The sequence below is a fragment of the Microbulbifer mixtoriginis (SeqCode) genome (assembly GCF_052466715.1).
On sequence record NZ_CP174288.1, the window covers coordinates 4248358 to 4363700 of the forward strand.

General features: G+C 52.8%; 106 protein-coding genes, 1 tRNA gene and 1 riboswitch (1 of these 108 running past the window's edge). Of the genes, 36 read left to right on the plus strand and 71 right to left on the minus strand.

Features of this window, described 5'->3' with window-relative positions:
• The 4 genes in view from mutL to ACJJH9_RS18805 are tightly spaced (at most 56 nt apart) and all read right to left on the minus strand, a layout consistent with a single transcriptional unit that may run on beyond the window.
• Window positions 1-715, minus strand: the start of a protein-coding gene (mutL, locus tag ACJJH9_RS18790; protein ID WP_444923662.1) for a DNA mismatch repair endonuclease MutL. Its footprint begins 1181 nt before the window's first position; the window shows 715 of its 1896 coding nt (coding positions 1-715); it begins with the start codon at window positions 713-715; the stop codon falls past the left edge of the window.
• A gap of 54 nt (window positions 716-769) precedes the next feature.
• Window positions 770-2080 (minus strand): N-acetylmuramoyl-L-alanine amidase, encoded by a 1311-nt coding sequence (locus tag ACJJH9_RS18795; protein ID WP_444923663.1) that lies wholly within the window; start codon window positions 2078-2080, stop codon window positions 770-772.
• 56 nt (window positions 2081-2136) lie between these two features.
• Window positions 2137-2625, minus strand: a complete 489-nt coding sequence (tsaE, locus tag ACJJH9_RS18800; protein WP_444903657.1) for a tRNA (adenosine(37)-N6)-threonylcarbamoyltransferase complex ATPase subunit type 1 TsaE — start codon at window positions 2623-2625, stop codon at window positions 2137-2139.
• Window positions 2626-2627: 2 nt separating this feature from the next.
• Window positions 2628-4109 carry an NAD(P)H-hydrate dehydratase gene (locus tag ACJJH9_RS18805; protein WP_444923664.1) on the minus strand — a complete coding sequence of 494 codons (1482 nt, stop codon included), beginning with the start codon at window positions 4107-4109 and terminating at the stop codon, window positions 2628-2630.
• Window positions 4110-4243: 134 nt separating this feature from the next.
• On the opposite strand from ACJJH9_RS18805, the gene queG reads away from it, so the two are divergent.
• Window positions 4244-5347, plus strand: a complete 1104-nt coding sequence (gene queG, locus ACJJH9_RS18810) for a tRNA epoxyqueuosine(34) reductase QueG (RefSeq protein ID WP_252084201.1) — start codon at window positions 4244-4246, stop codon at window positions 5345-5347.
• An 81-nt stretch (window positions 5348-5428) separates the two neighbouring features.
• Here the strand turns inward: queG and orn are convergent, their stop codons facing one another.
• Window positions 5429-5971: an oligoribonuclease gene (gene orn / locus ACJJH9_RS18815; protein WP_444883459.1), complete on the minus strand. Its 543-nt coding sequence runs from the start codon at window positions 5969-5971 to the stop codon at window positions 5429-5431.
• An 86-nt stretch (window positions 5972-6057) separates the two neighbouring features.
• Here orn and rsgA point away from each other — a divergent pair, with 86 nt between their 5' ends.
• From rsgA to asd, 3 genes are read left to right on the plus strand one after another with little or no spacing between them, the layout of a single operon-like run.
• The gene (rsgA, locus tag ACJJH9_RS18820; RefSeq protein WP_444908516.1) at window positions 6058-7098 is read left to right on the plus strand and encodes a small ribosomal subunit biogenesis GTPase RsgA; all 1041 of its coding nucleotides are present in this window, start codon (window positions 6058-6060) and stop codon (window positions 7096-7098) included.
• Complete coding sequence (locus ACJJH9_RS18825; protein ID WP_444923665.1) at window positions 7095-7889, plus strand: sulfurtransferase; 795 nt, start codon at window positions 7095-7097, stop codon at window positions 7887-7889. Before rsgA ends, ACJJH9_RS18825 begins: the two co-directional genes overlap by 4 nt.
• A 26-nt stretch (window positions 7890-7915) precedes the next feature.
• Window positions 7916-8779, plus strand: coding sequence for an archaetidylserine decarboxylase (gene asd / locus ACJJH9_RS18830; RefSeq protein WP_444923666.1), 864 nt, complete (start codon window positions 7916-7918; stop codon window positions 8777-8779).
• Window positions 8780-8833: 54 nt separating this feature from the next.
• Here the strand turns inward: asd and ACJJH9_RS18835 are convergent, their stop codons facing one another.
• The 11 genes from ACJJH9_RS18835 to ACJJH9_RS18885 all read right to left on the minus strand — a co-directional run bounded on the left by ACJJH9_RS18835 (window position 8834) and on the right by ACJJH9_RS18885 (window position 24536).
• Complete coding sequence (locus tag ACJJH9_RS18835; RefSeq protein WP_444923667.1) at window positions 8834-10189, minus strand: cyclic di-GMP phosphodiesterase; 1356 nt, start codon at window positions 10187-10189, stop codon at window positions 8834-8836.
• A gap of 172 nt (window positions 10190-10361) precedes the next feature.
• Window positions 10362-11441 (minus strand): uroporphyrinogen decarboxylase, encoded by a 1080-nt coding sequence (hemE, locus tag ACJJH9_RS18840; RefSeq protein ID WP_444923668.1) that lies wholly within the window; start codon window positions 11439-11441, stop codon window positions 10362-10364.
• Between the two features lie 159 nt (window positions 11442-11600).
• Complete coding sequence (locus ACJJH9_RS18845) at window positions 11601-13019, minus strand: glutamate synthase small subunit GltD family protein (RefSeq protein ID WP_444903651.1); 1419 nt, start codon at window positions 13017-13019, stop codon at window positions 11601-11603.
• Window positions 13020-13039: 20 nt separating this feature from the next.
• Window positions 13040-17488, minus strand: coding sequence for a glutamate synthase large subunit (gltB, locus tag ACJJH9_RS18850; protein WP_444923669.1), 4449 nt, complete (start codon window positions 17486-17488; stop codon window positions 13040-13042).
• Window positions 17489-17832: 344 nt separating this feature from the next.
• A complete protein-coding gene (gene aroB / locus ACJJH9_RS18855; RefSeq protein WP_444923670.1) occupies window positions 17833-18918 on the minus strand; it encodes a 3-dehydroquinate synthase in 1086 nt (361 codons plus the stop codon).
• Window positions 18919-18997: 79 nt separating this feature from the next.
• The gene (gene aroK, locus ACJJH9_RS18860; protein ID WP_252085944.1) at window positions 18998-19519 is read right to left on the minus strand and encodes a shikimate kinase AroK; all 522 of its coding nucleotides are present in this window, start codon (window positions 19517-19519) and stop codon (window positions 18998-19000) included.
• Entirely contained in the window at window positions 19519-21708 is a 2190-nt protein-coding gene (locus ACJJH9_RS18865) for a type IV pilus secretin PilQ (protein WP_444923671.1), read from the minus strand. The genes aroK and ACJJH9_RS18865 overlap by 1 nt, the downstream gene beginning before the upstream one ends.
• Window positions 21708-22238, minus strand: a complete 531-nt coding sequence (locus ACJJH9_RS18870) for a pilus assembly protein PilP (RefSeq protein WP_444899275.1) — start codon at window positions 22236-22238, stop codon at window positions 21708-21710. The genes ACJJH9_RS18865 and ACJJH9_RS18870 overlap by 1 nt, the downstream gene beginning before the upstream one ends.
• Complete coding sequence (locus tag ACJJH9_RS18875) at window positions 22235-22855, minus strand: type IV pilus inner membrane component PilO (protein ID WP_444899276.1); 621 nt, start codon at window positions 22853-22855, stop codon at window positions 22235-22237. Before ACJJH9_RS18875 ends, ACJJH9_RS18870 begins: the two co-directional genes overlap by 4 nt.
• A 12-nt stretch (window positions 22856-22867) precedes the next feature.
• Window positions 22868-23458: a PilN domain-containing protein gene (locus ACJJH9_RS18880; RefSeq protein ID WP_444923672.1), complete on the minus strand. Its 591-nt coding sequence runs from the start codon at window positions 23456-23458 to the stop codon at window positions 22868-22870.
• Between the two features lies 1 nt (window position 23459).
• Window positions 23460-24536, minus strand: a complete 1077-nt coding sequence (locus tag ACJJH9_RS18885; protein ID WP_444923673.1) for a pilus assembly protein PilM — start codon at window positions 24534-24536, stop codon at window positions 23460-23462.
• A 147-nt stretch (window positions 24537-24683) separates the two neighbouring features.
• Here ACJJH9_RS18885 and ACJJH9_RS18890 point away from each other — a divergent pair, with 147 nt between their 5' ends.
• Window positions 24684-27368 carry a penicillin-binding protein 1A gene (locus ACJJH9_RS18890; RefSeq protein ID WP_444923674.1) on the plus strand — a complete coding sequence of 895 codons (2685 nt, stop codon included), beginning with the start codon at window positions 24684-24686 and terminating at the stop codon, window positions 27366-27368.
• A 142-nt stretch (window positions 27369-27510) separates the two neighbouring features.
• Here the strand turns inward: ACJJH9_RS18890 and ACJJH9_RS18895 are convergent, their stop codons facing one another.
• From ACJJH9_RS18895 to pilG, 6 genes are all read right to left on the minus strand, one after another.
• Complete coding sequence (locus ACJJH9_RS18895) at window positions 27511-27993, minus strand: chemotaxis protein CheW (RefSeq protein WP_444923675.1); 483 nt, start codon at window positions 27991-27993, stop codon at window positions 27511-27513.
• A gap of 42 nt (window positions 27994-28035) precedes the next feature.
• A complete protein-coding gene (locus tag ACJJH9_RS18900; RefSeq protein ID WP_444923676.1) occupies window positions 28036-34476 on the minus strand; it encodes a hybrid sensor histidine kinase/response regulator in 6441 nt (2146 codons plus the stop codon).
• Window positions 34477-34611: 135 nt separating this feature from the next.
• The gene (locus ACJJH9_RS18905) at window positions 34612-36753 is read right to left on the minus strand and encodes a methyl-accepting chemotaxis protein (RefSeq protein ID WP_252084184.1); all 2142 of its coding nucleotides are present in this window, start codon (window positions 36751-36753) and stop codon (window positions 34612-34614) included.
• A gap of 160 nt (window positions 36754-36913) precedes the next feature.
• Window positions 36914-37453 (minus strand): chemotaxis protein CheW, encoded by a 540-nt coding sequence (locus tag ACJJH9_RS18910; RefSeq protein WP_444883443.1) that lies wholly within the window; start codon window positions 37451-37453, stop codon window positions 36914-36916.
• A 16-nt stretch (window positions 37454-37469) separates the two neighbouring features.
• Window positions 37470-37832: a twitching motility response regulator PilH gene (gene pilH, locus ACJJH9_RS18915; protein ID WP_252084182.1), complete on the minus strand. Its 363-nt coding sequence runs from the start codon at window positions 37830-37832 to the stop codon at window positions 37470-37472.
• A 236-nt stretch (window positions 37833-38068) separates the two neighbouring features.
• Window positions 38069-38464, minus strand: a complete 396-nt coding sequence (pilG, locus tag ACJJH9_RS18920) for a twitching motility response regulator PilG (RefSeq protein WP_020413651.1) — start codon at window positions 38462-38464, stop codon at window positions 38069-38071.
• Window positions 38465-38818: 354 nt separating this feature from the next.
• Between pilG and gshB the strand changes: the two genes are divergently transcribed.
• The 9 genes from gshB to ACJJH9_RS18965 all read left to right on the plus strand — a co-directional run bounded on the left by gshB (window position 38819) and on the right by ACJJH9_RS18965 (window position 47543).
• Window positions 38819-39775, plus strand: coding sequence for a glutathione synthase (gene gshB, locus ACJJH9_RS18925; protein ID WP_444925237.1), 957 nt, complete (start codon window positions 38819-38821; stop codon window positions 39773-39775).
• Between the two features lie 100 nt (window positions 39776-39875).
• Window positions 39876-40784 carry an energy transducer TonB gene (locus ACJJH9_RS18930; protein ID WP_444883442.1) on the plus strand — a complete coding sequence of 303 codons (909 nt, stop codon included), beginning with the start codon at window positions 39876-39878 and terminating at the stop codon, window positions 40782-40784.
• A 35-nt stretch (window positions 40785-40819) separates the two neighbouring features.
• Window positions 40820-41404 carry a YqgE/AlgH family protein gene (locus ACJJH9_RS18935; protein ID WP_252084180.1) on the plus strand — a complete coding sequence of 195 codons (585 nt, stop codon included), beginning with the start codon at window positions 40820-40822 and terminating at the stop codon, window positions 41402-41404.
• Between the two features lie 59 nt (window positions 41405-41463).
• Entirely contained in the window at window positions 41464-41886 is a 423-nt protein-coding gene (gene ruvX / locus ACJJH9_RS18940; RefSeq protein ID WP_444887786.1) for a Holliday junction resolvase RuvX, read from the plus strand.
• An 89-nt stretch (window positions 41887-41975) separates the two neighbouring features.
• Window positions 41976-42893: a hydroxymethylbilane synthase gene (hemC, locus tag ACJJH9_RS18945; protein ID WP_444923677.1), complete on the plus strand. Its 918-nt coding sequence runs from the start codon at window positions 41976-41978 to the stop codon at window positions 42891-42893.
• Between the two features lie 17 nt (window positions 42894-42910).
• Complete coding sequence (locus ACJJH9_RS18950; RefSeq protein WP_444923678.1) at window positions 42911-43681, plus strand: uroporphyrinogen-III synthase; 771 nt, start codon at window positions 42911-42913, stop codon at window positions 43679-43681.
• 119 nt (window positions 43682-43800) lie between these two features.
• Window positions 43801-45159, plus strand: coding sequence for a uroporphyrinogen-III C-methyltransferase (locus ACJJH9_RS18955; protein WP_444923679.1), 1359 nt, complete (start codon window positions 43801-43803; stop codon window positions 45157-45159).
• A complete protein-coding gene (locus ACJJH9_RS18960; RefSeq protein WP_444883436.1) occupies window positions 45156-46406 on the plus strand; it encodes a heme biosynthesis HemY N-terminal domain-containing protein in 1251 nt (416 codons plus the stop codon). The genes ACJJH9_RS18955 and ACJJH9_RS18960 overlap by 4 nt, the downstream gene beginning before the upstream one ends.
• Before the next feature lie 96 nt (window positions 46407-46502).
• Entirely contained in the window at window positions 46503-47543 is a 1041-nt protein-coding gene (locus ACJJH9_RS18965; RefSeq protein WP_252084174.1) for an alpha/beta fold hydrolase, read from the plus strand.
• A gap of 288 nt (window positions 47544-47831) precedes the next feature.
• On the opposite strand, the gene ACJJH9_RS18970 is transcribed toward ACJJH9_RS18965, so the two are convergent.
• From ACJJH9_RS18970 to proC, 15 genes are all read right to left on the minus strand, one after another.
• Window positions 47832-48161, minus strand: a complete 330-nt coding sequence (locus tag ACJJH9_RS18970) for a hypothetical protein (protein WP_252084173.1) — start codon at window positions 48159-48161, stop codon at window positions 47832-47834.
• A gap of 287 nt (window positions 48162-48448) precedes the next feature.
• Window positions 48449-48961, minus strand: a complete 513-nt coding sequence (locus ACJJH9_RS18975) for a hypothetical protein (protein ID WP_444923680.1) — start codon at window positions 48959-48961, stop codon at window positions 48449-48451.
• Window positions 48962-49101: 140 nt separating this feature from the next.
• Complete coding sequence (locus tag ACJJH9_RS18980; protein WP_444923681.1) at window positions 49102-50322, minus strand: serine hydrolase domain-containing protein; 1221 nt, start codon at window positions 50320-50322, stop codon at window positions 49102-49104.
• A 179-nt stretch (window positions 50323-50501) separates the two neighbouring features.
• Entirely contained in the window at window positions 50502-51968 is a 1467-nt protein-coding gene (gene ubiD, locus ACJJH9_RS18985; RefSeq protein WP_444923682.1) for a 4-hydroxy-3-polyprenylbenzoate decarboxylase, read from the minus strand.
• A gap of 155 nt (window positions 51969-52123) precedes the next feature.
• Entirely contained in the window at window positions 52124-52393 is a 270-nt protein-coding gene (gene rbp / locus ACJJH9_RS18990; protein WP_020413665.1) for an RNA-binding regulator, read from the minus strand.
• Window positions 52394-52662: 269 nt separating this feature from the next.
• Window positions 52663-53922 carry a transcription termination factor Rho gene (gene rho, locus ACJJH9_RS18995; protein WP_108731406.1) on the minus strand — a complete coding sequence of 420 codons (1260 nt, stop codon included), beginning with the start codon at window positions 53920-53922 and terminating at the stop codon, window positions 52663-52665.
• Between the two features lie 372 nt (window positions 53923-54294).
• Window positions 54295-54624: a thioredoxin TrxA gene (gene trxA / locus ACJJH9_RS19000; RefSeq protein WP_252084169.1), complete on the minus strand. Its 330-nt coding sequence runs from the start codon at window positions 54622-54624 to the stop codon at window positions 54295-54297.
• Window positions 54625-54768: 144 nt separating this feature from the next.
• Window positions 54769-55983, minus strand: a complete 1215-nt coding sequence (gene hemW / locus ACJJH9_RS19005; RefSeq protein WP_444923683.1) for a radical SAM family heme chaperone HemW — start codon at window positions 55981-55983, stop codon at window positions 54769-54771.
• Entirely contained in the window at window positions 55973-56593 is a 621-nt protein-coding gene (gene rdgB, locus ACJJH9_RS19010; protein WP_444899289.1) for an RdgB/HAM1 family non-canonical purine NTP pyrophosphatase, read from the minus strand. Before rdgB ends, hemW begins: the two co-directional genes overlap by 11 nt.
• Window positions 56594-56724: 131 nt before the next feature.
• Window positions 56725-57168 carry a DUF4426 domain-containing protein gene (locus ACJJH9_RS19015; RefSeq protein WP_444883429.1) on the minus strand — a complete coding sequence of 148 codons (444 nt, stop codon included), beginning with the start codon at window positions 57166-57168 and terminating at the stop codon, window positions 56725-56727.
• A gap of 136 nt (window positions 57169-57304) precedes the next feature.
• Window positions 57305-57895, minus strand: coding sequence for a methionine biosynthesis protein MetW (gene metW / locus ACJJH9_RS19020; protein ID WP_444903639.1), 591 nt, complete (start codon window positions 57893-57895; stop codon window positions 57305-57307).
• The gene (metX, locus tag ACJJH9_RS19025) at window positions 57886-59091 is read right to left on the minus strand and encodes a homoserine O-succinyltransferase MetX (RefSeq protein ID WP_444923684.1); all 1206 of its coding nucleotides are present in this window, start codon (window positions 59089-59091) and stop codon (window positions 57886-57888) included. The genes metW and metX overlap by 10 nt, the downstream gene beginning before the upstream one ends.
• A 103-nt stretch (window positions 59092-59194) precedes the next feature.
• Window positions 59195-61162, minus strand: a complete 1968-nt coding sequence (locus ACJJH9_RS19030) for a dynamin family protein (protein WP_444923685.1) — start codon at window positions 61160-61162, stop codon at window positions 59195-59197.
• Window positions 61163-61312: 150 nt separating this feature from the next.
• Window positions 61313-61921: a YggT family protein gene (locus ACJJH9_RS19035; protein WP_252084163.1), complete on the minus strand. Its 609-nt coding sequence runs from the start codon at window positions 61919-61921 to the stop codon at window positions 61313-61315.
• 63 nt (window positions 61922-61984) lie between these two features.
• A complete protein-coding gene (proC, locus tag ACJJH9_RS19040; RefSeq protein ID WP_444923686.1) occupies window positions 61985-62839 on the minus strand; it encodes a pyrroline-5-carboxylate reductase in 855 nt (284 codons plus the stop codon).
• 121 nt (window positions 62840-62960) lie between these two features.
• Here proC and ACJJH9_RS19045 point away from each other — a divergent pair, with 121 nt between their 5' ends.
• Window positions 62961-64964, plus strand: coding sequence for a S9 family peptidase (locus tag ACJJH9_RS19045; RefSeq protein ID WP_444923687.1), 2004 nt, complete (start codon window positions 62961-62963; stop codon window positions 64962-64964).
• Between the two features lie 59 nt (window positions 64965-65023).
• On the opposite strand, the gene ACJJH9_RS19050 is transcribed toward ACJJH9_RS19045, so the two are convergent.
• Together ACJJH9_RS19050 and ACJJH9_RS19055 are read right to left on the minus strand one after the other, a co-directional pair.
• Window positions 65024-65308, minus strand: a complete 285-nt coding sequence (locus ACJJH9_RS19050) for a hypothetical protein (RefSeq protein ID WP_252084160.1) — start codon at window positions 65306-65308, stop codon at window positions 65024-65026.
• A gap of 72 nt (window positions 65309-65380) precedes the next feature.
• On the minus strand, window positions 65381-66085 hold the full coding sequence (locus tag ACJJH9_RS19055) for a YggS family pyridoxal phosphate-dependent enzyme (protein ID WP_444923688.1): 705 nt from the start codon (window positions 66083-66085) through the stop codon (window positions 65381-65383).
• A gap of 69 nt (window positions 66086-66154) precedes the next feature.
• Between ACJJH9_RS19055 and ACJJH9_RS19060 the strand changes: the two genes are divergently transcribed.
• From ACJJH9_RS19060 to ACJJH9_RS19075, 4 genes are all read left to right on the plus strand, one after another.
• A complete protein-coding gene (locus ACJJH9_RS19060; protein WP_252084158.1) occupies window positions 66155-67189 on the plus strand; it encodes a type IV pilus twitching motility protein PilT in 1035 nt (344 codons plus the stop codon).
• Between the two features lie 47 nt (window positions 67190-67236).
• The gene (locus ACJJH9_RS19065; protein ID WP_152450611.1) at window positions 67237-68388 is read left to right on the plus strand and encodes a PilT/PilU family type 4a pilus ATPase; all 1152 of its coding nucleotides are present in this window, start codon (window positions 67237-67239) and stop codon (window positions 68386-68388) included.
• A 247-nt stretch (window positions 68389-68635) separates the two neighbouring features.
• Entirely contained in the window at window positions 68636-69385 is a 750-nt protein-coding gene (locus tag ACJJH9_RS19070) for an SDR family oxidoreductase (protein WP_444923689.1), read from the plus strand.
• Between the two features lie 11 nt (window positions 69386-69396).
• Window positions 69397-70005 carry a LysE family translocator gene (locus ACJJH9_RS19075; protein ID WP_444923690.1) on the plus strand — a complete coding sequence of 203 codons (609 nt, stop codon included), beginning with the start codon at window positions 69397-69399 and terminating at the stop codon, window positions 70003-70005.
• A 3-nt stretch (window positions 70006-70008) separates the two neighbouring features.
• Here the strand turns inward: ACJJH9_RS19075 and ACJJH9_RS19080 are convergent, their stop codons facing one another.
• Together ACJJH9_RS19080 and ACJJH9_RS19085 are read right to left on the minus strand one after the other, a co-directional pair.
• Window positions 70009-70749, minus strand: coding sequence for a LytR/AlgR family response regulator transcription factor (locus ACJJH9_RS19080; RefSeq protein WP_444923691.1), 741 nt, complete (start codon window positions 70747-70749; stop codon window positions 70009-70011).
• Window positions 70746-71903: a sensor histidine kinase gene (locus tag ACJJH9_RS19085; RefSeq protein ID WP_444923692.1), complete on the minus strand. Its 1158-nt coding sequence runs from the start codon at window positions 71901-71903 to the stop codon at window positions 70746-70748. Before ACJJH9_RS19085 ends, ACJJH9_RS19080 begins: the two co-directional genes overlap by 4 nt.
• A gap of 89 nt (window positions 71904-71992) precedes the next feature.
• Between ACJJH9_RS19085 and argH the strand changes: the two genes are divergently transcribed.
• A complete protein-coding gene (gene argH / locus ACJJH9_RS19090; protein ID WP_444883419.1) occupies window positions 71993-73411 on the plus strand; it encodes an argininosuccinate lyase in 1419 nt (472 codons plus the stop codon).
• 75 nt (window positions 73412-73486) lie between these two features.
• Here argH and cyaY read toward each other — a convergent pair whose 3' ends face one another.
• Window positions 73487-73813, minus strand: coding sequence for an iron donor protein CyaY (gene cyaY, locus ACJJH9_RS19095; RefSeq protein ID WP_444923693.1), 327 nt, complete (start codon window positions 73811-73813; stop codon window positions 73487-73489).
• A gap of 105 nt (window positions 73814-73918) precedes the next feature.
• Between cyaY and lptM the strand changes: the two genes are divergently transcribed.
• The 4 genes from lptM (at window position 73919) to ACJJH9_RS19115 (ending at window position 77266) form a co-directional block, all read left to right on the plus strand.
• Entirely contained in the window at window positions 73919-74239 is a 321-nt protein-coding gene (lptM, locus tag ACJJH9_RS19100) for an LPS translocon maturation chaperone LptM (protein WP_444923694.1), read from the plus strand.
• Window positions 74236-75489 carry a diaminopimelate decarboxylase gene (gene lysA, locus ACJJH9_RS19105; RefSeq protein WP_444923695.1) on the plus strand — a complete coding sequence of 418 codons (1254 nt, stop codon included), beginning with the start codon at window positions 74236-74238 and terminating at the stop codon, window positions 75487-75489. The genes lptM and lysA overlap by 4 nt, the downstream gene beginning before the upstream one ends.
• A 125-nt stretch (window positions 75490-75614) precedes the next feature.
• Window positions 75615-76445 carry a diaminopimelate epimerase gene (dapF, locus tag ACJJH9_RS19110; RefSeq protein ID WP_444923696.1) on the plus strand — a complete coding sequence of 277 codons (831 nt, stop codon included), beginning with the start codon at window positions 75615-75617 and terminating at the stop codon, window positions 76443-76445.
• 83 nt (window positions 76446-76528) lie between these two features.
• Window positions 76529-77266, plus strand: a complete 738-nt coding sequence (locus ACJJH9_RS19115) for a DUF484 family protein (RefSeq protein ID WP_252084148.1) — start codon at window positions 76529-76531, stop codon at window positions 77264-77266.
• Between the two features lie 77 nt (window positions 77267-77343).
• On the opposite strand, the gene ACJJH9_RS19120 is transcribed toward ACJJH9_RS19115, so the two are convergent.
• From ACJJH9_RS19120 to ACJJH9_RS19140, 5 genes are all read right to left on the minus strand, one after another.
• The gene (locus ACJJH9_RS19120; protein WP_252084147.1) at window positions 77344-77568 is read right to left on the minus strand and encodes a hypothetical protein; all 225 of its coding nucleotides are present in this window, start codon (window positions 77566-77568) and stop codon (window positions 77344-77346) included.
• Between the two features lie 371 nt (window positions 77569-77939).
• Window positions 77940-78278, minus strand: a complete 339-nt coding sequence (locus ACJJH9_RS19125; protein WP_152450594.1) for a P-II family nitrogen regulator — start codon at window positions 78276-78278, stop codon at window positions 77940-77942.
• A gap of 86 nt (window positions 78279-78364) precedes the next feature.
• Window positions 78365-79624 carry an ammonium transporter AmtB gene (amtB, locus tag ACJJH9_RS19130; RefSeq protein ID WP_444923697.1) on the minus strand — a complete coding sequence of 420 codons (1260 nt, stop codon included), beginning with the start codon at window positions 79622-79624 and terminating at the stop codon, window positions 78365-78367.
• Between the two features lie 54 nt (window positions 79625-79678).
• Window positions 79679-80017 carry a P-II family nitrogen regulator gene (locus ACJJH9_RS19135; RefSeq protein WP_252084145.1) on the minus strand — a complete coding sequence of 113 codons (339 nt, stop codon included), beginning with the start codon at window positions 80015-80017 and terminating at the stop codon, window positions 79679-79681.
• 45 nt (window positions 80018-80062) lie between these two features.
• The gene (locus ACJJH9_RS19140) at window positions 80063-80818 is read right to left on the minus strand and encodes a TorF family putative porin (protein WP_444923698.1); all 756 of its coding nucleotides are present in this window, start codon (window positions 80816-80818) and stop codon (window positions 80063-80065) included.
• A 422-nt stretch (window positions 80819-81240) separates the two neighbouring features.
• On the opposite strand from ACJJH9_RS19140, the gene ACJJH9_RS19145 reads away from it, so the two are divergent.
• The 5 genes from ACJJH9_RS19145 (at window position 81241) to ACJJH9_RS21205 (ending at window position 84088) form a co-directional block, all read left to right on the plus strand.
• Entirely contained in the window at window positions 81241-81483 is a 243-nt protein-coding gene (locus ACJJH9_RS19145; RefSeq protein WP_252084143.1) for an accessory factor UbiK family protein, read from the plus strand.
• Between the two features lie 34 nt (window positions 81484-81517).
• The gene (locus tag ACJJH9_RS19150) at window positions 81518-83014 is read left to right on the plus strand and encodes a YifB family Mg chelatase-like AAA ATPase (RefSeq protein WP_444923699.1); all 1497 of its coding nucleotides are present in this window, start codon (window positions 81518-81520) and stop codon (window positions 83012-83014) included.
• A 149-nt stretch (window positions 83015-83163) separates the two neighbouring features.
• Window positions 83164-83451: a putative quinol monooxygenase gene (locus tag ACJJH9_RS19155; RefSeq protein WP_444923700.1), complete on the plus strand. Its 288-nt coding sequence runs from the start codon at window positions 83164-83166 to the stop codon at window positions 83449-83451.
• Window positions 83451-83894 carry a MarR family winged helix-turn-helix transcriptional regulator gene (locus ACJJH9_RS19160; RefSeq protein ID WP_444923701.1) on the plus strand — a complete coding sequence of 148 codons (444 nt, stop codon included), beginning with the start codon at window positions 83451-83453 and terminating at the stop codon, window positions 83892-83894. The genes ACJJH9_RS19155 and ACJJH9_RS19160 overlap by 1 nt, the downstream gene beginning before the upstream one ends.
• Complete coding sequence (locus ACJJH9_RS21205) at window positions 83891-84088, plus strand: putative antibiotic biosynthesis monooxygenase (protein ID WP_507021895.1); 198 nt, start codon at window positions 83891-83893, stop codon at window positions 84086-84088. Before ACJJH9_RS19160 ends, ACJJH9_RS21205 begins: the two co-directional genes overlap by 4 nt.
• 118 nt (window positions 84089-84206) lie before the next feature.
• On the opposite strand, the gene ACJJH9_RS19165 is transcribed toward ACJJH9_RS21205, so the two are convergent.
• The 9 genes from ACJJH9_RS19165 to ACJJH9_RS19205 all read right to left on the minus strand — a co-directional run bounded on the left by ACJJH9_RS19165 (window position 84207) and on the right by ACJJH9_RS19205 (window position 91351).
• Entirely contained in the window at window positions 84207-85490 is a 1284-nt protein-coding gene (locus ACJJH9_RS19165; RefSeq protein WP_444923702.1) for an amidohydrolase family protein, read from the minus strand.
• Between the two features lie 94 nt (window positions 85491-85584).
• On the minus strand, window positions 85585-86433 hold the full coding sequence (gene bla / locus ACJJH9_RS19170; RefSeq protein ID WP_444925238.1) for a subclass B3 metallo-beta-lactamase: 849 nt from the start codon (window positions 86431-86433) through the stop codon (window positions 85585-85587).
• A gap of 5 nt (window positions 86434-86438) precedes the next feature.
• Window positions 86439-87407, minus strand: a complete 969-nt coding sequence (locus ACJJH9_RS19175) for an alpha/beta hydrolase family protein (RefSeq protein ID WP_444923703.1) — start codon at window positions 87405-87407, stop codon at window positions 86439-86441.
• A 120-nt stretch (window positions 87408-87527) separates the two neighbouring features.
• Window positions 87528-88103 carry a GNAT family N-acetyltransferase gene (locus tag ACJJH9_RS19180; protein ID WP_444923704.1) on the minus strand — a complete coding sequence of 192 codons (576 nt, stop codon included), beginning with the start codon at window positions 88101-88103 and terminating at the stop codon, window positions 87528-87530.
• Window positions 88104-88490: 387 nt separating this feature from the next.
• Entirely contained in the window at window positions 88491-89060 is a 570-nt protein-coding gene (locus ACJJH9_RS19185) for a GNAT family N-acetyltransferase (RefSeq protein WP_444923705.1), read from the minus strand.
• Window positions 89061-89070: 10 nt separating this feature from the next.
• The gene (locus tag ACJJH9_RS19190; RefSeq protein ID WP_444923706.1) at window positions 89071-89574 is read right to left on the minus strand and encodes a GNAT family N-acetyltransferase; all 504 of its coding nucleotides are present in this window, start codon (window positions 89572-89574) and stop codon (window positions 89071-89073) included.
• A 17-nt stretch (window positions 89575-89591) separates the two neighbouring features.
• Window positions 89592-90044 (minus strand): YaiI/YqxD family protein, encoded by a 453-nt coding sequence (locus ACJJH9_RS19195; protein WP_152450565.1) that lies wholly within the window; start codon window positions 90042-90044, stop codon window positions 89592-89594.
• Between the two features lie 2 nt (window positions 90045-90046).
• Window positions 90047-90265, minus strand: coding sequence for a DUF3565 domain-containing protein (locus tag ACJJH9_RS19200; protein ID WP_152450563.1), 219 nt, complete (start codon window positions 90263-90265; stop codon window positions 90047-90049).
• 273 nt (window positions 90266-90538) lie between these two features.
• Window positions 90539-91351: a hypothetical protein gene (locus ACJJH9_RS19205; protein WP_444923707.1), complete on the minus strand. Its 813-nt coding sequence runs from the start codon at window positions 91349-91351 to the stop codon at window positions 90539-90541.
• 624 nt (window positions 91352-91975) lie between these two features.
• Here ACJJH9_RS19205 and rep point away from each other — a divergent pair.
• A complete protein-coding gene (rep, locus tag ACJJH9_RS19210) occupies window positions 91976-94009 on the plus strand; it encodes a DNA helicase Rep (RefSeq protein ID WP_444923708.1) in 2034 nt (677 codons plus the stop codon).
• Between the two features lie 106 nt (window positions 94010-94115).
• Here rep and ACJJH9_RS19215 read toward each other — a convergent pair whose 3' ends face one another.
• The gene (locus ACJJH9_RS19215) at window positions 94116-94532 is read right to left on the minus strand and encodes a c-type cytochrome (protein ID WP_252084131.1); all 417 of its coding nucleotides are present in this window, start codon (window positions 94530-94532) and stop codon (window positions 94116-94118) included.
• 187 nt (window positions 94533-94719) lie between these two features.
• On the opposite strand from ACJJH9_RS19215, the gene ACJJH9_RS19220 reads away from it, so the two are divergent.
• A tRNA-Arg gene (locus tag ACJJH9_RS19220) sits at window positions 94720-94796 on the plus strand.
• 482 nt (window positions 94797-95278) lie between these two features.
• On the opposite strand, the gene moeA is transcribed toward ACJJH9_RS19220, so the two are convergent.
• Both moeA and narL read right to left on the minus strand, forming a co-directional pair.
• Window positions 95279-96520, minus strand: a complete 1242-nt coding sequence (moeA, locus tag ACJJH9_RS19225; protein ID WP_444923709.1) for a molybdopterin molybdotransferase MoeA — start codon at window positions 96518-96520, stop codon at window positions 95279-95281.
• Between the two features lie 45 nt (window positions 96521-96565).
• Window positions 96566-97231 (minus strand): two-component system response regulator NarL, encoded by a 666-nt coding sequence (narL, locus tag ACJJH9_RS19230; RefSeq protein ID WP_252084129.1) that lies wholly within the window; start codon window positions 97229-97231, stop codon window positions 96566-96568.
• A 195-nt stretch (window positions 97232-97426) separates the two neighbouring features.
• Here narL and ACJJH9_RS19235 point away from each other — a divergent pair, with 195 nt between their 5' ends.
• Entirely contained in the window at window positions 97427-99040 is a 1614-nt protein-coding gene (locus ACJJH9_RS19235; protein ID WP_444923710.1) for an MFS transporter, read from the plus strand.
• Between the two features lie 173 nt (window positions 99041-99213).
• On the opposite strand, the gene ACJJH9_RS19240 is transcribed toward ACJJH9_RS19235, so the two are convergent.
• From ACJJH9_RS19240 to ACJJH9_RS19290, 11 genes are all read right to left on the minus strand, one after another.
• Window positions 99214-100332: an ATP-binding cassette domain-containing protein gene (locus tag ACJJH9_RS19240; RefSeq protein WP_444923711.1), complete on the minus strand. Its 1119-nt coding sequence runs from the start codon at window positions 100330-100332 to the stop codon at window positions 99214-99216.
• Entirely contained in the window at window positions 100332-101054 is a 723-nt protein-coding gene (gene modB / locus ACJJH9_RS19245) for a molybdate ABC transporter permease subunit (protein ID WP_444923712.1), read from the minus strand. Before modB ends, ACJJH9_RS19240 begins: the two co-directional genes overlap by 1 nt.
• Window positions 101051-101833 (minus strand): molybdate ABC transporter substrate-binding protein, encoded by a 783-nt coding sequence (gene modA / locus ACJJH9_RS19250; RefSeq protein WP_444923713.1) that lies wholly within the window; start codon window positions 101831-101833, stop codon window positions 101051-101053. The genes modB and modA overlap by 4 nt, the downstream gene beginning before the upstream one ends.
• A complete protein-coding gene (moaE, locus tag ACJJH9_RS19255; protein WP_444923714.1) occupies window positions 101818-102297 on the minus strand; it encodes a molybdopterin synthase catalytic subunit MoaE in 480 nt (159 codons plus the stop codon). The genes modA and moaE overlap by 16 nt, the downstream gene beginning before the upstream one ends.
• 10 nt (window positions 102298-102307) lie before the next feature.
• Complete coding sequence (gene moaD / locus ACJJH9_RS19260; RefSeq protein WP_444923715.1) at window positions 102308-102553, minus strand: molybdopterin converting factor subunit 1; 246 nt, start codon at window positions 102551-102553, stop codon at window positions 102308-102310.
• A gap of 21 nt (window positions 102554-102574) precedes the next feature.
• Window positions 102575-103066: a cyclic pyranopterin monophosphate synthase MoaC gene (gene moaC, locus ACJJH9_RS19265; RefSeq protein WP_444923716.1), complete on the minus strand. Its 492-nt coding sequence runs from the start codon at window positions 103064-103066 to the stop codon at window positions 102575-102577.
• Window positions 103067-103069: 3 nt separating this feature from the next.
• The gene (moaB, locus tag ACJJH9_RS19270; protein WP_444923717.1) at window positions 103070-103612 is read right to left on the minus strand and encodes a molybdenum cofactor biosynthesis protein B; all 543 of its coding nucleotides are present in this window, start codon (window positions 103610-103612) and stop codon (window positions 103070-103072) included.
• Between the two features lie 2 nt (window positions 103613-103614).
• On the minus strand, window positions 103615-104214 hold the full coding sequence (gene mobA / locus ACJJH9_RS19275) for a molybdenum cofactor guanylyltransferase (RefSeq protein ID WP_444923718.1): 600 nt from the start codon (window positions 104212-104214) through the stop codon (window positions 103615-103617).
• Window positions 104215-104218: 4 nt separating this feature from the next.
• On the minus strand, window positions 104219-105196 hold the full coding sequence (gene moaA, locus ACJJH9_RS19280; RefSeq protein WP_444923719.1) for a GTP 3',8-cyclase MoaA: 978 nt from the start codon (window positions 105194-105196) through the stop codon (window positions 104219-104221).
• A riboswitch (molybdenum cofactor riboswitch) is annotated at window positions 105185-105335 on the minus strand. (Overlaps the previous gene by 12 nt.)
• Before the next feature lie 217 nt (window positions 105336-105552).
• The gene (locus ACJJH9_RS19285) at window positions 105553-106776 is read right to left on the minus strand and encodes an alginate export family protein (RefSeq protein ID WP_444887741.1); all 1224 of its coding nucleotides are present in this window, start codon (window positions 106774-106776) and stop codon (window positions 105553-105555) included.
• 141 nt (window positions 106777-106917) lie between these two features.
• Window positions 106918-108219 (minus strand): MFS transporter, encoded by a 1302-nt coding sequence (locus tag ACJJH9_RS19290; RefSeq protein ID WP_444923720.1) that lies wholly within the window; start codon window positions 108217-108219, stop codon window positions 106918-106920.
• Window positions 108220-108627: 408 nt separating this feature from the next.
• On the opposite strand from ACJJH9_RS19290, the gene ACJJH9_RS19295 reads away from it, so the two are divergent.
• The 4 genes from ACJJH9_RS19295 (at window position 108628) to ACJJH9_RS19310 (ending at window position 113962) form a co-directional block, all read left to right on the plus strand.
• Window positions 108628-110103 (plus strand): NarK family nitrate/nitrite MFS transporter, encoded by a 1476-nt coding sequence (locus ACJJH9_RS19295; protein ID WP_020413728.1) that lies wholly within the window; start codon window positions 108628-108630, stop codon window positions 110101-110103.
• Between the two features lie 100 nt (window positions 110104-110203).
• A complete protein-coding gene (locus tag ACJJH9_RS19300; RefSeq protein ID WP_444923721.1) occupies window positions 110204-111976 on the plus strand; it encodes a bifunctional protein-serine/threonine kinase/phosphatase in 1773 nt (590 codons plus the stop codon).
• A 418-nt stretch (window positions 111977-112394) separates the two neighbouring features.
• Window positions 112395-112976, plus strand: a complete 582-nt coding sequence (locus ACJJH9_RS19305; protein WP_444923722.1) for a hypothetical protein — start codon at window positions 112395-112397, stop codon at window positions 112974-112976.
• A gap of 500 nt (window positions 112977-113476) precedes the next feature.
• Window positions 113477-113962, plus strand: coding sequence for a hypothetical protein (locus tag ACJJH9_RS19310; protein WP_444923723.1), 486 nt, complete (start codon window positions 113477-113479; stop codon window positions 113960-113962).
• 98 nt (window positions 113963-114060) lie between these two features.
• On the opposite strand, the gene csrA is transcribed toward ACJJH9_RS19310, so the two are convergent.
• Window positions 114061-114249, minus strand: a complete 189-nt coding sequence (gene csrA, locus ACJJH9_RS19315) for a carbon storage regulator CsrA (RefSeq protein ID WP_444923724.1) — start codon at window positions 114247-114249, stop codon at window positions 114061-114063.
• Window positions 114250-115343: the final 1094 nt, after the last annotated feature.

Consider the following 115343-nt stretch of genomic DNA (forward strand, 5'->3'; position numbering starts at 1 on the left):
ATAGGCGCAAACCACTGCGCTCCACATCAATATGCAGGGCGTTCTGCATAAACGCTGGACCGCATACCTGCGCCACGCGGCGCTCCATCTCCACACGGCCGTTGCCGGCGCGCAGATTGTGCACGCCCTTGCCGTTGTGGCGCAGAGTGATAGACACATCGAAGCGGGACAGCGCGAGGCGCTTGATGGTGTCATCGATACGGTTAAATTCAGTCTTCTCGGTGCGCAGAAACTTACGCCTCGCCGGCGTATTGAAAAATAGATCACGCACATCCACGGTGGTGCCGCGGGGGTGGGCCGCTGGGGCCAGCTGCGCCTGCATATCACGGCCCTCGGCACTCACTTGCCAGCCCTTGCCGCTCTCATCGCGGCTACTGATCAGATTCAATCGCGCGACAGAGGAAATACTGGCCAGGGCCTCACCACGGAAACCCAGGGTGGCCACCGCTTCCAGATCTTCCAGCACATGGATTTTCGATGTGGCATGACGCGCCAACGCCATGGGCAAATCCTCTTTCTCGATACCCTTACCGTTATCCCGCACTTTCATGCGCTTGATACCGCCATTATCGATATCCACTTCCAGCCGCGTGGCGCCAGCATCCAAACTGTTTTCCAGCAGCTCCTTGATTACAGAGGCGGGGCGTTCGACCACCTCACCGGCAGCGATCTGGTTGGCGAGACGCGGAGATAATTGCTGGATACGTTCGTGCATAACTCTGTCTTGTTAACGCTAATTTGAAGGGCCGATAAGGCGGTAACTTTGCGGCTAACCCGAGGGGATACTCAGAGTCTGCCCCACGCGGATCACTGAGTTTTTAATACCGTTGGCTTTCTTCAGGGAGGCCACGGAAATCCGGTAACGCGCGGCAATTCCGGACAGTGTCTCGCCGCGGCTAATCACATGGCGACGCGACTTGGCAGGCTTATTGGTTGCCAACCAGGTACCCGCCGGAGGGTTAGCGCGGAAGTAAGCCACTATACCCTCACTGAGCTTTTCTGCCATACGCTGCTGAAACTTGGGATCACTCAATCGCCGTGACTCGTAGGGGTTAGTGATAAAGCCTGTTTCCACCAAAATTGAGGGTACATCCGGGTTGCGCAACTCCGAAAAATTCGCCTGTTCCACTTTCTTTTTGTGCAAGTGTGTAAAGCTGGCCAGTGAATTCAGTACACTGGCGCCAATATCCAGGCTGGCATTCATGGTGGCGGTCATCGACAAATCCAGTAATACCCCAGCCAGGGTGTCATCCTTGTCATCCAGGCTCAAGTCACCGGCACCGCCTATCAGATCGGATTCATTTTCCCGCTGGGCCAGGAAACGTGCAGTCTCACTGGTAGCGCCACGCGAGGAAACGGCATAGACACCGGCACCACGGGCCTCCTTGCGGGTAAAGGCATCGGCGTGAATCGAAATGTACAGATCCGCGCGCATTTTGCGCCCCTTCTTCACCCTCTGGCGCAGGGGAATAAAGTAATCACCGGTTCTGACCAATTTCGCGCTGAAACCCCGCTCGCGATCGAGTTCTTTGTGTAGTTTTCGCGCAATAGCCAGCACCACATCCTTCTCGCGCAGACCTCTGGGACCCAGTGCACCCGGGTCCTCACCGCCGTGACCAGCATTCACGGCAATAACGATGTCGCGTTCAGTGCTTACCTGCTGCAGGGTCTTCTCTTGATTTTCCACTTTGTCGTAAAGATCAAGCACCAGGCGATCCGGCAGTACTTCATGACGGCGCAGGGAAAAACTGCGCGGATTGATCTGCTGCTTCAGATCGAGGACAACGCGCAGGTCTTTCTTGTTGTGGCGGGCGTGGCGCACTTGGGCGATGGGTGTACCCTTCAGGTCCAGAGTATCTAACTGCGCCTTTAACTGAGTATCGGCAATATCCACCACAACACGGTGCGGCCCGCTCAAGGTGAACAACTTGTGCTCCGCCGGGCCGCTCAAGTCGAAGACCAGGCGCGTGTGGTCCGGCGCCCGCCACAGGCGCACGCCCTCCACTTCAGCCGCCATCAGCGGCAGTGCAATTACCAGCCCAGTTACCAGGGCCACCAGCGAGCGCCACATCCTACTCATTACTTCCCAACCCTTTCACTTATTGTTTTTACACATCCCTGAATCCAGGCCAATTGCTATTTATTTAGCATCTTTGCCAGGGTATCGAGTACCGCTTCTCCCTGTTTGGAGTGGGTATTCAACAGCAGCTGGCGGCCGCTGTCCGGCACTTGCAGAGTCAATTCCAAGTCCGGTTCGGGCAAAACGCCAGCGCCGCGTTCCGGCCATTCCACCAGGCTCAGGCTATGCGTGGCGAAGTAGTCCCGCACCCCCATAAACTCCAATTCTTCGGCATCTCCCAGGCGATATAGGTCGAAGTGATATACCCGCTGGGGTCCAAGTTCGTAGGGCTCAACCAGGGTGTAAGTGGGGCTCTTCACCGCACCCTGATGCCCAAAGGCTCTAAGCACACCGCGACAAAAGGTGGTCTTGCCGGCACCCAGTTGGCCATTCAGGTACAGAGTGAGCCCCCGCTGTAGACCACTGGCCAGGCAGGCGCGGCCCAGCGCTTCGCCGCCTGCCACCGTTGCCTCTTCGTCCGCTAAATGCAATTTCAGTTCACTCACTATCAGTCCACCAACCGTCGAATCCAGGGCAATAAATCTGTGGCCAGTAAGCCGCGCTGACCACCCTCCGCGGCGCGGTTACCCGCTTCGCCATGCAGCCAAACTGCCAGGCGCGCCGCATCTACCAAAGGCAGGTGCTGACCGATCAAGGCCGCCACTATTCCGGTGAGCAGGTCCCCCATGCCTCCCGAGGCCATACCCGGATTACCGCTGTTGATCAGATCGACACCGCCTTCGTGGGCAATCAGGGTGCCGGCGCCTTTTAGTATCACCACACCACTGAATTTCTGCTGAACTGCCACCGCCGCCGCGCGGGGATCTGCCAGTACCTCAGCGGTATCGCAGCCGAGCAGGCGCGCCGCCTCGCCGACATGGGGCGTTAGCACCCAATCATCGCGTTTTACACCTGCGAGTACCCGCCCGGCGGCGAGGATATTCAGTGCATCCGCATCCACCACCAACGGCACCTGAGCGCGGCCGGCGCGGGCCAGCAGCTGTTCGCTCCAGGGAGAGCGGCCAAGACCCGGGCCCACTGCGATGACATCGGGCCCCTCTAAAAGTGGCTCCAGTTCCTGGCCAGAAATAACCGGATGGGCCATGACCTCTGGGCAGCGGGTCAAAGCGGCAGTTAAGTGTTCCGGGCGGGTTGCCAGGGAGATCAGACCGGCACCACTGCGTGCAGAGGACTGCGCCGCCATCAGCGCTGCGCCACCGAAACCGCTGTCGCCACCAACCACCAGAATATGGCCAAACATATTTTTGTAGCTGTCCGCAGCACGCGTGGGCAGGCGCCTCAGGCTGGAGCCCTCAAACCGTTGCGCCAGGGGCTCTACTGCTTGATAAACCGGTGCGGGGGCGCCGAGATCGGCAAAGATCACCTCGCCACAAAGCGCCGGGCCACGCCCACAGTAGAGGCCCAGCTTGCGACCGATAAAGGTCACGGTCATATCGGCCTGAACGGCCAGATCAGCGCTGCCACTATCGGCACTCAGGCCCGAAGGAATATCCACAGAAAAAACCGGACCGGGACTCTTGCGAATTCGCTCAATGACATGAGCAACATCCTGACGCAACTCACCGCTAAACCCTGTCCCCAGCAGTGCATCCACGACCAGGGTGTTACCATCGGCACTGTCCAGCTCGGTCAGGGAGGTCAGCACCTGAACGCCTTCGCGAACGGCGTAGGCATGGGCCTCGCGGGCATCGTCCTTCAAGAGTTCGGGGTCGCTACAGGCAAACACCGTCACCGGTATCTTCTTCTGCGCGGCCAGAGCCGCAATCACATAGCCATCACCGCCGTTGTTGCCACCGCCACAAAATACCTGGATGCGGCCGATATCCGTCCAGCGGGCGCGCAAATGGGTGAAAGCTGCGCGGGCCGCGCGCTTCATCAGCTGTATCGAAGGAATTTCCAGCGCGGCGATTGTTTGTCGGTCGAGTTCCCGTACCGATTCGGCACTGTACAAAGGTTGTGGCGTATCCATGCGGCTCCCGCAATGTGGTGAAGATGTCATCTGTGGCAAAATGGGCAATTGTATCGCTGGCACTTGCACTGACAGCAAAGTATACCGCCCCGGCCAGTCATTGTGCTTGCATGGGATATCGAGCCGCTTTATCTATGACCGAATCACTGCTCGCCGAATTAGCCGACCTTATCAAACTCTGGGGACGGGAGCTGGGCTTCCAGCAAGTTGGTATCACCGACTGCCAGCTGGAGGAGGACGGTGAGCGCCTGCGCGCTTGGATCGATAAGGGCTACCACGCGGATATGGAGTGGATGGGCGCCCACGGGGAAAAGCGCTGGCGCCCGGCACTACTGGAAGAGGGAACCGTGCGCGCCATCAGTGTGCGCCTGGACTACCTGCCACCGGATACCCAGCCGATCAAAGTGCTCAAGGATTCCAGTAAGGCCTATGTCTCCCGTTACGCCAATGGTCGCGACTACCACAAGCTGATTCGCAAGCGCCTGGCCAGCCTGGCCAAGAAGATCGATGCCTTCTGTGCCGAACAGGGTATCGATTCCAAGGGTCGCGCCTTTACCGACAGCGCACCGGTAATGGAACGCGCTCTGGCGCGCAAGGCCGGCCTCGGCTGGGTCGGCAAGAACTGCCTGCTGATCAATTCCAAAGCTGGCTCTTTTTTCTTCCTCGGCGAGATCTATACCAATCTGCCCTTGCCTGTCGATGAGGGAGATTTTGCTGACGAGTGCGGCGATTGCGTGGCCTGCCTTAAAGTCTGCCCAACCGATGCCTTTATCGGCCCGCGCACCTTAGATGCCGGGCGCTGTATCTCTTACCTAACCATCGAAAACAAGGGGCCGATTCCGGAAGAATTCCGCGAGCCAATCGGCAACCGGGTTTTCGGCTGCGACGATTGCCAGACAATCTGCCCCTGGAACAAGTTCGCCAAACCCACCGCAGAGCAGGATTTCCACCCGCGCCACGGCCTCGACAACGGCGAGCTGCTGGCGCTGTTCAACTGGAGCGAGGAGGAGTTTTTGCGCAAGACCGAGGGCTCGCCAATCCGCCGTATCGGCTATGAGCGCTGGCAGCGCAACCTGGCGGTGGCGCTCGGCAATGGCGCGGCCAGCGAGGAGGTATTCGAAAGCCTGGAACAATCGCGGCAAACGGCCACGCCTCTGGTGCTGGAGCATATCGATTGGGCCCTGGCGCGGCTACGCAGTGGACGCAAACGCAAACGCAAGATCAAACGCGTAACCTGAGCCCCTTATCGAGACGCAGAAAAGAGTCGGGACAGCAGAAAAGAGGCTCTAATCGGCCGAGTGCTCCGCTAAGTCGGAAGCTTAACTGAGGCGAAAGAAGGTCTCGCGGTAGTGACGCAACTCTTCGATGGAATCGCGAATGTCGTCTAGAGCCAAATGGCTGCTGTGTTTTTTCACCCCATCCAACACATCCGGACGCCAGCGCCTGGCCAGCTCTTTCACCGAACTCACATCCAGATTGCGGTAGTGGAAGTAAGATTCCAGCTGCGGCATATATTTGACCAAGAAGCGACGGTCCTGACCGATAGAGTTACCACACATGGGCGAGGCACCCTCCGGCACCCAGTGGCGCAGGAACTCCAGGGTCTCTCGCTCCGCTTCCCGCTCGGATATATTCGACTCCTTTACCTTTGCCACCAAACCAGAACCGCCGTGTTGCTCGGTATTCCAGTCATCCATGGCATCCAGCAGGGCTTTGCTCTGGTGAATCACCATCGCCGGGCCTTCGGCGAGCACATTCAGCCGCGAATCGGTCACAATGGTGGCGATTTCGATAATGCGCTCTTTTTCCGGATCGAGGCCGGTCATCTCCAGATCTATCCAGATCAGGTTGTTCTGATCCACAGCGGGTCTCCTCAAACTTTCCGCGCAAGTTACCGCAACTACCCGGCAATGGCTATAATCCGCCGCTAATCTCCAGGTGCCAGTGCATGAGTAAACGCAAATTAAACCGCCGCCAACAGTGGCGCGTCGCCAAGATCCAGCAGGAGCGCGAGGCCCGCGCGCGCAAGCGCGAAGAGTCCGCAGAACAAGCTCTGGACGACGGTCAACTGGGCCAGGAACAGACCGGTCTTGTCATCGCCAACTATGGCACCCAAATTTTGGTGGAAAGTGAGAGCGATGCTTCCCTGCGCCAGCGCTGCCACATGCGTGCCAATATCGATACCCTGGTAACCGGCGATCGCGTCGCCTGGCGTCCCGCCACTAGTGATAGTGATGGCGGCTATGGAGTTGTGGGTGCGCGGTTGCCGCGCAACACAGAGCTGCAGCGCCCTGATCGCTACGGCGACCTGAAAACCGTAGCAGCCAATATCGATCGCATTGTGATTGTTATAGCCCCCTACCCGGAGCCCTTCGCTAATGCCATCGACCGCTACCTGGTCGCCGCAGAGACCACCGGTATAGCGCCAATCCTGCTGCTGAACAAGATCGACCTGATCGACGATGGCAACCGCCAGGCACTGGATACCCTACTGGCCCCCTACCCCGACCTCGGCTACCCAGTACTGCGCCTTTCCACTAAAACCGGCGAGGGCCTGCCACACCTACTCGAGACCCTGGCCAAGGGCAGCAGCGTCTTTGTCGGGCAGTCCGGCGTGGGCAAATCTTCACTGGTCAACGCCCTGCTACCGAGTGCCGGCGCCCGTACCGGCGCCCTGTCCGAGGCAACCCTGAAGGGCACCCACACCACCACCGCAGCGGAACTGTTTCACCTGCCCAGCGGAGGCGATCTGATAGACTCTCCCGGCATCCGCGAGTTTGGTCTCTGGCATATGGAGGAGGCCGCGCTACTGGAAGGGTTTGTGGAATTCCGCCCCTTTATCGGCCACTGCCGCTTTCGCGACTGCAACCATCAGGGCGAACCCGGCTGTGCCATTCACGAGGCACTGGCCAACGGCGACATCAGTGAGCGCCGTATGAACAGTTTTTTACACCTGCGCAACAGCCTGGAATCGGAGAATAAATTTTGAACCTGATTATTGAGGCGGAAGAGCTCGCCGCCGAGCTGGAGCATGAAGAGCTATTGGTTGTCGACCTCAGCTCCCTGCAAAATTACTTGAACGGACACATCCCCGGCGCCCTGCACCTACCATTTCAAGCACTGATGGCGGGTACTGCCCCTGCGCCGGGTAAACTCCCCAGCTCCGAGCAGCTGACCCGAGTTTTTCGCGCTATTGGCCTGCGCCCGGAAACCCATGTAGTGGCCTGTGATGATGAAGGCGGCGGCTGGGCCGGACGCCTCCTGTGGACCCTGGAGAGTATTGGCCACCGCAATTACAGCTACTTAAACGGTGGTATGCACGCTTGGCGCGGTGCCGGGTTACCACTGACCACTGAAGAACCACAGGTTACCCCAAGCGATATCGAAGTCTCGATCGATACCGATGCTGCCATGAGTGCCCGAGAGATCCAGGAGCATCTTGGCAACCCCGACTTCCTCGTTTGGGATGCCCGTTCCCCCCAGGAGTACAGTGGAGAAAGGGTCTTGGCTACCAAGGGCGGTCATATTCCCGGCGCAATCAACTGCGAATGGACCCAGCTGATGGACCCTCAGCGCGACCTGCGTATCCGCACCGATGCGCGTGAGCTACTCGCCAAGCTTGGCATCAATGAAGCACATAAAATCGTCACCCACTGCCAAAGTCATCACCGCTCTGGTTTTACCTGGTTGGTGGGTAAGTCCCTGGGTTTTGATATTCGCGCCTACCCAGGCTCCTGGAGTGAGTGGGGCAACCTGCCCAATACGCCCGTCGAACATTAAGTATTACCGGAAAACGTTGTACCCGTATGAATCCAAAACTCTTTACCACCCTGCAATACCTGACTCCGCAACACGCTCTTTCCCGCGCTGCGGGCTGGCTGGCGAACACCGAAATCAAGTCGATCAAAGACCCTTTCACCCGCTGGTTTGTCGAAAAGTACGGTGTCGATATGCAGGAGGCCAAAGAGACCGATTGCACCGCCTATCGTACTTTCAACGACTTTTTTACCCGTGAACTCAAAGAGGGCGCACGCCCGATTGTCAGTAGCGAGGGTAGCCTGGCCTGTCCCGCAGATGGTGCCATCAGTCAGCTCGGTGCTATCCACAATGGCCGTGTGTTCCAGGCCAAGGGGCACGACTACAGCTTGCTGGAATTGGTGGGTGGTGATCCGGAATTGGCGGCCCAGTTTGACGATGGCCACTTCGCCACAGTGTACCTGTCACCCAAGGATTACCACCGGGTACATATGCCTATCGACGGCACACTGCGCAGCATGACTTATGTGCCGGGCCAGCTATTCTCGGTCAACACCGTAACCGCCGAAAACGTACCGCGCCTGTTCGCCCGCAACGAGCGCCTGGTGTGTGTATTCGATACTGAAGCCGGACCCATGGCCATGATTTTGGTTGGTGCCATGATCGTTGCCGGAATCGAGACTGTTTGGGCGGGCCAGGTGGCGCCCCATACTCGCGATGTGCGCACCACCAACTATCTTGAGAATGCACCGATTCACCTGCGAAAAGGCGAGGAGATGGGGCGCTTTAAATTGGGCTCCACAGTCATCATGTTGTTTGGGGCGGATCAAGTGCGCTGGCTGGACAGCCTTGAGGCGGAAACCCCTGTGCGTATGGGTGAGTATTTCGGCAGCATGATAGCTGACGCCGGCTGATTCTTCGGGAGAGCGGTAAGTTACGCCGCTCTCAAGGCTTCCCCCGGGAATAAACTATCTCGCCAGGCGCGAGAAAAAGCGGGACAGCTGCCCACCACTATTGAAAAGGTAATCGTCTCGCACCGCCGAGGTATTCACCTCCGGATAAGCCCCTGGCTCTATATCCCGCACTATGCTGATCTTTTCCTCCGGGCGCATCTTGCCACGCTCAATCAGCTTTTCTGCACGATCCTCGGCAGCCGCCAGGTCAAACAGGCGCGGTTTACTCAGCTGGCGCTTGTGCGCATCCAGCACAATCATCACCTTGGGCCGCAAACGCCGGTCGTAGGTCTGCTCCACCACTACACCCACTTCGCCACTGGAGAGCTCTACCTGGGTACCGGTGGGGTAGAGTCCTATCGCCTGAATAAATTCGACGACCAGCTGTTCCTGGTAGGCGATGCCACGCAGGTCATAGAGTTCGGCCACGGCCTTTGAAGGCGCTATGGGCTGGCTGGCGCCGCGGGGGTTCGTCGCTTCATCATAAAAAGTAACGATGCCGCACATGCGCGCCAATACGGGAATCTTGTCACCGCGCAAGCCACCTGGATAACCACCACCGTCGTGGCGCTCGCGATGACCGCGCACAATATCAATCACCTGGGGGTCGACCTGGGCATCTGCCGATAGCATCTGCACGCTGTGTTGCACAAATTTACGATACTCCAGCTCGCTGCGCGGGTCTCGCTTGGGCATCTGCAGCACTTCTGCGGGAATCGATAACTTGCCCACATCCTTTAACAGGGTGGCCACCCCCAGCTGCAACAACTCATGTCGCGCCAAGCCGATATGCCGGCCAAACAGCACCGCCCAAATACTGGCGCGTACCGAGTGACTGTAAGTATGTTCATCCCTGTCTCGCACTCGCGCCAACCAGGCGAAAGCATCCGGGCTGCGCAGCACACTCTCAACCAGATCCTCTACCACCCGGTTCATCTGTGGCACCGGCAGTGGTCGATTGCTCGCTACCAACCCCATAACTTCACCCATGCCGCGCAATATCTGGCCGTGCAACTTGCGCGCATTGCCTGCCTCGCGCTGGGCGGGCTGAGGGGGGGGGTAAGTCTTGTGAGAGACCGCAACGGGGCGGCAGGGAATGGTGACGCGCACGGCGGCTCGGCCATGCCCTTTAGCACTTGCACCACTAGCGCCGATCAAACGGCGCAAGGTAACACCGGCACTGCCTACGGTCTTGTGTACATCGACATAAACAAAACGGCAGTACTTCTGTAGTTGGCGAATCTCCTCCAAATCGCGGATATAAAAGCCCTGCAGGGCAAATGGAGTCTGTGTCCAGGGTTTGTCTAGCCTAGACACAAACATGCCGCGCTGGAGATCACCGACGGAAATTTTTGCCTGTTCGAGTGCCACTTGGGGAGGTACCGACCACTGTAGTAAATGCTTGGAGACCGCCCTCAGCAAGGGCCCCGTTTCTAAATCCGGGCCCCCTCGGGCAAGCGCACATTTATATCACGGACAGATATTGGCGAGCACCTATACAAAGTGAGACTGCATTCACAGACTCAGACACTAGTTGCCACAGTTAGACGTGATATTTTGCGGAAAGCTCTACCACTGCCTCGATCATGGCGCCGGCATGGGCCGGATCTACTTTCGGAGTAATACCGTGGCCAAGGTTGAAAACATGGCCACTACCCTGGCCGTAGGAATGCAGCACAGCTTCCACTTCTTGGCGGATGCGTTCAGGATTGGCGTAGAGTACGGAAGGATCCAGATTACCCTGCAGGGCAACGCGATCCCCAACACGGGCACGGGCACTGCCGATATCAGTGGTCCAATCGAGCCCGAGAGCATCAGCACCGGTATCCGCCATCGCTTCCAACCACTGACCACCCCCTTTGGTGAACAGGATAGCGGGCACCCGGCGGCCATCGGCTTCTTTGATCAGACCGCTGAGAATACGCTGCATATATTGCAGGGAGAACTCGCGGTAGGCGCCGTGACTCAAGGCGCCGCCCCAGGTATCAAAAATTTGTACCGCCTGGGCACCGGCGCGAATCTGTGCATTCAGGTAGTCGGTCACCGAATCGGCGAGTACGGTCAGCAGCTGGTGCATCAGCTCGGGGCTGTTGTAGAGCATTTCCTTGCTGCGGGCAAAGTCCTTGCTGGAGCCGCCCTCAATCATGTAAGTGGCCAGGGTCCAGGGGCTGCCGGAAAAACCGATCAACGGCACAAGACCATTTAGCTCGCGGCGAATGGTGGACACAGCGTTCATCACATAGTCCAGATCCCGTTCGCTGTTCACCACTTCCAATGCCTCAATATCAGCGGCAGTGCGCAGCGGCTTATGGAATTTGGGGCCCTCGCCCTCGGCAAAATAGAGCCCAAGGCCCATAGCATCTGGGATGGTGAGGATATCGGAGAATAAAATCGCCGCATCGAGTGGGTAGCGTTCCAACGGCTGCAGGGTGACCTCGCACGCCAATTCGGTATTACGGCATAGATCCATAAAGCTCCCAGCCTCGGCGCGGCTGGCGCGGTACTCGGGTAGGTAGCGACCCGCCTGGCGCATCATCCACACTGGTGTTCGATCCACGGGCTGGCGCAGCAGAGCGCGGAGAAAGCGGTCGTTTTTCAATTCGGACGGTTTGGTATCAGACATAGGTACACCGAGCGGGCTAAAAAAACGGCCATTGTACAGGGGGCGGGGCCACTAGATACAGCGTGGCAAAAATATCACCCAGGCAGGTTGATGGCTGGTGCCGACCTACAAAGATATAAAAATGGGAGGCTTAAAGCCTCCCGTCAGCAACCGGGGAAATCAGATGTCCAGATAATCGAGAATACCCTCACCGGCCTGGCGCCCTTCCCAAATAGCTGTTACCACCAAGTCAGAACCGCGCACCATATCGCCACCGGCAAAGACCTTCTCGTTGGAGGTCTGGAACTTGTATTTCTGTTCTTCCGGGGCAACGACCCCCCCCCAGTCTGCTACTTCGATGCTGTGCTCGGCAAACCATTCCGCCGGGCTCGGGCGGAAACCGAAGGCGACCAGCACAATATCTGCCGGGATGACTTCTTCGGAACCGGGCACCACCTGCGGACGGCGACGTCCATTTTCATCGGGCTCACCCAACTCGGTAGTGACTACTTTCACTCCAGAGACCTTGCCGTCGCCAACAATTTCTACCGGCTGGCGGTTAAACAGGAACTGCACCCCTTCTTCTCTGGCATTGACCACTTCGCGGCGGGAGCCTGGCATATTTTCCTCATCGCGACGATAGGCACAGGTCACGCTCTTGGCCCCCAGTCGAATAGAGCTGCGGTTACAGTCCATGGCGGTATCACCGCCACCCAGCACCACTACACGCTTACCTTCCACCGAGACAAATTCCGCAGGGTCCTTCTCCCAACCCATATTGCGATTGACGTTGGCCACTAAGAACGGCAAAGCATCGTGCACGCCGGGCAAGTCCTCACCAGGGAAGCCGCCCTTCATGTAGTTGTAGGTACCCATCCCCAGGAATACGGCATCATAGTCATTGAGCAACTGCTCGAAACTGATGTCCTTGCCCACCTCAGTATTGAGACAGAACTCCACCCCCATCTCAACAAACACCTCGCGGCGCTTTTCCATCACCGATTTTTCCAACTTGAATTCCGGAATACCGAAAGTGATCAGGCCGCCGATCTCCGGATGCTTGTCGAAGACCACCGGCTGTACGCCGTTGCGTATCAGGATATCGGCGCAGCCCAGTCCGGCTGGGCCCGCGCCCACAATCGCGACTTTTTTGCCTGTCTTTTCCACATGGCTGAGATCCGGACGCCAACCCAGGGCAAAGGCGGTATCAGTGATGTACTTTTCAGCATTGCCGATGGTCACAGCGCCGAAACCGTCGTTGAGGGTACAGGCGCCCTCGCACAGGCGGTCCTGGGGACAAACGCGCCCGCAAACTTCCGGCAGGGTGTTGGTCTCGTGGCAGAGTTCCGCCGCCTCGATCACATTACCCTCGCTGATTAATTTCAGCCAGTTGGGAATATAGTTGTGCACCGGGCACTTCCACTCACAGTAGGGGTTGCCGCAGTCCAGGCAGCGGTGTGCTTGGCTCGCCACCTGGTTTTCACTGGATGGCTGGTAAATCTCCACAAATTCACTGGTACGCGCGATGATATCTTTCTTCGGCGGATCTATACGGGCCACGTCGATAAACTGGAAATCGTTGTTCAGTCTGTCTTTCATACTGTCTCTCCACCCCAGCCTTATTCGCCGCGCTTGCGCACGTCAGAAAGAAGATCCGCAAGGCTGGCTGCCTTGGGTTTCACCAGCCAGAATCGGCTCAGGTAATCGTCGAAGTTATCCAGCAGCTCTTCACCCCAGGCGCTGCCGGTCTCCGCGACATAGGTTTCAATCACCTCGCGCAGGTGACTCTGGTGCGGCTCGAGAATTTCACTACTGATACGACGCAGCTCGATCAACTCATGATTGCAGCGGTCGAAGAAATCGCGCTCCAGATCCAGCACATAGGCAAAACCGCCGGTCATACCGGCACCAAAGTTGTAGCCGGTGCGCCCTAGCACCGCGACCATTCCACCGGTCATGTATTCACAGCAATGATCGCCGGCCCCTTCCACTACGGCGAAGGCGCCAGAATTGCGCACAGCAAAGCGCTCCCCGGCGCGGCCAGCGGCAAATAACTTACCGCCAGTAGCACCGTACAGGCAGGTATTACCGACGATGCTGGTGTCTTGGGAAGCAAACTCACTGCCCTCAGGCGGGCGAATAACCAACTTGCCGCCGGCCATGCCCTTACCGACATAATCGTTGGCATCCCCTTCGAGATACATCTCGAGCCCCCCGGCGTTCCATACGCCGAAAGACTGCCCGGCAACCCCATTGAGGTTGAGTTTTATTGGCGTCTCCACCATGCCCTGATTGCCATGGCGTTTGGCGATCTCGCCAGAAAGACGTGCCCCCAGAGAGCGATCGCAGTTGGTCACCTCAAAGCTGAATTCACCCCCAGTCAGGTTCTCAATGGCGGGTAGGATTTCTTCCACCATGCGTTCAGCCAACTCGCCCTTATCCCAGGGCTCGTTCTTGGCCTGCTGGCAGGTTTGCGGTTTGCTGTCGAGTAGTGCATCGGTATGTAACAGCGGCGACAGATCCAGTTTCTTCTGCTTGTTGGTTTCTCCCTCAAGGATGCGAAGTAGGTCTACACGGCCGACCAGCTCTTCCATGGTGCGCACACCAATGCTCGCCATCCATTCGCGGGTTTCCTCTGCAACAAAGCGGAAGAAGTTCATCGCCATTTCTGCGGTGCCGATATAATGCGCATCGCGCAAGTTCTTGCGCTGGGTCGCGATACCCGTGGCACAGTTATTCAGGTGACAGATGCGTAGGTATTTACAGCCAATCGCGACCATTGGCGCAGTACCAAAGCCGAAGCTCTCCGCACCGAGAATTGCCGCCTTGACTACATCCAAGCCAGTTTTAAGGCCCCCATCCGTCTGCACCCGAACTTTGCCACGCAAGTCGTTGGCTCGCAGGGTCTGGTGTGTTTCCGCCAGACCCAATTCCCAAGGTGAACCAGCATAGCGAATAGAGGTGATCGGGCTCGCTGCAGTACCGCCGTCATAGCCGGAAATGGTAATTAAATCCGCATAAGCCTTGGCCACGCCGGCGGCGATAGTGCCAACTCCTGGACGGGACACCAGCTTCACGGATACCAGTGCATCCGGGTTAACCTGTTTGAGGTCGTAGATCAGCTGGGCCAGATCCTCGATGGAGTAGATATCGTGGTGCGGTGGCGGTGAAATCAGGGTGACACCGGGCACCGAGTAGCGCAGCCGAGCAATCAGGTCATTCACCTTGCCGCCGGGCAACTGACCACCCTCACCGGGCTTAGCGCCCTGAGCCACCTTGATCTGCAGCACTTCGGCATTGACCAGATAGTGCGGCGTCACGCCGAAACGGCCGGAGGCGATCTGTTTGATTTTGGAGACTTTGTCGGTGCCAAAACGGGCCGGATCTTCACCGCCCTCTCCGCTGTTGGAGCGTCCACCCAGGCGGTTCATGGCCTGAGCCAGAGATTCGTGCGCCTCGGGAGATAGAGCGCCCAGGGACATAGCTGCGGAGTCAAAGCGACGCACAATCTGCTCGACCGGCTCCACTTCCTCCAATGGCACAGGCTCGAGGTTTTCCTTGAAGGCCAGCATATCCCGCAAGGTTGCCACTGGGCGCTGGTTGACCAGTTCCGAGTAATCACGCCAAGCAGAGTAATCCCCAGTACTGGCCGCTCGGCGCAGGGCCGTCACCACATCCGGGTTAAAAGTATGGTATTCGGTGCCATGCACATATTTGTGCAGCCCGCCGGGGGACACCGGCTTACGCGCTTTCCAGGCGATATCCGCACGCGCGGCCATATCTGCCTGCAACTCGGCAAAGCCGGCGCCTTCGATACGAGTGGGTGCACCGGGGAAACACAGGTCCACCACCTCTTTGGAAAGACCGACCAACTCAAACAACAGCGCACCGCGGTAAGAGGCTACCGTGGAGATACCCATTTTTGACAGGATCTTCAACAGGCCCTTGATAATACCGTTGCGGTAATTCTTCTGCGCTTCCGCCGCATCCAACAGCAGCTCCCCCCTGTCGATCAGGTGATTGATAATGCTGTAGGAGAAATAGGGATGTACTGCCGTCGCTCCCACACCTACCAGGCAGGCGAGCTGGTGCGCATCCCGTGCACTGGCGGTATCCACCACCACATTGGAATCACAGCGCAGGCCCGCATGCACCAAATGATGGTGCACGGCCCCGGTGGCGAGCAGCGCATCTATGGGCAGATGGCCCTGGCGAATATCGCGGTCGGACAGCACCACAATCACGGTGCCGGCACGAACAGAAGCCTCTACCTTGGCACACAGACGTTCAATTGCACTATGAAGATCCAGATTTGCCGGATCGTAGTTCAGGTCGAAAATCTCCGCGTCGAAGCCGGGGCGATCCAGCGACAGTAACGCGGTGTATTTCATATGGGAGAGCACCGGCGAGGACAGAATCACGCGGTCGGCGTGCTCTGGCGTCTCCTCAAACACGGATTTTTCACGGCCCAAGCAGGTTTCCAGGGACATCACCACCGTTTCCCGCAGCGGGTCTATAGGCGGATTGGTCACTTGGGCAAACTGCTGGCGGAAGTAATCGTAGAGCGAGCGGTTGTAGCGGGACAGCACCGCCATCGGCGTATCGTCGCCCATGGAACCCACCGCTTCCTGGCCGGCTTCCGCCATCGGACGCACTACCTTATCGCGCTCCTCCAGAGAGGAACTGAACAGTTTCTGGTAGACCTTAAACTGTTGGTGGGAAAAATTATTGTCAACCGGCGCAGTCACTAAGGTGGAGCGAATACGGCGCGCCTTCTCTTTCAGCCAGCGTTTATAAGGCTGGGCGCGCTTGAGCATATTGTCGATATCGGCAGTGTGGTACAGCTTGCCTTTCTGGGTATCCACAGAAAGCATCTGCCCGGGCCCGAGACGCCCTTTAGCTACTACATCTTCCGGTGCATAGTTATAAACACCGACTTCCGAAGCCACGGTAATAATATCGTCTTTGGTAATCACCCAGCGGGACGGGCGCAGGCCGTTGCGGTCGAGAGTACATACCGCGTGACGGCCATCGGTCATCACCAAGCCGGCGGGGCCATCCCAGGGCTCCATATGCATGGAGATGTATTCATAGAAAGCGCGCAGATCTGCATCCATGCCCTCAACATTTTGCCAGGCAGGCGGCACTAGCATGCGCACCGCACGGTGTAGCTCCATACCACCCGCCAACAACATCTCCAACATATTATCCAAACTGGAGGAGTCGGAGCCCTCGCGGTTCACCAGCGGTACCAGCGCATTCAGCTCGGGAATCAGCTCGGTAACAAATTTGTTGGTGCGTGCCACCGACCAATTGCGGTTGCCGGTAATGGTATTAATTTCACCATTGTGCGCCAGCAGGCGGAAAGGCTGGGCCAGAGGCCAGCGCGGCATGGTATTGGTAGAGAAGCGCTGGTGGAAAACACAGATAGCGGTTTCCAGGCGCGGATCCGCCAACTCGGGGAAGAATTTCGGCAGATCCGCCGGGATCATCAGCCCTTTGTAGGAGAGCACACTAGTAGAAAGGCTGGCGATATAAACATCACCACTCAGCTGCAACTCAGCCTTGCGCCGGGCCACATACAGCCGAGCATTAAAACGGGCTTCCCCCAGTGGCTCTTCGGCATCATTGATCAGCAGTTGTTCGAAGCGAGGTTGGCAGTCCCTGGCGATGGGGCCAAGACACTCGGGGTTAGTGGGCACTGTGCGCCAACCAACAATCCGCATTCCTTGCGCCTGCAGCTCAGACTCAAAGATTTGGCGAGCGCTCTGCGCCTCACCGTCATCCAGAGGCAACATCACCGAACCTACGGCATAGGCCTCAGTGAGTTCCAGACCGAACAACTTTAGCGCTTCCTCGCGCAGGAATTTATCGGGCTTCTGCAGCAGCAAACCGCAGCCATCGCCAGTTTTACCATCGGCGGCAATACCGCCGCGGTGGGTCATACAGGTGAGGGACTCAATGGCCGTCTGTACTAACTTATGGCTCGCCACACCCTGTAAATGAGCGATCAGACCAAAACCACAGTTGTCCTTAAACTCATCCAACTGATACAGACTGCTACCCATAGAATTCCTCGTCACTATCGATTGGGGGACCACAGGCACTGCCGATAGCGGCCTGATATGGGCAAAAATGGCTTAACGCTCGCGCTACGCTCTCCTGCGGTCCCTAAGTAAAAGATCCCGAGATAAAAAAAGCCCTCTAATGGGGCTTTCTTTATTGTTCTTATTGGCGGTTATTTTGCCCCGCCATTATTTCCGGGGGGCGCGCAATATTACTTGCTTACCACTACATTTTCAATAATTCACAGTTTTTTTAACTGCCAAACAAAAATAAGGCAGATTTATTTCCTGTCAACTTGGTTTTAAGTGATCGTACTCTCTAATAAGCGCAGTTCGCGAATCCCCTGTCACCTGGCACCACAGTTCCTTAGCGCATCTATAACTTTTTCCTGAGGCGTATCATCGACAACTTTTGCGTCCCCCAAAGATCTCAGCAATACCAAACGCAACTTGCCATCCAGCACTTTCTTGTCTAACTGCATAGCCTGCAGAAAATCATCGACACTCATATCCGCGGGAGACTGCTGCGGCAACTGGGCTTTTTGCAGCAGCTGACGAACACGCTGAACCAATTCACTGTCCACGTCTCCCAGTAAATGCGAGAGCTCCAGGGCCATCACCATTCCTGCGGCCACCGCCTCACCATGCAACCAACGCCCGTAGCCCTGCACAGTCTCAATTGCATGTCCAAAGGTATGACCAAAGTTTAATATGGCGCGGCGGCCTGCCTCACGCTCATCACTAGCCACAACCTCTGCCTTATCACGACAACAACGATCCACGGCATAAGCCAAAGCCTTGGGATCTCGCGATAAGAGTGCATCGATATTGGTCTCTATCCAGTGGAAAAATGGTGCATCACAGATCAGGCCATACTTGATTACTTCAGCAATACCTGCTGAGAATTCACGATCTGGCAGAGTCGTCAATGTATCCATATCGGCAAGTACTAGCCGGGGCTGGTAAAAAGCCCCAATCATGTTTTTACCTAGCGGGTGATTGACGCCAGTCTTACCTCCCACAGAGGAGTCCACCTGGGCAAGGAGTGTAGTGGGCACCTGAATAAAATCGACGCCGCGCTGATAACAGGCAGCGGCAAATCCACACATATCTCCCACAACACCACCCCCTAGGGCAATTAGCGTAGTCGTGCGGTTGTGACGCTGTTCCAATAGAGCGTCAAAAATTCGATTGACGGTATCCAAAGTCTTGAAGGCTTCCCCGTCGGGTAGTTCGACAACATCAACCTTATCAAAGTCAGAGAGCCCATCCAGTAAGCGGGACAAATACAGGGGAGCCACTGTCTCATTTGTAACCACACAGATCTGGCGCCCACGTAAATAGGGCAGTAAATATTGTGAGTCGGCTAATAACTTGGACCCAATGACAATGGGGTAACTGCGCTCCCCCAGTTCCACATTAAAACAGTGCACAATGCTCTCCTTCCCACTAGCGCCAATATGTAGCGCATTGAGTTAATGAGACGCACTTTAGCACAGAGTGAAAAAGGGGTTATTGGGAGAGGCTTTCCATAAGGCGCTCAGCAACCAGGGCTGATGCTTGCTTGGGGGTCAGGTCATCAGTGTCGCAGATAACATCCGCAACTTCGCGATAAAGAGGGGCGCGTTCTTGTAAAATTTCTTCAATACGCGCGCGTGGATTGGGCACTCGTAAAAGAGGGCGGTTACTGTTCTTGGAAGTGCGTTCCAGCAACTGCTCTACCCCGGCCTGTAAATAAATCACATGACCAAACTTTTGCAGCAACCGCCGGTTTTCCTCCAGTAGAACGATACCGCCACCGGTGCCGATAACTTGGTGGGGACCCAGACAAAGTTCTTCGAGCACTTCACTTTCGCGTCGACGAAAGCCGGCTTCGCCTTCTACATCAAATATCCAGGGGATATCTGCCCCTGTGCGTTCTTCCAGCACTTTATCGGTATCAGCAAAAGGCAGCTGCAATTGTGCCGCTAACAACCTGCCAATCGTGGATTTGCCGGCCCCCATGGGGCCGACTAAAAAGATGGAGCGGTTAATCACTTAGATAAAAAAGTCTCACTTTCGATAATGCGCGGGGTGATAAACATCAATATCTCACGTTTATCATCTGTGCGTACAGTTTTCTTAAACAAGTTACCTATGTACGGAATATCCCCAAGTAAGGGTACCTTAGTCTCCCCCTCAAGAACATTGCTCTCAAACACACCGCCTAGAACAATTGTTTCGCCATTACTGACTAGTACTTTTGTCGCTAGGGTGTTCACATTAATTGTAGGAACAGCCGTATTAGCACTAACACTAAACAAATCCCCAACACTATTCTGCTCGATATTAAGCGTCATTATTATATTGTTATCTGGGGTTATTTGAGGTGTTACATTTAACTCAAGAACGGCTTCTCGAAATGTCACAGAAGCTGCACCAGAGGAGGTAGCCTCCAAGTAAGGTATTTCCACTCCCGATTGGATATTCGCCTCTTGTTTATCACCAGTTACTACTTTGGGCTGGGATACAATCTCAAGCATGCCCACATCTTCCATCGCAGACAGCTCCAAACCCAAATAAAAATTGTCCTTTAATATCGCATAAGCTAGTTGCCCAGCAGGTGTTCCAACACCTAAGTCCACCAATAAAGGATCATGGGTGCTGTCCGGTGAAGAGACACTGGGTCCAACTCCAGATCCACCGACACTAGTGCTATTTTGCCCTCCAGAACCAATGACTACAGAGTCATCGTTAATATCATGAGTACCTGTATAGTTCCACTGGACACCGAGCTCGCGCTCGAACTCACTATTTGCAGTGACGATCCTGGCCTCAATCATCACCTGACGAATAGGTACATCTATAACTTCTATCAGTTCCCGAAACTGTGCGATTTTTTCTTCTGTATCTGTAAGGATAATTGTATTGGTTCGCTCATCTACAATTGCACTACCACGGGCTGACAAAATACTTGCTTGATTAGCGTCTTGTTTACCCCCAGCAAAATTGCCCTTTCCTTGATCATCAGTTTGCTGACCAGAAAATAATGAAAACAGCTCTCCGGCATCAGCATAGCGCACACTAATATATTCAGTTCTTAATGGAGCCAGCTCCTGCAGTTGCCTACGGCTCTCCAACTCCTGGCGCTCTCTTTCTGCAATCTCAGCAGCTGGAGCTACCATAATGACGCTACCTTCCTGGCGCTTATCCAAGCCCTTGGCCTTAAGAATCAAATTCAAAGCCTGATCCCAAGGCACCCCATCAAGCCGTAATGTGATTCGCCCCTGCACGGTATCACTTGCCACCAGATTGAGATCAGTAAAGTCAGCAATAATTTGGAGCACGGAACGAACTTCAATATCTTGGAAGTTTAACGAAAGCTTTTTCCCTGAGAATTGAAACTCCTTCTCCTTCTCGCGAATTTCCGCTGCGGACAGAGGTTTTACGCTCAACACGTACTGATTATCGGCTTGATAAGCGAGATAATCATAATCTGCATCTGTCGGATCCACAGCTATTACGGTATTGCGGCCATCAGAGTCTACCGTAATGGCATTCACAGGGGTTGCAAAGTCAGTTACGTCAAGCTTCTGGCGAAGAGATTCGGGCAATTCTGCGCCCAGAAAAGTCAAATAGATTTTGCCTTTGGTGCGTTCCACATCAATATTTACTGCCGGATCAGAAAGGCTAACAATGACTTTACCTTCGCCCTCTTCACCGCGCCGGAAGTCAACCCCGTTAACAGCAATAGCACCCAAGGCATTGAACTGCTTGTTTCCACCAAGATTAAGGCCACTGTCATGGGTGGGGGATTGTGGAGATGAAGCCGTCGCAACTACAGATTCACCAATCTCCATCACGAGCTGGCTACCATGGCGTTCACTGGTGTATACCGGCAGTTGATCCAGATTAACAATTAGGCGAGTTCTCCCCTCACTGGAAACTACCACAGCGCTGCGAGCGGCACCTATTCCCAGTGAATATTTCTTTTGTGGCAATGCACTTTCAACACCGGCAAAATCCATCACAATCCGAGCCGGTTGCTCAATTGTGTATCCAGTGGGCTCTGGAGGCTCCTCCGTGAAAGTTAAACGCAGCTGGACCCGGCCACCGGGAAGCTCTGAAAACTGTATATCGTTCAGTTGATTCACCTGCGCTTGTAACGCCGCAGGAACCATCAATACAGCGAGCAGTAAAATCTGAAACGGTGCCAAACACTTAGCAAACTGCTTATTAATCATTATCCGTTGTCCTTCTCTTCCAGCGCGAGTGCACGTGGCCTCTCAATCCAGCCCCCGGTACCATCCGGTATAATTTCCAACACATCGAGTTGCGTGGGGGTAGCGCTCACAACTCGCCCGTGATTTTTCCCCAAGTAGTTCCCCACAGTTACTCTGTGAATTCCACCATTGCCATCATCAATCAGGGCCCATAACTGGCCATCACGGGAAATTGTGCCCACCATTGCCAAAGCATCAAAGTTAATACTTTCAAGCAACTCTCTACGTCTACTTAGATCAGGTGCTATTTCAAGTCTTCTACCAACTAATCGCTGATCAGACTCCAAAACAGGGCGAGTAAATGGACTCCTTTGAGCAGCGGCACTATAAATATATGGGCTATATGGCGTAAACGTTGGGATAGGCTCAATTTGACCTTTAGGCCTCCGTTCAACCTCGGCCATTCTTTGATGTAAATCATTTTGATCTACATTCATACTGCAAGCAGAAACCGCTAAAAGTGTAGCTACGATGGCTGTTTTTTTTGTCACTCCTCATCCTCCTGATCTTTATAGCGGTAGGTTTTTGCATTGATAACCATATCAAGCAGCCCACCACTATCTCGGTTGGTTGAGATAGTAAAATCATGAAGAGTCACAATCCTAGGCATTCCAGCAATACCACTCACGAAAGAACCAAATTCATGGTACCCCCCTTGAACCTCTATACGAATTGGCAGCTCAACATAAAACTCTCCAACCAACTCACTTTCCAGAGCAACTTTTTCGATCGTTAGGCCGCTACCTCTCCCATACTCATCAATATCCTCTAACAATCCTGGAACTTCTGTATCTTTTGGTAGTTGCTTTAGCAGTGCGCCAAAGGTGCCCTCCATCTCCCTTAGTTGCTCACGATACGCATCCAGATTTGCAGCCTCAAATTGCTTGTTTTCAAACTGCAAAAACAGCTCTTTCTCTTTATTCTGCGCACGTTCCAGGCTGTTATAAAGATCACCTATCCAGAGGTAATACCCAATAAAAACCAAAACTGCTGAAACAATGATTAAGAGAGTAATACGACCAGCTATCGGCCAGACTCCAACTCTTGAAAAGTCGATGTCATTAATATCTAAATCTTGGAGTTGTTTAAGAGTTTCTGCGAATGCCATTATATAATTCCTTTACTCAACGCCAGTGGTAGTTAAATCACTATCGTTAGCATCGTCACTCTTACGACCACTCAAATTTACTGTTAACTGAAAAGCACTCGCTTGCTCCCCATACTCAGGGCTAGCAGTAACATCCGTTAAGTTTGGAGATTCATACCAGTCGGATTGGTCCAAATTGCGCATAAAAGATGATACACGGTTGTTGGATTCTGCTATTCCTGACAACTCCAATTGAGAACCTTTGCGGGTAAGTTCAAGGAGCCAAAGCCCCTCAGGAGTTGCCTGTACCAGCTCATCAAAATAACGAACAGCTAGAGGACGGTTCCCCTGGAGCTCCTGAATCACCCGCATTCGATCAATCAGTTCCTGGCGGCGCTTTTTCAGGTCCTTAATCTCACTTACCTGTTTATTTAGAGCATTAATCTTGACCTGCAGTATCTGATTGCGCTCATTCTGGGTAGCGACTTGCCGATCAACCGTTTTCATCCAAAGAAAAACCGACGCCGCAGCAGCAATAATCACCAGCACTAATACTTGCTGAAACTCTTTCTGCTTTTGTGCGCGATATTCCTGGCGCCAGGGGAGTAGATTAATCTTGGCCATCTCAGTACTCCTTCTCCCGCATGGCGAGCCCTGCCGCGATCATCAGCCCTGGAGCCTCTTTGGCTAATATCTGTTGGTTTACCCGAGAAGAGGTTGCCATTTTGTAAAAAGGATTGGCAATCACTGTGGGTTTGCCCAGTTTTTCACCGACCAAATCAGACAAACCTTCCATCGCGGCAACCCCACCACTGAGCAATATGTAATCCACATCGCTGTAGGAAGTCGAAGAGTAAAAGAACTGCAGCGCGCGGGTGACTTGCTGAATCACCGCATCCCGAAACGGCTCCAGAACCTCGGCATAATAGTCATCGGGCAATCCGCTGCCACCCTGGTGCTTCGCCAGAGAGGCCTCTTCGGCGGAGAGGCCGTAGCGCCGCTGAATCTCATCGGTGAGCTGCCGACCACCGAATAGCTGCTCCCGTGTATAAACTGTCTTGCCATCAACCAGTACAGACAGTGCACTCATAGTCGCACCGATATCCACTACCGCAACAACCAACTGCTCTTGGGGAGGAAACTGATCTTCCAGCAGAGTGTAAGTGCGCTCAATAGCGTAAGCTTCCACATCCACGACATCCGCCTCCAACTCAGCCTCACCGAGGGCGGAAACCCGCTGTTCGATATTTTCGCTGCGGCATGCTGCCAGTAACACTTCCACCTGGTCATCCCCTCTTTCGGATGGCCCCTGTACCTCAAAATCGAGACTAACTTCTTCGAGGGGATAGGGAATGTACTGATCCGCTTCCAAGGCAATACGCGCTTCCAGATCCTCATCGGAGAGATCAGCGGGCATTTCCAGGGTCTTAGTGATCACTGCGGAGCCGGATACGGCGACAGCCGCACGGCGCAGTCGGGTTTTGGAACGGCGCACTACCTTGCGGATAGCTTCCGCCGTGGCGCCAACATCATTGATGTTCTTATCCACTACCGCATTCGGCGGCAGGGGTTCCACGGCGTAGCTTTCGACCCGATATTTGTCACCATTGCGACTTAGCTCCAGCAACTTTACTGCGGTCGAGCTAATATCGAGTCCCAACATGGCCTTCGGGCCTTTATCCAGAAAAGGGAAAATCCCCATTTTTCTTATCTTTTCCGTGGGTTATGAAAGTTTGATGTTATAGCACTTTAAATTACCGCTTCAACCGGCATTTGCATAGGTAATAGCGCACAATATTCGTATAATTATTCACCGAATCACTCAAATGAAGTACACAGAAGCAGTTTCATGACAGTAAAAGCCCGAAATCGTCTACTAGCGCTGCTCTGGCTCTGTCTCGCCGGCGCAGCCGGCGCAGCCATGGTTTTCGCCAGCATTTACCTCTACCTGAAACCCGGGCTGCCCTCAGTCGAAAGCCTGCGGGATATTCGCCTACAGACCCCACTGCGCGTCTATTCACAAGACATGAAACTGATAGGCGAGTTTGGTGAGAAACGCCGCAACCCTATCACCATCGAACAAACGCCAGAACCATTTATCAAGGCAATACTGGCAGCAGAGGATGCGAGCTTCTACTCACACAGTGGGGTTTCGATTAAGGGTTTGATGCGGGCAGCCTCGCAGCTGGTGCAGACCGGCTCAATCCAGTCTGGTGGTAGTACCTTAACCATGCAGGTGGCGCGCAATTTCTTCCTGAGCCGTGAGCAGCGTTTTATCCGCAAGTTCAATGAGATCCTCTTATCACTGCAAATTGAGCGCGAACTCAGCAAAGATGAGATTCTGGAACTCTATATCAACAAAATATTCCTGGGTAACCGCGCCTATGGCTTTCAGGCTGCCGCACATGTTTACTACGGTCGCGACATCAAGGACCTGAGCATGGCACAATGGGCAATGATGGCGGGGTTGCCCAAGGCCCCCTCCACCTTCAACCCCATCGCCAACCCCACTCGGGCCCTGGTGCGCCGCAACTGGATCTTGAAGCGCATGCTCGACCTGGGATATATCGATCAGGATGAGTACAAGCACTCCATTACCGCACCGGTGACCGCCAGCTACCATAGCCGAGATCTGGATCTGGATGCCCCTTATATCGCCGAAATGGCGCGCAAAGAAGCTGTTGAGCTTTTTGGCGACAGTGCCTACACCGATGGCTATCAGGTCATCACCACGGTCAACAGCCGCCTGCAGGACCAGGCGCGCAGGGCACTGCAACACGGCCTCGAAACCTATGATTCTCGCCACGGTTATCGTGGCCCGGAGCAGCGACTGCCACCGGAACTGCTGCATGACAGTGACCAACTGATTGATCTGCTCAATGAAATCCCTGTGCTAGGTGGGCTTGAGCCTGGGGTAGTCACTGCGGTGGAGCCAAAGCTGTTGCAAGTACAGCTGCGCGACCGCCGTGTGGTCGAGGTTCCCTGGGAGAATGGGCTCGATTCCATTCGTCCCTATATTACTGAAAGTTCACGAGGGCCACGCTTACAGTCTGCTGAGAAGATGTTTGCACCTGGTGATGTGGTGCGCCTGCGCCGCATTGAGATTAAGCACACTGAGGTTATCGGCTCCCAGGGCGAACCTACCAGCGCAGGTGGGGCAGCCCAACTTGCTAGCGCCTTTGAAGACACACCCAACCCCGATCCATTTGCAGAGCCCGAAGAAGTTTCTTCCAGCCCCCTGGAGCCACAAATTACTGAGGAATGGGAGCTAACCCAAGTGCCATCGGCCCAGGGAGCCCTAGTCTCCATTGATCCCCAAGACGGCGCCATACGCGCCTTAGTCGGTGGTTATGACTTCCGCCAGAGCCACTTCAATCGCGTCACCCAGGCGGCGCGACAACCGGGCTCCAGTTTCAAGCCATTTATCTACGCTTCGGCTATCGAGCGCGGCTATACCGCCGCCAGTGTGATTAACGATGCCCCAATAATCTTCGAGGAAACCAACCTGCAGGATGTGTGGCGCCCGGAGAATGATGGTGGCACCTTCCTTGGCCCCACCCGCTTGCGTATGGCTCTGTATAAGTCACGTAACATGGTCTCCATTCGCCTGCTGCAGGCACTGGGGCTCGATTACGCCCTCGGCTTTGTCGAGGGCTTCGGCTTTGACCGCAGCAAATTGGCGCGCAACCTCACCATCGCACTGGGCAGCTCGGCCCTGACGCCCCTAGAAATGGTGCGTGGCTATGCAGCTTTCGCCAATGGTGGCTATCGAGTGGAACCCTATCTTGTTGACCGGGTTTTAGATGTAAATGGCGAAACCCTCTACCAGGCCCTACCACTCACTGTGTGCAATGACTGTCCTGAGCCTGGCAGTGAGTCCCAAGGATTCAATAATCAGGAGCCACTCGACCTAGCGGCAATTCAACCCGGTGAAGAGGGCCCGGACCAAGGCAAAGAGCCTCCGGAGCTGAAAGTACTCCCGGTTGGCCCACTGGATTCATCCAAGCCCCAGGCACGCCCCCTGGCACCGCGCGCCATGACCCCGGAGACGGCTTACATCATGGATTCCATTCTCAAGGATGTGATCAAAAAAGGCACCGGCCGACGCGCCCTCGCTATGAAGCGCGGTGATATTGCTGGCAAGACGGGAACAACCAACGGCCCGCGCGACGCATGGTTCTCAGGTTATAGCCCCTACCTAGCCACCAGTGCTTGGGTGGGTTTCGACTCTTACGGCGAACTCGGTAAAAATGAGTACGGTGGCTCTGCGGCACTGCCTATCTGGATAGATTTTATGAGTACTGCCCTGGAGGGCTTGCCCGAGCGTCACCTGCCCCAGCCAGACAGCATAACGACCGTGCGTATCAACCCCAAGAACGGCCTACGTACCTCCTATGGCGGCATGTTTGAGATCTTCCGCACCAATAGGGTACCCGGGCGCGAGGCCTACAACCCCTATCGCACCAGATACTCCGACGATGAGATGCCAGGCCGGGACCGATCGAGTGAGCCACCACCCGAAGAGCTTTTCTAAGATACGGCATCCCTGCCATAAGCCCACTTAATGAGTGGGCATACCAATAAAAGAAAAGGGGCCCATGGCCCCTTTGCTTTTATTGATTATTGTTTTCTCTCTTATCACCTGTCATACAAGAGACATCCGCGCTATTACGCCACTATTCTGACTCTCTATACCGAAGGCAGGCACGCTCTACGCTCTGCAGATCGGGAATGACGGCCTCTTCACCTAAAAGTGCCACGTGCATTAGCTCCCCTGGGCCCAGGGTTTGCTCCCGTAGCACTAGTTCTTCCTGGGTCACCCTTACTAAACGCGGTGTCCCCTGCAATATAAGAGCAAAATAGGGCAGGTCTCCATCGGGGTTTCCGCTACTCAGCACCGCGATACGGGCATTTTCTGAGGTTCCGCCCAGTGCTTCGCCACGCATCACATCAAAAGACAACAACGGCAGGCGTTGCTCACGCCAAATGAGGTCCCCCAGATACCACTCAGGCACATCGTATGCCGCCATAGGTACCTGCATAGCGATCACCTCGGAAAGGCTTTCTACAGGAACCAACATCTGGCCCTGTTGTAGCGGCAACAGCAGGCTGCTCACCTCCTGGGGAACATCTAGCGGCAGCGCTTCAACTTCACTCATTGCCTACCTCTTGCATGCAATATTTCATTTCTTGGTATTCGCTCAACTGCCAACGGCCGAAGTGCCGGCATATTCTCGAATAGCCTCCAGCAATACGTCTTCCTGGTAGGGCTTACCCAGGTAGTGATTAACTCCGAGAGACATAGCGTGATCACGGTGCTTACTACCGGTACGGGAAGTAATCATCACGATGGGGATATCTCGCAAGCGACTACTGGAGCGAATATGCCGCGCCACTTCGAAGCCATCCATACGGGGCATCTCGATATCCAGAAGTATCAGATCTGGAACCTTATCCTGCAGCTGAATCACGGCATCCTGACCATCTTTGGCGGTACTGACCAGATAACCTTCGCGCTCCAGGAAGCGTGTGGTTACCTTGCGTACCGTTACGGAATCGTCCACCACCATTACGGTCTGCTGGCGCTCTTCCCGCTCGGGCTGCTCTTCTACCTGCAACTGCAGCTGTGGGATATCCGGGCGTGCTAACTGGGTTGCCTGACGCCGCAGCAGGGCATGGGCATCGAGAATCACCACCACACTGCCATCACCAGTTACCGTTGCCCCAGAAACTCCTTGTACACCAGAAAACTGTGGACCAAGACTCTTCACAACAATCTCGCGGCTGCCGCGGATAGCATCCACTTGCAGGGCCATAGCGTGACCCTCGGAGCGCACCAGCAATACCGGTAACTGCATATCATCAACACTGAGCTTCGGTTGGGCACCAGACTTCAGTAGGGTGCCGAAGTAGTTCACTTCGTACAGCTCGCCCGCATATTCAAAGCGGGCATCGCTAGAGCGGTAGTAATGCTCCAGCTCAAAGGGGCTCAGGCGTACGATACCTTCAATAGTGTTGAGTGGCAGGGCAAACAGGTCTTCGCCAATCTTCACCATCAGTGCGCGGTTGACCGATACGGTAAACGGCAGACGCACTACAAATTCCGTGCCGGCACCCGCCTCGGAATTGATATGCACGCTGCCACCGATCTGTTTTAGTTCGGCGGAAACTACATCCATACCGACACCACGGCCGGAAATTTGGGTAACTTTTTCCGCAGTGGTAAAACCTGCCTGGAGAATAAACTGCAATATCTCGGTATTGGAGAGCTCCGCATCCGGGCGCATCAGGCCATTTTCCACAGCCTTTTCCCGCACACGGATCAAGTTCACCCCTGCTCCATCGTCGCGAATGGTCAGCACCACCTCACTGCCCTCTCGGGCCAGAGCCACATCGATGCGACCGCGTTCGGCCTTGCCTGCCGCGCGGCGTGCATCAGGCATTTCAATGCCGTGGTCTACCGCGTTGCGCAGCATATGCTCCAGAGGTGCCACCATACGTTCCAGCATGGACCTGTCCAGTTCCCCCTCGACGTTGGAGAACACCAGCTCCACCTGTTTTCCGAGCTCCGCACTCACCTGGCGCACAATACGACGCAGCCTGGGCACCAAGCGTGAGAAAGGTACCATGCGACTGCGCATCAACCCCTCTTGCAACTCGGTATTAACACGGGATTGCTGCAGCAACAGTGTCTCGGTATCGCGGGCTTTGTTATCCAGGGTGGAGCGCAGCTCCATCAAGTCAGAAGTGGACTCAAGCAGCGAGCGGGACAGCTGCTGAATAGATGAGTAGCGGTCCATCTCTAGCGGGTCAAAATCACCATCCTGCTCAGCCAGCTGCTCCTGGCGGAACAAGATTTGTGCCTCGGTCTCACGATCCAGACGACGCAGTTGCTCATTGAGACGCAACAGGGTTGAATCCATCTCATCGAGGGCCAGGCCAAACTCGCTCATCTGCTCTTCGAGACGGCCTCGGGAGATTGCGGTTTCACCAGCAAGGTTCACCAGCTCTTCCAAAAGCTCAGCGGCAACCCGAACCATTTCCTGTGGTTGGTTCCTGGTGGGAGCCGCCACCTCATTTTCCACACCCTCGGGCTTGCGGATAAATGGCAGAACATTGCCGGCATCAGAAGATTGTACTGGCTGCGGCAATGACTCAGAGGGCTCTAGCTGCTGCTCAGATTCAGGACGCTCCTCGCTTTCTGCGGACAGTGACTCCTGTTTATCGACAACGATGGACTCATCAGCGACAGTCACAAACTCAGCATCAACACTTGGAGGTACTTCCTCCGTGATATCTTGAGTGACGGGTTCAGACACATTGCTAAGCGGGTTCTGAATGTCGGCCCAATCTGTGGTGATCAGCTGAACAAAGGCCTCCAGCTGCTCACCTGCCATCCAGGCGCGAACGGTTTCTACTCCCTCGGCAATACGGTCATGTGTGAAATGCGCCTCGCTAAAGAACTGTGCAGAGGGTTTCACAATATCGCGCATGCCCTCAATCGCTGTTTCAAAGCGGTGAGCAACTTCACCAAGCCCCATAAGGCCGGCCATGCGGGCACCGCCCTTGAAGGTATGCAGAACCCGTTTGAGCGCCTCAGCCTGCTCACCACTCTCTGGTGTGTCTTCCCAAGCCTGAATCAGCTCTTCCAGCTCGTCGGTAAGATCGCCAGCCTCCTCCATAAAGACATCGACCACATCGGGATCAATATCCGCCAACAGGCGCTGTTGTTCGGCAATACTCAGCCCAGCTTGTGACTCTGATACCACTTCCACAGTAGGCGCTTGGTGAACAGGCTCCACAGCCTCAATAGCAGGCTCTACTGCACTCTGTTCAGATTCAGCTGTCTTGTCAGCGCAGATGTCTGTAGTCTCGGCCACCTCGAACAGTGCGTCATAGAGGTCATCCAAGACTGGCTCGGGTGAGCAGTCCACGGATTCCACAGTGCTCTCATCTACCATCTCCACCATTGGAGCATCGACAGTTTCAACTTCCGTTGATTGGGCGGACTCTAACTCTACCTCAGGCAAAGTCGCAGAAACGGACTCAGCGGTGGGGGCAAAAATCGGTTCCAGTACGGAGGCTTGCACCTCGTCGACAGAAATTGAGTGCTCTTCAATATTTTCAGTTTCTAGATCAGAAACCTCTGCAGCCTCTCCAACTTCAGGGTCGAGAGTTTGTGCCTCGATACCCAATTCGCTCAGGTCGTAGTCATCCTCTGGTACATCTTCGCTCACTTCGCCTTCGGCCAGATAGCGCAAGGCTTCCTCTACCGCCTCACTAACCTCAGGTAAGTCCTGGGCAGCGGCGACAGCATCCACTAGATCGAGTAACTCGTTGTGTCCCTGTTCAAGGGAAGCCCACAAGGCGGGTTCTTCCTCTAGCTGATCGGCCAATACTTTGCGATAAACCTCCAGCAGTAACTGTGCCAGCTCTGCCAGGGTCGGTAGCTGAGCGCGACTGGCGGCCTCCTGCAGGGTATTGAGCTCTTCGGCAACTTCACTCACCTGAGATTTATCGGCAGGATTTGCACGCCACTGATTGAGCATCTGATCCGCATCCAGCAGGACACGCATACCGTCTGCCATCAACACTTCAAGAAGTTGAGGATCTACTGCTCTGGGCTCATTCGCTTCGCGCTCGCGGATCAGGTGACCTACGGAACGTTCCTGCAACTCGGCAACACGGGCAAGGAATTGCTCGGCCCTCTCAACCTCAATGGGCTCTGCAGCGCGGATCTGTGCCAAAACCTGACGCACGTAATTTGCGCCATCGCCAATCAGCTCGAAGATATCCGCATCAATGGGCACCTGGTAAATACGCAGCTCTTTGGCGAAGCGCTCCAGAGGCGCCATCATTTCGGCCACCACCTTGACCTCTGCCATATGCGCAGAGCCCTTCAGGGTATGCAGGGCTCGGTGCAGGGGGTCACTAGGTACACCGTAAACCGGAGCCGCAGCACGCATGTCTGCAAGGTAGTCATCAACGACACCCAGATGGGTATCGGCCTCTTGGGCAAAGATCTCCCACAACTGTGCCCGCTCGTCACTGCATTCTTCTTCCTCAACGATTGCAGTAGCTGCGGTATTGGCATCTTCGACCAGCAGTTCCGAGGGGATATGCCCCTGGCTGAGCTGCTCCGCCCAGGCTTGTAACTGCAGGGTAAGGGATTTGTCCGGATCGCTCTTGCGGAGACGGAATGCCTCGATCATCGATGGCAGCTTCTGATATACCCGCTCAATTAACAGCACATGGGCGCGCTCAGGCTTTATGCTGTCATCGATTACCCGATTAAGCATATTTTCCACAGACCAGGCCAACTCACCGATATCCAGCGCCTCGACCATACGGCCGGAGCCTTTCAGGGTATGGAAGCCACGGCGGAACTCCACCAGGGCGTCTGAGTTGGCAAAATTAGCGGCCCATTCCGGAAAATAATTGCCGATATGCGCGAGTACTTCGCTGGCTTCTTCGAGGAAAATTTCGATGATCTCATCATCGATCAAGCTCTCGCTATCATCGACTAACTCTTGCGATTCGCTCTCAGCAGGCTCTGAGGTTGACCCAGTTTCTGCAAGCGGCTCCACTTCGTTAGGTGACGACTCATCTTCGCTGTCTGCTGCCATTGCTACAGAAATTTCTTCTTCTGCAGCTACCGCCGGGGCCTCGGAAAGAGTCTCAGGCTCGACAGTACTTTCAACTGTTGAGAACCAGTTGTCTTCTTGTTCGTTAGCTTCTTCCGCAACAGGGGCTTCCACTTGCTGCAGATCCAGTGTTTTCTCCACTGGCTGTTCAACATTAGGGACGGATTCGGTCTCAGGCTCAGCCGGTGCAGAGACAACATTGAGAAGTTGCTCTTCACGATTATCTTTGTCAGTGTCTGCGCTATCGAAAAACTCCGGTGAAAATAGCTCAAGTCCAGCGTTATCCTCTTCAATCACCGCGCTTTCGTGGACGGACTCAGCCTCCTCCGCAGATACCTCAGCATCAGTAAAGGTAATGCCGAGGTTCGCGACACTGTCTTCGGCCAGAGCCAGCAACATCTCGGTATCATCCAGGCCTTCAACTCGGCGTTCCAGATAGTATTCGACACTCGTGATCGCGTCGGCCAGGGTGTCGAGCATTCGCCATTCCGGCTGCTCTGCCCGGTCGATCAGTGCATCGCTGATAAAGCGATTACAAGCGGCAATAATTTTGCTCGCACGCTGGTAGCCCACCATTTCAAGGCCACCACATACCTCTTGCAGGCGCTGGGGTACGCGGCTTAGATAGCTGATATCCCAGTGGCTGGCCACATACTCCATGACCGCCTCTTTAACCGCCTCCAGGCCCAGGCGCGCTTCGCGCAGCACCGAATCTGTAGCATCCCCCATAATCGGCTGTTCGTTATCACCACGCTTATTACGGTCGACAGCAGCCGATAGGGCTGAGTCAAGCTGCACCAGCTCACCTGCGGCGCGCATCAGGTACTCTTCGACATCAGTGCCGCGCGAGGCATCGCGTAGATACTCATAAATGCCGCGGGCACGACCTCTTGGCGCCTCAAGCCCCAAAACGCCGAGGGTGTCTGCAATCCGCTTGGCGATAGCAGCAGTCTCACTGAGGGGAGGAAGTTCGGAGGCTGCGCCACTGGGTTCCAGCGCCTCACGCACCAGCTGCAACTCTTCACGCAGTGCAGTTATTGCGGTACCCAATGCTTCAGGCCCCATGGCCAAGACATCTTCTGTATCCGGACGAGGCGTGCCCGGCACTGCCCTATCCAGGGCAAAGCGTTGGTACAGTTCCTGGCAACGGCTACCATTTGGACCGGCCAGATAAACGTAGAAGAGTAGGTTGCTCAGGAAGTCTGCATCCAGCTCGGCATCCAGAACTCTGGCACCGCGACCCTGCAGCAGGCGGAACTCTACATCGACTCGGCGCAGCAGATGGCGCAATGCTGGTTGCACATTGATACGGTGCTCTGCCAGGGCTTCCAGGATACCCAGTAATACTTCCCACAGAGACTGCCGCCGACTACCGCTGTAGAGCAGCTGCAACTTCTCGACAATTTTCACCAGGTAAGAGAGGCTCTCACCACTGTTTACATCGCGGATTAGCCCCGCTGCGGCAACGTGATACATCTTGCGCAACTTGCCCACCAGCTCCTGCAGGCGCACATTGTCTGCAGTCAAAGGCTGGCGCTTTCCGGTGATGCGATTCGATGAAGTGAGGTCCGGGGAAAAGAGTGCGCCCTCGGTAATCAGGCGCTCGCGGCGCACCGCGCGCAAATCATTGAGGAGGGGCAGCAACAGCACCGCATTATCACGGCGCTGAAAAGAAACCTTCTCTAAATAGAGAGGTAATTCCAGCAGGGCGCGCATCATAAATTCGCGCGTCTCATCGGTATTTTCAACGGTGCCACCGGCTAGTGACTGAAGCAATTGCTCCATTTCCTCAGCCAGCATCGCCGCACCATTGAGTTGCGCCATATGCAGGCTACCGTGTACCTGGTGCACCAGGGACAAGCTGTTCTGCAGCAGGGTCTCACCGGCTTGCGGATCCGTTGCGAAAGTCTCGAGGAACTGGCGTGCCTGTGCCAGAGTCTCGTTAATTTCGCCTATCAGCCAGTCCAGGGCCATGAAGTTCGGATTGTCGTGACTCACGCCAAGTCCCCAATAATTCATTCTCTATGCAGGCGCTCTACCCGAAGCGATCCAGGGTTCGCAATCTTGCGGAAATTGCTCCGTGCGCCCTCTCCGCCCGGCAGCCAACGAAGGCGCCGGGCTTTATTTTGTGGGTTAGGCCAGAGCCCGGTCTTCACGGGACTCCAAGGAGTTGCTTTCCTCACTGTCGAGCGTGAAAGTTTCCGCATCCATCTCCGGCAACTCCACGTCGTACATTTCACTATTGGTTTCCACGCTCTCCTCTTGCGGCAGTTTGAAGCCGGCAACAGATTCACGCAGGGCACTGGCGGTCTGCGCCAGATTACCAATGGACTGGGCAGTAGCCTGTGTACCGGCAGAAGTCTGCGAAGTAATCTCCTGAATCACGTTCATGGTGTTGGAGATGTGGCCAGCAGAGGAAGCCTGCTGGCGGGCGGCGTTGGAGATGTTTTGAATCAAAGAGGCCAGGTTGCTGGATACATTCTCGATCTCTTCCAGCGCAACACCGGCGTCCTGTGCCAAACGTGCACCACGTACCACCTCTGTGGTGGTCTGCTCCATGGAGATTACCGCTTCGTTGGTGTCAGACTGAATCGCTTTTACCAGGCCTTCAATCTGTTTGGTTGCCGCGGCAGAGCGTTCCGCCAGTCGCTGAACCTCGTCCGCAACCACGGCAAAGCCTCGACCGGCGTCACCCGCCATGCTCGCCTGAATGGCAGCATTCAGTGCGAGGATGTTGGTCTGGTCGGCAATGTCATTAATCAGACTTACGATATCGCCGATCTCCTGGGAAGATTCACCCAGGCGCTTGATCCGCTTGGAGGTGTCCTGAATCTGCTCCCGGATATTATCCATGCCCTTAATGGTGTTCTGTACCACTTTGGAACCATTGCTGGCGATCTGTACCGAGCGCTCGGCAACCTGAGCAGATTCGGAGGCGTTAGCAGATACTTGGTCAATGGTGACCGCCATTTCGTTCACCGCGGCAGAGGCCCCGGCAATCTCCTGAGCCTGATGCTCGGAAGCCTCGGCAAGATGCAGGGCTGTCTGCTGGGTTTCTTGAGAAAGCCCGGATACTTCCTGTGCGGTGCCGTTAATTCGAGATACCAGCACACGCAACTGGTCGATGGTGAAGTTGATAGAGTCTGCAATCGCACCGGTAAAGGCCTCGGTTACCGTTGCAGAGGTGGTCAAGTCACCATCGGCGAGGTCAGCAAGCTCATCCAGCAGCTGCATAATCGCCTGCTGGTTGCGCTCATTGGTCTCGGCTTCTTCCATCAGACTGCGGCGGGTACCGGAGAAGGCCATTCCCATCATGGCAAAAATTAACAGCACGAATGCTGCAGCCAAAATGGTAATAGTCATATTGTTTGGCTGACGTTCATCGGCCAGATTCACAATACGGTCGTTCAGAGTACTGAGAGCCTCAAGCAGCTGTGGCGAGGATGCAATAATGCCGTTGGTTGCCTGACGTGATGCAAACAGTGCCGGGGTTGCTTCGAAGATCTCGCGAACAGACGAGCTTACAAATTCAAACAGTTCGGTAATTTCATCGAGCGAGCGGCGCGCTTCCTCATCGGTAATGCGAGAAATTCCCATCACTACATCACCGCTCTTCATGCCATCTACCACTTTACCGAACAAGCTAGCATCGGTATTAAACTGGTCGGCTGCGCCTTCGGCATCGTCATCACCCTGCAGCATCTTGTCGATGTTTCGACCGATTCGCTCAGCCCGCCATACCTGTAACTGAGCCTGTTCAACCTGATTAGCGGGGGCATTATTAGCTAGCAGAATTTCCACAATATTGTTGTGCTCAGCCTGCAATTCCGGCAGGGAGTCACTCAAAGTGGTGGCAACATCGTTCAGGAAGATAATCGTTTCTTTGTTACCGGTAATCGTCTCCACCTGCTCGCGCAACTTACGCCAAACGGTACCGTAAGTCGCTAGCTCAGCGTCCAGCGCCCTGCGGCTGCCTTTATCCATTCCCTGCAGCTGATTCCAGGCGTTAGCCATCTGCCCGGAAACTTTTTCCAGCTCGGCAAACGCTTCGTCGTCTCCGGAAGTGGCCGCCGGTGCATAGGAGACCAGCTGATAGGAAAGTGCTCGAAGTTCAGCAACTTGCTGTAGGTACTCTTTATCGCGATCACTGCGGGTCTGCACCAAATAGATACTGACAATCAGCCCCGCCAGTACGGCGAGTACCAGCAGACCCAAACCCAGCGCAGCAGGGTTACTGCGAAACGCGGAAAAGGAGCTCTGGGAGCCTGTTTTCATAGTTTACTCCTAGCGGGCCCAAGCATTAGGCCGGTTTAATACCACTGAATATTTAACGCTTTAATGACAATGGCCCTCAGTCAGTGCGAATATCCCTGCACCGCTTTAGGGTCCCCCCAACATCTCAAAAGCTGCGAGATGCCGAAAATTCAATCGGACCTTAACGAGTGGCAGCATCCATGAAATGAGGGTCTTTGAGCAGAGCCCGCATGTCGAACACCAGCCACCGGTCCTTTTGTAAAATAAACTGGCCATGCACCATCGGCGCAAATGGCTCAATTAAATCTGTTGGTGCTTCACGGGCATATTCAAATGCCAAATGCTGCATTCCGTGCAACCTGTCGACAATCAACCCCACGTAGGTTTTTTCCCGCTCCAACACCAGAACCCTGCGCTGTTGGCGCTGGCCCGAGAGGTGGCCGCCGTAAAAGGCTGCGAGATCAATCAGGGGTAACAGGCGGCCGCGAACATTAGAAACACCTTTTACCCAGGGCTGAACGCCGGGAATAAAGGTGTGCTGCGGCACTTCGAGCAATTCCACAACATCATCCATTGAGGCGACGAAGTTGTGGCCGAGTAAAGAGAAACCGATTCCGGTCCAATAGGGTTTGATTTCTCGGCGGCCGGGCAGGCCGGTGGCCTGCGCTTTAGCTCGCCGAGCGATATCAACAAGTGCTAGATAGGGGGTTTGTGACTGCACGCTGAGCAGCTGGCCGTCAGGCCAACACCTCCCCAATTGCACTCAACAATTTGCCCTCATCAACGGGCTTGGTGAGATAAGCTTTTGCGCCCTGGCGCATACCCCAAACCCGGTCGGTATCCTGATCTTTGGTAGTCACCATAATGATCGGTATCCCCGCGGTATTGCCATCCTTACTCAGCTGGCGTGTGGCCTGGAATCCATTTAACCCAGGCATCACAATATCCATCAAAATCAGATCTGGTCGCTGACTGCGTGCAACATCCACACCATTTTCACCATTGGGCGCGGTGATTACCGAATGGCCATGCTTTTCAAGTATTGTGGTCAGCTTGTGTGTTTCGGTAGGAGAGTCATCAACTATTAATACTCTTGCCATCATTTCCCCCATGACTTCTTCGAATTGGCAACTGCTCAATAAATGACAGTGCTTGGCGATTTGTTGTATTTATTTTGATGGCATGTGCCAAGTCTGCACTTACTGCCAATGCACTGCCAGACTACAGAACCTTCCACCACAGGCAGATGTGGTGAACGGTATGTCTGTTAATTCATCCCCCCCCAAAGAGCGAAGGGGTTGGCCCAAAAAATCAGACCCTTTTTGTTAGTGATTACTTAGGCTGCGTGGTGCGGCTTTGCGTGAGCGGAAATTGCTCCCAGCAGCTCGCTTTTACTAAATGGCTTTGTCAGATATTGATCACAACCAACAACGCGGCCTTTCGCTTTGTCGAACAAACCATCTTTACTCGACAACATCACTACTGGAGTGGAGCGGAATTCACTGTTGTTTTTAATCAGCGCACAAGTCTGATAGCCATCCAGGCGCGGCATCATGATATCGACAAAAATAACATCGGGACGGGAGTCCGCGATTTTCGCCAACGCATCAAAACCATCTGTAGCAGTGACGACCGTGCAACCTGCTTTTTGTAGCAGAGTCTCGGCAGTGCGGCGAATTGTCTTACTGTCGTCAATCACCATTACAGTCAGACTTTCCCAGTTAAGCTCCATAGTCTTTATTGAATCCCCTGTTTACTTATTTTCGGGCACGCGAAAATTTTTTATCTGCACCCTTTTTTGAGCCGCTTGCGGGGCCTGGGTGTCTCTCTTTGCCAAGATCGCACACTGGGTGGAACTTTTATCACAGAACCCCAGGTGAATCTAGCCGCGCTGAAGCACCGCAGACCTTATGGTGCAAATAATCACCACTTTTTATTGCCAATCCAGACAACTTATCTAATTAAGTTGCACCTAGACGAAGCTGCTCTTACCTTATCCACCCTACAAGTTGGCAGTGGCAACATTTCAATCAGCCACAACCACCGCGGCGCGGGATCAAAAATCCCTTCAACTACGGAAGCTAAGATGAATTACTCCCTCGGTGTGGTGATGGATCCCATCGCCCAGATCAATTTTAAGAAAGATACGACACTCGCACTGTTACAGGCCGCACAAGACAGCGGTTTCCAGCTGTTTTATTTTGAGCAAAGCGACCTGTATCTGGACAATGGCCGTGCCATTGGTAAGGGCGGACCACTGAGGGTATTTGACGATGCCGAGCGTTGGTTCAGCCTGGAAGAAGCCAGGGAGGTGCCCCTTGGAGAACTCGATACCATTTTAATGCGTATCGACCCCCCCTTCGATAATGAGTACATTTACTCCACTTACATCCTTGAAGCGGCTGAGCGCGAAGGTGCATTAGTCGTTAACAAACCGCAGTCCCTGCGGGACTGTAATGAAAAAATTTTTGCAACGACTTTTCCCCAGTGCTGCCCGCCTGTATTGGTCAGCAAGGATATGCAGCGCCTGAGGGAGTTTCATAAAACCCATCGGGATGTCATTTTCAAACCCCTCGATGGCATGGGTGGCGCAGGTATTTTTCACTGCAAACCGGACGGCGCTAATTTAGGCGCCATTCTGGAGATGCTCACCCAGCACGGCCGCCAGCAAATCATGGCGCAGCGTTATATTCCCGAAATTAAAGATGGCGATAAGCGCATTCTGGTTGTCGATGGTGTAGCCGTACCCTACTGCCTAGCCAGAATTCCCGAGGCGGGTGAAACTCGCGGCAACTTAGCCGCCGGTGGCCGTGGTGAAGCGCGGCCACTGACTGATCGAGATCGATGGATCGTCGAACAAGTCGCCCCCACCCTGAAGGAAAAAGGGCTGTTATTCGTCGGTCTGGATGTTATCGGTGATTACCTCACGGAAATTAATGTCACCAGCCCAACCTGTGTGCGTGAGATTGATGCGGCCTACGATACTTATATCGGTGCGCGACTAATGAGCGCCATCACACACCGTCTGGCACAAAAGCGCTAAACTGCGCCTTTAACTTGAATGACTCCCACCAGTGAACGGACCGGATGGGAATGCCGAGCGTAACGCTCGGCAAGATATAAGCAGTAACCGATAATAGATAATGAATTCCACCGCCAACACGACGCCAAATTATGCAGACCAGCGCGAGCGTTTTACGTTCTCGCTGTTTCTCGCTGGCGCCATTCACGCGCTTTTGATTTTTGGTGTGGCTTTTGCCGAACCTGAAGGGCGGCAAGCCGCACCAACCCTGGAAGTTACTCTGTCACAATATAACTCGCCACAAGCACCGGAAGATGCCGACTACCTGGCCCAACACAACCAGCAGGCCAGCGGCACGGCAGATACCCCAAAGGAGCTGTCCAGCAATCGTCGCGCCGAATTTGCTGATACGCAAATTCACGATGTTAATCCTCTACCACAGCAGCAAGCCGCACGGCCTGCTGACCAGCGCCGCCAGTTGATCACCACGATCGGCGATAGCCCTCTGCAGGCCCCGGAGCTACCCGCCGAAGACAAGTTTTCCGAAGAGAAACGCGGCGATGCCCCAAATGATCTAGCCAGGACAAATCCAAAGATTGCCAGCCTGCAAGCGCGCCTGGATAAAATTCGCCAAACTATTGCCCAGCGTCCGCGAGTGCGACGCCTGACCTCAGTGGCAACCAAAGCCTCTGCAGATGCCGCTTATCTGCACGAATGGCGCCAGAAGGTGGAAGCAATAGGTAGCGACAACTTCCCCGCGGAAGCCCTGCAGCAGAAAATCACTGGCAGCCTGCGCATGATGGTGCGCTTGCTGCCCACAGGCGCGGTGGAGGAAGTCATGATTCTGGACTCTTCGGGAGAGCGAATCCTCGACGATGCCGCCCAACAGATTGTACGCCTGGCAGCCCCCTTTGCGCCTTTCCCAGCGGAGATTCGCAAGGAGGCTGACCGCCTCGAAATTATCCGCACCTGGCGCTTCGATTTAACTGGCTTCTCCACTACCGCAGGTGAGCTGCCCGAGCGCGGCTAAACTTGCCTTGCACGCAAGCGACCTAGAATCCAACTATGCCCAATTCGAACATTGACAGCGACCTAACCCATGGCAGCTTGCGCGGCCAATTCCTACTGGCCATGCCCGGCATGGAGGACCCGCGCTTCAAGCACAGCATCGCTCTAATTGTTGAGCACAGCCAAGAGGGGGCTATGGGCATAGTGATCAACGCCCCCAGCAAAGTGCACTGGCGAGAGGTTTTCGAGCAGCTGTCGCTGAAAGACTCCAGCCAACGTGGCGATGAAACTGTTCTGCTGGGCGGGCCTATTTCTCCCGAGCAGGGCTTTGTCTTGCACGGTGCCGGCGTACATTTCGACTCGACGAGCGAAATCAATATGGAAATCAGTCTTACCGCTTCCAGGGATATTCTCGAGTCACTGGCCTCAGGACATGGCCCCGACGATGTGCTGCTAGCTCTGGGCTACGCCGGCTGGGGGCCAGGACAATTGGAGCAGGAACTGGCAGAAAACGCCTGGCTGACTCTACCGGCAGAACCCGAAATCCTGTTTGCCACCCCAGTGCAAAAACGCTGGCAAAGTGCCGCCGCTCGACACGGTATCGACCTCTCAGGGCTCGGCTCACAGGCCGGACACGCCTAGCCCTTCCCGGTTATCATCCGGCCCAAGATTGATCCCTCTAATACCGGATGTTCCCTCTGATGAGTAAACCCATTACCGCCCTCGCCTTCGATTTTGGCACCCGTTCCATTGGCCTCGCCTTTGGCCAGAGCCTGACTGGCAGCGCCAAAGAGCTGCCACCACTGCCGGCAAAGGATGGCAAACCCGACTGGGACAAGGTCCAGCGACTAATCGACGAATGGAAGCCACATTATTTGCTTGTGGGTTTACCACTGAATATGGATGGCAGTGAGAGTGAATTTGGTGCTCGTGCACGTAAATTTGGCCAGCGCCTGCACGGGCGCACCGGGCTACCGGTAGAAATGATTGATGAGCGCCTCAGTACCCGCGCAGCCAAAGAAGAGGCTGCCGAGCGCGGCCACCGCGGTAGCTATGCCGATAATCCAGTGGATTCCATTGCCGCGCGTATCATTCTCGAGGACTGGCTGCGCACACGCGCCTGATATCCGCTCCCAGAATCTGTGCAAGCTGAGCCATAGCTGCCGGCGCTCTGATAGAATTACCCGCCCACACAAATGAGTGATCGAGCCCAATGCCCATTTCCCGTATCCGCATCGCTACGCGCGAGAGCGCCCTGGCCCTATGGCAAGCCAATTATGTTAAGGATCGCCTGCAGCAGAAGCACCCTCAGCTGGAGGTAGAGTTGCTGCCAATGACCAGTCGTGGCGATCAGGTGCTGGATATCCCCCTAACCAAGGTGGGCGGCAAAGGGCTCTTTGTAAAAGAGCTAGAAGTGGCCATGCTGGAGGGACGCGCAGATATCGCCGTACACTCTATGAAGGATGTGCCGATGGAATTTCCCGAAGGCCTCTACCTGCCAGTTATTTGCGAGCGCGAGGACCCGCGTGATGCCTTCGTCAGCAACCGCTTTGCCAATTTGGAGGAACTACCACAAGGCGCGATTGTGGGCACTTCGAGCCTGCGCCGCCAGTGCCAACTTCTGGCGCAGCGCCCCGATCTGGAGGTCAAGTTCCTACGCGGCAACGTAAACACTCGCCTAGCCAAACTGGATGCGGGAGAGTACGACGCCATTATTCTCGCTGCCGCCGGGCTGCTGCGCCTGGAGATGCGCGAACGCATCCGCAGCTTTCTCCCCGCCACTGTATTGCTACCCGCCGGCGGCCAGGGCGCTGTCGGTATCGAAGCCCGCAAAGACAGCGAGCTGGAAGCCCTACTGCAACCACTGCACTGCCATGAAACCGCCGCGCGACTCAGTGCAGAACGCGCACTGGTTAAGCGCCTGAACGGCGGCTGTCAGGTTCCCATCGGCTGTTATGCCGAGCTGGAAGGCGACGCTCTGTGGCTACGCGGCTTGGTCGGCAGCCCCGATGGCACCCGCATGATCCGCGCCGAAATCCGTGGTGCAGCCATTGATGGCGAAGCTCTGGGCGTTCAACTCGCTGAACAGTTGCTGGAGCAGGGTGCCGACAAAATTCTCGACGCGATTTAAGCCCAGGACAGATCCATATGGCCAAGCGCCTGCAAGGCAAGCGCGTACTGACCACGCGCCCCGCCCATCAAGCCGACACCTGGGGTACGCTATTGCGCGCTACGGGCGCGGAAGTTGACACTATCCCTATGTTGGCTATTGAGCCCCTCATTGATGAGGCGGCTCAGCAGGCCATTAAAAAACGGATTCTCGATTTCGACCAAGTGGATTTTGCTATTTTCGTCTCCCAGAATGCGGTGCGCTACGCCGTCGACTGGCTGGAGGATTACTGGCCACAATTACCCCAGGGGCCACGCTACCTCGCTATTGGCGCGGCCACGGCTAAAGCATTACTGATGCGTGGTATAACCTGCGAGCACAGCGGCGAACACATGACTTCCGAGGACTTGCTCGCCCTACCCACCCTACAAGAGGTTTCAGGACTTCGGGTACTGATCTTCCGCGGCACTGGCGGACGCACTCTTATTGGCGACACCTTGCGCGCACGGGGTGGGCGTGTGGATTACTGTGAACTCTACCGTAGGTCCCTACCTGCAGATGCCCCAGCGGATTTGGCGGGGTATTCTTTCACCCCGGATGCCATCACGGTCCACAGTGGCGAGACTCTCGCGAACCTACACAGCTGCATTGAGCATGCAAATTGCGCACACCTCCTCCAGGCTGCCCTTATCTGTCCCAGCGCGCGCGTCGCGGAGCAAGCCCGTGCTCTGGGTTTTATCTATACCAGCGGTGCTCAGAATGCCGGAGACAGCGCTATGCTAGAGGCACTGCTCAGGGCGCTAAACTGAATTGCTCTCGAATTTGCTGCCCTATTGGGTTAAAAATCTCAAAACGACGCCACCGGCGCTATTATGGTCGGTGCCACTCGCTATAATTCGACGACAATTACCAGCTGCGCCCCAAGCCCATGACCAACGAAAAACCCAAGGACAATCCTTCCACCCCGGCTAACGAACTCACTTCCGATGCACTGGACAAGGGAGGGAGCAAGAGCAATTTTGCCAAAGCAGCAGAAGGCAAAACTGATAAGGCCGCTAAAAATGTGATGCCTAAAAAGGGCGGGGGGCATTGGTGGTGGCTGGTCTTTATTCTGCTGCTTATCGCTTTGATCGCTTTTGCCTGGTACAGCTGGCCCCAACTGCGCAACCGCATCGCACAGCTGGACTTTTTCCCTGCCAAACAGACTGTGTCCACACAGAAAGCCAAATCACAAGGTGAAGTCACATCGCCAAATATTTCTACCGAGCCTGATACTTCCAGCCAAGCCCGCGAAGGGACAACTTCTACTGCACCCGCTGCACAATCTACTGCCGCACCTCCTTCCATAGAACCCCAGCAGGCAGAAGCGCCGAGCGTCTCCCCACAGAACCAGCAGCTTGATCAACTTCAACAGACAGATACTGAGTTGCGCAATCAAATACAATCGCAAACGCGCACTATTTTGCAGCTACAGCAACAGCTAGCGGCTCTTCAGCGCAGCCTCACCGCCCAGGGCAACCGGCTCAGTGAGCTCGGTAATGTGAGCCGGGAGGACTGGCAGCTGGCCGAGGCCGACTACCTATTGCGAATGGCCAATCAACGGCTGATGCTTGAAGATAATAGCCGCGCCGCTCTGGGCCTTGTTGAAAAGGTCGACACCATTTTGCGCCAAGTAAATCTTCCCGATCTCTACGGAGTGCGCCAACAGTTGGCACGGGATATCACCGCTTTGAAACTCGTGGAAAATATCGATCGAGAAGGCCTCTATTTACGCTTGCGCGCCCTGGAAGAGCAGTTGATCCGCGCCTCTATACAGCCGCAATTCGATATGACCCAAACTCCAAGGGAGGTGGCAAAAGCAGAGCCCACGCAGGATAACCAATCTGCATGGGAGCGCAGCTGGAAAAATTTTACCAACTTCCTACGCGACTCTGTTCGCCCCATCGATGGCGATATCAACCCGGTAATGCTCTCCCCTCAAAGCGAGGCACGCTTTCGCCAAACCCTGCGTCTAAATATGGAGCAGGCACAACTGGCTCTATTGCGCGGCGATAGCACCATTTACAAGGACGCTCTTGATAGCGCCCGCGAGCTGCTTCTGACTTATGGCACAGCCAATTCCCAGCGCAACACACTCGCGCAACAACTGGCAGAACTCAGCAAACAGCCCATTCAGGCGCAAATGCCAGACCTGAATGCCTCACAGGTGGCTCTCTACAATTACATTGAGCGGCTGCACAAAACGTCAGGGTATGGCACCGGCACCACCGAGGAGGTCAGCCAGTGAGAAAGGTCCTTTTTGCTGCTGTCGCCCTATTACTTCTCGGCGCCTTACTGCCGCAGATAAATCAGAATTACCCCGGGTATTTGGTAATCGGCTTCGGTGGCGAACTCAACAAAGGCTATGAGATGAATCTCTGGTTCGCCATAGTCGCGCTAGTTGCCCTTTTGCTCGCCCTGTTTCTTCTCACCTGGATAAGCCGCAGTCTCTTTCGCGCTGTGCGCGGCAGCGTCGATCGCCTGCGCTTTGGTCGCCAGCGGGTCGCCCGCAGACGTCTCACTAGTGGCCTGGTGGAGTTTATGGAGGGCAACTGGTCACGTGCCCGACGACAACTTTTAAAAAGTGCGCCGCGCTCCGAGGCGCCACTGATTAATTACCTGGCTGCCGCGCGCAGCGCTCATGAGCTTGGATTTCGCGAAGAAGCCAATGAGTTGCTGGCAAAAGCCGAAGCCTGTGGCGATGACACTGGCTTGGCAGTGGCTTTGAGCCAGGCCCGTATGCAGCTACAGGATAAACACTACGAACAGTGTATCGCCAGCCTCAAGCGAGCCAAGCAATTAGAACCTAAGCACCCGGCTCTGCTACAGATGCTCAAGCAGGCCTATTACGCTTTGGGGGACTGGAGCAACCTGAGAGAACTTCTCCCTGAATTAGAAAAACACGCCAATATGTCCGAAGAAGACCGACAAAAACTAGAGCGGGAAGTCTACGAACATCAACTCATCGAAGCCGCAAACCGAAACGACAGAGAGAAACTACATGACATCTGGCACGGCCTGAATGGCCGCTGGCAACGCAACGTAGAGCTTCGCAGTCTCTTTGCCCGTCTGCTGCACCAAAGCGGTGATGACAGTGCCGCGGAAAAACACCTGCGTTGGCTACTAAACCGAGAGTGGGCTCCCAAGCTGGCCGATCTATATGGCCGCCTTACCGGTGCCGACGCAGCGGCTCAGCTCTCTGCTGCAGAGGGCTGGCTCAAGGAATATGGTGAGAGTGCCGACCTGCTCACCTGTCTCGGGCGCCTGAGCTTACGCAACGAACTGTGGGGAAAGGCACAACAGTATTTTGAGAAGAGCCTGTTGTTACGTCAGGACCCCGCAACCTCTGCAGAACTGGCACGACTATTTAAAGCACTCGGCGAGAAGGACAAAGCCTCGCGCTTGTTTGAGGAAGGGCTGATGCAAGCTGTTCCAAACTTACCTCCTGTATCCATGCCCAGCCAGGACAAACCCCTGCTCGGGGTACACGCCTAACCGTTTCTCCAAGGGTCCAGATAATCTGGGCCCTTTTCCTGTTATACTATTTGCCCCATAGTAGTAAGCCTCCGCATCCTTTTTGAGGCTTGCTCCATGACACCGTCACAGCAATATCTCTCATCCTTCGCTATTTTATTTTCCATTCTCTTATCACAGGTGACGCTGGCTGCTGACAACCCAATCCAGCCACAAGATAAGCTGCTGAGTGACTACGAGTACCCCTATCCGGTTAAGACTCTAGAGCTATCCAAATTAAGCCAGCCTGTGGCCATGGCCTATATGGATATTTCTGCGAACAAGCTTGTACCCTCTAAGGGAACAGTACTGCTTCTGCACGGTAAAAATTTTTCCGGCGCCTACTGGAAAGATAGTATCGCCGCGCTCACAGAACAGGGCTACCGTGTTATTGCTCCAGACCAAATTGGCTTCGGAAAGTCCAGTAAGCCATTGATGCAATACAACCTGCACGGTATGGCTACAGATACCAAATTTCTGCTCGACAAACTCAAAGTGGATCAGGTTTCTGTAGTTGGTCACTCCATGGGAGGCATGCTGGCTACACGCTTTTCTTTAATGTACCCGGGGATGGTGAGAAAGCTCGCCTTGGTAAACCCAATCGGCTTGGAGGACTGGAAGCGCGTCGTACCATACGAACCCCTGGAACAAGCCATCCTTAGAGAGCAGGCACAAACACCCGAAGGGATTAAGAGCTATATGTCCAGGGCCTATTTTGATGGGAAATGGAGGAAGTCCTACGATTCCCTACTCGATATTCAGGCCGGCTGGTCACTGGGCCCTGATTCTAAGCATATAGCCAAGATTGATGCCCTCACTTCAGAAATGGTTTTCACACAGCCGGTTATCTATGAATTCGCAGATCTCACTGTACCTACCTTACTGATTATCGGTACCCGGGATCGCACCGCGATTGGCCGCGCCCGCGCTGCCGAACCCATTAAAAAGGCTCTGGGGCGTTATGACCTATTGGGTAAAAAAGCGGCTGCCATTATTCCAGATGCGAAGTTAACAGAACTTGATGGGGTCGGGCACATACCGCAGTTCGAGGCCTTCAACGATTATTTCGAATCCCTGAGCCAGTTCCTTAAGGAGGAGACTCAGCGGGATTCCGATTGAAAAATTTCTTTCAACCTAAATCAGCCCCACTTGACTGAAATAGCCTCAATGGAAAAACAAAAGCTTTCCAGGCGGCAATAAAATTCTCTAGCTTGGGGATTTTCACTAAATCTATATCGTAAAGCGGCGAAGCTTCTGTTCACCTTTACACCAGAAAAGAAGAAAAATTTATAAAACAGCGCCACTTAAAGGGAGATCTAACTTGGATCAGGAACAGAAGGCATCCGTAAAAAAGCTATTTGAAAGCTACCTGACCAAGCTGAATAAGAAAAAAATTGCCCGAAGCTATTAGATATTTGCGAACATACCAGCAAAAAGAAGCATCGCTAGGAAAGTAATTATTCCCTGCAGAATCGCAATAATTATTGCTTTCAAAAATCCAGTACCCAATACCAACATATAGGCAATAGCCGCCAGTGGAATAGTCAAGAGAACCCCGGCGCTGTCACTCACACCGGGCAACATGCCGCCCACTATTCTCTGTACAATTAATGCCAACAATAAAGCAAAAAGACAGTGGAAAACTCCTGTATTTCTCGCCCCCATCATGGCAGCAGCCATTTTTAATGGCAGGACTAAGACTGCCACCATAATGATTACAAAAAGAATCAATTCCATTTATCACCCCTCCCTCATATTGTAATTATTTGCCCTAATCCCCAGGACCATCATGATGTAATTTGTTTATCGACCACTAAAAGCCAGACAAGAATGTCATCAAATGTTAAATATATTGGTCGACTGCATAATTAACCTGCAATATAGCATCGAAGTATAGAAGAGATTACATCATACTACCTAAGTCATATTTAGTTGAATTAGACGCACAAAAAAAGCTGGCAGAAGAATCATTACCAGCTTTATTGCAAGAAAGAGTGATATACAGAATTGATTGATTTGACAGTTTACTTGCGTACTAGACGCATACTCGAAGGCTTTAGAGCTCCATTTTCCATATAGCTCTCTGTACGGATAATCCCTTCACTCTCTAACCACTCAAAGCCCAAACTATGTTGGTGATTGGCTTCTAAATCCAAAAGATTGGTAGCATCTTTGAAAGAAAATAACAGCTGTCTTCTTTCACCACTTGAACTAAGCTGCAAACGGGGCTGATTTCCTTGAGGGCAATAGTGGGTTGCCAATAAATTGCCATTATCCATATGATAGATAGTGAGCGAATGAGATTTACCCTTATACAGCCAATTCTCTACCAAAACAGAGGCTCCGGCAGTCTGGGAAAATTTAATATAAAAATCCCCCCCAGTATCGCCTTCCTTTTTCCAGTCTCCACTAAGTGATTTTATTCGTTCGAAAGCTTCCTTACTCTTCAGGTTAGTCTCTCCTGCATTCACCATAAGTGGAAAACAACACAGGGCGACTGCAAGAATTTTAATTATATCCTCTTTGGCTCTAATCATAATTGGTACTCCTTTTCCTATAGTGAGAGAGCTCAACCCAATGATACCCATTGGAACTTCCTCAATCACCGAAAAAACCTATTAATGGATTTTCAGAAATTTCAGATACAACCTTAATCACTTTATCTTATTTATGATTATTATATTTGCACTAAGCGTCTGGCAATATGCCTCATCGCCTCGGCTGACTTACTATCCATACCACGGTTCATTAGTATAATAAAGCCATCCTTACGGTCTGGGTCAAAATACATAGCAGTAAAAACCCCCAGATCTGACCCCATATGCCCCACAAACCCATCGCGATCTCTCCAAAAAAAGCGTTGCGAATCAGAAACCGATTTGGGCAACTGCAAACGAAACATTTCTTCATACATGGCATCAGACAAGAGTTTCGCCCCTGATTTATCCCGGTTATGAAGGACTGCCAGTAGGAAATCACTAAGGTCTGCAATACTTACGCGAACACCACCATCCGGATACTGTGGATTACCATTGTGAGGATATGGATGAAATTTTTTATATTCGAAAGGTGGCTTAATAAACCTTCCCACAAAATAATTTATTTTGCTCGATTCATCATCAGTACACAGGCAGACAAATGGTACACATTGCTCTACTTTATAAGGCACAGCTATAGAATTCAGATCCATCCCATTAAGTTTCCAGCTTGCACTTTCCATTTCCAAACGGTGAAAAAGGGTATTCTTGCTATAGTCAGCGAGGGTTTGGCCTATTGCAGACTCCACTAGAAGGCCCGCCAAACCTGCAGATAAATTGCTGTATTGCCGTCTTTTCCCTGGCATAGATTTCAGATAATGGTCTCCATTATTGTACAGACTACCTTCCTTAGTAAGGAGAGCACGGAGATGTTGCTCAAGACTAATTTCTGGGTCGCGGTTTTCAGAATAAGTGGCATAGTCATAGTAATCCGCAATACCTGCAGTGTGACTTGCCAGATTTCTTAAAGTAATTTTTTCACCCCTTGTATGTGGATTATCCACCTTAAATGGTAAATAGGTATTGATATCCCGATCGAGCTCCAAATTTCCATTATCGACCAATTGCAATAACGTTACGCCCATAATAGGTTTGCTAATTGATGCGATATTAAAAGGAGTATTCTGGGTAACTGCCTCACCAGATTCCACATCCGCCATTCCATAGACTTGCTGAAAAACAAGCTTACCGTCTTTTACTCTTGAGACGGCCATACCAGGAATAGCCGCCTCTTTCATAATTGTGGGCAGAAATTCTTCAATATTGGTAATCTCGGCGCTTCTCTCCTGCTGGCTTGGCAATATAGCCCAAAATCCGAAAACGCCAACAATCATTAAGCTGACAGCATAAAGTACTCTCATTTAAATATTCCCCACAATTAATCAAAGACGGCCATAAAGCTGATACCGAGATTTGACGTTATCAGCTTTATCTATAGATGCGGGAATATGGAAAATGGTTAAATGCTAAGAAATTAGCAACTAGAGCGCCTCTTGGGACGCCCTATGGAAGAACAACTAAAATAAAGTAGGACCAGTAATTATTCAAAACCTAGTTTGGACCAGATTTCATCGACTCTCTGGACCACCTGTGGATCTTTCTCGATAGGATTACCCCACTCTCTGTTGGTTTCTCCCTGCCATTTATTAGTAGCATCAAAACCAATCTTCGAACCCAAGCCAGAAACTGGCGAGGCAAAATCCAGATAATCAATCGGGGTGTTTTCCACCATCACCGTATCACGCGCGGGGTCCATACGGGTTGTCATAGCCCAAATTACATCTTTCCAATCTCTTGCATTCACATCATCATCGGTAACGATAACAAACTTGGTATACATAAACTGGCGCAGGAAAGACCAGACTCCCATCATTACCCTTTTGGCATGACCGGGATACTGCTTTTTCATAGTTACTACAGCTAGCCGATAGGAGCAGCCTTCAGGTGGCAAGTAAAAATCGACAATTTCAGGAAATTGTTTCTGCAAAATAGGCACAAATACTTCATTGAGTGCCTCGCCAAGGATCGCGGGTTCATCCGGCGGACGGCCAGTGTAAGTACTGTGATAGATGGGGTTTTTCCGGTGGGTGATTTTCTCCACGGTAAACACCGGGAAACGGTCCACCTCATTGTAATAGCCCGTATGATCCCCATACGGGCCTTCATCGGCCATGTCATCGGGGTAGATAAAACCTTCCAACACATACTCAGCACTGGCGGGAACCTGCAGATCACTGAGCAATGCACCAGTTACTTCGGTTTTATCTCCACGCAATAGCCCGGCAAAGGCGTATTCCGACAGGCTATCAGGTACCGGGGTCACTGCTCCCAGTATTGTGGCCGGATCTGCACCAAGTGCTACAGCTACAGGATAGGGCTCCCCGGGGTGCTTCCGGCACCAATCACGGTAATCCAGCGCACCTCCCCGGTGGCTGAGCCAACGCATTATCAGTCGGTTTTTACCGATTAACTGCATGCGATAAATACCCAGGTTTTGGCGCTTCTTATCTGGCCCACGAGTGATCACCAATGGCCAGGTTACCAATGGAGCCGCATCTCCCGGCCAGCAGGTCTGAATTGGCAATTTTGTGAGGTCTAAGTGAGCTTTATCTACTACCACCTGCTGACAGGCTGCTCCCTTGACCACCTTCGGCCCCATATTGAGCACTTGCTTGAAAACCGGCAATTTTTCCCAGGCATCGCGCAAATTCTCAGGCGGTTGAGGTTCCTTGAGAAAGGCGAGTAATTCACCCACCTCACGTAGGTCATCAATGCTCTCACGCCCCATCCCAAGCGCTACTCGCTCAGTGGTGCCAAACAGATTGGCGAGCACCGGAGTATCAAAACCGATAGGATTTTCAAAAAGCAATGCAGGACCTCCCGAGCGCAGAACGCGATCAGAGATTTCTGTCATTTCCAGATTGGGGTCTATAGGGAATTTAATCCGTTTGAGCTGGCCACGCTTTTCCAACAATTGGATAAAATCACGCAGGTCTTTGTATTTCATGGGCTGCCGGTCAAGAAGAAAAATCCAGCGCGCAGTGTAAAACAGAAATTACAAATAGGGGAACAGCCCCCAGGATAGGGTGCCAATTGAGAAAAGGAAGAAACGACCCGCAAACAAAATGCTGCGGGTCGCAAAAAACTTAAGCTAGCCGTAGCTTAGAAGCGAGGGCGACGCGGACGATCTTCGCGAGGCTTAGCTTCGTTCACGCGGATGTTACGGCCAGACAGAGGCTGGTCGTTCATCTCTTCGATCGCTTTGCGCGCTTCGTCGTCGTTAGGCATTTCTACGAAACCGAAGCCCTTAGAGCGGCCAGTCTCACGGTCAGTAATAACAGTAGCCCGAGAGATTTCTCCGAATGCGCCGAAAGCTTCGTGCAGGTCGTCAGAGGTTACCGCGTAGGCCAGATTTCCAATATAGATATTCACAAAAGGTTCTCACTAGATGTGTGGGCTGTCGTGCAGTCACAAATGAATAACCAGCTCCACCAGATTATCCATTTGAGATTGGCCCTTTACGGGGTTATCCCTGGGCCAATTCGGTCGGGCGCCATACTATAAATTTCATACCCAGCGCCACGATGTGGAACTTTATATGCCTTATAGCTCGCCTTTTCAACATTAATTCGCGCAAATAATCACTTTGTGCAAACCAGAATATAAAAGGCGCCGATGTGGGCGCCTTTTATATAAAAAAATTATTTCCGTTTCATGGACAGGAAGAATTCGTCATTTGTCTTGAAGTCTTTCAGCTTGTCCACCAGGAATTCAGTTGAGGCTACATCTTCCATATCATGTAGCAGCTTGCGCAGGATCCATACCCGCTGCAGCTCGCCCTCAGGCATCAGCAACTCTTCTCGACGTGTTCCCGAGCGTCGAACATTAATTGCCGGATAAACACGTTTTTCCGCGATCTTACGATCCAACTGCAACTCCATATTACCCGTGCCTTTAAACTCCTCGAAAATCACCTCGTCCATCTTCGAGCCAGTATCAATCAGTGCAGTAGCAATAATAGACAGACTTCCGCCTTCTTCAATATTCCGTGCGGCGCCAAAGAAACGCTTAGGTCTCTCGAGGGCGTGGGCATCCACACCACCAGTCAATACCTTACCGGAACTGGGTACCGTGGTGTTATAGGCACGCGCCAGACGGGTAATAGAGTCCAACAGGATGACCACATCTTTCTTGTGCTCTACCAGGCGCTTGGCTTTTTCGATAACCATCTCGGCAACCTGTACGTGACGTGCCGGAGGCTCATCAAAGGTAGAGGCAACCACTTCTCCGCGCACCGAGCGCTGCATTTCGGTAACTTCTTCCGGACGCTCATCGATCAGCAGGACAATAAGGTGGCACTCTGGATTGTTGCGCGTGATAGCCTGAGCCATATTCTGCAACATAATCGTTTTACCGGCTTTTGGCGGCGCCACGATCAAACCCCTCTGGCCCTTACCAATCGGCGCAACCAGATCAATAATGCGGCCAATCAGGTCTTCGGAAGAGCCATTTCCACATTCCAGGGTTAAGCGATCGTTGGGGAAAAGCGGGGTGAGGTTTTCAAAAAGAATCTTATTGCGGGCATTTTCCGGTTTATCGAAATTAATTTCGTTAACCTTTAATAGAGCGAAATATCTCTCACCCTCTTTTGGTGGGCGAATTTTTCCGGAAATTGAGTCACCCGTGCGCAAATTAAATCGACGAATTTGGCTGGGGGAAACATAGATATCATCCGGACCCGCGAGATAGGAGGAATCAGCGGAACGCAAAAATCCAAAACCATCCTGAAGGATTTCCAATACGCCATCACCGTAAATATCTTCACCGCTTTTGGCGTGGCGTTTGAGAATATTAAAAATAATATCCTGTTTACGCGACCGGGCCAGGTTTTCCAGGCCCATGCCTTTGGCTATTTCAATCAACTCTTCAATGGGTTTGGTTTTTAATTCGGAGAGATTCATACCAATTGCTTATTAAGGTTTCTGTTGTCATTGGCGCGGACACGCCGGAAATAATTTGAGGAGGGGTTTGAAAATCAGAGATTTGCTCGTTTATTTGCCCGGTACTCCAGGACTCCATGCCTTTCAAAAGCGTAATACTCATTGGCTTTAGCTTTCCAACACTAAACGTTATAGGGAAAGCCGTCTCAATTAAGCTCAATTCGAGGAATAAATACGCCGGGAATAGTCAGGGACCTATGGGGGGGCGTTTTCTTCAGCTGGTCGTCACTGGATTCACAGCTGACTGAACTATTACAGAATTACAGCCAGTATAACGGGTGTTTCCCATCCTGCAAAGAAATTTGCCTTCTTTGCAGGATGAATTAACCGGGATTAAAGCTGGCTATCGATAAACTCGGTCAACTGGGCGCGAGACAGGGCGCCAACCTTAGTGCCTTCCACATTGCCACCTTTAAACAGCAGCAGGGTAGGAATACCGCGTACATTGTACTTTGCTGGGGTTTCTTTGTTGGCATCCACGTCAACTTTGACGATTTTCAATTTTTCGCCATAGTGACCAGAGAGGTCTTCCAGGACCGGAGCGATCATTTTGCACGGACCGCACCATTGCGCCCAGAAGTCCACCAGCACCGGACCTTCAGCCTTGAGAACCTCGGCTTCAAACTCAGCGTCGGTTACGTTGATGATTGCGTGCTCGCTCATAATGCTTTCCTGTTCTTTAGTTACTCGATGCGGGGACACCGCAGGCGCATCATCTCACGATGCCGGCTGTGGTAATACAGCTGTACTGCGCCGATCAGCCCAGAGTTTGGGGCATTAATTCCGTTTTCAAGCCCTGCTCAGATATCAGGCCTGCTCCAAAAACCGCTGAAGAATCTCATCAAGATAGTCAAAGCCAAAGGCACTGGCAGCAATACGGCGCTCCAGCGGCTGTACCAGATCCATAGCCATCAGCCCCGGCCAATGTCGCTGCAGGGCCTCCAATGATAGGCCGGTATAGCGCTCAAAAGTATCTACCGGTACACCCTCGACCAGGCGCAGGGCGTTCATCAAGAACTCGAGAGGCAAATCGCTGAACTCTATTGAATCAATATGGGGCTCAGCCAGTACGCGCTGCAACAACTCCCCTCCCTGGGGTGCAATCGATAGGTAGTCTCTTGGAGTTCGCGTACGGCGACTGCGCAATACCTTCCCCTCTGCGGGCAAGCTGACCTTGCCGTGGGCTCCGGCACCAATACCCAGGTAATCGCCAAAGCCCCAATAGTTGAGGTTGTGGCGCGACTCCAGCCCCCTGCCACTGTAGGCGGACACCTCGTAGCGAAAGTACCCCTCAGAGGCAAGGAACTCGCGCCCGTGACTCTGCATACTGGCGATCAGCTGTGAACCCGGTGTCGTGGGGGGAGCGCTGTAGAACGCTGTATTGGGTTCAATGGTTAATTGGTACCAGGAGATATGTTCAGGCGCCAGGGAGACAGCGCGCTGCAGGTCTTCCAGAGCCTCAGCCTCTGTCTGTCCAGGCAGGCCATGCATCAGATCGAGATTGATATTATCGAAGCCGGCCTTCCGCGCCATCCCTAGGGCCTCACTGGCCTCTTCACCGCTGTGGATACGGCCCAGATTGTGCAACTGGCTACTGCTAAAACTCTGCACGCCAATCGAGAGTCTATTAACCCCTGCGGCCCGATAGCCGGTGAATTTAGCCTGCTCGAAAGTACCCGGATTGGCTTCCAAAGTTATTTCAATATTCTCACTGAAGCCAACCAGCTCCTCAGCCATTCTCAGGATCTGGCCGATTGCTTCGGGAGAAAACAGGCTCGGAGTACCACCACCAAAGAAAATCGAGCGCAGCTTGCGTCCCTGCACCCAAGGCAGCTGGCTGATCAAATCACGGCGCAATTGCGCCACATAGTCCGCCTGTGGGAGAGCATACTCCGTATCCGTATGATCTCTGCTCGCCTGGTGGGAGTTGAAATCACAGTAGGGACATTTGCGCACACACCAGGGGATATGTACGTAAAGGCTAAGCGGCGGTAACTGCAAACTATGGTTTCTATCCTGCAAGATCGGTACCCAGCATAGTTTCCTGCCACATCGTTTCAAATGCCACCACTGCCTGGGCGCGGTGGCTAATGCGGTTTTTCAGCTCTCTCGGCATCTGCGCAGAGGTCATTCCTTCCGCATCCACAAAGAACAGGGGGTCGTAGCCAAAGCCCTGCTCACCGGCAGGCTCATTGAGTATACGGCCGCGCCACTGGGCACTACATACTAGGGGGACCGGGTCATCAAAACTGCGTACAAAGGCTAGTGCACAGTGGAAACTGGCACCACGACGCACCTCTTCGATCCCTTGCAAGGCCTCAAGCAGCTTGCTGTTATTGCGTGCATCCGTAGCACCCTCGCCGGAATATCGCGCCGAATAGATTCCCGGCGCACCACCGAGCACATCCACTGCCAACCCAGAGTCATCGGCTAGCGCCGGGAGGCCGCTAATGCGGCTGGCGTGACGTGCTTTAATCAGGGCATTTTCAATAAAGCTGAGCCCGGTCTCCTCTGCATCACTCACACCGAATTCAGACTGTGGAAGAACCTCGATGTCCCAGCTGTTGAAGAGTTGGGAAAATTCTCGCAATTTGCCGGCGTTACCGCTGGCCAAAACAATTCTTTTTAACATGCCGTATCAAATAAAAAACGGGCTCTGGGCCCGCAAAGGATTCAGTTTAATTGAGATGTCTTTCTGTGATCACACAGCTTGCAGCCATATAAACAGAGAGAATCGCTCACTCAGATCATTCACCATTGCCGCTAGAGCTTGCGACGGAAGGAAATTGTCTGTTTCTTGCCATTGGGCAGGGTCACATCCACATTGAAGGTGAGAGTTTCCTCTTTTTCAAAGCGCAAGGGTGCCAAATAGTAAACCGCGTCGCCTTCCCGAATTTCTTTAAACTTCAGCGGTCTCGACTGCTGAATCAGGTTTGTCGCATTGCCGGACATCTCCGCACTGAGGCCCTTGGTACCACCATCTTTTTTCACCACAGAGACATTCACGTAGGCGCGGTCTTTAGCCCTCACCAGTTGGTACTGCTGGGCGATATCCGGCTGGATAAAGTCACTGTTGAACACCGAGAAAATCACCCGGTAATCTCCGAAGTCCTCATAATTCTTAATAACACGGGCCTGTTGTGCCATGGCACTAGCGGTCAGGAAGAGCAGCGTAAGAGCGGCAGCGACATTAAAGATGCGGTTCACGGGTCACCTCCAATTGTTATGAGCGCCCTTTCAACTGAATAACCGGGCAGACCCGGCGGTTTGGCCAGATCGATAACCACCCATATCAGCAGTTTGCCCCAGAGACCCGGAACAAAAACTTGGCGCAAATATTAGTTTAGCGAGTCAGGTGGTATATCGCGGTCTCACCGAATAAATTTGGCAAAAAGTCTTTAAAGACCACCCCTAATTTCGACTCAGATACTACCTGGCGGTGCAAAATAGTCCAATCGTTCTGCTCGCACAGCACCTCGAAGTCTCGAAAAGTACAAAAATGAATATTGGGTGTGTCATACCATTCAAATGGTAATAAATCGGAAACCGGCATACGCCCAGAAAAAGCCAGGTGCCAGCGGGCCTTCCACTGGCCAAAGTTGGGGAAGGTAATAATACAGTCGCGCCCAACTCGTAACATTTCACCCACCACCAGATGCGGGTGCCTCAACGTTTGCAGGGCCTGGGTCATTACCACGGTATCGAAACTGGCATCGGCGAAATTGGTAAGCCCCGCATCGAGGTTTTGCTCGACGACATTGACCCCACGCTGCACACAGCGATGTATCTGCTGCGCATCTATTTCCAGTCCGTAACCGACAACGTCTTTGTTCTTCTGCAACTGTTCCAACAGTTCACCATCACCACAGCCCAGATCGAGTACTCGGCTTGCGGGTGCTATCCATTCCTGGATTACATTGAGATCTATACGCATGCGAGCTGCCCTGCTTTGTGCTCCAGCGCTACACGCTGCATGTAGGCACGAAAGACGCCCTCGTAGCGCTTATTTGGCAACAGGAAGGCATCGTGTCCCATGGCGGACTCTATTTCTGCATAACTCACCGCCCGATTGGCGTGCATCAACGCATCGGCGATTTCCCGCGAGCGGCTGGGGGCGAAGCGCCAGTCCGAAGTGAAGGAGATCAACAGGAAGCGGCAACGCGCATGGGCAAAAGCCGCTACTGGGTCGTCGTTGTACTCCCGTGCGAGATCAAAAATATCCAGCGCTCGTGTCATAAGGATGTAGGTATTTGGATCGAAACTGCTGGAAAAGCTATCACCCTGGTAGCGCAAATAACTCTGAATCTGGAACTCCACCTCTTCGTCAACGCCCTGCTGGAAGCTGCCGGAACGCAGTTCACGACCAAATTTATGCGCCAAACCATCATCGGAAAGATAGGTAATGTGGCCAATCATGCGCGCGACGGCCAAACCTCCACGTGGCAGTTTCCCCTCCTCCAGATAGCGCCCTGCACAGAAATCCGGATCCGAGGTTATCGCCTGACGTGCGGTCTCATTGAAAGCAATATTCTGCGCCGAGAGTTTCATCGCCGAAGCAATCACCACGCAATGGCGCAAGCGTTCCGGGTACTCCAGAGACCAACGCATGGCCTGCATTCCCCCCAGGCTGCCACCAATCACTGCGGCCCACTGCTCTATGCCAAGAATATCTGCCAAGCGCGCCTGGCTGTGTACCCAGTCGCGCACTCGCAAGGAGGGAAAATCCGGGCCCCAGGGTTTACCCGTGGCGGGATTGATAGAAACAGGTCCGGTAGAACCATGGCAGCCGCCCAAGTTATTGACCGCCACCACAAAAAACCTATTGGTATCGATGGGCTTGCCGGGACCGATATAGTGGTCCCACCACCCTGGGCGCTTGTCCTCGGGGCTGTGTCTGCCCGCAGCATGGTGGTGACCGGATAACGCATGGCAAATCAACACCGCGTTACTTTTATCGGCATTCATTTCGCCATAGGTTTCATAGACTAGGGTGTAGTCCTGTAAAACACGCCCGCAGGCCAACTGCAGAGGTTCACAAAACTTATGGCTCTTTGCTGCTACAAGACCTACAGAGCCGTGATCTGCTGTACTGGGTGCCTCGCGGGAGGGGCTGGAGTTTTCCGTGGACAAAGTAATTATATCTGTCGGGTTATTTGGCGGTTGGTTATTGTCTCTCCAGCAAGTGTACGGGAGTGCTGCAACTTATGACAATTAGCAACCGCCGGCGAGAGCGTTAAGTCGTCAGAGCTGGTTTCAGTGGGGTGACATTGTGCGCGCGCGGCGCTGGCGCCAAAGGCTGTGGTGCCGAAGTACTGTGGCGCAGTAAGTCCTCCAGGGCCGACAGGGCCCGATCATTGCGCAGTACTTCATCCTCTAGGGTACGCAAATCGGTGTGCCGACTTCGGGTTTTCTGCTTCAGCTCGGTCAATTTGATCAAGTGCCGATTCAAAAGATGTTTTTGGTATTGCGTATGTTGCTTGAGTGGTTCCAGCGCCTGCTCAAGCCAGTTTTCTGCCGCGGCACCCATTTCGCTATAAAGGCGCCCTACCTCACTGGCCAGGGTCGTAACAAAACGCTCGCTCAAACGGTTGCGCCGGGCCAGTAAAAGCTGTGGGGAGCGTCGCAGCTGGGCCGCCTGGCGGTGTAGGCCGCGCAGGGTGATACGGAATTGGCGAATGGTGAAGTACTGTTCGGCACTGTCCACCTTCTTCAGGCTGGAACGCTCAAAAATCGCATCTAACAGTCGATTCGCCTGATCCACTTCCCGCTCTAAGGTGGCTAACTGGCAATCGACTCCCTCCATAAAGGTATCGATGGCCTTGGCAAGTCCCATGGGTGTCCAACGCTTATGCAGTGCCTTACTGGTTTCATCAACCAACCGTTGCAGCTGCTGTATGGTAATAGGCGCGAGTAGGGCCGTACTCTGCCGCATTAACATGCGCTGGCTGGACTTTAGGGTGAGTAACTCCTGATGGCAGAGCTTATGTTGCTCACGCACAGTCTGCTGCAACTGGCCCAACTCAGTCAGTTGCTCCTCAGTGCTGGCACTATTGCGCTGCAAATGCATCAGCGCGGCACGGCCGCTGTTGAGCCGGCGCTTGAGCAGATCGCGGGTATCCGCCATCAACGTCAGGGCCTGGTGCAGAGAGCGGTGTTCCGCCACTTTTTGGCGGTGCTCCAGCAAACGTTGAACCAACAGCTTTTCAAAATCAGTAAAACAGCTGTTGCGCAAAAGTTCGACATCCTGCTGTTGACGCGCTAACAGGGCCATTTTTGCCGAGACTCCGGTGACACTCTCCTGTGGCAGGGAAAGTAATTTTGCGACCTGAGAACGCATGCGCCGCAATAGTTGCTGCGCATCTTCATCTGGATCATCCCAAAGCACATCCACTTTATTCAGCAGCGCCATAACCGGAGTGCCGCGATGTTCACGCAGAGGAGCCAGGTGGGTCTCCCACATATTCATATCAGTGCCACTGACACCGGCATCGGCGGCCAGCAAGAATGCCACGGCCTGGGCGCCAGGCAGTGTGCTCAGAGTCAGCTCCGGCTCATTGCCCAGAGCGTTGAGTCCCGGTGTGTCAATAATCCGCAGGCCTTGATCTAACAGTGGATGTGGCAGGCAGATCAGCGCATATCGCCAGGCGGGAATTTCCACCAAATTGCCTTTGTCATCCAGGTGGCGGCGATCGAAGCCATAACGCGCAGCCTCCTCCGGCAACACCGATTTGGTGGCGGCCACTTTGAGCAGAGCTTCGCGGGTCGCATCGGGATTATTCGCGTCGAACTCGTGCGTGACCCACTTCTGTGGAATTCGCCGAAAGCTCTCAAGGCTGGTATTGGTCGCCAGGGTCTCAATGGGCAACAGCCGCAGGCTGGCGCGCTCTCCGCCATCGCTAAAGATTTCCGTTGGGCACATGGTGGTGCGGCCGGGTTTGGAGGGTAGCAGCCGCTGACCGTAGGTCTGTGCCAAGAGGGCATTGATCAGCTCGGTTTTGCCACGGGAAAATTCTCCCACAAACACCAAGGTGAACTGATCATCGCTGAGAAGCGCACGGGCCTGTTGTACAACTTGGCAGGCGCCGGCAGAGTTGGGGAAATGCTGCTGTAACCACTGACTGAACTGGGCGAATTGTCGATCCAGATTCTTTTTCCAGCGGTCGTATTCAGAGATATGTTGGCGTAGGAGTGCGTCTTCCATTTCACAGTATTCTTGTAATTTATACTCTGCGGGCTACCGACCCAAAACACTCAAAGCTAAGTTGGTCCGGTAGCCGTTAGTATAAAAGTCTAACACCGCGCCAAATGCGATCCAGTGCGCGCGGTGGAAGAAAAGCGCACAGTAGTCAATTTAAAAACCGGGAATATGCCAGAAAAGGCTATAAACAAAGCGCGGCATATTGGCCATACTGGCAAAGCCTAATAGCAACTTATCCGCCACAGTAAGTAAAATAAACACGAAGATAGGGCTGATATCGATCACCCCCAAAGGCGGAATCAAGCGGCGTACCGGTGCGCAGAAGGGCTCTAGCAACTGGCGCAGTAGCATCAGTGCTGGGTGGCTGCTCTGCGGGGCGATCCAGCTGAACACAATGGAGATCAGCATTCCCACAAACACGACCGCAATCACGGTAGCGACACAGCCAATCAGAGACCATAGCAGTGCACTCAGGGGATTGAAAAGACCAAACCCGGCAAACGCACCGCAAACCAGTATCATCACTAGACCCACCAGCAATGCCAGCACTACCGAGGCCATATCCACGCCGAAGAGACCCGGCACTACCTTGCGCAGTGGCAGTAGTAGCGGATTGGTAACTTTAACGATGCCCTGAGAAATCGGGTTATAGAAGTCTGCCCGGGCCAACTGCAGCAAAAAACGCATCAATACCGCAAATAGGTAGAGGATACCCAGGGTAGCCACCAGGAAAACACCGATGTTGCTGAAGGTACTTGTCATTGAAAATCCCTAAAGAGTGATCAACTCGCGGCGCAGCCTGCACCATTTATTGTGTTGATAAGTTTATTGGTCCAGTTCGCGAGCCATCTCTGCAGCGCGCTCGGCACAATCGCGCATGGCATCGGCCACCAACTGCGGCAGGCCGCCCTGCTCAAAGCGCTGCACAGCGCGCTCGGTGGTACCACCCGGCGACATCACATTGCGCTTCAACTGGGCTACATCTACATCACTGGTCATGGCCAGTTTGGCGGCGCCCAGGGCAGTTTGCAACACGAGGCGCTCGGCATCGGCGCGGGCAAAGCCACTGGCTGCGGAGGCGTCGATCATCGCCTCCATAAACTGAAAGAAATACGCCGGCGCCGACCCTGCCACAGCAATCACCTGGTCGATGCCCTCTTCTTTATCCACCCATAGGGAGATACCTACTGCGTTGACTATGCGCACAGTAATGGCGCGATGCTCCGCAGTTACCGCCTCGTCTGCAAACAACCCGGTCACCCCACTCTGTACTAGAGCCGGCGTATTGGGCATAGCGCGTACAATCGGCAGATGCTCCCCCAGCCAACGCTGATAGGCAGCCAAGGGAATACCTGCGGCCAAAGTAATAATCAGCGGCTTGCGTCCTTTCAGATGGGGGCGCAAATCCATGCACAGATCGCGCATCACCTGGGGTTTTACCGACAAAACGATGACATCTGCGCCATCGATCGCGACGATATTGTCACTGTGCACCACGGTATTGTGGCGCTTGGCAAACGCCTCAAGTTTGAGGGGATCACGCCCGGTAGCCACAATTCTATCGGCCGGGTATCCTGCCGCCAGCAGGCCGCCGATTACCGCACCGGCCATATTTCCGGCACCGCCGATAAAAACAATTTTGGGATTTGTTGCAGTCACTTGGGTTACCTCGGCGAGCATTCGCCTCATTCTCTGTGAGTTTTACTGGCTGTTATACCCCGCAGGGATTCCGATAATATGTGGTCGCTCAATTCCAATAACAAGAGAAGCGCGCCCCAGCGCGCTAGCCAAGGAGAACACTATGTTGAAATGGCGCTATTTGGTGACCGCCGCAATGCTCAGCGCGGCTGCTGTTGCCCATGGAGTGGAGACCCGCACCGAGAACAATGGCCAGCTGCAGTTACAGGACATTCCCCCAATTCCAGCGAGCCTGGTGGAAGAGCTCGACCGCTACCAGAATGTGCGCTCAGCCAGTTTTCGCGGCTGGGATATGCAAGGCAGCGGTATGTATATCAGTACCCGCTTTGGCGAAGTAAACCAGCTGCACAAGGTAGAGCGCGCTGGAGGAGCCCGCCGCCAGCTGACTTTTTTTGACGAACCCATTGGGGAAGTACTTACCCGCCCCCAGCACCGACAGCTGGCCTACACCATGGACGCCGGCGGCAACGAATATGCGCAGATTTTCCTATTTGACAGTGCCAACGGTAAGAGCAAGATGCTCAGCGATGGCGAATCTCGCAATGGTGCCATTCTTTGGAATAAGCAGGGCTCGGCCCTGGCTTACCAAAGCACCCGCCGCGATGGTAGGGCCAACGATATCTGGCTGACTACGATTGGCGACAAGAAAAATGAAGATCGCCTGATACTAAAATCGGAGGATGGTAGCTGGTGGGGACCCAGTGACTTCTCTCAATCCGGCAGCCAGCTACTGGTTCTGCAATATATTTCTTCCACCCGCTCTAAAGTTCACCTGTTGGACCTGGACAGCGGCGAAATAACATTGCTCTCCGGTGATGATGAAAAAGACTCTCGCAACTTTCCCGCAGGCTTTAGCTACGACGACCGCTCCATATACCTGGTTAGCGATAAAAATGGCGAGTTCACCCAACTGATCCGCAAAGATCTAGCCAGCGGCGATGAGAAAATTATTAGCGCCGGTATTCCCTGGGATATCAGCAGCTTTGTCCTTAGTGAGGACGGCCGCCGCGGTGCTTTCGTGTCCAACGAGAACGGCATGTCGGCACTGTACTTGTACGATCCGCGCAATGATCGCTACCGCAAAGTCGACACACTACCTATTGGTGTGATCGGCGATATTGAGTTCAATCCCAGCGGAGACAAGTTAGCGTTATCACTGAACACCCCCAAAACCCCCACTGATACCTTTGTTTTGGATCTGGGCCGGCGCCCCCTATCCAGTGGCGATCTGAACCGCTGGACATTTAGTGAGGTGGGCGGCCTGGATACCGAGCAATTTATCGAGCCCAAGCTGGTGCACTACCCCACTTTCGATAAGGTAAATGGCGAGCCACGCAAGATTCCCGCCTTCGTCTACAAACCACGCGATATAAAGGCGCCTGTGCCGGTTATTATTTCCATTCACGGTGGCCCCGAAGCTCAGTACCGCCCACTGTTTTCCAGCAAGTACCAACTGTGGTTGAAGAAATTGGGGGCTGCAGTGATCGCTCCTAATGTGCGCGGCTCCGCCGGCTACGGAAAAAGTTACCTGGCCATGGACAACGGCTACAAGCGTGAAGATTCGGTGAAAGACATTGGCGCGCTATTAGACTGGATCGCCACCCAGCCGGACCTGGATGCCAAGCGGGTTGCCGTCTTCGGTGGTAGCTACGGCGGCTATATGGTACTGGCCAGCAGCGTTCACTATTCGGATCGTTTAAAAGCGGCTGTGGATATTGTCGGTATCTCCAATTTTGTCACCTTTCTCACCAATACCAAGAGTTATCGCCGGGACCTGCGCCGTGTGGAATACGGTGACGAACGCGATCCGCAAATGCGCGAATTCCTGGAAGGTATCAGCCCTAACAACCATGTGGAGAAAATCCAGATCCCCATGTTTGTGGTGCAGGGACAAAACGACCCTCGCGTCCCCGTCACAGAAGCGGAACAGATCGTGACGGCACTGCGAGCAAGCGGTAACCAGGTTTGGTACATGAATGCGTTAAATGAGGGGCACGGCTACCGTAAAAAGGAAAACAATGATGTCTTCACCCAGGCTACCGCATTGTTTTTTGCCGAACACTTGCTCGACGAAACACAGAAGGAAAAACTAACTTTAGTTGAGTAGTGCCAAAGGCTCTTATAAATCGTAATGCTTAATAAACGGCCCAGTGGGCCGTTTATTTTTTAAGGCCTTAAACTCAATGTTTCCACAACAGCGATCAGGTTGAGCGCTATGGCAAGTATCCACAACCAGTGCCGGCTCTCAGGCCACAGGGCCTGGGAGACGGTGCGGTCTAAGAAATTGGTGATCAGTGTGACCTTAGGTAGCGCAAAGGAAAGCAGGCAAAGAAAAGCCAACCATTCCAAGGCCATCCAGGTCACCAGCAGGGTGTGCGCCATAGACAGGGAAATCACTGCGCATAGCGTCAACCCCAGCAATATCACTTCGAGAGTCCCTGAGCGTTTCATTGGTCTCTTACACTTTCCCCACGAACTCAGCCCTAGAACTTCGGGCAAGCGCTCGGATAAAAATAGGATCTTTCATTCAGAGTAATTGCGCGCGCCAAAAATATCTGTGCCGATGCGCACAATGGTCGCACCGCAGGCAATCGCCGCCTCCATATCAGCAGACATACCCATGGAAAGTGTATCCAGCTCCTCGTTGGGAAATAACTCTTGCAGAGAATGCAGCAGGCGCGCCATCTCTAAAAAAGGTTGGTGTTGCGCCTCTACTGTCTGTCGCGCCGCGGGGATCGCCATCAAACCACGCAGGCGCAGCCCCGGCAATTGCACTACTTCCCGCGCCAGTGCCTTCAAATCCTGTGGAGCTATGCCAGACTTGCTCTGCTCATTATCGATATTGACCTGCAGACAGATATTGAGGGGAGCCAAATTAGTTGGCCGCTGGGATGACAGACGCTGGGCGATCTTGAGACGATCCACCGTATGCATCCAATCAAAGTGCTCGGCTACCGCGCGAGACTTATTCGACTGCAATGGCCCGATAAAATGCCAGTGGATATCCAGATCTTGTAGGGCATTCTGTTTTTCCAGGGCTTCCTGCAAATAGTTTTCGCCAAAGTGTCGCTGGCCAGCCGCATAAGCAATACGCAAATCCTCCGCCGGGCGGGTCTTGGAAACCGCCAGCAGAGTGATTTCTGCAGGATCGCGATCGCAGTTGTTGCAGCAGGTCACAATCCGCTCACCTACTGCATTCAGGTTTTCGACGATTGTCGCTTTGCGCATATACTGAGGCCCTTACCGAAATGAGTGGCGATTTTACCTGAGCCCAAACAAGAACCATAAGGTAGCAGTATGGATATCACTGAACTCCTCGCCTTCAGCGCCAAACAAAACGCTTCGGATCTGCACCTCTCCGCAGGCCTTCCGCCGATGATCCGTGTGGATGGCGACGTGCGCCGCATCAACCTGCCGGCCATGGAACACAAGCAGGTGCACGGCCTGATCTACGAGATCATGAACGACAAGCAACGTAAGGACTACGAAGAATTTCTCGAGACCGACTTCTCTTTCGAGGTACCTGGTGTAGCCCGCTTTCGTGTGAACGCCTTTAACCACAACCGCGGTGCCGGTGCCGTATTCCGGACCATTCCCTCCAAGGTTTTAACCATGGAGGATCTGGGCATGGGCCAAGTTTTCAAACAAATCTCCGATACTCCGCGCGGCCTGGTCTTGGTCACAGGGCCCACCGGCTCCGGTAAGTCCACCACCCTCGCCGCGATGATGGACTATATCAACGACAACAAATACGAGCATATCCTCACCATTGAGGATCCCATCGAATTCGTTCACGAATCCAAAAAATGCCTGGTGAACCAGCGCGAAGTGCATAGAGATACCCACGGCTTCGCAGAAGCATTGCGCTCGGCCCTGCGTGAAGACCCGGATATCATTCTGGTGGGCGAGATGCGCGACCTGGAAACTATTCGCCTGGCATTAACCGCAGCGGAAACCGGCCATTTGGTATTCGGCACCCTGCATACCACCTCCGCCGCCAAGACTATCGACCGGGTGGTGGATGTGTTCCCGGCACAGGAAAAAGCCATGGTGCGCTCCATGCTATCGGAATCTCTGCAAGCGGTAATCTCGCAGACACTGCTGAAGAAAAACGGCGGTGGCCGTGTCGCTGCCCACGAGATCATGCGCGGCACTCCCGCAATCCGCAACTTGATCCGCGAAGACAAAATCGCGCAGATGTACTCCGCCATCCAGACTGGTGCCAGCGTTGGTATGCAGACCATGGACCAGTGCCTGGAAGACCTGGTGGCACGGCGTATCGTCAGCCGCGAAGTCGCGCGGGAAAAAGCCAAGATGCCAGAAAACTTCTAAGCATTAACGGCCCCTCTTCAGTCAAAAAATAATACGCGGTAACAATCATGGATATAGAAAGACTCCTACAGCTGGTAGTAGAGAAAGGTGCATCGGATCTGTTTATCACCGCCGGCGTACCGCCTTCCATCAAACTGCACGGCCGCGTAGTGCCTTGCAGTAGCAGTGCCCTCACCCCAGAAAAAGCCCGCGAGCTAGTAGTGGGCACCATGAATGAGAAACAGCGCCGTGAGTTCGCCGAAAAAAAGGAATTAAACTTTGCCATTGCGGTACGCAACGTGGGCCGTTTCCGGGTGTCGGCTTTCTTCCAGCGCAACTTGGTGGGTATGGTGCTGCGACGCATCGAAACAAAAATCCCCACCATTGACGGCCTCGGCCTGCCGGATGTACTCAAAGATCTGGCCATGACCAAGCGCGGGCTGATTATTTTTGTAGGCGCCACCGGTACCGGTAAGTCCACCTCCCTAGCCTCGATGATCGGCCACCGCAATGAGAACACCAAGGGTCATATCATCACCATTGAGGACCCGATCGAATTTATCCACCAGCACCGCGGCTGTATTGTGACCCAGCGCGAAGTGGGTCTGGATACCGACTCCTTCGAAATCGCCTTGAAGAACACTCTGCGTCAAGCGCCAGATGTCATCCTGATTGGTGAGGTGCGCTCCCGCGAAACGATGGAGCACGCCATTGCTTTCGCCGAAACTGGTCACCTGTGCCTGTGTACACTGCACGCCAACAATGCCAACCAAGCCCTCGACCGGATCATTCACTTCTTCCCGGCAGACCGTCACCAACAGCTGTTTATGGATCTGTCCCTGAACCTTAAGGCCATGGTTGCCCAGCAGCTGGTACCAACACCGGATGGCGATGGCCGCCGCGCCTGTCTGGAAATTATGATCAACACGCCGTTGATGTCAGACCTGGTGCGCAAAGGCCAGGTGCACAAGATGAAGGAGTTGATGAAACGCTCCGGCGAACAGGGCATGCAGACCTTCGACCAGGCGCTGTATGAACTCTACGATCGCGGCGAAATTACTTACGAGGACGCCCTCGCCCACGCCGACTCCGCCAATGACTTGCGCCTGATGATCAAGCTTAAGTCTGAATCCGATGCGGAGTATTTAAACAGCGCCGCCGGCGAGTTGAGTCTACAAAATGACTCTGAGTACGGCGATGGTGGGCCGCAACTTTACTAAGGTTGCTGCTTAGCTATCCAAGAACCGTTTACAGAAAAATCAACGCCCTAACACCTGTAAACGGTTCTCATCTGAAAAAACCGCTTTTAATTTCCCGATAAGTCCACAGCAAGCTGCGCTCAATAATTTCCGAGCTGCTTTATTCCAAGATACTCAGGGCCCCAACCTACTATTTGACTTGGGGAACAATATTTCCTTACCCTTCTCCTCCCCTCACCGAATTACTCACTTCATCGCGGCCATAGAAATGAAAAATAAAGTTGCCTTGATAACCGGAGGCAGCCGGGGAATCGGTGCCGCCACAGCAAAACTACTGGCTCAACGTAGATATCAGATTGCCATCAGCTATCGGGAACGAAGGAAGCAAGCGGAAGACCTAGTAAATGAACTTCAATCTTTGGGCGTTACTGCAATAGCGGCACGTGCCGATATCACTTCAGATGATGAGGTTGTCCGTCTATTCGAAAAGGTTGACCAAAATCTCGGCCCGATTAACAGCCTGGTGAACAATGCCGCAATCATTAAACCGCAGATGCGTGTTGAATTAATGGATTCTCAGCGTATCAACGAGATTCTTCGAACCAATATCACCGGTACATTGCTCTGCTGTCGCGAGGCGATTAAAAGGATGTCAACAAAAAACGGGGGCAGCGGAGGAACTATTGTCAATATCTCATCCGCCGCCAGCCGTTCAGGGTCACCTAACGAATATATCGATTACGCGGCTAGCAAAGGTGCTGTAGATACTCTAACCATCGGACTCAGCCAAGAAGTCGCCGGTGAGGGAATTCGGGTGAACGGTGTAAGACCGGGTTTTATTTACACGGAAATGCATGCTGATGGCGGCGAACCAGATAGAATTGAGCGAGTAAAATCTGCAATTCCACTCAAACGCGGCGGGCAAGCAGAAGAAGTGGCTAAGGCTGTGGCCTGGCTTCTCAGTGACGAATCAACCTTTACAACCGGCTCATTTATTGATGTCGCAGGTGGAAAATAAGATAAGAATATATGTTGGAAGCACTTTTTTCCCTTGTTGCAGCAACAGCTCTGCTACTTGGCTCCCCCGGTCCCGCACCACTCGCGCTGGCCGCTTCTGGGGCAACTTTTGGGATCAGGAAAAGTAGCCATTTTCTTATCGGTATCCTACTGGGGCTAAGCGTTGCAATTATGGGCGCAACCGCCGGGATAGCGGCCCTGCTGGCAACCTGGCCCGAGGCACGCTTTGCCGTACAACTTTGCGGGGCTTTGTATATTGGCTATATCGCCATAAAAATTGCCACAGCCCCGGTAATGGAGAAAAACCCATCAGCGGAAACTCAAGCGCCATCACTGTTGGATGGGTTTATTTTTAATCTACTCAACCCAAAAGCTTATGCCGCCTTCTTTGCCATCTTTTCCCAATTTTTACTGCCAATTGAAGAAAGCAACTTAAGTTACATTGCTACTGGAATGGTCTGTTTGATAGTCGCGGCTGTGGTCGATTTTCTCTGGCTATGTTTGGGAGGAAGTTTGCGACCGGTTTTTCATAAACCTAAACAGGCACGAATAATCAGAGTTTGCTTTGCCCTTCTGATGGTAGCAGCTGTGCTAATCGTGTTCCTGCGCGGAATGGTTTAACTACTAGCAAATCTCCGTGATCAGGTTTTTTACCGAAGACAGCATACGCCGGCTTACCAATGGGGCTTGTGTTACCCCTTCCAGCTCCACCCGATAATTCGCTCCGTCTCTGCGTAAGCCTGTAATAAATGCTACTGCCACCAGTGCACTGCGGTGCACTCGAACAAAGCGCTCGGCAAATTCGCTTTCCAACTCTTTTAATGACTCATCAAGGATCGTCTCACCGGCAGGGTGATGGGCCACCACATATTTGCTGTCAGCAACCAAACAACGAATGCTGTCCACTTCCAATAGCTCGACCCCCATACGGCTCACCGCTTTGATACGGCTGCGACCGCGATCCTTCTCGTCACCACTAACAAGTTTTTGTTGGGGTTTATTGAGGCACTGCACCTTTGCCAGCGCTTGGCGCAACTGTTCCACGCTGACAGGCTTGAGTAGATAACCCACCGCGGCGGTAGCAAAGGCCGGCAGGGCGAACTCATCGTGGGCAGTACAAAAAATTATCGCGGGTGGGCACTCGCGTGTGGAAAGCTGCTGGGCAAGTTCTAAGCCGCTGCCGCCGGGCATTTCTATGTCGAGCAAGACCAGATCTGGGTCCAGTATCTGCACCTGTATCAACGCGGATTCAATATCCGCCGCTTCACCAACAGGAATACAATTTTCGATTGTAGACAACTGCCGCTGCAGCCGCGTGCGGGCCAGGGGTTCATCATCGACAATCAGGACTCGCAACTGGGTCACTCCATCACCTCAGTATCTCTACTGGAATTTATGGTCGGTTTTGTTTCACGCTGAACCACCTCCCGGGGAAACAAGGGTAGTTGTAGCTGCACTCGGTAGTGGTCCCCCACCCGACCGGCGGTAAACTTGAAGCGATCACCGTAATAGGCGGCAAGGCGCTGACGAATATTCTCCACTGCCATACCGTTGCTTTCCCTGGTGAAATGCACAGTTTCTGCCGGAAGTGGGTTTTCAATATCAATGTACAGAACACCGCCTTCGGTTTTCACGGCCACAGTAATTGTGCCGCCCTCACGCCGCTGTGCCACACCGTGTAAAACGGCATTCTCAAGCAATGGTTGCAACAACATGCTGGGTACTTGTATATCCTCCAAAGTACCCTGCTGCTGCCATTGCTGCTGCAAACGCTCGCCCAGGCGCAGAGCCTCAATCTCCAGATAACGTTGGGACAATTGTATTTCCTGCGACAGCGGCACCAGCTTTGGGTCGGCGAGGCTGGCCCGAAACAACACGCACAAATCTTCCACCAAACGCTCAGCGCGATCTGGGTCTACCGCGATCAGGCTGGCCAGGCTATTCATGCTGTTAAACAAAAAGTGGGGTCGTATGCGCGACTGCAACGCCTCGATACGCGCGCCCAGTTCCGCCTGTTGCTGGTTGTATAACTGCTGTTGTAAATAGGCGTAGCGCAATACCACCCCGGCGCAGATAGCCCCAAGGAGACAATCACTAGCCAGTCCCCACCAGTCGAAATCCGCCTGCAGCAATAGAGCACGCACATAGCGCTGAATCCCCATTACTAAGCCAAGCACGCCCAACACCGCGATAAAGCTGATAGCGCCGGCATGTTTGTGGGGTAACTTGGCTAGATAGGGGCGCAGTCGGCAAAGCACGGCGGCACAGGGCAATATCACCCACTGAATCACCAGGGACACTAGGCCAAGACGCTGCCAACTGAAGTCGCGCAGCCCGTCCAAGGCGAGCACCAGAACCAGGGCCAGCAATTCCCCCATCAACACCAATGCGGCCAGGGCGGTGACACTGCATAAATCCGGAAGAAAAGGCACCTGCCCGCAAAGCGCAGAATCCTTGCTATCAGTGTCAGTTTTTCGAATTTTCTGCGATATAATGCCCGACGGCCTGGGAAATGACATGCAGTTGTTATTCTTGATTGTCCCTATATTCAAAGCGCACGATACCACCAAGCTCCCCGGCCTTTCACCTCACTGCAGCCAGGAAAACCATGAGCAACGACAAACCCGACTCCGCCACTAATCCCGCCGCCAAACTCTGGGGCGGCCGTTTCAGCGAAGCCACCGACGCTTTCGTAGAGCGATTCACTGCCTCTGTCACCTTCGATCAGCGCATGGCGCTGGAAGATATTCAGGGTTCCCTCGCTCATGCACAGATGCTATCCGAGGTTGGGGTATTGAGCGGTGATGAATATCACCAGATTGCCAATGGCCTGAAAGAGATCGCAGTAGAAATTGAGGCGGGTGACTTTCCCTGGTCGGTGCAGTTGGAAGATGTGCATATGAATATCGAGGCGCGCCTGACCGAACGCATCGGTGCCACCGGTAAAAAACTGCACACTGGCCGCTCCCGCAACGACCAGGTCGCCACCGATATCCGCCTGTGGCTGCGCGGCCGCATCGACCGGATCGGCGCCGAATTAACCCGACTGCAAACCGGGTTGGTAGACCTGGCCGAACGCGAAGCCGATACCATTATGCCCGGCTTTACCCACCTGCAGAGTGCGCAGCCGGTGACCTTCGGCCACCACCTGCTGGCCTGGAATGCCATGCTCAGCAGGGATTTCGAGCGCCTGATGGATTGCCGCAAAAGAGTCAATCGCTCGCCCCTGGGTGCCGCAGCACTGGCCGGCACCAGCTACCCAATCGACCGCGCGCGCACTGCCGAACTGCTGGGCTTCGATGCTCCGACCGAGAACTCCCTGGACTCGGTGAGCGACCGGGATTTCGCCATTGAATTCTGCGCCTTCACCGCCCTACTGCTCACCCATCTTTCCCGCGCCAGCGAGGAACTGGTGCTCTGGGCTTCTAGCCAGTTCGACTTTATCGACCTGCCAGACCGTTTCTGCACCGGCTCTTCTATCATGCCGCAGAAAAAAAACCCGGATGTGCCCGAATTGGTACGCGGTAAGACTGGCCGTGTGAACGGCCACCTAATTGCACTGCTAACCCTGATGAAAAGCCAGCCCCTGGCTTACAACAAAGACAACCAGGAAGACAAAGAGCCTTTATTCGACGCTGCCGATACCGCACTGGACTGCCTGCGCGCCTTTGCAGATATGGTGCCCGCACTAAAGGCAAAAAAAGAAAATATGCTGGCGGCAGCCGCCAAGGGTTTCTCCACTGCCACCGACCTGGCGGATTACCTGGTACGCAAAGGCATTGCCTTCCGCGATGCCCACGAGATCGTCGGCCAGTCGGTTTCCTTTGCCATTGAACAGCAGAAAGACCTAGCGGAGCTGAGCTTAGAGCAGCTGCAGCAATTCTCTGCTGATATCGGTGCGGATGTCTTTGAAGTGCTCACCCTGGAAGGCTCAGTAGCCGCTCGTAACCATATCGGCGGCACCGCTCCCGATCAGGTTCGCGCTGCCTGTGCACAAGCACGAGTGCAAATTGAGGGGCGTCATTAAGGCAGGCCCCAGCAGGACTAGGAGCCCGTTTTTTTCATCCGGGCGCCTAGGGTACGGCCGATCAGTAAACCGGGATTACTGCGGTAATCCCAGTTCGACCGATTCACCCTGCTGCTCGCTCAGCACGCGATTGAGCAGGGTCGGTAGATTTTCCTCGGTGGTACTGCATTTCCAGCCGGGCGCGGTAAACGAGAGGTGGTAACCGCCCGACTTGGCAGCTATCCAAAGTTCCTGATTGGCGGATTGCCGGGAGAGAATAACCTGACTTCCATTATCCTCCAGGGTCAGGGTGAGCACGGCACCACTGCGCTCGTAATCGATATCCCAGTCACAATCGTCCAGGGCATCCTCAATCGCCATCAGGGTATGCTCAATGGCCGCTTCATATTCCGTTTGGCTCATCTTTTATTACTTCTGTTACCGTCTACTGTGTTCAATCTATTGGCTCGCTATACTATCAGGCTTTTGCCGAAGACCGCTCTAAAGCCCGAGTGCAGGATGTCACCCATGCCAAAGAAAATGCTCTACCCCCTTTGCGCCCTGCTGAGTGCATCTGCACTCCTCAGCGGCTGCGGTCAGAAAGGACCGCTGTACCTGCCCCAGGCGCCGGCCGAACCCGCGCCTGCTATCACCACAGGCCCGCCCACTACGGTGCCCACTAGTAGCACTGCGGTGGAGCCGGATGAGCCGGTACTTGTTCCGGCCGGAGAAACTGTTGTACCGGAAGGGTACTCCGAACCAAACGACTATTCAGAACCCGGGGATTACTCTGCGCCAGAAGACTACCCGGAAGAGGGCTACCCAGAGGAGCAAGTACCGCAGAAATGAGTGAGTTCAGTTATCGCCAAGGCAGCCTGTGGGCAGAACAGGTATCACTGGAAGAGGTCGCCGAGCGTTTCGGAACCCCCTCCTACGTCTATAGCCGCGCCCACTTCGAGCGCCAATATCAAGCCTATGCCGAAGCACTGGGCAGCCACCCGGGCCTGATCTGCTATGCGGTGAAGGCCAACAGCAATCTGGGTATCCTGTCTCTTTTGGCCCAGCTTGGCGCTGGGTTTGATATCGTCTCCGGGGGTGAACTGGAAAGGGTATTGCTGGCGGGAGGAGATCCCTCGCGAATAGTATTTTCCGGTGTGGGTAAAACCGCAGACGAGATACGGCGTGGCCTGGAAGTGGGTGTGCACTGCTTCAATATCGAATCGGAGGCCGAAATGCGCCGCCTCGAGCAAGTTGCGGCGGAGTGCGAAGCTGTCGCCCCAATCTCACTGCGGGTCAACCCAGATGTAGACGCACAAACCCACCCCTATATTTCCACCGGCCTCAAAGAAAATAAATTCGGCGTCGCCATCAACAGCGCTCTGGATGTGTATTTATACGCAGCGCGCTCACCTCACCTGAGAGTTACCGGGGTGGATTGCCATATCGGCTCCCAGCTCACCGAGGTGGCCCCTTTCCTGGATGCCCTCGACCGGCTGTTGATGCTGGTGGACACCCTCTCCGCCGAAGGTATCCAGCTAGAACACCTGGATCTGGGCGGCGGTCTCGGGGTCCGCTACCGGGGTGAAGAGCCCCCAGTAGTTGCAGACTATCTGCAAGCGGTTCTGGAACGTATCGGCGAACGCCAGCTGGGCCTGATACTGGAACCCGGTCGTTCGATTGCCGCTAACGGCGGCGTTCTGTTAACTCGGGTTGAATACCTGAAGCACACCGAAGGACACAACTTCGCCATTGTCGATGCCGCCATGAACGACAACCTGCGCCCTGCCCTTTACCAGGCCTGGCAGGATATAGTGCCGGTCACTCCGGGCAACGGTGAGGACACACTCTGGGATATCGTTGGCCCCGTTTGCGAAACCGGTGACTTCCTCGGCAAAAACCGCGCCCTGGCTCTGCGCGAGGGGCAATTACTGGCCATGCTGTCCGCCGGCGCCTACGGCTTTACCATGAGCTCCAACTACAATAGCCGCCCGCGTGCAGCGGAAGTGCTGGTGGATGGCGAGAATAGCTATTTAGTGCGCACACGGGAAACTTTCGACGACCTGGTTCGGGGTGAGACCCCGGTGCCTGAAAAGGTCTAAGGCTTTGTGTCACCCTTGCCTCTTAATTACCAATCAAAAGAATTCCGGGGCGCCAGCAATGCCGGCGTCACCGGTGGCGAGCACCCCTAGGATGGCCCGCTCAATCAGTTTTACAGAGAAATGGAATGCGCGTTAAATTCAGCAAGATGCATGGGCTCGGCAATGATTTTGTAATGCTCGATGGCATCAGCCAGAGACTCAAGCTGTCACCAGATAAAATTCGCCGAATCGCCGATCGGCGCCTAGGCATCGGCTGTGATCAAGTACTACTGGCAGAGCCACCACGGGGGCCAGAGGCAGATTTTCGCTATCGCATCTTTAATGCCGATGGCGGCGAGGTGGAGAACTGCGGCAATGGCGCACGCTGTTTCGCCCGCTTTGTACGCGAACGCCGCCTGACGGGTAAAAAACGGCTCAAGGTCGAGACTGCTGCGGGTATGCTGCACCTGCGTGTACTCGATAACGACCAGGTCAGTGTCGATATGGGCGCCCCCGTATTAGAGCCGGTGAAGATTCCGTTCAATGCCGATCGCCGTGCGGATAGCTACCTGCTGGAAGCCAGTGACGAGACCTTTACCATCGGCGCAGTCTCCATGGGTAACCCCCACGCCATACTGTTGGTCGACGATATTCACAGCGCCCCGGTAGAGACCCTCGGCCCTTTAATCGAGGCACATCCCCGCTTCCCCCAGAAGGTGAATGTGGGTTTCCTGCAAGTCGACTCTCGTAGCCAGGCGCAGTTGCGTGTATTTGAGCGCGGCGTAGGTGAAACTCACGCCTGTGGCACCGGTGCCTGCGCAGCCATGGTGTATGCCCACCTGCGCGACCTGGTGGATGAGCAGGTGGAAATCCACCTTCCCGGCGGGTCCCTGACAATCCACTGGAGTGGGCCGAATCAGCCGGTTACTATGACCGGGCCCGCGACTACAGTTTTCCACGGGCAAATCATTGTTTAAATAATTTAGCGGGCGAGCCTCAGCTCTAATTCCGATAGAGCACAGGATTCACCACGCGCCCGCGCCAATGTGAACAGAACACGATGGAACACACAGACGCCAATCAAACTTCTGATGAGATTGTCGCCGGCAACCACAGGGAAACCCAGCGCGATGACAAGTTGCTCGCGCGCCAGGTAGCTCGTTACCTAATGCAAAACCCTGAGTTTTTTGTCGAGCGCATGGACCTGCTCGAAACCATCAAACTGCCGCGGGAAAATGGCAAGACCGTGTCGCTGATGACACATCAGACCAATCTGCTACGCGAGCGCAATATTGAAATGCGGCAACGCCTCGACCAATTACTGCACAATGCACGCGATAACGATCAGTTGTTTTTTAATAGCCGCCGTCTGATCCTCGCCCTACTGGAAGCACAGACCATTGGTGAGGCCACCACGGCTCTGTACAACAGCTTTTCCCATGACTTCAATGTGGAATTTACCAGCCTAACCCTATTTGGGCCGCTAGGCGTGTCAGCCGACAAGCTCGGTGAAGTGCGCACCAGCACACTCTCCAGCGCAGAGACGGCCATTGGCGCCATATTGCGGAATGGCCGTCCAATATGTGGAATTTTGCGTCCCGGGGAAAGAGAGTATTTATTCGGAGACCAATGGCAGGAAATTGCCTCCGCCGCAGTGGTCCCGCTCGGCAATCAGCTCGGCATGCTGGCAGTTGGATCATCCGATCCCCAATACTACCGTTCCAGCCTAGGCACTCTGTTTCTCTCTTACATTGGCGAAGTTTTGGAGCGCCTGCTGCCCAGGCTACTGAATCCCTGAGGCCAACAGGCTTCGGGGTTTCCTGCAAAAAAGATTTTGCCGCCGACCTGATCTCAGGGGCGGCAACGTTGAAAGCACTAAATAGGTCGACTACCGTATTTTGGCTGCGGTTTCCGTGGCGGGTCGGCGGTGACGTCTGGATCGACTTCATTAATCGCCCCGCCACCGGCTAGAAATTCCTCAACATCAGAACTCAGCTGGCTTCTGGCGCGTTCACGGGAGGTAATGGAGCGCTCTTCGGCAAATTCCTCTGTATCCTTGCTGCGAGCGTTCTTACCCTGATCTTCATAACTATCTTTCATAGCAAAACCCTGTAACCCTTACTCCTGTTACAGAGGGAGTACCTCTGTGCCGCCCCTTCCCGCGGCGCCAATGAAATTGAAAGCCACCGGAGTAGCAATCGCCCACCGCATCAAAAGCGGCGATTAATATATAGGCACTTACAATCTACGCTGCCAGCTGCAGGCACCGGAGCCCGTAGAGTTTTTTGTTGGGAAAAAATCGAGGAGATATTGCAGTTTGTTATGGAGATTTAAGTGACAGGTAGGGAGAAACCTTCTAGTAGGAGACGACAGGGATCATTTTTAGGGGATAAAGAGAAGCAAAAGCCCCTTACGGGGCCTTAAACATACTGGGCATTATTAATAGAAGTACCCTGATTAATCGGCAAACATTACACCGCTTCGCTACCGGTTTCCCCAGTACGGATTCGGATTACTTCCTCCAGCGCGGTGATAAAGATTTTTCCATCACCGATTTTTCCGGTTTGCGCCGCTTTGGTGATAGCTTCTACAGCCGCATCCACCATGCTGTCATCGACGGCCAGCTCCAGTTTAACCTTGGGCAGAAAGTCCACCACATACTCCGCACCACGGTAGAGTTCGGTGTGGCCCTTCTGGCGGCCAAAGCCTTTCACCTCTGTTACCGTCATTCCCTGGACACCGACCTCGGAAAGGGCAGTGCGCACATCGTCCAGCTTGAAGGGCTTCACTACGGCCGTTATTAATTTCATCTTGTGTTTTCCCCTGGTTTATCTTCTTTGCGGGAACCTCAATGCGACGGTCACCCCAATATTAAGGCGACGCCACTACCGAGCGACTATTTGCTCATAAATTCCGGGTAAGCTTCCATTCCACACTCGGCCAAGTCAACACCCTCCATCTCTTCATCCTCACTGACACGGATACCGGTTGCCAGCTTGAGCAGGTACCAAACCGCCAGGGAGCTTACGAAGACCCACAGGAAGATCGTCAAGGCGCCAACCAACTGACCCACAAAGGTCGACTCCTCGTTGGTTATGGGGACCAGCAACAGGCCGAGCAGACCAACTACACCGTGCACGGAAATAGCACCTACCGGATCATCAATTCTGAGTTTATCCAGAGTAATGATGGAGAAGACCACCAGAACACCGGCAAACATACCGAACACAGTGGCCTGCAGAGCAGTAGGAGTAGAGGGCTCGGCAGTAATTGCCACCAAGCCCGCCAGCGCGCCATTGAGCAGCATCGTGAGATCGGCCTTGCCGAACAGCAAGCGGGCGGTAATCAGTGCGGCGATAGCACCACCGGCTGCAGCGGCATTGGTATTAACAAATACCATGGCTACAGAATGCGCACTAGCGGCATCGCCCAGTTTTAATACGGAACCACCATTGAAGCCGAACCAGCCCATCCAAAGGATAAAGGTACCGAGTGTGGCCAGCGGCAAATTGGCACCGGGAATCGCATAAACCTGGCCATTGGGTCCGTATTTACCTTTACGTGCGCCCAGCAACAGCACGCCAGCCAAAGCGGCGGCGGCGCCGGCCATATGTACGATACCGGAACCGGCAAAATCGGAGAAACCGAGGTCACCCAGGCTAAATAGACCAAAGACATCCTGGCTACCCCAGGTCCAGGAACCTTCCATAGGGTAAATAAAGCCAGTCAATACCACCGCGAAAGCAAGGAAGCTCCACAGCTTCATACGCTCAGCCACGGCACCGGAAACGATGGACATAGCGGTGGCGACAAATACGACCTGGAAGAAAAAGTCAGAAGCACTCGAATAAACGGAATCGCCTTCAAATCCATTACTGGAGGAATCGGCAAGTATAGTGTCGAGGCTAAATGCCTCAATGCCAGATAGCATCCAGTTGCCATCATACATAATGGCGTATCCAGTGAGCAGATACATAATGCAGGCTATTGCAAACAGCGCAACATTTTTGGTGAGGATTTCTGTAGTGTTCTTTGAGCGCACCAGGCCGGCTTCCAGCATGGCAAAACCCGCAGCCATCCACATCACCAGGGCACCGCACATCAGGAAATAAAAAGTATCAATTGCATACTGCAACTGAAATATCTGGTTTTCCATGTTTCTCTCCGTTCAATTCTGTATATTTTTAAAATTATGTTTGTTGCTATCGAGTTAGATCGCGTCTCTGCCGGTTTCGCCGGTGCGTATGCGCACTACCTGCTCCAGGTTGGCAACAAATATTTTTCCATCACCGATTTTTCCGCTGTGAGCACTGGAGCCCAGTGCCTCCAAAACTTTGTCTAACTCAGAATCCTCTACGGCAATCTGCAGCATGGTTTTCGGCAAAAAATCCACGACATACTCAGCGCCCCGATACAATTCGGTATGGCCCTTTTGCCGACCAAACCCTTTTACCTCAGTAACAGTCACGCCATTAACACCCACTTCTCTGAGGGCATCGCGCACGGCATCCAACTTAAAAGGCTTGATAATTGCGGTGATTAATTTCATGGATTCCCCCAAAAAAATGCCCGCGAAATATCGCGGGCGAATTGATTACCAAGTATAAGTAGCACCAACTACCAGGGTTGGCTCACACCAATCGGTATCCCAACATTCCTCTTTACTGACATCGGTACCTACGTAAGCCGCACTCAGGTTCAAACCACCGAAGTCTCTGCTGAGCGTTACGGAATAATCGATATAATCATCGTCCTCATAAAGGAACTCACTACGCTCCATAAAAATGTTGTAACCAACATGCAAATCCAGGCTCAGATCTGCTGGCAGTGAGAAACTGTACTCCGCAAAGGTGTAATAAAATTCGTCGCTCTGCGCCCAATAGTCGGGAGAGTAAGCAACTCCGAGGGTCAGATCTGAAATACTGAGGTTGCCGTAAACTTCCCAGTAATCTTCATCCTGGTCACTACCGTGATAGGCGTAATAGATATAGCCGACGTCGTAACTAATGAAGTCATTGATATCCGAGGAGAAACCACCGTAAAAATCCTGCTCGTAATCGGTTTCATCAAACCCATAAGCAAAATCCACCTGCGAAGCCCAGGTACCCACGTAAAAGCCATTGCCAAAATCCAGATCCAGACCACCCTGAATTGCGGGATTTCTATCCTTTTGGGAAATGCCGCGGAAGCGATAATCTGAAACCATACCCAGGTTGGCGCTGAAACTGATGCCCTCTTCCTGAGAGCTGCTGGAAGAGGTATTTTCTTCAGCATTTGTTAGATTGGCAGTGCCCAACGCCAGTAAAGCGCCAGCGAAAATAGTGGCAATTTTATGCTTTTTAACTTCCACTTCATTTCTCCTAAATTTCTATAGGCTGTATTTCAAGAGCTGTAATGGCGCCGCCTGCAATCGGTCCTGCACTGTCGGGTATGACAGAGGGTCTCTTGCGTCTTGTGAACCGCTACTTTCCCAGACTCCCAGTGATCGTAAATGGCACACCTGCCTTTTCACTGCAGACTTGATGCCAGGACAGCAATATCCAATGAAATCAATAAGTTAACGGGAAAGCAGACAACCGGAATAAATACGAACAATGAGCCCGCAAAGTCTCACGCACCAAGATGGAACTGTTTGTCATCGCGTGCACAGAAGTGGGGAATCTTACAGAGGCAGTGATCAGAATAGTGCACAAAGAGTCAGCTTTTGTGGCTATAGGGTGTGGGTTACAATCTGGTGCCATTAAATAAGATTTTGACAGCAAGGAGTTGCCCGTGGCTGCGGACAAACTGCAACAACTCTTAAAAGAACTGCAACAGCAGGGCACAGTTGTTACCAATGACCTGCGCAGTGCGCTGGAGGTTTCACTGGATAAATTGCCGCTGGTCTCCCAGCGCGAGTTCGATACTCAAGTGGAGATACTGAGGCGCACCAGAGAAAAATTGGCTCGCCTGGAAGACAAGGTGGAAATACTGGAGCAGGCTCTCGCACAGAGAGAACACAAACCCGAGGATTAGTTCTTCCACAAGCTGCCGCATCAAGGATGAAAATGTGAGCCTGTCAGTTAGCTACACCCGTGCCCAGCTGGGTGTTAACGCCCCATTGGTCACCGTTGAGACCCACCTGGCCAACGGGCTCCCCGCCTTTCATATCGTCGGCCTACCCGAAGCTGCCGTGCGCGAGAGCCGCGACCGGGTACGCAGTGCCCTAATTAACAGCCACTTTGAATTCCCCCAGCGGCGTATCACCGTTAATTTGGCCCCCGCGGACCTACCCAAAGACGGCGGGCGATACGATCTCGCCATCGCTATAGGCATACTCGCCGCCTCCGGCCAAGTGCCTAGTGAGCCCTTGGAAAGCTACGAATTTATCGGAGAGCTCGCCCTTACCGGCGGAATACGCCAGGTCAGCGGCGCACTTCCTGCAGCAATCGCCAGTGCTGCCGCTCAACGCCTATTAATAGTACCGAAAGAAAACGGCAGCGAAGCCGCCCTCGCTGGCAGCGAAATCGCTAACGCCAACTCGCTTCTTGAAGTGTGTGCAGAACTGAATGGCCGGGAAAAATTACCCCGCGCCGAGCAGCAATTAGAGCGAGTAATTACACACACTGCAGACCTCGCTGATGTTCGTGGCCAGCTCAAGGCGAGACGGGCGTTGGAAGTCGCTGCAGCAGGAGGCCACAACCTTTTGTTCTATGGACCACCGGGTACAGGCAAGACCATGTTAGCCAGCCGTTTGCCCGGTATATTGCCACCTCTGACCAGCCGTGAATCTATAGAAGTGGCGGCTGTGTACTCCAGCGCTGGATTACCCCATCAGAGTCACAGGCCCTTCCGCGCCCCCCACCACAGCGCCTCCCCAACCGCTCTGGTGGGTGGCGGCAGCACACCGCGCCCAGGGGAGATTTCCCTGGCCCACCGCGGGGTCTTATTTCTGGATGAAATGCCAGAGTTTCCCCGCCATGCCCTAGAGATATTGCGTGAACCGCTGGAGAATGGCGAGGTGCGTATTTCTCGCGCCAGAGCGCAAGTCACCTTCCCCGCCCACTTCCAATTGGTGGCCGCGATGAATCCCTGCCCCTGTGGTTATTTGGGGGAAACTCGTTGCCGCTGTACACCGGACCAGATAGACCGCTACCGCAACAAGCTGTCCGGACCACTGTTGGACCGTATTGATATGCAGGTGGAAGTTGGCGCAATGAGTGCAATACAGTTACAGGACTCTCCTCCCGGTGAGTCATCTGAGAGTGTGCGTGAGCGAGTCTGTAATGCCCGCCAACAGCAGTTACAGCGACAGGGAACAATCAATAGCTTGCTAAAAGGGGCGCCGCTGGAAAATCACTGCGCCCTAGGTGATACCGAAAAACTGCTACTGCGACAGTCAGTAGAAAAACTTGGGCTTTCTGCACGCAGCTATCATCGAGTGCTTAAAGTCGCCCGCACTCTGGCGGACCTAGCCAAACAGGAAAGAATTGGTACAGCACAAATTGCCGAAGCGTTGGCTTACCGGAATCTAGACAGACGCCAGGCAAGCGTTCATACACATTAAAAGCTCTTTACACCCTCTAAATCCCGAATTTACCGCCTGAGTGGATTCTCATTGCTACAGCGCCATCAGCTGTATATTGTACTGATATTTGACAGGTCAAAAACTATAGTTATCATGGTAATTATATTATACGCTGCTGAGTTAACCTTATGAATAATCACCTATTCATTATTGCCAGAATTTCCCCCAAGGCAGAATTCTTTATGCAAGCCAAACAGGCCATCTTATCCATAGTGCCAAATACCCTCGAAGAGGAAGGCTGCCTCCAGTTCGCAGTGCACGAGGATGGGAAATGCCTGTTTTTATACGAGGAGTGGCGCAGCCAGGAAGACTTAGAAAAGCATTACACCATGCCCTATATCACTCCGATCTTCGAAGCCTATCAAGAGTGGCTAAAAGAGCCGGTGGAGATCAATAAGCTCAAGAGACTGGCCTAATGTTTTTCCTCAAAGCTCTTCCCTCGCAACAAATGGTTGAAGGATATGCCAAACGTTATTCAGTAAAAGATCCCACTGCCGTTCAGGGCGCACTTACCATGATGCGGGATGCAAGCCTGCTTTTACGAGAGCTGGAGAGCTATTTTACTGAGCACGGAACCTCCCAGCTGCGTTTCTTAGTGATGATCGTTATCGACCGGGAGCCTCAAAGAGACAGTTTACTAGCTTCAGAAATTGCAGAACGAATTGATGTTTCCCGGCCGGTAATGACACGAACCTTGAAAAGCATGGTGGAAGATGAGCTTATCGCTATGGAAGCAGATTCCAGCGATGGTAGGGCAAAATGTGTAGCGCTCACCAAGAGTGGAAAACAATTTTTACAGAAAATTTTGCCTGGGTATTTCAAGGCAATTTCTAAATTTATGGAGGAGCTGAATAGATGAAGAGACCGATACTACCCGTCCTGTGCATATGGGCATTGGTTTACCCCATTGTTACTCTATTACTTCTGGGGATACAGGCACTAGAATTGCAAATTGCAATTGGTTTAAAGGCTTTAATAATGACCGCCATTCTGGTCCCACTAATGTATTTCTATCTTGTACCAAAGGTACATCGCTTGTTAGAAGCAAATTAAAAAAAAGGGCATATTAAAATGGAGAAAACATACCCCAGCTTGGCAATCAAGCTGGGTATTTTTTAACAAATCTAGAACCCCAAAAATATTATACCCGAATAAAATTTATTACCTATCATTAATTGGAATCATTGACTAACATTTTCCCCTGCTTCACGCCAATGTAAATCTTATCGAGAAAACCTAAATCCTCTAGAGGATTGCCCTCCAACACTAAGAAGCTACCCTCAGCACCTTCGGCAAAGGTGCCTAAATTTCGCTCCGGAAACATCCACTTCGGAGTATCCATGGTCAAGGATTTAAGTAATACTTCTCTCGGTGCAATATCTAGAGAGTCCAAGTAGCGCATTTCACGAAGTACCGTACCGGAAAAATTATCACTCCCCATTAATAAAGATACGCCAGCATTACGTAAACGGGTAAGATTATCTCTCTGAATCTTCTGTATCTCACTCAATTCACCTTCTGAGTATTTGTGTCCAGTGGGTACACTAGCTGTTGCAATCAACTTTGTACCCTGCTCAGCAGCTAAAGCTATAGCAGTATCGCTCAAAACATAGTCCTGAATATCGAAGCCTTCGTTTCTGGCAATTCTATATCCGGGCAAATGACCCAAAACATCGACACCGGCTTTTATCGCTACCATAGCATCGTGGGCTGTATCTACATGGGCTACCACTGGAATTCCAGATTGGTGAGCACGCTCGACAATAACCGGCACCAATTTCGGATTTAGGCCATTAACGCCAAGATACTTCTTATCTCCGTGGCGCTCTTCGAAATTCTCACTGCCAACGAGAACAATTTTGAGAAATCTTGGCGATTTTTTTATAATTCCAGGCCAAACTCGGTCAAGATCTGACAAACTGTCAACGATTAGCAAGCTACCTCTACCATCCTGAATCTCTTTCTCAGTGGGGTTTGATCGATCCTTAAAATAAAAAGCAATCGGGTGACCATCCGAAGCAGTCATGCAATCTGACGCATACAAAACATCCATGGTATCTATACTACTGAACTGCGCCTTAATTTTCTCACCAAAGCTGCACATCTGCACGCTATAAAAAACTCCAGATTTGATCTGCAGAGGCCCAAAATTCTTGATACCCCAAGGGTTTTGTAGATTGTGATTATGTCCTTCAGCATAAGGCGGCACTACATACTTTCCACTGGCATCAAAGGTATAATCAACTTTTTGTGGTTTGGTCTTAGTCAAAGAGCCATTCTCGTCAACAAACCAAGTAGCTTCCTTAAAATCCGTCCCATCAAACCACTTACCTCCCACCACGGCATATGTAGTTTCACAAAAAGCTTTCTGAGAAAAAATAATTAAAAACACCCCATATAAAAAACGACCAATAAAATTTACTGAAACACCTTCAAATGATTTTGCTTTAAACATTATTAACTGCTAACTCTATTCATATGAGAACAACTCGAATTAATTTATTTTAAATAACTCATATTATTTACAACAAAAAAATCATTACTTCTAACTATTTACGTAGTTGTTGTTCAAATTTTTCCGAAGCTGCATCGGAATATCCTTTACAGCCCACTCTTACTTTTCTGGTAATAGTATCCTGGAATACCCACCCACTTGCAGCCGGGTGAGGCGTAATGAGTAAATCACAAGGTAAATCGCGCACACGGGCGAAGCTTGTGCGGAAGTCCTCTACGATATTGGGGTAGCGGCTATTATCAATCAGTTGATAACCCGGCGCTGTAAGGCTATCCACATAAGCGATGTCTGTAGCTTTACCATCAGCTACATCTTCCCAGGTCCAGGCCATACTGCCCGGTGTATGGCCTGGGATAAAATGTACGCGTAAACGCAAATTTCCCAGAACCACTTGCTCGCCATCATGAAGAATACGATCTGCCTTTACTGGGGGATATAAAAGTTCGTCGGCAAAGTGAATATCATTGGCACCACCGCGAGCCATCAGCACTGCCGACTCGGCATTGGTTACTACCTGTGCACCAGTCACGCGTTTTAGCTCGGCTAAGGAACCTACGTGGTCTGCATGGGCCTGACTGTGCAAGATTAATTTGAGATCCGTGGGGGCGACTCCCAACCTGCGCATATTCTCCAATAAATGTTCAGCGGTCTGCTCCATGCCACCGTCAATTAAAATCGATCCCTCTTTGCCTTTTAATAACAGTGAGGTAATTCCCTCTGTACCTATTTGCCACGTATTATCTGCTATTTTTAGAGGCGCTACTGGCTGGCGCCAAGATTCTGGCACTTTGTAGTTTTCCAGTTGCGGCAATACTGAAAAATTTTCTGCCATCGTGGTACTGGCGTAAACTGTCATTACTATCGCGGCTAGTTTGGTTCTTATATTCATCAATTGCTCTCTATTTTCTTTACACCGGATATACATCTGGGTGCTCCATTAAGTAAGGTATTTTCTATCCATCCAGCAACTCGTTCAAAAACCTCTCTTCGGTGATTCACACCATCGATATCTGTCATATAGTGATCGTAACCGGGATACTCCCAATAAGTTAATTCACATCGCCCCGCATTTGTATAAGCATCACGCGCTGCACGGCCGGAGCTGACGGGAGAGGACTTATCTTCTGTACCCTGAATCAATAAGACAGGGACATGGCTATCTAATAAGTCATTGACTGGTACCCGATCTACAACATCGGCCCACCAGCGCATAGAATTCCCCCCCCAGACTTCTACACTTTCAGGATTCGTCCGTGCGTAAGCGAGTTTGGCATCGACTTCTGTCGCTACGTGAGGAGGAACCAAGGACTTAAGTACCTCAGCAAAAGATTGCCCGAGGCCACTAGAGAAAACTACAGCCGCATCTGGATTTAATTTGGGGGCCAAACGGGCAACAACATCACCGCCCTCTGAGCCACCAAAGAGAACCAGCTTACCATTCCACCAGTCGGCTCCCTTTAACTCTTCGACTATTTGCACGATATCCCGGGTGCGCTGCTCAACGGTATGGTTCGTCACATAAGCCTGTGAGCAATCTTTAAATTGGTCATTGGGGCCATCCGCATGGGTAACCCCGTATTTCTCTACCAATAGCACGGCAAATTTTGGGACAATCTTTTTAACTTGTTGTACTGTCTTATTCTTAATGGCAGGAAGACAACCTGAGCCCTGAGCGATCAATAACAAGCCGTGAGACTCACTGTGGGCAGGAAATTCTAGAGACCAATAAAGGGTTGAGGTATCCGGACGTTTACTCGTATTTTTTATGAACTCCGCATGAGCCATTGGCAAACTGATTAACAGCAGAATATTTATAAGGACAACTTTTATTGCCTTTAACCGAAACAGATTCATCATAAAACACCTCCATTTGCTTTTGTTTCTTATGTTTATTGAGAGTGCTGTTTATGACGCAAGTCCATTAAATAGGTTCCATTGAATAGCTTAAAGACTATCTATAATTTTAATTTAAACCACTTAATAGGATTTTCCGCCTATCTGCTCCCACCAGGTATCAAACGAGAGCCGATACAAACAGTGAGGCCGCAGGGGGCTGTTTTTCGGTACCAGTGGATGGTCAAAGATTGAGGCGTCACGACTCATACCCAGGCCATGCATCATTCTTTGTGAAGGAAGATTTTTTAATGCGGTACACCCCACTACCTCAGTAAGATTTAATTGTTCGAATGCTACTGCAAAGACAGCCTTGGCCGCTTCACTGGCATACCCCCGCCCCCAAAAATCCCTAATGAAGCGGCAACCAAGTACCACACTTGGAGAGAAAGGCAACTCAGCCGAAGCATGTTTAATACCAGCGAAACCAATAAATTGTCCATTCTCTTTCAATTCCACCGCCCAGTACCCCCACCCGTATTCATCGATATGTTCCTTAAGGGTATTTAGTAGCTTATTACTTTTAGTTCGGTTCAGAGTGCAGGGAAAGAACCGCATAACCCGAGTATCTGCATTTAAATGAGCAAAATCACCACCATCCTCTTCTCGCCATTGGCGAAGGACTAATCGCTTTGAATCAGGCTGAATCAATCTGGCCATTGTCTGGGTAGCTACGCGCTGAGAAAATTCCTGGTAACACCTATACCCTTAAGACCATTTTGAAGTAATGAAAGTCCAGTCAACTAAAAAATGATTAACTTAAATTTGGCGAACTTTTTCTGCCTTCATACAGCATCAAATGGACTAAAAGAAATGCAAACCGTTCTATAGGTGTATGTATTTCTTTCCAGCAGAACATACACACCCTAAGAAACATCTGATTGTGGGAAAATTTACCAGGGAATCACTCAATATTCATGATGCCCCTGGCTTTCAGAATGGTTCTCGATAAGGCGCGGCTTCGCAGGGAGGACCTTGAGGCCGCAAATGAATACGAAACTAATCAGGGGCCCCTTTTTCAGCAAAAGAGCCCCCAGAGTTGACAAATTATTTGATTGAATGCCCTCTAGACCATTCATCAGCATTGATACGATATAAACAATGTTTTAACAAAGGGCTTTCGGTTGGAACCTGCGGATGTTCAAAGACAAGAGAATCCCGCCGCATGCCCAGCCGCTCCATCACCCGCTGGGAGCGAAGATTCTGAAGCGGCGTAAAAGAAACAACTTCACTCAGGCTAAGAGTATTAAAAGCTACATCCAAAGATGCTTTTGCGGCTTCACTGGCATAACCTTTTCCCCAATAAGGGAAGGCCAAGCGCCAGCCAATCTCTACCGCCGGTGCGAAAGGCAAATCTTCAGTCACATTTTTCATGCCGACAAATCCGAGAAACTCTTCGGTCTCTCTCAGCTCCAAGGCCCAAAAGCCCCAGCCGTACTTCTCAATATGCGTAATACTGCGATCCACACCGGCGTCACTCTGCTGTCGCGTCAGCAATGAGGGGAAGAACTCCATCACCCTTGGGTCGGCATTCATTTCAGCAAATACAGGCTTATCTTTCGCTCGCCACTGGCGTAGCTGTAAGCGTTCAGTGATGGGTTGTATTAATTCAGGCATGGAATATTCGCTATTCAATATTTTGTTTCTGCTGAAAACCTTTAGAAGGTGCAATCATAAAATCGCACTGTTCCAGCCATTTTCGCTGCCCTGGATAAGCCGCTTCCTCAAAACCCAATTTCTGGTAGAGAGTCCGTGCCGCTAGATTAGTACGCAGGACAAATAAAGAGCACTCGATTGCATCCAGGGCTCTGGCTCCTGTTTGTGCAAGCTGTACTACCAGCGCACGCCCTAATCCGGCTCCGCGATGATTGGGAGAGACAATTAAGCGACTTAGGTGGCAGCGGCCCAGGTGTTGGTAATACTGCCCAAAAGCCAGCACATCACCGCTGCTGTCCTGAAGTGCGTAGCTGGGTAACTCCGGCCAACGGCAATCCTCCAAGAAGGACCTCCCCGCGAACGGAAACCTGAAATCAGGACCACCCCACTGTTGGCACTGCTCCCAATCAGGTAGCCAAGACATCAATGTTGGGAATTGCCACTCTTCCATTGGCTTCAGCCTCAAATTCTCCACGGCAATTCTCCTTAAAGTTACTTGCGACTCTTTGCCAGCCATCGATCTAACTGATCGGCAAAAGCTTTGCGGTCCGCCTGGCTAAGGGCCGGTGGTCCGCCGGTATGCACGCCGCTGGAGCGCAGGGTATCCATAAAGTCCCGCATATTCAGACGCGCGCGGATATTGGCTTTGGTATAGCGCTCCCCACGGGGATTAAGGGCTTCAGCACCCTTGTCGATCACCTCTGCTGCCAGTGGGATATCGCTGGTAATAATCAGGTCCCCCGCCTCGCAGCGCTGCACTATCTCGTTATCCGCCACATCAAAACCAGCGGTCACTTGCACGGAGCGGATATAGCGCGACGGCGGCACCCGCACCGCTTGGTTAGCAACCAGTGTCAGTTCTGTGGCTGTGCGCTCAGCGGCGCGAAACAGGATTTCCTTGATGGCTACCGGGCAGGCGTCGGCATCGACCCAGAGTTTTGTCATGGCTATACAACCTTTTCGAGCGTATCGGGCGGTGCACCCTCATCGCATTTCTTGCAATTGAGCTGGAATCCCAGCATGGACTCGCGCCCTTGCTCAGTGATTACCCAGGGCCGGTTGGTCCAAGGGGGATTGTGGCGTACATGTTGAAAGTGGCCACAGGCGAGCTCCGCCACCCAGTGATCCTCTTCATCCAGATGGTAGCCGGCGATGGGTTGTTGCATGGGGTTACACAAGCAGGGAAAAGGTGCAGTTATAGCCAATTCCAAAGTTAATGTATACCCATAACATAAGGTGTTCACAGTCTCGTTATAATTTAGTTTCGTTATTATAGATTACCCTGCAAGGCAAGCTAAAAAGAGCCAACATCCACGTTTTTCATTTTATTAAAATGGCTTGAGAGAAATCTCTCAAGCTAAATGTTAAGAAGTTTGATCAACCAGCATGCCAGTTGGTTATCTGCTGTTTTGGCAAACCTAAACCAAAAATATTAATTTTTAATTATTCACACAAACGGAGGCGAATTTTTCATATTTATATTCATACTCATACATTCTATACTCTTCAGAATCTCCTTCACCAAGCGTATATTCTATTAAATATACGCTACCAAAATCATCATAATATTTTTTTACAATCCGGCTTTGGCAAGAATAACTCTTTGAATAATCATAATCAGAGTAAGGGCTTTTATAAAAAACGGTATCCTCGGCTACTTTATAAACCGTTTCCAAAATCCTATCTTCTTCATTATAAAAAGTTTCAACAGATAACTTTTCACAACCCATAACACCATCATCAACATAAGAATAAAAACCATCTCTAGGTCTATCTTTATTATCGTGCTCTGTCCAGTGATACAAATGCTCCTCTTGAATAATATCAATAGTACGGTAATTTGTTGAACTTACAAGTCCATTACTAATATTATTAACCGCCTCCGACCCAACGCCGCCAATATAGTCCATGTAATAAGATTTTAAATAATTATTAGGGAAAAAATCTTCATGATTTAATATAAAGCTTCTGCGCGAGTCATATGTATCTATATAAACAACACTTTCGTCGACAGTTTTAATACTGTAAGAATTCAAACTAGAATCCCAATTAGCATAAAATTTTTCCAGCGTAGGATTTTCTATCTCTCCATTATGATTAGAAATCAACTTCTTAAATATTTTCTGCGGATAATCTCTACATATAAATCCAGGTGGGGGTTCAGGAATATTTGTAGAACCCGAATCTGAACTACAACCGACTAATGCTCCAACCATAACCCAAAAAAAGCTACTCATATTAAAGCTACTCATAAGTCCCTCTTAAGCACTTAAAAAATTAATTGCAGATATATCATCCCACAAAAATTCTATTAACAATAGATATCATAGATAAACTTGACGATAGAGGATTACCATACACATACATCGAAAAATGAACTCAAGTACTATTTAAATATATGAAGAGCAATTACCTCAGTGATATTATACAAAGAACCCATAAAATATATGCAACCCTCGAAATATTACACCTAATTTAGAATTTAAGATCCTATTTTTGGATATCATGTTATGATCTACTACGCGATAATACCTGAGATGCCAACTTCTCAGATAGTTAGTTATCTATACCCGTAAGCCGGTAAAATATCTCCCTATATATTTCAGCTAAACTGTTTTAAAGAATCTTGTTCTAGCCAATGGAACATAAGGGCCATTTGACTTTGTACTGATTTAGAACTTGATATCATTTGTCCCTATAGTCCCCACTCGACCAGGAAATAGGGATAGAGTACTAACTACATAGTTAACGGTTCTCTCTTTTTACTCTCTAGAAATTTCTGCATCCGTAATCGGTCATTCGCATTGGCGCTGGGAGGACTCTAGTCAAAGCTGCTAGAATCTCCCTTTTCCGCTACACCTAGCTACAGCCCCTCTATGACCCAGCTCAATCCCCGCCAATCCGAAGCCGTGAAGTATGTCGATGGCCCCTGCCTGGTACTGGCCGGCGCCGGCTCCGGCAAGACCAGCGTAATCACCCGCAAGATCGCCTACCTGATCGAGCAGTGTGGCTACGCCGCGCGCAATATCGCCGCCCTCACCTTCACCAACAAGGCGGCACGGGAGATGAAAGAACGGGTCAGCAAACTGCTGGCTGGCCCGGATGGCAAGCGCTCCAAAGCGAGTCACGGCCTCACCGTATCTACCTTTCACAACCTTGGGCTGAATATCCTGCGCAAGGAATATCGCGCCGCTGGCTTTAAGCCCGGTTTCTCTATCTTCGATGCGGAAGACGCCCGCGCCCTGATCAAGGAGCTGATGCTCAGGGATGGCGACCTGGATACGGACCTGTTGGATCGGGTGCAGAATCAGATCTCCAACTGGAAGAACGATATGCTCACCCCGCGCCGTGCCCTGGAGCAGGCACAGAGCCCCGGTGAGCAGGCCATCGCTATTGCCTACGATCGCTACTGCGAAGCCCTCAAAGCCTACAATGCCGTCGACTTCGACGACCTGATCCTGCTGCCGGTACAGTTGTTCGACAAAGATCCAGAGTTACTGCAACGCTGGCGCAAGAAGATTCGATACCTGCTGGTGGACGAGTATCAGGACACCAACAACTCCCAGTACCTGCTGGTGAAGCTGCTGGTGGGCGGGCGCGGCGGCCTCACCGTGGTGGGAGACGATGACCAGTCTATCTACGCCTGGCGCGGCGCGCGCCCGGAGAATATGAGTGCGCTGAAGACCGACTTCCCCAACCTTCGCCTGATCAAACTGGAGCAAAACTACCGCTCCACCAGCCGCATCCTCAAAGTGGCCAACCACCTGATCGCCCACAATCCCCACGAATTCGACAAGGCATTGTGGTCCGATCGCGGCCTGGGTGAAGAGATCCGCGTTCTCAAGGTGGCCAATGAAAACGAGGAAGCGGAGCGGGTCGCCAACGAGATCTTTCTGCAAAAGAGCCGCCGCGGCTGCAAGTTTATGGATTTTGCCGTGCTCTATCGCGGCAACCACCAAGCGCGCCTGATCGAAATGAAACTGCAGGAACACCAGGTTCCCTACCAGATGTCCGGCGGTACTTCCTTCTTCGCCCGCGCTGAAATCAAGGACGTGATGGCCTACCTGCGCCTGTTGGTCAATCCGGACGATGACAACGCATTCCTGCGCATTATCAATACCCCGCGCCGCCAAATAGGTACCAGCACCCTGGAAGCCCTGGGCAACTACGCCAAGGGCCGCGAGATTTCCATGTTCAAAGCCTGCTCGGAATTGGGCTTTAAGGAGCATATCAACGAGCAGGGCTACGAACGCCTAAATCGCTTTGCCCTGTGGCTCGAAGGGGTACAGCGCAACTGTCGCGATACCACCGCCAATGGCGCCTTGCGTGAAATGCTGGAAGATATCGACTACGCCGGTTGGCTCTCGCAAAACGCTAGCAGCGAGAAAGTGGCCGAAAAGCGCATGGAGAATGTGTACTGGTTGCTGGAGAGCCTCAACAAGATTATGGAGGGCACCGACGATGAACTGGAGCAGGATATCCGCCTGGAACAGGCCATCTCCAAACTGATCCTGCGGGATATGCTCGAGCGCCAGGAAGAAGAGGAAGCCACCGATAAGGTGAGCCTGATGACCCTACACGCCGCCAAGGGCCTGGAGTTCCCCCACGTGTTTATGATCGGTATGGAAGAGAACTTACTTCCCCACCGCAACAGTATTGAGGACGACAATATCGAAGAGGAGCGCCGTCTCACCTACGTGGGCATTACCCGCGCCCAGCGCACCCTCACCATGACCCTAGCGGGCAAGCGCAAACAGTTCGGCGAAACCCAGGACACCACACCCAGCCGCTTTATCGACGAGCTGCCGGAAGAGGATGTGTTGCTGGAAGGATTTGGTAAGGCGACGCCGGAGCAGAATCAGGCAAAGGGGGAGGAAACTTTGGGGTCTTTGTTGAGTATGTTTGATTAATTTCTTTTTGATTAAATATTTTCAAATATTGCTGTACCGGTAAAAGCAGATATCCAAAACAAAAAAGGCCGCTCAATAAGCGGCCTTTTTCCGATAGTGAAACAGCTTACTTACTGTTATCCACCATATAATCAACCGCTGCCTTCACTTCGTCATCGCTACAATCCATACACAGGCCCTTGGGCGGCATGGCATTGATACCATTGATGGCATTGGTGTAGAGAGTGTCCATGCCCTTGGCAATACGCGGTGCCCAGGCAGCGGCATCACCAAACTTAGGCGCGCCCGCTATACCCGCCGCGTGACAGGTAGTACAGCTCTTGTTGTAGATATCTTCACCACTGCGGGCACCGCCACTGGCAGCTTCCGGGGCAGCCGCTACTGCCGCCGCACACTCCTCGCCCTTCATACAGGTCTCACCCGCTGGAGCGATACGCTGTTCAATTTCCTGGTCAACAGACTGGGCCACTGCCGCAGCCGCACTGACGGCCAGTGCCGCCACAATACCCAAAATGCTCTTCATGCTATTCCCCCAAAGGGCCGAAGTGAGTTGGCCCGTAGACTATCGATTTACTGCCGCAAACTTCCACGCCGCGCATTATAAGCACTGTGCCGCCCCCTGCCAAAGCCTGCGTAGAAGCGCCATAAGTCCTTTCACCCGCCCCCACCCTTCTGTATAATCCGCCTCCCATTGGCGCTGATAGCCAAAACCGCCCGTAGCTCAGCTGGATAGAGCGTCGCCCTCCGGAGGCGAAGGTCAGAGGTTCGAATCCTCTCGGGCGGGCCATATACAAAGAAGCCCGCTTATGCGGGCTTCTTTGTATATGGCTCACTCCCAGGTTTTGTTCGAACTCAGGTTCGACTCGGAGGCAGCAAAGCTGCCGTAGAGCAGCGAGCCCAAAGGGCGAAGCTAATCCTCACGCACACCACCCTCTTATACAGGTTATGCAGGCTCCTTTATATATGGCTCACTCCCGGGCTTCGTTCGAGCTCAGGTTCGACTCGGAGGCAGCATAGCTGCCGCAGAGCAGCGAGCCTAAAGGGCGAAGCTAATCCTCACGCACACCACCCGCTTATGCGGGCTTTCTTGTATATGGCTAACTCCCAAGCTTCCTTCGAACTCAGATTCGACTCGGAGGCAGCAAAGCTGCCGTAGAGCAGCGAGCCCAAAGGGCCAAGCTAATCCTCTCTGATTACATCAGCTTCAGACAAACTTTCTTAGATAGACATATTTCGGCTGCGGCCAGCCACAAAAGTCTATTAGCAGCCCTACCCCAACGGCACCCCCAAAGGCTCAATCACCACTTGCTCCCCATCTTCTACGCTGCCGCTATCCCGCGCTAAAACGATAAAGCAGTTAGCAACAGCCAGACCGGAAAGAATATGGCTCCCTTGGGTGCCAACCGGCTCCACCACCAATGCCCCACTTTCATCGCTGCGGTAAACTCCCCGCTGGAAATCGGTACGGCCGGGCTTTTTCTTTAGGGGTTTTAACAGTTTTGCCTGTAAGGTCTGCGGGCCAGTCCACTGATCGCCTTTCATCACACTCAGGGCCGGCACGGCCAGCTGGTAGAAAGTAACCAAAGCGGAAACCGGATTGCCGGGTAGGCCAAAGAAAGGGGTTCCCTGTAGGAAACCAAAGGCAAAAGGTTTGCCTGGCTTCATCGCTACTTTCCAGAAGCCAATCTCTCCCAATTCTTCCAACACTTCACGGGTGTAATCCGCTTCACCAACGGAGACTCCTCCGGAGGTAATAATGGCATCGGCCTCTTGGGAAGCGCGTTGCAAGGCATTGGTGATGGCCTGTTTGTTATCGGGCAAAATACCCAAGTCCAAAATTTCCAGATCCAACTGATCGAGAGCAGCCAATAGGGCAATGCGGTTGCTATCGCAGATATCGCCTTTGCCCAGGGCTTCGCCGGGCTGACGCAGTTCATCGCCAGTAGAGAAAAGGGCAATGACTGGTTTGCGCACTACTGCCACTGTGCCAACACCGGCAGCGGCGAGCAGGGCGATATGGGGAACGCTAATACGCTCTCCGGCCTTAAGCAGGCTAGCCCCTTCGGCAACATCTTCACCGCAGCGGCGAATATGATCTCCAGAGCGAACTTCACCGTTTATACGTATCGACTCTTCCTGGGCATCGACATTTTCCTGCATCACCACCGTATCTGCACCAGCGGGTACTGCGGCTCCCGTCATAATGCGCACGCAAGTGCCCGGGTTCACCACACCGTCAAAAGGTGCACCGGCAAAAGATTTGCCGATCAGCTCTAACGGTAAGCCACTGGCCAAGTCTTCGAAGCGCAGGGCGTAACCGTCCATCGCAGAGTTGTCGCAGGGCGGTAGGTTTACTGTGGAGATAACATCCTCAGCCAATACTCGACCGGCGGCTTGTGCCAGGGGCAAAGTCTCTGTGCCACTGATTGGACTCAATGCTTCGAGAAGTTTTTCGCGGGCACTTTCTATGGGCATCAGACCCGGTTGGCTACAGCAGTCGATAGTGGGCATAGAGAATTTCTCTTACTTCAGTCCTTTGCGGTTAGGGCAGAGTGATCAGTGGTTTCGATCCTGGAAATCAGGGCGTCTTTGATTGACCATCCACACAGCGGCTTCCACACGGGAGCGCATCCCCAATTTCTTCAATAAGTGTTTAACGTGCACCTTCACTGTTGCATCACTAATATCTAATTCGCGAGCAATTAATTTGTTACTCAGGCCATCGGCGATTAATTGCAGTATTTGGTATTCACGACTTGTGAGAGAGGAGAGGATATCCGCTCCGGAGTTATCCGGTTTGCGCAGTGCCGAGGCGAGAATTTCCGTGAGACGCTGGCTGATTGCAAGCTTGCCATGAGTAGCCAGAATGACTTGTTCAAGAATATCCTCGGGCTCCATATCCTTGAGCAGATAGCCATCGGCACCGGCGCGGATACAAGACACCACGTCGGCATTATTATCAGAAACGGTGAGTATCACGATACGTGAGGATACATCCGCAGCGCGCATTGCGCGCAGTGTATCCAGCCCATCCATACCGCGCATATTCAAGTCCAGCAGAATAAGGTCCGGCTCGTGTTGCTTGGCCAGCACCAGCGCTTCCTCTCCGCTACTGGCCTCAGCCACCAGCTCCAGGCCGGGCTCCATTGCAAATAATTGTTTAAGGCCTTTGCGAAATAGCGGGTGGTCATCGACCATCATTACCGTAGCAGAAGAAATCATAGAGAGCCCCGCTTCAATTTGAAAATTGGTTTAAATCTGTACAGTGACTTTACCATAGCGTCCCACCTCGGCACTTACCCCCTAAGAGGTAGCTATTACTCCAGGGCAAAAGGGTTACTTCCTGTTGGTAATTGAGTAGGCTCAAACCCCGGCCCATAGTGGCTGTACGAATCATTTCGAGGAGGAGTGGCCGCCGTGTCTGACATCTACGAGTGGGCCCCGGAGGACAGCAAATTCTGGCAGTCCAAGGGCAAGAAAATCGCAAACCGGAATTTGTGGATATCCATTCCCAGTTTGCTGTGCGGCTTCGCCGTGTGGCTCTACTGGGGCATTATTACCGTTCAAATGCTCAACCTTGGCTTTCCCATTGCCAAAGCCGATCTGTTTACCCTAATGGCCATCGCCGGCCTCACCGGCGCTACCCTGCGAATACCCAGTAGCTTCTTTATTCGATTGTTCGGTGGGCGCAACACTATTGTATTCACCACAGCCCTGTTGATGGTCCCAGCACTCGGCACCGGTATCGCCCTGCAGAGCAAGGAGACTCCACTGTGGGTATTCCAATTGCTGGCGCTGCTGTCTGGTATCGGCGGTGGTAACTTCGCCTCTTCCATGTCCAATATCAGTTTCTTTTTTCCCAAGGAAAAGCAGGGACTGGCGCTTGGCCTGAATGCGGGTCTGGGCAACTTCGGTGTTACCACCATGCAGATCCTGGTACCGCTATTTATGACCTTCGGAGCCTTCGGCGCTGCTGGCGGCGATCCCATGACCCTGGTGAGTAGCTCTGGCTCCCTGATTGGCAAGATACCGGCCGGTTCTGAAGCGTGGATTCAAAATGCCGGTTTTGTATGGTTGCTTTTCCTGATTCCACTGGCCTTTGTGGGTTGGTTCGGCATGAACAACCTGCGCACCGACGAAGTCACCCCGGATGTGGGCAGCTCTATCGGCGCGATGATGAAGATGACCATGATGTTGGGAATCGGCCTCTTCACCGCAATCACAGGTCTGTGGCTGCTGCTTCCCGAAGCGGCCAATGGTTCTGGCTGGGGCGTGCCCAAGGAAATCGTGCTGGTGCTGGTAATCACTGCCACCGTGTTCGGTTTGAAACTGCTGCCCGGTGAGATCAGAACCAGCCTGCAACGCCAGTACCGCATCTTCAACAACAAGCACACCTGGGTAATGAGTGTGATTTACACCATGACCTTCGGCAGCTTTATCGGTTTCGCGGCGGCCTTCCCCCTGGCTATCAAAGTGATCTTCGGGTACAGCCATGTGATGGTGGACGGGGTTATGACTCACGATACCATCAACAACAATGGCCCCAGCGCCCTGATGTACGCCTGGATGGGGCCATTTATCGGCGCCCTGATTCGCCCGGTAGGTGGTTGGATCTCCGACCGTATCGGCGGAGCCCTGGTTACCCAAATCTGTGCTGCAATCATGGTGGCTAGTGCCCTGGGTGTGGCTTACTACATGAAGGCCGCCTACGGCTCAGCCACGCCGGAAGAGTTCTTCCTGCCCTTCTTCCTGCTATTCCTGGTGCTGTTCGCCGCTACCGGTATCGGCAATGGTTCTACCTTCCGCACCATCGCCATGGTGTTCCCGAAAGAGCAGGCAGGTCCAGTATTGGGATGGACCTCAGCAGTTGCCGCCTACGGCGCCTTCTATATTCCCAAGGTCTTCGGCGAGCAGATCAAAGCCACTACCCCGGAATACGCCCTGGCAGGCATTGCCATCTTCTACGCGGTTTGCCTGGTGGTTAACTACTGGTTCTACCTGCGTAAAAACGGGGAGTTCTATAACCCTTAATTCAGTTTCACTCACGGGATACCGTTGCTTCGGGGAGGTTTTTACCTCCCCTTTTTTATGATGCACTGGTGGAGAAGCGACACCTTTTTCACAGCCATTTCCCTCAGCCATTTTAAACCTCCATATTCCGCAGAAGTTTTCAGTACAAGATTATTCAAAGAGAAATAAGAGGCTTACAAACCGGCAAGACTACCGGCCTTAAACTGGGCAAAGTAGGTAGTGCCCTCACGCAGTTCTAGGCGCTCGCAGGAGAGACGGGAAATATCTGCGTAGAACACCTGATCATCAGCGGCTAACTGTAAACGAATGCGGCCATCGGTAAGGTTCTGCTTAGCTACTAAAGTTACCGGCAAGCAGTTGAGGATACTGGACAGGCCCGGCTTCTCTACACTGAGGCTGATATCTCCAGCTTCCAGCAGAAAAGCAGCGGTATCGCCTTTGCGATAATGGCCTGCCACCCTATCTGCAAAGATAGAAATCCCCCCTAAATCCAAAGTCAGCAGACCATCGTTTAGGGATTCCACTCGCGCTTCAATCCGGCTGCGGCAGCTATCCCCTACGCCGTGGTTATCCAGGCGCTGGGCAACTTCAGGTAAAGGAAGTGGTGCGGACAAATTGGCAGAATCCATCCATAAACAACGCTGGGCCAGCAGCTGGATTTCATCAAAGTCGTGACTGGTCCAGATTACCAGCGCCGGATATCGAGCCCAGAAATCCCGTAGGGTCGGCAATAGGCGTCGCAGTACCTGGGCGCGGTCAACCGCTGATAGTGGCTCATCAAATAATTGCAGCGGCGCGTTGTTATAAAGCTGGCGTAATACAGCCACTCGCTGGGCCTCTCCACCAGAGAGTAACTCCACCGGCTGATGGAGTAGCGGTTCAATACCAAAAGCCTTTAGCAGACGACCACACTCGTCCTCGGGCAGTGGCCTACGGCTGTAACGGCGGGCCAGTGCCAGGTTATCTGCCACTGACTGGCCGGCAAACAAGCGGCTGTCCTGAAAGCCCAAAGAAAGCGTTCTTTTGTGGGTAGCCAGGGCGCGGCGTCCGCGCTGCCAAACCGTATTGGCAAAAGTGATATTGCCACGGCAATGGCGCTGGCCAGCCAAAGCAGCCAGTAATGTGCTCTTGCCGCTGCCGGAGGGGCCGGTAAGGCCAAAAACTCCAGAGGCAGGCAGCTCTAATTGCCAGGGAGTCGCAGCGTTAAGCGGAGTCACCAGCCCTGTAACACTCAATCCGTTGGAATCAGAAGTGGTAGACGCAGTACCGAATAGGGGTAAGGTGATTTCCATTAGCCCAGCACCCCCATTACCGGCTTAGCGCGCTCGCTGTTTGATCCGCACGGGGCCAAACTATGTCCCAGCCAACGGGCAGCGAGTAGCAGTACCGTAGTAATTCCCATCAACATCAAAGCCAGCCGGTGCGCCGCACCGTATTCCATCGCCTCCACATGTTGATAAAGAGCGATAGAAACCACCTGGGTCTCACCGGGAATAGAGCCACCAATCATCAGCACTACCCCGAACTCACCCAGAGTATGGGCAAAGGTTAAAGCGCAGGCACTCACAATAGCGGCGCGACTCGCCGGCAAAAGAACTTTTAATAGTGCCGCCCAGGGCGGTATACCCAGCGCTGCGGCAGCCTGGGTCAGGCGCTGACCATTGGCATTAAACGCGGCCAGCAGCGGCTGCACCATAAACGGCAGGGAATAAATCACTGACGCAAATACCAAGCCGGTAAAGGAAAACACCAAGGGGCCATCAAAAAGTTGTGACAGCCACTGCCCGGGGGCATAGTTAGGGGAAAATAAAAGCAGTAAATAAAAACCCAACACCGTGGGTGGCAGTACCAGCGGCAGGGTAATTAATACCTCTATGCCATGGCGCCAGCGGCTCTGCCATTGGCTCAATTTCCAGGCCAAGGGCACGCCGATAATAAACAGGAGTAAGGTGGTTAAGCCGGCCAATTTTAAAGTTAGCCACAAGGCCTGCCAGTCGGCAGCGGCGATATTCATAAGCCACTCCCTCCATCTCTACTTCGATCTTGAGTTAGCAAAACACCGTAACCCAAGTGGTATAACTGCGCCTGCACTTCCCCTGAACGCAAATAGTTAGCGAGGGATTGCGCCTCTTTAGGTCGGCGACTCTGGGTGGGAATCAGCAGCTGCTGTTCAATGGGTTTGTACAAATGCTGCGGCAACAGCCAATAGTTGTCGCGGCCGGCTGCTTGCATCTGGCTGGCGGCGACAAAGCCCAGCTGCGCATTGCCGGAATCCAGCATTAAATAGGCTTGGCCTGCATTGTGGGCCCGGGCCAATTGAGTTTGTTTTTTCTTCCACAAATCCAGGCTTTGCAGCGCTTGCCGTGCGGCACTGCCAAAGGGCGCTACTTTGGGATCGGCTAGTACAATTTTATCAGGCCAGGTTTGCAGTAACTGCTCGATATTCGATTCCGATTTTGGGTGCCAGAGAGCCAGTAAACCCAGGGCGTAAGTCTTACGACTGTTGGCCAGTGCCCCACCCTGCTTTTCCAACAGTTCAGGTCGCTCGCGATCGGCAGACAGGAATAAATCGAAGGGCGCGCGGTGCGCTATTTGCTGGTAGAGCACCCCTGAGCTGCCACTGCTGATTTGCACCACACAGGCATGGCGACGCTCAAATTCTGGCAGTACCTCTTCCAGTGCCGGGCGGAAGCTGGCCGCTACCGCCACCCGCAAGGTGCAGTTATCCGCATTAACCGGCAGCGTGATGGCCACCAGTAAAGCGGATAGCAGCAGGCTCAGCCGGCGGACCACTTTTCCATCTCCGCAGCATCACTGGCCCGGGCTTCGACCCAGCGCTCTGAAGGTTTACCGGACTCATCCGCTACCGCTTCGCGCTTCCAGAAAGGCGCCTCAGTTTTGAGGCGATCCATGATGTACTGGCAGGCGGCAAAGGCAGCCTGGCGGTGGGGGCTGGTAACACCGACAAAAACAATTTCATCGTTGATCTGCATGGGGCCAACCCGGTGGACGATAGTCACACGACCCAAGGACCAGCGATCGCGGGCATCATTGATAATCCGTTGCAGGCTTTTTTCGGTCATGCCCGGATAGTGTTCCAGGGCCAGGCCGCATACATCACTACCGGCATTGAAGTCCCGCACCGAACCCACAAACAGGGCGCAGGCACCATCACCACTGTTGCCTTGCAGCGCAGTATATTCAGCCGCTACGTCGAGGGGCGCTTCACAGACTTCAATACGATCAACGGCTTTCATATTGGCACCACTAACCGCCGGTAACCGGCGGGAAAAATGCAACTTCATCCCCAGCCTTCACCTGGGCTCCGGTTTCTGCCAGCTCCTGGTTCAAGGCCATACGAATATCGTCTCTTTGCAGGTGCGGGCTCCAATCCGGGTGCTGTTCACATAGGGTTTTACGCAACTCGCTGAGACTGCCGGAAAAGTCCGCCAGGGTAGTCTCGCCCATGCCCAATTGCTGGCGCAGACGCGCGAAAAACAGAACCTTTACCATCGCTTTACACCTCTGAAATTGTTACGCCTTGTCCGCAGCATCGCCGCGCCAGTGGCCGCGCTTACCGCCGGTTTTTTGCAGCAGGCGGGTTGGGCCGATCTCCATCGCCGGGTCCACGGCTTTGCACATATCGTAAATGGTCAGCGCCGCTACCGAAGCTGTGGTTAACGCTTCCATCTCTACCCCAGTGCGCCCAGCCAGGCGGCAGAAAGCGGTGATATACACACTGTGTTTTTCCGGCTGTAATTCGAAATCCACCGCTACTTTGGTCAGCGCCAGTGGATGGCACAGGGGAATTAAATCTGAGGTTTTCTTGGCAGCCTGGATACCGGCGATACGAGCTACAGAGAGCACGTCGCCTTTTTTGTGCGCCCCCTGGCTCAGCAGTGCAAAAGCCTCTGCACTCATACTGATACTGCTCTCGGCCAAGGCGCTGCGGTCAGTGATGTCCTTCTCGGTAACATCCACCATGCTGGCTTCGCCGCGCTGGTTTAAATGGGTTAACTGGCTCACGAATTACCCCCGGCTCTCGCAGGGCCCGCTGGCAAAGCGCACATGGGGGATAAAGTTACAGGGCTTGTGGCGGGCATCCAGCTGCTCCAGCAATATGCCTTCCCAAGCCGTGCGGCAGGCTCCGGTGGAGCCGGGCATACAACATATCAGTGTGCGATTCGCGAGGCCGGCGAGCGCGCGGGATTGCACGGTGGAGCTGCCGATATCCCCCAGGGAAATATGGCGAAACAGCTCGCCGAAGCCGTCGACGGTTTTATCGAACAGCGGGCTCAGGGCCTCCGGCGTGGAGTCGCGATCGGTAAAACCAGTACCGCCGGTCACCAATACCACCTGCACTTTGGGATCGGCAATCCAGGCGGAGACCACCGCGCGCATCTGGTAAACATCGTCCGGGGTAATGCGCTTATCCGCGAGCTGATGGCCGGCAGTTTTGAGGGCTTCCACCAGGTACTGGCCAGAGGTATCAGTCTGCTCGTTGCGGGTATCGGATACGGTAAGTACCGCGATATTGAGCGGTACAAATTCTTTGCTAGCGTGTGCGGACATATTCAGTGGTCTCTCAAAAAACTGTTTTCTGTAGTTTTATCCGGCGTACTCAAGCCGAGATAATCTGCCGGCGTATTGATATTGCGATGCCAATCGCCGGCACTTTTTATGGGTATGGATTTGGCCCCCAGGTGACGCAGCAGCGCGCCGACAGAATTGCGCGCACTGCCTTCGACGGCACGGCGCAAATAATCCAGGCAGTCACCATTTAACGGCAGCCACAGGGGAAAAAAGAAGTTTTCAAAATAACAGGGCCGGCCACTTGCCTGCCCCTCTGCCAATAACTCTGCGAGGTGCTCCCGCCCAAGCAGGGGCATATCTACTGGAATCACCAGGGCTGCATCGGCACCGGTTGTCAGGGCTACCGAATAAAGGCCGCCCAGTGGACCCCGCTCCGGCACCAGGTCTTCAATCGCTCCAGGGCGGGCGCCGCTGGTCACGACTTTTTCCAGCGGAAGCTCACTCAGCAATGCCTCGGCATGCTGCAAAAAATTGCCCCGTTGGGGGTGGGCCAGCAGGGCCTTGTCTCGGCCCATCCGGCTGGAGCGGCCGCCGGCCAGCACCACGCCGATTGTCGATTTGCCAACGAAAGCCCTGGCCATAACCCTAGCCCCCCAGCATCGCCAGGTTGCGGGTAGCGCCGGTAAAACCTTCGTGCAGCTGGTGGCCTGCGGTCTTATCCACAATCAACTCGCGGATATGGGCCGCCAGTGCCTCGCTATCGCCATCGGCAATGATTTCACGCATATCAAAGCCCTGGTCGGCGAACAGGCATAGGTGCAACTTGCCCTGGGCCGATATCCGCAGGCGGTTGCAGCTTGCACAGAAGTCTTTGCCGTAAGGGGTAATCAGGCCGATACGACCGGCGTAATCCGGGTGGAAATACTCCCGCGCCGGGCCGGCATCGCGGGTGCGGATCACCTGCTCCCAGCCTTCCCGCAGCAACAAGGTTTCTATATCGCCACCGGAGACATGGTTGCTGGCGAAGAACTCGCGGTTATCGCCGGTGCGCATCAATTCAATAAAGCGCAAGGTCACCGGAGTCTCACGAACCCAGGCGAGGAAGTTATCCAGCTCGGCCAGGTTGTACTGGCGCATCAGCACGGCGTTGACCTTGGTATCAATACCCAAGGCCAGGGCGCGATCCAGGCCTGCTAAGGCTTTATCCAGGCGATTGTGGCCGGTAATATGGTGGAATTGAGCCGGGTCGAGGCTGTCGATACTGACATTCACCTGATCCAAGCCCGCGCGGTGCCAGCCGTCAATCTGACTGGGCAGGCGGTAACCGTTGGTGGTGATGGCTAAGCGGCGAATCTTATCGCTAGCGCGCACGGCTTCGAGCAGCGGCACCAGGTCTTTGCGCAGGGAGGGCTCTCCGCCGGTAAGGCGCACCTTTTCCGTACCCAGTGAAGCGAAAGCGCGCACTAAAGTGCCCACCTCAGCCACTGAGAGAGGATTTTCCCCTTCCAGGGAACGTCCGCAACCGATGCCCTCGGGCAGGCAATAGTTGCAACGGTAGTTGCAGATGTCCGTCACGGACAGGCGCAGGTAGTAAAACCTACGGCCAAAATTGTCTTGTAACATTAAACGCCTTTCCAATGTCGGGAGGCCGCGCAGTTTCCCGCTAGACCCTGGTGGCCGGTACGGCCACGGTCCCGGCACCTTGCAACGTCAATAAAAAACGGCGCTGTTTAGGTAGCGGGACTCGGTGTTTAAACTGATGTCAGTGTATCAAGCTGGTTAATTTATGCTTGGGGCAAAGGTGGTACTCCCTAGGTACTCACAGTGATGCCAACCGATAAGGGAAATAACATCACAAAATAGAAATTCAGTAGGCAGAATGGCTAAAAACCGAAAAATTCCCCTAAAGAAATTCGTCGGTTTTTATAAGTAAAACCCCGGCCAGAGCCGGGGCCTCGCTATGGAGCGGCTTTATTTAATTAAAAATTGGCGGTAACCATTAACCAGAACTTGTCGGTATCCACGTTGTGATCGTCAGCCTGGTAAGAGGCGTATTTCACCAGTGCAGAAATTTCCTCTGTCAGCTTGCGGCCGTAGCTGATATTCCACTCATGGCCATAATTTGCGGAACCTTCATTCGCATCAAAATTGTGATAGGCCATATTCAACTTGCCACCCACAAGTTTCATAGCACCGCTGATATACATATCCTCAATGCCTTCACCTGGAGTCACCAAGAACTGGTCGGTGAAACCTTGAAATTTATGCAGGGTAGCCAGCGGCGTTTTGAAACCAACGCCATTATCAGAACCCAGTACTTCATAACCGAGTTTTGCGGTTACCGGGCCCAGGTCTGCGCCAACTTCCGCCAGATAGTAGTCGGCATTGTAGTCGAAGGGGTTGTCCCCGGTATCGTCCTGGCGCGCGTAGCTTAGATTAGCTTTTACAGGGCCAAAACTTCCTTTGTAATCCACCCCATAGGTGCGGCTGGAATTATTCACAAAATTTTCTAAATCCAGGCTGTAAACAAAACCGCTGACTTTATGGTTTTCGGCCACCGGGTAGCTGGCATGGAGTAGCTGGATATTGCCTTCAAATTCGGCGCCGGCGCTATCTTCACCAAAAACCCGGTTTACGTTGTACACGTAGCTATAGTCCAGCTGCAGGCTGTCGGCGCTGCCATACTGATAGCGTATGCCGTCGTAAGTCTGCTCGTTCTGCCTCCAGCCAACACCGCCAACAAAGCGCTGGCCATCTAGGTTAATACGCTGGCGACCAGCAGTAATTATGGAATTTTCTCCGTTATAACGGATATAGGCCTGGTTAACCTCTGTGCCATCTGGATCGGCCACTACCGGGTAATTAGTTTTACCATTGACGGTGGAGTTGTAATTGTCGTTACCGACTGCAGTAACATCGTCCATCTCAAGAAAACCACTGAAGCCGCGGTAGCTGCCACTGCGCCAGTTGAGGCGGGTTCTCAGAGTGGACGCGAGTGCATCCCCATTAATACCATCCTGGTCATAATCTTCCTGGTCGACGATCTCTACGCGATAACGCAGATTCAACCCGACTTCACCGGATTTAAGCGCGTCGACAAGAGTGGCATTTTCACCATCCTGCGCAGCGGCCTGCAATGCGACTGTGCTGCAGGCCCCCAACAGTAAAGCACCGAAAATTTTGGGAAATCTGGAAATGGTCATTACGCTTTTCCTTTGCAACAACGGAGTGACAGTGACAAATTACAATTTTTCAGACGTGGTTGAAACCACAGTTTTTCTCGGTAGAAAAAATAAATACTTCCTACCCTTTACACACACTTAATTCCATTTTGGTAGTGGGCGCTACCTATCTGGCAAAGCCGCAGAGTTACTCGCATCCTCATGCAAAAAATTATTTTGCCTGGCAAAGGCCAAACGCTGTTGATATTGCTCCCTCTGGATTGCCAGGTACATTACCAACATACAAACTGCCAGTACGCCGTAGAGCAACATAAACGCCGCACTGTGAATACCCACTAAATCCTGTGCGATACCAAACAGGACCGGCAGAGTAAAACCACCCAGCGCACCGATTGTGGCTACAGTGCCACCGACACTACCCATATGTGCCGGAAAATTATCGTGTAACGCCTTGTAAACTGAAGCGCGACCAAACCCCTGGGCAATACCAATCACCAGCAACAGCAGGGTAAACAACTCAATGCCCACCTCGATATTTAGATGCACATCCCGTTCCACCCCGTGAATCGTCATACTGGTTGGGGGGTAACTGAGAAAAAACAGGCATACCAAGCAGGTCCAGAAAACACTCCAATTCACCGTGCGCGCACCATAGCGATCTGCAAACCAGCCACCCAGCGCACGCAGCGAACTGGACAGGGCCACAAACAGCAGGGTCAGCGCCATCGCCACCTGGGTACTGACTTCGTACACCGCCAGGTAGTAATTCGGCAGCCACAGTAAAAGTGCGAGAAAGCTGCCGAAGACAAAATAATAATAGAGCCCATAACGCCACACCTTGATCTGCATCAGTGGCCTTAGATGGTGCTGAATTTTTGCCTTGTTGCGACTGCGCATATAGCGGGTTTCTTCAGGTGCACAAAATTCGAATAACACCACCATAAGCAAAATACCAACCGCATAAATCGGCCCAATCCATTCTCGCCCCAGCCAATTCTGGATCGCTGGCGCCAGGGCCAGGGTGATAGCCGCCCCCGCATTGCCTGCACCAAAAATGCCCATCGCCGTGCCCTGCTGCCTCCTTTCGAACCACGGAGTGATATAGCGAATACCCAACACGAAGGAGACCCCGGAAATCCCCAACCACAAACCGGCCAGCAGGTGCTCACCGTAACTCTCGATATAGGGCAAGAGTAAAAGTACCGGCTGCAGTAATAGCATTTGCAAGAGGATGAGTTTTTTTGCAGAGAAATATTCCACCAACAGGCCGGCGGGAAAACGCAGTAGCGCACCGCTCAGGATCGGCGCGGCCAGTAAGATGCCGTATTCTGTGGCTGAGAGGTCTAGCTGCTCGCGGACTTCTACTCCAAGCACTGCATAGAGTGTCCACACGGAAAAGTTCGCAGCAAACATGGCCGAAGCAAATATCAGCACACGCCCGGCGAGTTGCTGGGTATATTGCACGGCGGGCTTCTCCTATTTTTTCAGTTTTCGGGAAAATGATTTGGTCACCACATCGGCTGCCCGATCAATACGTACCTGTTGCGCCACCACGAACGGATTGAAAAGAGCAGTATTGGTAAAGGCCACCTGCCAGCAAGATGCATAAAAACCCCGGTAATCACAATTACTCCCAAAAACTCTCCGCTCACAAGCCGATTTTTTATGGCTACTCAACAAGGGGTAAATCTTATTCAATAGGCAGCAGCTCCCCTTAAAAGGCACTACCCCAAATGGGCTAATCCCGAGCAGCAAAGCCTTTATTCAGTACCCAACTACCCCCTTTGTGTACTTTCCCTGTAGCGCTGCTCAAATACTATCGGCCATGACCCTATCCACCTCTAAATTTCTGAGAAGCCGGAGAAAATAGTCATGAGTCAATCCAGCGGCCTCAATTTATTTAATTGGGGCGATCCCAAAATAAAGACGCTGCACGTTACTTGGTTTGCGTTTTTCCTGACTTTCGTGGTGTGGTTCTCCCACGCTCCGCTGATGGTCTTTATCAAGGAAGCGTTCGACCTCACCAGCCAGCAAGTAAAAGCCCTGTTAATACTCAACGTGGCACTCACCATTCCCGCCCGTATCATTATCGGTATGCTGGTGGATAAATTGGGGCCGCGCCTGGTGTACAGCGGTCTGCTGATGACCTCATCTTTAATCTGTTTGGGCTTCGCCACCGCAGACAGTTATGAGTCCCTGGCCCTGTTCCGCTTCCTGCTGGGATTTGTGGGTGCCGGCTTTGTAATTGGTATCCGCATGGTGGGTGAATGGTTCCCAGCCAAACAAGTCGGCCTGGCAGAAGGTGTTTACGGCGGCTGGGGGAATTTCGGTTCTGCTGCCGGTGCCATGACCCTGCCCACCATCGCCCTGCTGTTCGGCGGTGAAGACGGCTGGCGCTATGCCCTGGGCCTCACCGGCATCATCGCCGGCCTGTACGGCATCATCTACTACCGCGTTGCCCGCAACACTCCTAAAGGTTCCACTTACTTCAAACCGAAAAAGAGCGGCGGCCTGGAAGTGACCAGCAAGCGGGATTTCTACTTCTACCTGCTGATGAATGTGCCCATGTACCTGGCACTGGCAGCGCTGGCTTACAAACTGTCTCCCAGCGGCGTAGCCCTGCTGAGCCAGAATGCCACCTACGCAATGTGGGGACTGCTGGTAGCACTGTTCGCCTTCCAGACCCGTATGATCTGGAATGTAAACAAAGACCACCTGCGCGAAGGTGTGCCCGAGCTGGAGAAATACAACTTCAAGCAGGTAGCCATCCTCGACCTGGCCTACTTCGTCACCTTCGGCTCAGAGCTGGCCGTGGTTTCTATGCTGCCCCTGTTCTTCCTGGAAACCTTTGAAGGATTGAGCCCGGTGAAGGCCGGCCTGCTCGCCTCTGGCTTCGCCTTTATGAACCTGGTGGCCCGCCCAACCGGTGGATACTTCTCTGACAAACTGGGACGCCGCCGCAGCCTGATGTTCCTGATCGGCGGCCTGGCAGTGGGTTACTTTGTACTGAGCCAGATCAACGGCGGCTGGTGGATTCCCGCTGCGGTAGTGGCCACCATGTGCTGCTCTTTCTTCGTGCAGGCCGGTGAGGGTGCCGTATTCGCCGTCGTACCCCTGGTGAAGCGTCGCATGACCGGGCAGATCGCCGGTATGGCCGGAGCCTACGGCAACGTGGGTGCGGTTACTTTCCTAACTGCCCTGTCTTATGTCAGCTACAGCCAGTTCTTCCTGATTATCTGCGGCGCAGCAGCGGTGATCTTCTTCGCCTGCCTGTTCCTGGAGGAGCCCAAAGGCAATATCGCCGAAGTGCTACCGGATGGCACAGTGCAGCTGATCAGCGTGGAGTGATCGGAAAGCTGTTATCCAGCAACAAACGCAAAGGAGGGCCAATGGCCCTTCTTTGCGTTTGTTGCTGGTCTGAGGGGACGAAAAGAGAGTGGAGAAAGCTGTGAGCGAAACCAATTCCGGGGTGCAAACAGAAACCGAGGCAAACCCCGAAGCCCAAACACCGCGATTGAGCCACGGCCTCTGCACCAGTGCCGGCATCAAACCGCAGAACGAAGATGCCGCAATCTATCACTGGCCAGATAACCCGCACTTGCAGGAGTACCTGGGCGCAGTCGCCGCACTGGCAGACGGAGTCAGCTCTGCCGAAGCCGGCGCCCTCGCCAGCCACACCGCCACCGAGCAGTTTGTGCGGGACTACTACAAGGTGCCGGATACCTGGTCTGTGGCCCACGCCGGACAAAAAATCCTCGCCTCCATTAACAGCAAGCTATACCGCAAGAGCCACGACTTTCCCCAACAGGAAAAGGGCTTCCTCTGCACCTTCTCAGCCCTGATTTTTAAATCCCGTACCGCCCACTATTTCCATATCGGCGACAGCCGTATCTATCACCTGCGAGGCGACAATCTTAAATGCCTCACCCGGGACCACAACATCACCCTGGCCCACCGCCAGCAGATGCTATCCCGCGCGCTGGGCATGGATACCGGCCTGCAAGTGGATTACGGTCAGCTCAGCCTGGCTAAGGACGATGTGCTGCTGATTACCAGCGACGGCCTGCACGACTTTATTAAACAGGATCTACTGCGCGAGCTGCTGGCAGAGTCCCAAATAAGCGAACAGGAAACAGCGGAAACCCTGGTGCGCCTCGCCGAGGAAAACGGCAGTGACGATAACCTCTCCGCATTAGTGGTAAAGGTAAAAGCATTGCCACAAACCACCCTGGACGACTACAGCCGCCAGCTTACCCGCCTGCCCTTCCCGCCAGAATTGGAACCGGGCATGGTATTGGATGGTTACCAGGTAGAGCGGGAGCTGTTCTCCTCCCAGCGCAGCCAACTGTACCTGGTGCGCGACAGTGCCACCGGGGAAATCCTGGTAATGAAAACCCCCTCGGTAAATTACGAGGACGATATCCACTATATCGACCGCTTTATTCAGGAGGAGTGGATAGGCCTGCGTATTCGCAGCCCCCAGGTAGTGCGCCTGCACCGCCAGACCCGCCCACGAACCGCGCTCTACTACCTGATGGAGTATGTGCAAGGCAGCACCCTGGAACAGTGGATCACCAATAACCGCTTTCCCAAACCGGCGGAAGCGTTTCGTATCCTTAAGGAAATTGCCACCGGGCTGCAGGCCTTCCACGATCAGGAAACCATTCACCAGGATTTGCGCCCGGCCAATATCATGATCGACGGCGACGGGCGGGTAAAAATTATCGATTTCGGCTCGGTCTATGTAGCCGGCAGTGCCGAGATTTTCCACCCCCTGGAACACCCGGAAGCGCTGGGCACCGCCAGCTACTCCGACCCCCACTATATCCTTGGGCACAACAGCGGTATTCGCGGCGATATCTATGCCCTCGCCACTATTGCCTATGAAATGTTTACCGGCGAACTGCCCTACGGCGAGGAGATCGAAAACAGCCGCTCCCACGCCGACTTCGAACGCCTGCGCTACCGCACCGCCAGCCAGTTTAATCCGGTAGTCCCCATCTGGTTCGACCGCGCCCTGGAGCGCGGATGCAGTATCGACTTGGAACAGCGCTACTCCACCCTGACGGAATTTATACGCGACCTGACCAATCCTAACCCGGATTACCTAAGGGAAGACCCTACTGAGAAAAGAGATGCTTCCCTTTTCTGGAAGATTCTTTGTGGGATTTGGGTGGCTACTTTATTGGCGGTGGCAGCGCTGTTTTCTTCTAGTGGTTGAGACCTGGGATACCAGGTACGATAGACCTACTTAAGAATATGCAGACTCAGAATATCTATTAAGGGCTCTGGTTTAGCAGATAGTTTTGGGCGTATATCATCCATCACACTTTCTCCGTTTCGCTTTGATATACACCGCTGCACTTAACGATTACATATTTTGTTATTAGTGCAGATCAAGAGTAGCTTCGTAAATTCATAGTAACGGATGCGCTTGCATATTGATTCTTTAATAGTTTAATTCTTTAAAAAATGAAATATAGTACAGCCGTAATATGTCCACTAAGGTAGTTTTTTGCCGATGCTGGCCAACCTGCTGAATGATATGTCTTTTTCTGGTTAAGGTGGCTTCCCATTCTAGAAGTATGTTAATAAGTGATATGATGCAGCTTCTTTTGAATACGCTGTTATAAATCATTATGAGTACCGAAGAAATATTTAAAATAGCTGCAGCAATTATCGCTTCATTAGGCGGCAGTGCATTATTACTTGGCGCTTTCTCTCATTGGTTAGGAAGCTTATGGGCTAAGCGAATGCTGCAAAATGAAAGAGCAAAGCATGAAGAAAGCCTTCAAAAATTAAAAGCTAAGAATGAGGCTACCTTAGAAGATTTGAAAGCTCAAATAGACTCTCTGAAACAAAAAGAGTTGAATCGCCACTTTGATAAACTAGCGATCTATAAAGATGTAATTCATATTGTTTCAGAAATTCTACGAGAAATAGAAGCTGTTGCTACATCAAAGCAAGAATCTATCAATTCAGAAATTGAGCATTCTTTTTCATTAAATCGAAATAAAGCTTATGGTTACATATCGCTAGTTTCATGCCAAGATGTTTTGGATAGATACAATGAAATGATCGACTTCTTTTTACCTTTGCTTTACGAAGGTGGGCAGGCAACATGGGCTGAATTGAGAGAAAAGGCTGATTCTATGTTAAATGCCATGCGTGTTGACCTTGGAATAAATGAAGGCGAAGTCATGTACAGAGGTACAAGATGATTTAAAACAAGTACTCGGACACAATTTATGCTGCGCTTCAATTTACTCGGTGTTCCGGGCGTTAAGTGTCTAGAGCATTAATATGATTTCGAAGCCTGATCTGATAAAGATGTTATGGGGTATCGCAGTCCACAATAGCTACTAGGTTAACTTAAATATCAAAATTGTTGGCGACGGTGGAGAAATTATTGCAAAATAAGAGCAGTATATTGCACGTAAAATTGGATTTAACTTCCTACAAGTTAAATCCGAGTTAAATAAATTTAGTGTGAATAGTAGTATTGATATCCCAGCTATAGTTTTGTATAGAAAGATTCCAAAAATTTTAAAAGGAACAAAGGCGGCCAAATATCTAGATATTTGTATTGAGCAACCAAGGCTATTTAGAAATGAAAATAATTAACAATTTTATCAACGAACGTCACTGCGTGGTTGGATAGCCGATGGGGTGGCCTTGCCCGCATACTGCCCGTTATAAGACAATATGTGAATGAGAAAACATGATGAAAGTAGCGGCTTCTATATTAATTATATTATTTTTAGGGAGTTGCTATCTCATTTGGCTAGATGATAAAAATTGGAGAGACATAATACCTATAGAATTCGATCTAGGTAGCACGCTTCACAGTAACAGTGATTTACAAGGTATAAGAGAAGCTTGTGGTGTTCATATATATGAGCTTGAAGAAACAACTTTAGATAAAATCAAAGCGGAGGTTCTTGAATTTCTCAATACAGCCAAACAGGCACGAGGGCATAGCAGATTTTATTATAGCTATGGAGAATGGATGCATACTCCAAGAAAGGATTGGACAAGACCTGAAAACTGGGCCTATGAACTAATGTGCGTAAAGATGCCTGCAAAGCTACAAGGAATCATTATTGATAGTGCAACAGCACCTGGCTCTTTCTACTCCCACGGGCAAGAGAAAGTTCTTATGATAATACTTGATCAAAAAATCTTGGTTTTAACGCACAATGGTTAAACTATAATCATAAAAAAAGGACAAGCGGACAAATCACTCCGTTTTCTGCTTCGTAATTTGCCGCTCTTTCAAACGTCCCGTAATCGCGAAACACTTTTTCACCGATCTTCGTTTCCCAGAATAAACCCTTTTTGTAAGCGAATATATATTTCCTCACGATGAACGGATAGGGATTTAGGAGCACGTATCCCTATCTTCACCTGATTACCCTTAACTTCCAATACAGTGACTGAGACATTGGCTCCAATCCTTAAGTTTTCACCTGTCCGGCGCTTTAAGATCAACATAGTTATTTCCTACTGACACTCAAACCATGGGTAAACCTTCTCTGATGGAAGGCTGAGAAAGTAACTTTGTGAGGAAATACGGGGTGGTGCGCGGGAACGGTAGGCATAGAAAAAGAAAAGGCAGGCACAACGCTTCCAGAGCTTGGGGAGTCGCACCAAGCCGCTGAATGTACTCCACTTTATTGAAGACGAGCGGGTTTCTAGCGTATGATCCATATAGCCATTTTGATACTTAGTCTATCAAGTTGGTTAGCTGGCCCCTGGTGTTGCTGCACCTTGGGTCAGCGCCTTTTACTATCTCTTACGTCACGCTACCGTTCTCCTTTGAGAAGATGGTTCTTTAGAAAACTCTTAGATGTCTTGATTCTCTCGAATCCCTTTGGTCTTTGGCCATCGGCCTTCAAAAGGCCACCCAATTCCGGCCAAAATACCAATAAATATCAATCGATTTTACGCAGCTTTGACACTAAAACAAACTGAATAAAATCCAATAAGATCATTTTAGTGCCTATATTTTTATGCTCCTTAGCTTAGATAATTTGCGTTATCCATAAGAGTGATTATTTAGATGGTTACTCTTTACTCGCTTTCACGTGAGAACTAAAAGCAATTAATTATTAAAACTGCCACTCAATGTGTCTTTCTTGTGTCGATAGAAAATATCCCAATAGCCTAGGTATTGCAGTGAGACATGTAGGGTTGTCCCTTTTTAGTCGCGATGCCATTCTCATAAAGCACTTAAAATCCCATTTAATCGGTACACTTGTTCCTATCTCTGCATAGGTGTTTTTTCGCCTGTACTGGATAACTTACCGATTGATATATCGGCTCTAGGTATAGTTATTTGCCATTTTGGCATTGGTCGACAAGTGATATGATCCAGCTTCAGTTGAGCACACTATTAAAGCTCTTTGGCAGGAAAGCATGAACTATAGAAATCTACTGTTAAAAAGAGGGTTTGGTTTCCATTAGCAATTCATAGCTAATGGAGATCCATATGGGGTATTTTCGACACCCTAAAACCAAGAACGAGATGAAGCAATACTATGCTTCGTTGGAAAATGAACTAGAGATCCCAATAAAGATTAGAAACC

What these genes read in the sequence shown, in the direction of transcription:
- ACJJH9_RS19035 (WP_252084163.1), bottom strand. Translation starts at nt 61,921, where the DNA reads ATGACAAGTACCTTCAGCAACATCGGTGTTTTCCTGGTGGCTACCCTG.
- ACJJH9_RS19160 (WP_444923701.1), top strand. Translation starts at nt 83,451, where the DNA reads ATGTTTTTCCTCAAAGCTCTTCCCTCGCAACAAATGGTTGAAGGATAT.
- pilH (WP_252084182.1), bottom strand. Translation starts at nt 37,832, where the DNA reads ATGGCAAGAGTATTAATAGTTGATGACTCTCCTACCGAAACACACAAG.
- ACJJH9_RS19045 (WP_444923687.1), top strand. Translation starts at nt 62,961, where the DNA reads ATGTTGAAATGGCGCTATTTGGTGACCGCCGCAATGCTCAGCGCGGCT.
- ACJJH9_RS18890 (WP_444923674.1), top strand. Translation starts at nt 24,684, where the DNA reads ATGACAGTAAAAGCCCGAAATCGTCTACTAGCGCTGCTCTGGCTCTGT.
- ACJJH9_RS18970 (WP_252084173.1), bottom strand. Translation starts at nt 48,161, where the DNA reads ATGGAATTGATTCTTTTTGTAATCATTATGGTGGCAGTCTTAGTCCTG.
- ACJJH9_RS19125 (WP_152450594.1), bottom strand. Translation starts at nt 78,278, where the DNA reads ATGAAATTAATAACGGCCGTAGTGAAGCCCTTCAAGCTGGACGATGTG.
- ACJJH9_RS18845 (WP_444903651.1), bottom strand. Translation starts at nt 13,019, where the DNA reads ATGAAAGACAGACTGAACAACGATTTCCAGTTTATCGACGTGGCCCGT.
- ACJJH9_RS19305 (WP_444923722.1), top strand. Translation starts at nt 112,395, where the DNA reads ATGAGTACCGAAGAAATATTTAAAATAGCTGCAGCAATTATCGCTTCA.
- ACJJH9_RS19075 (WP_444923690.1), top strand. Translation starts at nt 69,397, where the DNA reads ATGTTGGAAGCACTTTTTTCCCTTGTTGCAGCAACAGCTCTGCTACTT.
- ACJJH9_RS18795 (WP_444923663.1), bottom strand. Translation starts at nt 2,080, where the DNA reads ATGAGTAGGATGTGGCGCTCGCTGGTGGCCCTGGTAACTGGGCTGGTA.
- moeA (WP_444923709.1), bottom strand. Translation starts at nt 96,520, where the DNA reads ATGCCCACTATCGACTGCTGTAGCCAACCGGGTCTGATGCCCATAGAA.
- ACJJH9_RS19215 (WP_252084131.1), bottom strand. Translation starts at nt 94,532, where the DNA reads ATGAAGAGCATTTTGGGTATTGTGGCGGCACTGGCCGTCAGTGCGGCT.
- narL (WP_252084129.1), bottom strand. Translation starts at nt 97,231, where the DNA reads ATGATTTCTTCTGCTACGGTAATGATGGTCGATGACCACCCGCTATTT.
- ACJJH9_RS19310 (WP_444923723.1), top strand. Translation starts at nt 113,477, where the DNA reads ATGATGAAAGTAGCGGCTTCTATATTAATTATATTATTTTTAGGGAGT.
- ACJJH9_RS18965 (WP_252084174.1), top strand. Translation starts at nt 46,503, where the DNA reads ATGACACCGTCACAGCAATATCTCTCATCCTTCGCTATTTTATTTTCC.
- ACJJH9_RS18950 (WP_444923678.1), top strand. Translation starts at nt 42,911, where the DNA reads ATGGCCAAGCGCCTGCAAGGCAAGCGCGTACTGACCACGCGCCCCGCC.
- ACJJH9_RS18975 (WP_444923680.1), bottom strand. Translation starts at nt 48,961, where the DNA reads ATGATTAGAGCCAAAGAGGATATAATTAAAATTCTTGCAGTCGCCCTG.
- ACJJH9_RS19070 (WP_444923689.1), top strand. Translation starts at nt 68,636, where the DNA reads ATGAAAAATAAAGTTGCCTTGATAACCGGAGGCAGCCGGGGAATCGGT.
- ACJJH9_RS19085 (WP_444923692.1), bottom strand. Translation starts at nt 71,903, where the DNA reads ATGTCATTTCCCAGGCCGTCGGGCATTATATCGCAGAAAATTCGAAAA.
- modB (WP_444923712.1), bottom strand. Translation starts at nt 101,054, where the DNA reads ATGAATATCGCCGCTGCCGACTGGCAGGCCTTGTGGCTAACTTTAAAA.
- csrA (WP_444923724.1), bottom strand. Translation starts at nt 114,249, where the DNA reads ATGTTGATCTTAAAGCGCCGGACAGGTGAAAACTTAAGGATTGGAGCC.
- ACJJH9_RS18905 (WP_252084184.1), bottom strand. Translation starts at nt 36,753, where the DNA reads ATGAAAACAGGCTCCCAGAGCTCCTTTTCCGCGTTTCGCAGTAACCCT.
- moaE (WP_444923714.1), bottom strand. Translation starts at nt 102,297, where the DNA reads ATGAAAGCCGTTGATCGTATTGAAGTCTGTGAAGCGCCCCTCGACGTA.
- ACJJH9_RS18930 (WP_444883442.1), top strand. Translation starts at nt 39,876, where the DNA reads ATGAATTCCACCGCCAACACGACGCCAAATTATGCAGACCAGCGCGAG.
- ACJJH9_RS19050 (WP_252084160.1), bottom strand. Translation starts at nt 65,308, where the DNA reads ATGAAACGCTCAGGGACTCTCGAAGTGATATTGCTGGGGTTGACGCTA.
- rep (WP_444923708.1), top strand. Translation starts at nt 91,976, where the DNA reads ATGACCCAGCTCAATCCCCGCCAATCCGAAGCCGTGAAGTATGTCGAT.
- pilG (WP_020413651.1), bottom strand. Translation starts at nt 38,464, where the DNA reads ATGGAGCTTAACTGGGAAAGTCTGACTGTAATGGTGATTGACGACAGT.
- ACJJH9_RS18980 (WP_444923681.1), bottom strand. Translation starts at nt 50,322, where the DNA reads ATGAGAGTACTTTATGCTGTCAGCTTAATGATTGTTGGCGTTTTCGGA.
- rsgA (WP_444908516.1), top strand. Translation starts at nt 6,058, where the DNA reads ATGAGTAAACGCAAATTAAACCGCCGCCAACAGTGGCGCGTCGCCAAG.
- ACJJH9_RS18895 (WP_444923675.1), bottom strand. Translation starts at nt 27,993, where the DNA reads ATGAGTGAAGTTGAAGCGCTGCCGCTAGATGTTCCCCAGGAGGTGAGC.
- ubiD (WP_444923682.1), bottom strand. Translation starts at nt 51,968, where the DNA reads ATGAAATACAAAGACCTGCGTGATTTTATCCAATTGTTGGAAAAGCGT.
- gshB (WP_444925237.1), top strand. Translation starts at nt 38,819, where the DNA reads ATGAATTACTCCCTCGGTGTGGTGATGGATCCCATCGCCCAGATCAAT.
- ACJJH9_RS18805 (WP_444923664.1), bottom strand. Translation starts at nt 4,109, where the DNA reads ATGGATACGCCACAACCTTTGTACAGTGCCGAATCGGTACGGGAACTC.
- ACJJH9_RS19240 (WP_444923711.1), bottom strand. Translation starts at nt 100,332, where the DNA reads ATGGAAATCACCTTACCCCTATTCGGTACTGCGTCTACCACTTCTGAT.
- ACJJH9_RS19185 (WP_444923705.1), bottom strand. Translation starts at nt 89,060, where the DNA reads ATGCCTGAATTAATACAACCCATCACTGAACGCTTACAGCTACGCCAG.
- ACJJH9_RS19285 (WP_444887741.1), bottom strand. Translation starts at nt 106,776, where the DNA reads ATGACCATTTCCAGATTTCCCAAAATTTTCGGTGCTTTACTGTTGGGG.
- rdgB (WP_444899289.1), bottom strand. Translation starts at nt 56,593, where the DNA reads ATGTTAAAAAGAATTGTTTTGGCCAGCGGTAACGCCGGCAAATTGCGA.
- ACJJH9_RS19135 (WP_252084145.1), bottom strand. Translation starts at nt 80,017, where the DNA reads ATGAAATTAATCACCGCAATTATCAAGCCTTTTAAGTTGGATGCCGTG.
- metW (WP_444903639.1), bottom strand. Translation starts at nt 57,895, where the DNA reads ATGCGTATAGATCTCAATGTAATCCAGGAATGGATAGCACCCGCAAGC.
- moaA (WP_444923719.1), bottom strand. Translation starts at nt 105,196, where the DNA reads ATGTTACAAGACAATTTTGGCCGTAGGTTTTACTACCTGCGCCTGTCC.
- dapF (WP_444923696.1), top strand. Translation starts at nt 75,615, where the DNA reads ATGCGCGTTAAATTCAGCAAGATGCATGGGCTCGGCAATGATTTTGTA.
- ACJJH9_RS19060 (WP_252084158.1), top strand. Translation starts at nt 66,155, where the DNA reads ATGGATATCACTGAACTCCTCGCCTTCAGCGCCAAACAAAACGCTTCG.
- ACJJH9_RS18865 (WP_444923671.1), bottom strand. Translation starts at nt 21,708, where the DNA reads ATGATTAATAAGCAGTTTGCTAAGTGTTTGGCACCGTTTCAGATTTTA.
- gltB (WP_444923669.1), bottom strand. Translation starts at nt 17,488, where the DNA reads ATGGGTAGCAGTCTGTATCAGTTGGATGAGTTTAAGGACAACTGTGGT.
- hemC (WP_444923677.1), top strand. Translation starts at nt 41,976, where the DNA reads ATGCCCATTTCCCGTATCCGCATCGCTACGCGCGAGAGCGCCCTGGCC.
- ACJJH9_RS19065 (WP_152450611.1), top strand. Translation starts at nt 67,237, where the DNA reads ATGGATATAGAAAGACTCCTACAGCTGGTAGTAGAGAAAGGTGCATCG.
- ACJJH9_RS19120 (WP_252084147.1), bottom strand. Translation starts at nt 77,568, where the DNA reads ATGAAAGATAGTTATGAAGATCAGGGTAAGAACGCTCGCAGCAAGGAT.
- ACJJH9_RS19200 (WP_152450563.1), bottom strand. Translation starts at nt 90,265, where the DNA reads ATGCAACAACCCATCGCCGGCTACCATCTGGATGAAGAGGATCACTGG.
- ACJJH9_RS19055 (WP_444923688.1), bottom strand. Translation starts at nt 66,085, where the DNA reads ATGCGCAAAGCGACAATCGTCGAAAACCTGAATGCAGTAGGTGAGCGG.
- ACJJH9_RS19295 (WP_020413728.1), top strand. Translation starts at nt 108,628, where the DNA reads ATGAGTCAATCCAGCGGCCTCAATTTATTTAATTGGGGCGATCCCAAA.
- asd (WP_444923666.1), top strand. Translation starts at nt 7,916, where the DNA reads ATGAATCCAAAACTCTTTACCACCCTGCAATACCTGACTCCGCAACAC.
- cyaY (WP_444923693.1), bottom strand. Translation starts at nt 73,813, where the DNA reads ATGAGCCAAACGGAATATGAAGCGGCCATTGAGCATACCCTGATGGCG.
- ACJJH9_RS18935 (WP_252084180.1), top strand. Translation starts at nt 40,820, where the DNA reads ATGCCCAATTCGAACATTGACAGCGACCTAACCCATGGCAGCTTGCGC.
- ACJJH9_RS19115 (WP_252084148.1), top strand. Translation starts at nt 76,529, where the DNA reads ATGGAACACACAGACGCCAATCAAACTTCTGATGAGATTGTCGCCGGC.
- ACJJH9_RS18885 (WP_444923673.1), bottom strand. Translation starts at nt 24,536, where the DNA reads ATGGGGATTTTCCCTTTTCTGGATAAAGGCCCGAAGGCCATGTTGGGA.
- lysA (WP_444923695.1), top strand. Translation starts at nt 74,236, where the DNA reads ATGAGTGAGTTCAGTTATCGCCAAGGCAGCCTGTGGGCAGAACAGGTA.
- trxA (WP_252084169.1), bottom strand. Translation starts at nt 54,624, where the DNA reads ATGAGCGAGCACGCAATCATCAACGTAACCGACGCTGAGTTTGAAGCC.
- ACJJH9_RS19030 (WP_444923685.1), bottom strand. Translation starts at nt 61,162, where the DNA reads ATGGAAGACGCACTCCTACGCCAACATATCTCTGAATACGACCGCTGG.
- amtB (WP_444923697.1), bottom strand. Translation starts at nt 79,624, where the DNA reads ATGGAAAACCAGATATTTCAGTTGCAGTATGCAATTGATACTTTTTAT.
- argH (WP_444883419.1), top strand. Translation starts at nt 71,993, where the DNA reads ATGAGCAACGACAAACCCGACTCCGCCACTAATCCCGCCGCCAAACTC.
- ACJJH9_RS19180 (WP_444923704.1), bottom strand. Translation starts at nt 88,103, where the DNA reads ATGGCCAGATTGATTCAGCCTGATTCAAAGCGATTAGTCCTTCGCCAA.
- rho (WP_108731406.1), bottom strand. Translation starts at nt 53,922, where the DNA reads ATGAATCTCTCCGAATTAAAAACCAAACCCATTGAAGAGTTGATTGAA.
- ACJJH9_RS19165 (WP_444923702.1), bottom strand. Translation starts at nt 85,490, where the DNA reads ATGTTTAAAGCAAAATCATTTGAAGGTGTTTCAGTAAATTTTATTGGT.
- ACJJH9_RS19155 (WP_444923700.1), top strand. Translation starts at nt 83,164, where the DNA reads ATGAATAATCACCTATTCATTATTGCCAGAATTTCCCCCAAGGCAGAA.
- ACJJH9_RS21205 (WP_507021895.1), top strand. Translation starts at nt 83,891, where the DNA reads ATGAAGAGACCGATACTACCCGTCCTGTGCATATGGGCATTGGTTTAC.
- moaB (WP_444923717.1), bottom strand. Translation starts at nt 103,612, where the DNA reads ATGTCCGCACACGCTAGCAAAGAATTTGTACCGCTCAATATCGCGGTA.
- ACJJH9_RS18955 (WP_444923679.1), top strand. Translation starts at nt 43,801, where the DNA reads ATGACCAACGAAAAACCCAAGGACAATCCTTCCACCCCGGCTAACGAA.
- moaD (WP_444923715.1), bottom strand. Translation starts at nt 102,553, where the DNA reads ATGGTAAAGGTTCTGTTTTTCGCGCGTCTGCGCCAGCAATTGGGCATG.
- hemE (WP_444923668.1), bottom strand. Translation starts at nt 11,441, where the DNA reads ATGTCTGATACCAAACCGTCCGAATTGAAAAACGACCGCTTTCTCCGC.
- ruvX (WP_444887786.1), top strand. Translation starts at nt 41,464, where the DNA reads ATGAGTAAACCCATTACCGCCCTCGCCTTCGATTTTGGCACCCGTTCC.
- lptM (WP_444923694.1), top strand. Translation starts at nt 73,919, where the DNA reads ATGCCAAAGAAAATGCTCTACCCCCTTTGCGCCCTGCTGAGTGCATCT.
- ACJJH9_RS18880 (WP_444923672.1), bottom strand. Translation starts at nt 23,458, where the DNA reads ATGGCCAAGATTAATCTACTCCCCTGGCGCCAGGAATATCGCGCACAA.
- ACJJH9_RS18875 (WP_444899276.1), bottom strand. Translation starts at nt 22,855, where the DNA reads ATGGCATTCGCAGAAACTCTTAAACAACTCCAAGATTTAGATATTAAT.
- queG (WP_252084201.1), top strand. Translation starts at nt 4,244, where the DNA reads ATGACCGAATCACTGCTCGCCGAATTAGCCGACCTTATCAAACTCTGG.
- proC (WP_444923686.1), bottom strand. Translation starts at nt 62,839, where the DNA reads ATGCTCGCCGAGGTAACCCAAGTGACTGCAACAAATCCCAAAATTGTT.
- mobA (WP_444923718.1), bottom strand. Translation starts at nt 104,214, where the DNA reads ATGGCCAGGGCTTTCGTTGGCAAATCGACAATCGGCGTGGTGCTGGCC.
- ACJJH9_RS19175 (WP_444923703.1), bottom strand. Translation starts at nt 87,407, where the DNA reads ATGATGAATCTGTTTCGGTTAAAGGCAATAAAAGTTGTCCTTATAAAT.
- ACJJH9_RS19205 (WP_444923707.1), bottom strand. Translation starts at nt 91,351, where the DNA reads ATGAGTAGCTTTAATATGAGTAGCTTTTTTTGGGTTATGGTTGGAGCA.
- ACJJH9_RS19195 (WP_152450565.1), bottom strand. Translation starts at nt 90,044, where the DNA reads ATGACAAAACTCTGGGTCGATGCCGACGCCTGCCCGGTAGCCATCAAG.